The organism is Bacillus sp. RC51 (genome assembly GCF_044908115.1).
Taxonomy (GTDB): domain Bacteria; phylum Bacillota; class Bacilli; order Bacillales; family Bacillaceae_G; genus Bacillus_A; species Bacillus_A mycoides.
This window is the reverse complement of record NZ_JBIYCW010000005.1, coordinates 173,015-288,357: the sequence shown is the minus strand read 5'-3', so window position 1 is coordinate 288,357 and position 115,343 is coordinate 173,015. Positions and strand designations below refer to the sequence as shown.

Sequence of the window (115,343 nt, the reverse complement as noted above, 5' to 3'; positions counted from 1 at the left end):
AAACTTTGGTCTGGATACATATGTCCAGATAAATTGGCATCAGCAGCTACTTGCCAACCACTTACACAAATTGCTTTTAAACCTGCTTTCACTTGCTGCATTGCTTGATTTCCTGTTAATGCACCAAGCGCATTGATGTAGTCTTCTATATGAAGCGATTGCCAAAGTTTCTCTGCACCGTGGCGTGCTAGTGTATGTTCAATATCGATAGATCCTCGAAGACGAATAACATCTTCGGCACAATACGGGCGTTTTACCCCTTTCCAACGTTTATCTAACTCCCAATTTTCTTGTAATTGTTGAATTCCTTCGTTTTTCATTTCTTCCATCTCCTCGTATGTTATTTTTCAGTTATTCTTTCGAGTAACTATTGCACTAAATATTTTCTTGGCCGCCTGAGTATATTCCTGGATAATGAAGATAAGAATCAACGCTTTCTTTTATTTGTTCTTGGAAGAAAGAAAGCTGCTAATATTTATTTTCCTGTTGAACAAATCCTATTTCTCTAGCTAATTTATCCAAGATATGTGATGACATATGTCGGGGGAATTTCTCTGTAAACAATTGTAGTTCATTTTGAATAGAAAGAGTCATAAAAAATGTTATGCTCTCTGTAGGAATATACAGAGAGCATAACATTTTTTCGTTTTTGGGGAACAATGAGTTTCTTAACTTGATGGCAATGTGGCGGGACCCCATGGCTATCAACCTAAAATTTTATAGTATCCCCAAAACGAGAAAATTGGCATCTCCAGGTGAAAATATACATTTTTTGCTTTGGGGCAACTAGTTTCATTAGCTTGATGGGCATATTGGTGGAACCCCGAAATGGACATTCGGGTAGGCAATTCTTCTTCTCTTAAAATAACCTTAAATATATTATAGATTTAAGAATATTAGAAAAATAAATGGTATAATTTTCTAAAACATCCTGAATAAAGTTAATTTTAGAAAAGGAGTAGAGGGGAAATGTTTCAGAAGCTCAAATTTTATTTAATCAGCCTTGTAATTAGTTCAATGTTAGGTGGGATTATCATAGGTGCTAATTTCTTGGTCCATAACATCTACTATTTAGTTGTAGGTAAAGAATTTCATTTTAATATGTGGTCTTCCATTATTATATTTAGTATCGTATTTATTTCGGGTTTCTCGTATATGTTGAAAAAGGGTCCAGATATACTTGTTAATGATTAAACCAATAGTAATTATCGTAGGCGCTACCATGATCTGGTTGGCGTCTTGTTTGTTGTTAAGGAAAGATAACAAAACAAAATTTCCTTAATCACAAGGCTTTAAAAGTAACCTATCCATAGTGATATTAAAGTTACTACTAACAAGGCAAGAAGAAATGTGATATTTCGAATTCACTTTTGTATATCATCAAAATACCGTTCTATAAATGCAACGTTGATATTAAAACATGAGAAATACAACAAAGAAGGTAAAGTTACCAAATTTATCATTCAATTTTTCATTAGTAAATGTACTTACATGAAGGAACAGTAAAGCAAAAGTTACTAAGAATAGCTCAAATAGCCTTTTTTTGCTCACGCCACCACCACCCTACAGTAATTTCCTTTCGTTTTATTTTATCTGAACGTAGTGTGTAGCAAACTGTAAATATTATTTACTTATGTAAAAAAAGGCTAACAATTCAAGATCGTTAGCCTTAATCGCGCCTTTTAAAAAATAACTCAATATAACAAATGAATGATTCTTCAACTTACACTATATTCTCCTTTTATCACAAAAAACGAACCTCGAATTGTTCCAGCAAGTTTAGACTTCTGTCTAGCAAACTTAAACTTCTCTACTAACTCCGTTGGTATCTCCATTCCCTCTGAAAGCTTAAATCCAACAGCCCGCTTCTTCGGATTATCCAATGTATACATGACGTTGACTGCAAGACCATCCTCGTAGAAGACGTACGCAAATTTAATATTTTCCACTTGAAAACGTGATGTTTCTAAAGGTTTTGCCGCAAACTCAATATCACGTTCTTCTTTCAAAATGCGGTTCACATAATCAAGAGTCTTCTCGCTTTCACTAGCTGATACAACCGTAAATTCATGCTTGTATTTATTCATAAAGTAACGTGCTTCATGGGCACGTAAACCCGCAAGTGCTTCTGCTACAGGTGAAGACTCCATGCCAGCTGTAGTTACGTTTTTAAAATCAACTATATTGGACAATTCCATCTCTCCTTTTAACACTTTACTTCCTAACAACTGGAATCCATATTTCACCAAATACTAAGCCATTTCGCTGCCCCATCTCAACTGTTGTATTTGGCCCACCAACATAGGCAAAATCTTTTACTTCTGCTAATGCTTGACCAAATGCAATACCAGTAAGCTTATTACTTAGCTCCTCAGCTGTATTGCCTTCCCCTTTAACTACTAGGTATTCTCCCCTCGGAAACTGGATAACTCTAGATTCTTCTTGTATCGTTGCCTCTGTCATGACACCAGCGTAATACATCATCTTGTTATTCACCGCTTCACTCACAGAAAAAATGTAATCATTTGTAGCTAAAGCTTTTAAAGTGTCCAACCTTCCATCTTGTTCGACGGCCAGCCAAAAGTCTGCCTTTTCCTTGTTTATGCCCGCAAAGTCTGTATAGTGGCTCTTAAGTTCAGTTCCAATACCTAACACGATAAAGCTATCTTTTTCTTCTATTGTATAATTTTTCATATTTAAAACCTTCCTCACTTTTAAATTAATCAAACGATTTATCTTTTCACTTGATGAGTTTATAATATCTTTAAATCATGTCAAAAAATGATACTGTTTAGGAGACCAACATGAAAAAAGTTGAACGGATTAATACGATCATGCGCTATATTAACAACCGCTCCCACTTTACAATTTCTGAAATCATACGAGAATTTAACATCTCACGATCGACAGCTATTAGAGACATTAGAGAAATTGAAGCCATGGGGATGCCGCTCGTCGCTGAAGTTGGCAGGGATGGAGGATATTTTGTCATGCATAACTCTATCCTGCCCGTTGTTCGCTTTACTGATAATGAGGTCAAAGCTCTTTTTATTGCCTTTATGGCCACAAGAAATCAACAACTTCCCTATTTAAAAAGTCGTCAGTCTTTAGCTGAAAAACTACTAGGACTCATCTCAGAAATCCAGCAGGATGATCTTGTTCTTTTAAATCAAATCTTGCTTTTTGAAGGGACTAACCCTCATAATCCTGACCTACTTGAGCTTTCTGACCTCCCCCATCCTATGTTAGAAAAACTCATCCAAATCCTTCTTTTAGATAGCCATTTATTGATTACCTTAAAAGAAGAGGAGGAAACCAAGTCTTATCCAATTTATCTACTGCACCTTTATCAAGAAAAAAGCCATTGGATAATTGAAGGCTTTGACATAAAAGAAGAAAAAAAGAAGATGTTTCTTGTCGATCATCTCATTAATGTCGAACCCTATACGCCGAAAAATAGATTAAGTAAGAAAAAAATTTCAGAAAAACTAGGTAAGAAGGACGAAGCAATCAACCTTGTACTTGAACTTGGTCCAAAAGCGATTACCCAGTTCAAAAAATACCATCCTATAAAAATTTCTATTTCCTATACAAATCCTTACCAATCCACAGCCATTCTAAAAACTTTTATCAATGTTAACAATCTCGATGAATTGATAGAAATAACAAATTGGCTACTTTTCCTAGGTAAAGATATCAAAATCAGGGAAGTTCCTGAAGAAGTGTTAGAAGGTTTAAAAGAGAGATTATGCTTATACTGCCCATAAGCAGTGACCCGTTACACCTAAAATAATATTGAGTTTGACTAGATGCCAGTTACCCCTATTTTCAAGCAAATAGAGAAAATATTTTATTTACTACCGCTGCTTTAAACGCTCTTCTAGTCATAACGCGAACGCAAAAAAGACATGAACTAATCTTTGTTCATGTCTTTTTATATTAGAGTTTAACCTTCGTTAAAATTCGAGTGTGGATTTATCTTATCCATAAGATCTTTCATTCTTTTTTCATATTCCACTATTTTTGAACTAAAACCAACAATAGTGACTTAGAATAATGACTTAATACTTGCTAAAACAGTAAGTACACCTACAACAATAACAAATACATTGCTCATTTTCCCTTTGTATTTAGCTAGTACTGGTACTTTACTAATCGCATACATCGGTAATAGACATAAAATAGCAGCAACTAATGGACCGCTCAGAGAATCAATAATTCCAAGAATACTTGGATTTGTATAAGCGACAAACCAGCATGTTAATACAACAAAAGTAAGGATCATTGTCTTAATTGTTTTTTCTTCAATAACTTTTCCACGTGTTTTACCGAACTTCATAATCACGTCACGCATTACCTCAAATGCTCCTATATAATGGCCAAGGAAAGACTTTGTAATAGCCACAAAAGCAATGATTGGAGCTGCAATAGTGATTACAGGCGAATTAAGCTCATTAGCAAGATATGAAAGGATTGATAAGTTTTGCTCTTTTGCCATTTTTAAATCCTCTGGAGTCAAACTCAGTGTACTACTCCAAACGAAGAACATAACTACAACGAATGTCATGATATAACAAACTTTTTGTATTTGTGCACATTTAGCATCAGTAGCTTCTATTCCATACGTAGCCTTCTGTTTCACAACAAATGATGAAATCATAGGTGAATGATTAAATGAGAATACGATGATTGGTAAAATCATTAATATCGTTCCAAAATATCCTGTTCCTGTTGAAGCAGTAGAAACACTTGAAAAGCTAAGCATTGACGTATTCCACTGTGGAATTAAAGATATTGCGATGAAAAGTAGAGAAGCTATGAAAGGATATACGAGCATACTCATGATTTTCACAGTAATATCTTGACCAAAATTTAGTATAGCAATAAGGCCGAGCACTAATACAAGAGATAAAATGGCCCTTGGAGGCTCCGGCATGTGCAATTGATGCACGATAAAACTACTTGCGGTATTTGTAAGCGCAACCGAATACATCAATACGATTGTATAAATTGAGCCAAAATATACGATGTTAAAAATGATACTTGCCTTATTTCCGAAATACTCTCTTATTGTGCCTGTAATCCCCTCATCAGCAGAATTAGAAGTGTAAATCATTTTAGCAAGTGCCCTATGTGAGTAATACATAACTGGATATGCAAGCAATGTAATTAGTAGTAATGATAATAAACCACCTGAACCTGCATTAATCGGTAAAAAGAGCACCCCTGCTCCAATTGCTGTTCCAAAAAGGCTCAATGCCCAAGTAGTATCTTGTTTATGCCACTTTTTAGGATCTAGATAGTTCTCATTTTTCACTGCATTATTTTCAGCTTGAAATTCTATTTTTTTTGCAGTATTCCCATTCATATAATAAATCCCCCTTATATCCTATTCTTACGTCTCTTTTTAGGCTTAAGAATATAGACCATTCTTAAAAAATGAACCGCTTACTAGATGCGCCATATTGTAAACGATTCCACCTAAAGCTGTCTCTCTTAATGTGCGAGGCATTTATCCTCCAACCCTATACTTACCATTGATGATATTGTTTACACCAGCTAATACGATATCCGCTGCTGCTAAACTATTTTGAAGAAATCCCCCTTCTGGTCACACACCTTTCTGTAATTAATCGTTTCAGTCTGTCCAATTTTAAAATGTTTGATATTTTCTTCGTAGGTAATCGGTTACCTCTCGACGCCCTCATTATAACGTTTATATTTGCGAGTCTAATATTTTTTTATTTTTAGAAAGACAGAATAAACAGAATTATGAATAGATAATAAATTACAATTGGTATGTAGCAATTGTGTCTATTTTTTGAAGCTGTATTAGTTAATAGAAAAATAAACATAATACAGAGTTCCTTTCGTTAACACATTGATTATATTAGGAACTCGTTATAAAGATACTTATATTTCCCTTTGCTTTCACATCTTATCTTTGACATGAAGCTGTTGTAATAAATAATACACATTGATGTAAAGGAATAAATTTAGAAAACATAAAATTATTCCCGTGAATTTTTATTGCATATAACGAATTAATATTCATTTTTCAGAAAAGAAGAACTTTTCCAAAGGAGCCTACGCACCTTATATAATGGTTATCATGTTGAGCCTGTTAAAAGAATTACACCATAAGTTTCCATTTACTATATGTAATATTTATTAAGTGTAGTTTTTTCTAAATATGCATAATTACATATTTAGAAAAAGAGAGTATACTTTCGAATTGTGTAGTAAAGATATAGCCCACCTACGGAAATAGGTGGGCTTTTCATGTATAAAAATTGCATTTATTATATGGCAATTAGAATTGAGGTCAAAATATTATCTCTTCTCTTTTAACTCTCTCAGTCTGCTTTTTCTCAACGTCTGATCCTACTTACGTACCAACTACGCAACCAGTAAAAATACCAACAACTATAGCATTAACTAAGATTGATGTGATTTTAATCCACTTTTCCAAACATATATATTATTTCAGAAGATTTAGTTGCAATAGAACACCGAACTGATGGTTTTACCCTAACTGACGTTTAAATGCTTTACCAGCGAAGAAGTAAGCGATAACCATAATGCCAACGCACCAAGCAAGTGCAATCCAAATATCCTTGCCAACAGTCCCTTCATATAAGAGGGCACGAATCGCATTCACGATTGAAGTCACAGGCTGGTTTTCAGCGAACGCACGAACAATTTTTGGCATAGTTTCGGTAGGAACAAAGGCCGAACTAATAAAGGGCAGAAAAATTAGTGGGTACGAGTAGGCTGTCGCCCCTTCCATAGACTTCGCTGTCAACCCAGGAATGATAGCCAACCATGTCAGCGCCAGCGTAAACATCCCGAGTATTCCAGCTACCGCGAGCCAATCCAGAATATTAGCACTGGAACGGAAGCCCATTAAGAGCGCAACAAGGATAACCACCACGATAGTAAGCACATTAGCAACAAGTGATGTTAATACGTGAGCCCATAATACCGACGAACGCTTGATAGGCATAGTAATGAAACGTGCCATCAGCCCGCTCTTTACATCCGTAAACAACCGTATGGAAGTGTAAGCGACACCGGATGCGATAGCCATCAGCAAGATTCCCGGCAATAAATAATTGACGTAGTTATCCGTTCCTGTCTTTATGGCGCCGCCAAATACGTAGACAAACAACAGCATCATCATAATCGGCGTAATCGCTACTGTAATAATTGTATCTGGACTGCGCATGATGTTACGCATTAAGCGCCCTAATAATACCCCTGTTTTGCTTTTCATTTACATCTCCTCCTTTTTTCCAATGATCGCAAGGAAAATTTCTTCCAATGTCGGCTGCTTCTCGATATACTCCACCTTTGTTGGCGGGAACATCTCTTTAAGTTCTGTAAGAGTGCCAGTCGTAATAATTTTTCCGCCATGCAAGATAGCGATACGGTCCGCCAGTTGTTCGGCTTCCTCGAGGTACTGAGTTGTCAGCAAGATGGTTGTGCCGCCGCCGGCAAGTTCCTTGACGGTATCCCACACTTCAATCCGCGCTTCGGGGTCAAGCCCTGTCGTCGGTTCATCGAGAAAAATGACTGCTGGCGTCCCAATCAAACTCATCGCGATGTCAAGCCGGCGCTTCATCCCACCTGAGTACTGGTCTGCCCTCTGGTTGGCTGCATCAGTCAGGCTGAATCTTGCAAGCAAATTGTCAGCGACTTGAGCGGGACTAGAAACTTCACGCAACTTGGCAATCATTATCAAGTTTTCTCTCCCCGTGAGCATACCGTCTAAAGCTGCGAACTGCCCTGTCAGACTGATACTTTGACGAACATGATCCGGTTGACGCTGAACGTCAAAACCACAAATACCTACTTCGCCGCCATCTTGCTTCATCAGCGTCGAGAGGATATTGACTATCGTCGTCTTGCCCGCTCCATTTGAGCCCAGCAGCGCGAAAATTTCGCCACGCTGCACTTCAAAATCCACCCCTTTTAACACTTCCTTATCTTTAAAGGATTTTTTTAACCCTTTTACAGAAATCGCTGTGTTGCTCATGCTTTTTTCCTCCTTGAAAAATGTTTTGTAAAGTTAGACTGCCTGCACTCCTCTATTTAGTATCACTGATAATCTGTATTACTTAGTACTGGTTTAAAAATATAACTGAATAGCGATGGTGGCAATTCACATTTGTAACCAGCTAATCAGTCGGTATTACCTGTTGCATTTATTTTTTTCTCAATTGCTTCATGATACTTTCGTTCAAATCTTCACGATACTTGGAAACATAAGTTTTAGCATTTGCCACTAGTTCGTCAGCAAAGGATGCCACGTCCTCCCCAGTTATTTCTAGCACTTGTCTGCCTTCCGCCGCACCGGCTTCAAACAAATCGATTAGTTCATACTGTATGTGTAGCATATCCATCCCGTTACCAGCTGAAAAATTCCACATGTAGTTTTGAATTTTCTTAAACACAAACTGATAGTCCTCTGGCAGAGCTCCAACCCGTGCCATCATCATTTTGTACTCTTTTTTATCACCAATTAATTTTTTGAACATTTCCAACATATTATTTTTCCTCCTTTTTTATAAAGCAGAACAAGAAACTCCCAAAATATCGGCCGAATATTTAATCTTATGAGGCTAGTTTGACTTCAAGACGTTAATTTTTGATGATACAAAATCCCATTTTCTCCAAAACAATTCAAGCTCCTGACGGCCATCCTCATTTAGTGAATAAAACTTGCGAGGCGGCCCCATGTCTGACGGTTTCTTTTCAATATTCACAAGTTTTTTCTTCTCTAATCGCACAAGGATGGTATAGACCGTTCCTTCCACGACTTCAGTAAACCCAAGATCATTCAGGTGGCGGGTAATCTCATAGCCATAAGTTTCACGGCGGCTAATGATTTCCAGAACACACCCTTCCAGTGAACCTTTTAGCATTTCAGTTAAATTTTCCATATTCTTATCCTCCTTTACCCCCTATTCTGTCTGACTTATATTCAGTATCACAGAGTACTAAGGCTAATTTTTACTGAATAGCTTTTGAGAAACCTCACTATTCAGTATTACTTATTACAACTACATTGTATGACTAAGTAGATGTAATGTCAACTCGATTTTTAAATTTTTTCTTAAATCCGCTTTTGCCTATTGGATACTGAATATATTTTTAAAAACTACGCTATTCAGTATTACCCATTACCCCTACATTGTATGACTATGTAGATAGAATGTCAACTCGATTTTTAAATTTTTTCTTAAATCCGCTATTATCTATTGGATACTGCCTATTTTCTTCTTAAGAAATCTCACCACATACCTATCCAGCTAAGAAAAGGAAATACCCAAAACAAAAATTCCGCATTTTTATTTTGGGCGTTATAATATTCCGAAGTTAATGAATGTGGATAGCTTTCCTTATTAAAAAGACGGATCATTTTTTTGTTCTTCTACTAATGCACCTGTGCATCTAATACATGAGCTTGCGAATACATACAAACTCTTTATAAAGTCAACTCTACATATAGGACATCCTTTTTGTTACGATAACATCATATTCATGTCTTCTGCTGCGGTTGTAATTAGTTTTAAACCGAATGTCTCTTGTAATACATCAAGCACACCAGGTGAAATAAATTCAGGTGCCTTTGGACCAATGCGAATATCTTGAATACCAAGACTAAATAGCCCAAGTAAAATGGCAACCGCTTTTTGTTCAAACCATGATAGAACAATACTCACTGGCAATTCATTCACTTCACATTGAAAAGCATCAGCTAAAGCGGCCGCTATTTTCACTGTAGAAATTGAATTATTACATTGTCCTAAGTCAATGTAACGCGGAATCTCCGTATCAGGTACAACACCATAATTTACATCATTAAAACGGAATTTCCCACAAGAAGTTGTTAAAATAATCGTTTCTGGCGGAAGTGACGTTGCTAATTCACGATAGTATTCCCCGCCTTTTCCTGGTGCATCACAACCTGCGATAACAAAGAAACGCTTAATTTTCCCTTCCTTTACTGCCTCAATAATTTCTGGAGCTAATGATAATACTGTATTATGATGAAACCCTGTTACTAACTGTTCATCCGACTCCATATGTACTTCTGGAAGTTCTAGCGCTTTTTGAATCACTGGTGTAAAATCGTCATTTTCAATTTTTTGTACGCCCTCTAAGCCTGCAATATCATATGAAAAGAATCGATCAGAGTATGATCCTTTAATTGGCATAACACAGTTCGTTGTAGCTAATATAGCACCAGTGAATTTTTCGAAAAGTCGTCGTTGATCGTACCATGCCTTACCAATGTTTCCTTTTAAATGTTTATATTTTTTCAGTTGTGGATATCCGTGTGCTGGTAGCATTTCAGAATGCGTATAAATGTTAATTTCTTTTCCTTCTGTTTGCTTTAATAACTCTTCTAATGCAAATAAATTATGACCAGTAACTACAATTGCCTTACCTTCTACATGGTTCTGCGTAATTTGAACAGGCTCCGGAACACCAAAGTGATTCGTATGTGCCTCATCTAATAACTCCATTACTCGTAAAGCCGATTTCCCTACTTTCATAGCCATATCAATATGTTCTTGTTCATTAAAGTTAGAATTTGTTAATGTCATATATAGCGCTTCTTGAGTTGTAGCATCTACAAATGCATCTGTATACCCTAGCTGCGCAGCATGTGTACGATAAGCCGCTATTCCTTTTAATCCAAACACAATCGTATCTTGTAAACTTGCAATTGTTTCATTCTTACCACAAACACCCATCACTTTACATCCGCCTGTTGGCGTTTGTTCACATTGATAACAAAACATATCATCCCACCCTCTCCCAATCATTCATTACAAATCAAGCATAATACCCATTAGGAAAAAAGGATGTGATATCAATCACAATAATATATATAAATTTGTGACAGTTCATATTGTTGACATAATATTTTTACTGACACTAAAAAACATACAGAAAAATGGACACCTTTGTTGATGCCTTCAAATAGCTAGATAATTGATTTAGAGAACTATTAGCAACTAATAAGCATACAAAAACACTATTCTTTCTATCATTCAACAGAAAGAATAGCGTTTTTTCATTTTGAAGAACTATCAATTTTTTGATTAAAGATTTTATAGGAAACCTCTTTATTTACAATACGTTTACACCATCTTAACATTTTTTACATTATTTATATGATATATTTATATAGAAACTACTTAAGAAATTTCATGTACATTGTTATCTTTATGATCTCTTATTTAATTGATAAGAGGTCATGTTATATTTTTATAACAGGGGTGAATTAGGATGACTGAAACTTTAAAGACACTTATAATGCTTGATGTTACTTATGTTGTTATAGCAATTATGACGGTACTGGTATTTGTATACTTGGAATTAAAATCTCAGTAACTTATGCAGGCATAATTTATAGCTTCGCATTTAAATATAGTTAGAAGAAAGCGAGGAGAAAATTATTTCTCCTCGCTTTTATATTCCCACAGTTTCTTATTTCAACAAATCCAATGTATGTAAAAGTAATCCTCTGTCCCCTACTTCTCCATGACCAGGCACTACTAAGTTCATATTTCCATATCGGTTCAATACATTCTCAATCGATGTGGACCATTCATTTACATATGCATCAGCAACATTCCCTAAATCTTTAGCTTCCGCAGATTTCACTAAACAGCCTCCAGCTAAAATGTTGTATTGCGGTAACCATACGACAATATTATCTTCTGTATGCCCTTTCCCTGGATAGAACGTTTCTACTTTTATATTTCCAAACTTCATATTCGTAATTGTTTGTAAGTCTCCAAGTGGCTCTTCATATCCATTTTTCTTTGCTAGTTCCGCAGTTAATGCTGTACTATGCGCTTTAATGCCTCTTTCTTTCAACGTTTTAATTCCGCCAATTCGATCAGCATGCGCATGTGTAATAATAACATCCGTTACGCGCTTCTTAAATTTCTTTTCTACCATCTCTATTAGTTCCTTCGTTAACTTATCATCCCAAGAAGAATCGACAAGTACTAACCCATTAGAAGTAGTAAGAACTAGACCACTCGAAGGAACTGCTACTCCATTAAAATAACCTAGCTCAGTATGAACCCATACATTTTTATTTAACTGAGAAATTGAAATAGTTCCTGTCTCATTCTTTATTACTTTTTGCTCTAGCTTTTGTTCCGCTTTCACAGAAGAAATTGTACTAACAAATTGAGTTGTTCCTAGCAAACTAACACATACCCCTAATTTTAATAATGTATTCTTTTTCATTTTCTCCACCCTTTCTTTCAAACTAAATAATTATTACCTATATTAGACAGTTCATCTCAAATGTTTGTTCCATCTTTTTTTACATATTTTTCATACCATTAATAAAAAGCGCACAAAATTTTGTGCGCTTTTTAACTTTCCTTTTACCATTCACGTTTTTTATTAATCATCATTTTTTCTTCGAATGCCTTCTCTAAATCAATTTCTAACTTGTTTGCTAAATCACATACATTCCAAATTACATCAAACATTTCTAAACCAATCTCTCTTTTCAAATCTTGTATTTTATCACGCCTTAATATAACTTCCGCTAATTCACCTAATTCCGCCATCGCATACATCGTACGCTCTTCAATTGTTGTATCTTGAAATCCTTTTTCTTTACTGAAATTTGATACATACCTCTGGAATTCCGCAATATTCATACTTAATCTCCCCTCATCACAAATACTCCATTGTTCTATCACACTTAAAATCAAAATTGTATTTTGTTAAATTATAACATTCATACTATAATTTATTTATAGCCTATTAACGGAGGTGTTTTCAATGACTCTCTTCGCTTCCCCATCATTATTCATACTAGCAATCATTTCATTTGCATTAGCTTATTTCATCGGAGTAAAACAATACACTTGGCTCTTATCAGGATTCAATGAACGCCGTGTACCAGATAAAGTGAAGTTATCAAAAATTATTGGCCTTTATAATTTAAGCGCTGGTGTTATCGCCACAATTGGTAGTGTCTTCATTACTCCTAATGTCAAAATCGTTATTCCTATCATTGTAATTGGACACGTCATAATAGCCGCATATGTAAATACACGTATGGTTCAGTAAAAAAGATCATCCAAATGGATGATCTTTTTCATAATTTATCGACATATTGCTTTGCTTCTAACAATGAAAATCCAAAAGCCTCTCTTACTCTCTTAACTGCTGTAACTGTTTTTCCTTCTTCTACAAGCTGGCGTAATTCTTTATTAATCTCAGGTTCTCTTTCTACAATTCCCATTTCTTTCGTGATTAATTGTAATTTATCTTCAATCTTCTTTAAACGTGCATCATTTTTCTTTTCGATTCTATTTATTTTTTCAGCAATATAAATAAATCCAAAGACCGCTATCGGTATGATCATCCAAAATCCCATGACTATTCCTCCTCATTAACTTTCATTTGTTTTATTTCACTAATTTATGTAAATTTTACCATCAAACACATTTAATGTATAAAAGTAATATACAACATTGTTGATAAAACCTTTTATTTTAGGGGGACACTTTATGAAAAGATTTTTTAAGACGTTACTACAATTTGTAGTTCTTTCATTTGCACTACATTTATTATTTGATATCGTTGGCTGGCTTGCTTTCAATGCGCCTTTCGAAAACAAAGGAGCACTTATTTCCTACATATCAGCTCTATGGCTAATATATATGTATAGAGTTAAATTACTTCAGCTTATAATGCGAATTTCTGCAAAATAACAGAGGGCACTTCATCAAAAATGATGAGGTGTTTTCTTTTATTCTCTTTCCCTATACTAAAACTAATTTTTAATCCCCTCCACATCACCTCTCATAGATTTACAATGTATAATAAAATTAATATTCTGTTTTTAAAAGAAAGGAGTCACTATGAACTTAAAAAGTAACAATATCTATGAGAAAATGAACCAATATTCTGTTGCAGGGTTAAGCTTTGCCGTTATACGTGACGGTAAACTTGATGAAGCTACTGCTTTCGGAACACTTGAATCTGGAACAACTAGAACTGTCACTACGAATTCCATATTCAATTCTTGTTCTATTAGCAAATTCATCACTTCAATGCTTGTACTAACGTTATCAGATCAAGGAATCGTACATTTAGATGAAGACGTAAATGATAGACTCACATCTTGGAACATCCCTACCAATCTATTTACTTCACAGAAAAAAGTCACGCTGCGAAACTTATTAAGTCACCAATCTGGAATCATTGATCCTCCCAATGGTTTTGAACATTATACACTTGCACAAGGACTACCTAAAATGGATGAGCTCCTTGCTGGTAAAACATTATATTGCCCAGTACCTATAGAAGTAACTTATGCACCAGAAAGCCAATTCCACTACTCTGACGCAAATTTTTGTATTATCGAACAACTACTTGAAGATATTACTGGAAAATCGTTTAACCTTTTACTTGAAGAATTTATTTTTCAGCCACTACAAATGAAAAATAGTACACTCTTCTCTCCCGAAGACATAGATAAAACCGATGCTTTTGCTTGCGGGCATAATAAAGATGGAACTGTAACAAATGAGAAGTATCCATTTTATCCATTCGCAGCAGCTTCAGGCGTTTGGACAACACCAACTGACTTATCAACTTTAGTACTCGGACTCATTCATTCCTTACAAGGAAATAGCAAACTGGAACTTTCTCAAAAAACAGTACAAGATATGATTTCTCCTCAAGGATTCACCAAATGGACTGGGTTAGGTCTTTTTCTAGAGTATTCTAATGAAGACTTACAAATTCATTCACTTGGCTGGGGTGTTGGATTTCAATGTATGATGGTATGTAATCCATACCGAGGTAATGGCGCTGTTATTATGACGAACTCGGATTTAGGTGTTCATCAAAAGGATGGAATTATTGGTGAGATTTTAAAAATGTTATCCTTATAATTAACGAAGTAAAACAAAGAAAGAAGCTGATCCTCCCAGCTTCTTTCTTTATATAACATTTTTCACCACAATTTTAATATGTTCTGGTGCGATAATTTCCGTTATACTTTCTTGGAAATCCTCATGCAGCAGTTCTTCAATATGTTCTAACTGCACTTCGACATGTGTGCATTCTAAATTATGTATGTTTAATAGTGCATAATGATCTTTCTTCTTAATTACTAAATATTGATTTTCTTCTGTTATGAGTACAGAACCTAATCGTATTCCTAGTAGACGTTGATCATCAAACTTCACAATCTGTTCCCCTTCCCAACTGTGAATGTAATTACTATACAAAAAAGATATTTTAAGGAAATCAATCTTATATAGACTATATCATACTTTACTAAAATATAAAGTGAAACTTTAATCAGAGGGACTTTTGTCCCTCTGATTATTAGCCCTCACCAATCGGGCTTTTACGGGCAGTTGATCTCTCACCTAACTTCCTCGCATGTGCCGAATTTTGAGGTGGGAATCTTACTGGCCGTTAATGCGGGATAAATATCATATTTTCTTTCAATAGAAATCCCCGTTTTTATATATATTTCGATACAAAAAACTTTCTCAACAAAAAATTATAATTTTCAGTTTTTTATTTCATGAAAATCTATTATACTAAAGCTAATAAACGTTTGAAATGTTTGACCTCTCCTAATTCATGTACATATGGATGATCAGTAGCTGTTGCTACTGATCTATTTTTTTGCTACACAATATATCTCCAAAATATAAAAGAGTAGTTCTTTATTTTATTCGCCAAGTCCTTAACTCAACTTTCCAATCTAATAAAGGATTTTTTAGTACTTCTAATCCTAAACCCGTTCCTCATAAAATATTATTCTATTTATAAACATCCGCCGCCAATTCCCGCAAAACATCCACATTCATCACTTCAAAGCATCCATTGTTTTTCTGTATTATCCCTTTATCACAAAAGGTATTTAATGTACGTAATAAATGCCGATAACTCGTCCCTAACAATTCAGCTATTTCCGTTAAATTCCCACTAAACACAATTCTATTTCCGTGCTGAACCGCCCGTTCCCCTGCTGCTAACATGTAACTCGCAAGTCGATTTTCAAGTGGATACAGTAAATTAATTGTACTATTTTTTGAAAGTCGATTTAATTTATGGGCTAAAGAACCGCAAATACATCTTAAAAATTTCGCATCATGAAATAATTGATTTCTCACTTTCCCTAAAGGTAGCCCAACACAATACGAATCTGCCATCACTTGTACGTTTGAAGCAGTCTTTTGAGAATGAATTAACTCCACATCTCCTAGTAACTGCAAACTATCATAAAAACATAATAATACCGATTTCCCGTTACTTAATGTGTTAAACGCTTTCGCTTTTCCTTCAACAAAGAAATATAAATAATCTATCTCTTCGTTTTCTCTGCAAATGAACTCATTCTTTTTAAAAAATATAAGTTCCATATATGGTTTCATATCACTACTAAAAAATGAATCAATATTATTTTGTTTCATATACTCTGCTAATTTATTAGGATTACATACTTTCTTCATAGTCCCCCACCTTTACAACTCATCCCAATTGTAAACAAAATTTTCTTCTTTCACTATGACATATGTCATAGTAATACACAATTTCAGCATGATACAGTCATTACAAATATGAAATATAAAAAGGGGATATTACATTGTATAACTTTCTTTCTGTCTTTATTGGTGTGCTTATTGCCATTATGCTCCCATTGAATGGGATATTATCTGAGTTAATTGGCAAGTATACAGCAAGCGTTGTCATTCATCTTGTCGGTTTAATAGCAGTTATTTTCGTTTTAATCCTTAACAAAAATAAACTCCATTTTGATAAAGGTATTCCACTTTTTTTATATAGCGCTGGGGCAATTGGAGTATTCACTGTTCTTTTTAATAATATAAGTTTCTCTGCTCTTGGTGCCTCTATTACGATTGCATTAAGCTTACTTGGCCAATCCATCGCTTCCATAGTTATTGATCATTTCGGTTTATTAGGAATGAAAGTTTCGAAGTTTGATAAGAAAAAATTAATTGGATTAGTATTCATCTCTTCTGGAATTATAGTCATGACAATTTACTAATGGAGGTAAGAAAATGTTATATATTTGTATCGCTATTTTAGCTGGTGTTTCTATCGTTGTTGCTAGAATTATTAACGCGAATTTAGCAAAGGAAATTGGAAATTGGGAAGGCACATTTTTCAATTATATTACTGGATTATTTTTCTCCATGTTATTTTTAATTTTCAGTTCAGATTCGTTGTATATTTCTAGTCATACGTTACAATCCATACCTATCGCTGTATACTTAGGCGGATTAGTAGGCGTTATCGTCATCTCATTATCAAACTATATTACTCCTAAAATATCAGCATTTTATTTAACGTTACTCATCTTTATCGGACAATTGTTTACGGGGACTATCATCGATTTCTTCCTGTCACACGAACTATCAACCGGAAAAATTATCGGTGGAATTCTCGTATTAATAGGGCTCACTTACAATTTACTCATTGATCGCCCTATAAAAACCGTGAAGCATAATCACGTTCAACTATAATACTTTACGCTTACCTATCATATATTAGTAGAAAAGCTCTTCACATGAAGTAATAGAGAGGAGAATATTCTATTAAGAAAATCATTTTACTGCTAGGTAGCGCATTGATCATTTTTGGAACCGTATGGTTTTTAAACTCTGGAAAATCTATTCAAGATCTCTATACAGCAAGTAAACCAAAGAAGAAAGCTACTATTATTTCAACTCAAAGAGACCCAAATGCACCTCCTGTTTTTTTAGGAAAACAGGAAATAAAAGATATACATGTAGAGTCGCTTAAGACAAAAAAATCTATCTTCCTTACAAAAACAGATGAATTAAAAACATTCATTAACAGTATGGATACAGCAAAAAAAGGCGATTTAACGCTAGATGAAGAAGGTTCTGATTTAGTAGATTGTAACATGTGGATTACTTTCCAAGATGGAACTTATAAACAATATTTAATTTGGATAGTAGATAACAACAGTAGTGAAGTTATGATTGCCCATCAAAACACTCCTGATGACGTAGACCTTACTTATTATCAATTAAATGAAGGTAATTCGAAAAAAGTATATAACTTATTTAAAAAGGTTATTTAATAGAAAAAGTCATGAGCTCCTTGAAGTGAGCTCATGACTTTTTTCACTATAAATATTCAGGGAACACTTTACAGCTCTTTTCCTGCTCTATATCATGTCCAAAGAAAACAATTGGGTTCTCTTTCCTAACAACTTCTTTTAAACGCTTAATTGAAGATAAAGCTAATTCCGAATCAAATCCAGCGAACGGCACTTCATCTTCAAAATTTTCTTTCCTATACGATGCATCTATCGTTAATAACACTGGGCCAGAGTTCTCTGTCTCAATGAATAGTGACTGATGCCCCGGAGTATGTCCTGGTGTATACAATAATTGAACTCCTGGTACGACTTCATAATCCCCTTCAATGATTTTGTAGTTTAAATTTGGCAAGATACATTCTTTCATATATTCTTCACTATATTGTGCCGCCTCATATTCAGTACGCTGCACAATAATCGGTGTATTTGTAAAAGCACCATTTCCTCCTGCATGATCAAAATGTAAGTGAGAACTAATAATATACAGAAGGTCTTCTGGCTCATACCCTGCACGCTTTAAAATATTTACGATTCTATCTTCTTCAGTCATTTTCGGTAAAATCTGTCCTTCAACAAATGTACCGTTAAAAAGGCCTTCATTATTAACCGCACTTTCTGGCATACCTGTATCTACTAAAATAGGTCCTTCTTCAGTCTCCAAAAGATAACACCAAACCGGTAAGTCTAATAATTTCCCTGGTGTTAATGTACTGTTAACAGACGAATGATCCAACATACAACGACCTGCTGGGACGAAATAAAGCTTCTTTACTGTCATTATGTATCCACCTTTACATTTAGTTTTGAATAAAACAATACAGTAAAAAATTCTTCCTACTAGAAATAAACTCCTTCTCTTCTTCCACTGTTTCAACTATTATTTTTAGGTTGTTCACAATTTCTTCATTACAGCATTACTCATCATTTTTTAATTTCCGAATAGCAAAAAACAATAACCTAGCTGTGATATAACATATAGCAATACCTACAAAACTAATACTAAATCCATTTTGTTGAATAGCCATCACTTTTAAGATATCTAAATTTAATACGTGACCAATTAACGAATACATTATAATAATTGCCATTACGATTACATAATCACTTTTTCTTAGTTTTGCTGTCATTAGTCATTCACCTCGTATTATTTTCTATACTAATTGTATATTATTTGTCAGAATTTTAAAACCAATCCAATGACAGTATAAAAATGAGTGTACTTTTTTACATAACAACCTTTCTGCATCTATAATAAAAGAGAAAAAGACTCTTACTTTAATGGAGGGAATAAAAATGAAAGCAATTGGTTTACATGAATACTTACCTATTGAAGAAGAAAACAGTTTAATTGATATTGAAGTTGAAAGACCTGTTGCCACAGGAAGAGATATACTTGTAAAGATTAACGCTATTTCCGTTAATCCAGTTGATACAAAAGTTCGATCTCCGAAAGATAAAAAAGAAGATATAGCAAAAATACTTGGCTGGGATGCTAGCGGTGTTGTCGTGCAAACTGGCGATGGTTGTACGTTATTTAAAGAAGGCGATGAAGTGTTTTACGCTGGAAGCATTACAAGGCAAGGTACATACAGTGAATACCATTTAGTTGATGAAAGAATTGTTGGTAAAAAACCAAAAACGTTAAGTGATGCTGAATCTGCAGCACTTCCTTTAACAGCCATTACCGCATGGGAAGGTTTGTTTGAACGTTTAGGGATTGATTATAATAAGAAAGATGAAAATTCATTTAAAAACATTTTAATTATCGGCGGAGCTGGTGGTGTTGGCTCGATTGCTATTCAGTTAGCTAAATGGGCTGGACTAAACGTAATCGCAACCGCATCCCGCAACGAAACTATACACTGGGTGGAAAAATTCGGTGCCGATTATATAGTTAATCATCACCAACCTTTAAAAGATCAAATATTAGAATTTGGGCTAAAAGATGTAGATTATATCTTCTGCTTAAACAATACTGATCAGCATTGGCACGCGATGGGTGACATCATTAAACCACAAGGTAAAATTTGCTCTATCGTAGAAAATGAACACCCTCTTGAGATGGGAATTTTAAAAAGTAAAAGTGCTACATTCGTTTGGGAGTTTATGTTTACAAAAGCGATGTATGAAACTGGTGATATGAGTACGCAGCACGAACTATTAAATAAAGTAAGCGAGCTATTAGATGAAGGCATTTTAAAGACTACATTAAATGAAACATTCACACCAATTAACGCTGAAAACATAAAGAAAGCACATGCACAACTTGAAAGTGGGCGTACAATTGGAAAGATCGTTGTAGAGAAATTTTAATAATAAAAAGTCCGATTTCTAAACGAGAAATCGGACTTTTTACTATCTTTATTTACTTGAAATCTCTTGATCATTTTGAACGTCTAACGGAGGTCGTTTCCCTATTCCGAAAGCATAGAAACTAATTGTGACGATAGCTAAGAAAACAATACCTACAACTAATGAAATACGCGTATCATCGTTAAACCACATTCCGATTAATACCATAATTAAAAAGGCAATTGTCAAATAGTTTGTAACAGGAGCAAATGGCATTTTGAACGGATGATCTTTCATCTCTGCTCCTTTTTCTTTTCTAAAATTAATTTGACTAATTAAAATGACAAACCATGGCACCATACCAGGAAGTACACTCGCACTATATACATATACGAATAAGTTTTTCGGTGCAATATAACTTAAAACAACACCAACCGCTAAACCGATAATTACACCAACTGTACCGAATAAAGGTACACCGTTATTAGAGATCTTCGTAAAGTATTTCGGTGCTTGTCCATTTACTCCTAGTGTATAAAGCATACGTCCAGCACTATAAATACCACTGTTACAACCAGACATTGCGGCTGTAATAACAACGAAGTTAATAAGTCCCGCAGCTGCCGTAATACCAACTTTCGCAAAAGTTGCTACGAACGGACTACCAATTGAACTTAATTGATCCCAAGGATAAACAGTTACAATAACGAAAATAGCACCAATATAGAAAATTAAAATACGCCAAATTGTACTTTGGATCGCTCTTGTAAGTGTCTTCTTCGGATTCTTCGCTTCACCAGCAGTAATCCCGATTAATTCCACACCTTGATACGCCCCAACTACAAGTGATAATGCAAAGAAAAATCCTGAAAAACCACCTGTAAAGAAACCGCCGTTTGCCCAAAGATTAGATATGCCGATTGCTTCTCCTCCATTCCCAATTCCGAAGAAAATGAGGCCGAATCCGGCAATAATCATTAATAAAATCGTAACGATTTTAATCATCGCAAACCAAAATTCAAATTCACCAAATGACTTAACAGAAATTAAGTTAGCCGCACCAAGAATGACCATCGCGATAATACCAGGTATCCAAGCCGGTAAATCCGGGAACCAATATTTCATATACGCTCCAACTGCGATAATCTCTGACATCCCAACAATAACCCACTGGAACCAGTTACTCCACGCTGTCATATAACCAGCTAACGGATGAATATATTTGTGACCAAATGTCGCAAATGAACCTGTGCTTGGCTCCATATACAACATTTCTCCCATGGCACGCATAATGAAGAAGATGAAAACACCTGCGATTGCATATGCAAGCATTACTGACGGACCTGTCCATTTAATCGTGCTGGCTGACCCCATAAACAAACCAACACCAATTGTTCCGCCTAAAGCAATCATTTGAATATGACGTGCTTCTAAGCCCCTTTTCAATTCTTTGTTTGCCACTTCATTTCCCCCTCTTAGATGATTCATAGCCGCATTTAAAATAAGATGGTGTACCCTAATTCCTGTTTGGCCCTGAAAATGATGAAACAAATGTCATTTTAGACTAACTTTAAAGCTATCCTAAAATCTCATTTTGCCTCTTATAAAATTCCCAAAACCCCTCATCTTCCTATTTTCTATAAAACTTAAAATTGCTCACTTCATATTAATTCATTTATCTGAAAAGTTCAATTATTTTTTCGGTAAATTATTATATATTAGTTTGATTAATTTTTAACTAAATTAACAATAAAATACATCTATTCAATATGATTCTAGTGTGAATATTATTACAATATAAATAACCGAGGAGAAAATATCCGCCTCGGTTTCATACCTCATGTACTTCAATTTTTATAGTTCATAATGTAATTCCCCGCATGTTTGATTAACAAATCATGCAGGGAATTTAATATATCAGTAAAACTATAATATTACTAACTTCTCCCTCTCTTGTTTACCCAATGCTTACATATAAATTTTCTCTTTCCCATCTCCTATTTCAAGAAAAATATAACTATACTTAATACAATCAACACTACACCTGAAAGCGGAAAACTCTTTTCTTCAGCTTTTATCTTTTTCTCAATAATACCTTTAATTTCTGTCCTCATATTCTCTGGACATTTCCTAAATAAAATATTAGTTGTATGTAACGGTCTATGTAATACTCGGATTTTCACAGGAGATCCTGATAAATATATATTATTTTTATTCAAAGTAAATTCTATGTCCGCTTCAGTAAGCCCTTCTTTCACTAATATATTCACTCGTCTAGAAGGAAGATTAAATACTGTATAATCGTTAACAGTTAGCCCTCTAATATCGAAATGTGAGTATACAAGAACAAAAGTTATAAACAACAAACATAGTATAAACATTGTTTTTGTTAATGAAAGTTGCTCTAATACGTGGGTAGATGATGTCATATAAGCACAAAAGAATGCCATTAAATTACAAAGATAATGATTTAAAATGAAATTTTTTCTCACAACTATAATAAGTCCGGAAATGATTAGTAGAGCGCATACTAGGTTCATTAACATAGTTTCACCCTCCCCAATAACTATACAACTTTGTTATATTTTAATATTAATTACATATTCATACCTATAGTTATGTTCATAAAATATAAAAGAGTCTCATTAAAAAATGAGACTCTTTTACGATTTCATATTTAAATCGATTTTGAAGTTTTCTTACCAAAAATAAACACCTTAGTAAACACCATCATTATAACTACAATAACAAGAAAATAAAGTGGCATCACCATTAACGAGCCCGTATGAAGCTGACTCATTCCCCAAATTGTCATCGTTACAATTACATAGTAGCCTAAGCTAAACAATGCTCCAGCTGTACCAATGACATCTTGAAAATCTACTAATGCTAAACTTAAACAGTTAGGCAATGCTACCCCAATTCCTAATAGCAATATAAACATCGCTACTAAAAATCCAATCATATATATTATGTTTGGATTTGATCCAAATGAAGTAATAACAGTTAAGAGGATAGCTCCCCCTGCCATTACAAGACAACCGATATATATAATTTTCTCTGGTTTATAAGTAGCAAGTAACCGCTTTGAAACTTTCGCTCCAATAATAGAAGCGGAAGCGACAACAATTCCTAGAAATCCGTACATACTAGGCGATAACTGAAAGTATTCAATAAAGATAAACGGCGCTTCTGCATAGTAGCTAAATAAAACACCATTCGCTCCTCCAATTAATAACCCATATGTTACTACTTTCGGATTTGTAATCAACCGTTTTAATACAGAAAACACATTTATTTTATCCGTTACTGATTCCGTTTTTGTTTCCGGAAGCGAAACAAACGTATATAACAAAATCCCAACACTCATAACAACTAAACTTAAAAATACTATTTTAAATCCAAACATTTGATCAAGAAAGCCCCCAATTAGTGGACCTATCGCTGGTGTAAAAGCAATGACTGCCGAAATTTGAGCAAACATAACATGACGTTTATGCCCCTCTACACTTTCACGAAGAATCGTTTGTGTCACAACTGAACCAGCACTTGCTCCAAATGCTTGAATAAAACGACTAAACAATAAAAATTCAATAGAATTTGCAATATAGCATAAGAAACTTCCAGCGCCATATACTACAATTCCAAATAACATTGCTGGGCGACGACCAATTATATCTGATAACCATCCAATAAAAAATACACCTAAAGCAAATCCAGCAAAATAAACACTAAGTGTTAACTGTACCTCATTATTACTTACGTGCAACGCCTTTGAAATATCCGGTAAAGACGGTGTGTAAATCGTTTCACTAATTTGCGGAAATGCCACAAGAATAATCATTAACCAAAGTGATGGTACTGAGACTTTTTTCACTTTTAATACCCTCCTATAACTTTGAAAATCTCAGAAATGAATAGACTTTCCTTAGCTATGGAACAGGAGGGGTCATTATAGAAATTCGATCATAAAACAACAAAGAAAACACCTCAATTACGCATGTTAATACTTATAGGAGGGTAATATTAACATTGATTTTAAAATATAGTCTTTCAATTATATGATAGGTTGTGTTCGTTTTCTAGTGTTCATAATCTGAATATTTGTTAGTAGACGAATATCCTTTCAATTCTCTCGGAAAATTAATACGATTTAAAAAGCGCAACTAAACAACTGAAACGCCCCTTCAATTGTTAAAATCATTCTCACAATTGAATGGGCGTTTTTTTATTGCTACATTTTCACTGATTGTTCTTTTTGATAGATAATTTCACCATCAATAATTGTTGTTTCTACTTTTAAGTCTTTAATTTGGTTTGGATTGACACTTAAAATACTGTCATTTAATATAACTAAATCCGCCAGTTTTCCGACCTCTATGCTTCCTTTTATCTCTTCTTCAAAACTCGCATAAGCACCATTCCATGTGTATAGTTTAATAGCTTCCATTACGCTTATAGATTGATTAGCACCAACCTCTATTCCAGACTTAGTTTTTCTATTGACAGCAACATGAATTCCTAATAAAGGATTATAGTCAGTAACTGGTGCATCCGAACTACCTGCTGCAATGATGCCACGATCAATAAAATCACGAGCAGCGTACATGTGATTAACACGATCACCATAGTGCTCTACATATATCTCTCCGAATTCATATGGAAATGGAGGATTTGGAATAGGAATCATCTCGAGTTTTTTCATTCTCTCTTGTAAATCTGGTGAAGAAATTCCCGCATGCTCGATTCGATGACGGTGATTTTTTCTTGGTGATTCCTCTAGCGCCCTTTCTACACAATTCAAATACATTTCAATAGCTTTATCACCTTGTGCATGTACAGTGATTTGATAGCCTTTTTTATGCGCTTCACCTAAAACCTTATAGATTTCTTCCTCGCTATAATAAAGAATGCCGTAATTGTTAGGGTCACTTGAATATGACTTACGGGTTGCAATTGTAGGCCCCGTGCTACTTCCATCTGTAAACAATTTAGCTGGTCCGATTTTGAATCTTTCATCTCCGGTACCAGTTACCACACCAGCTTCGACCATTTTATTAACAAATTCATGAGAGTTATTTATTTGACATATCATTGCATATATTCGGACACGAATATCCCTACTCTTCACAGCTCGTTGTAGTAAACGAAAACTCTCCGGTCCATCTCCACCTGCGTCATGTATACTTGTTATGCCAGCTGCAACGAAATGATCTGATGCAATTTTCACAGCCTTCATCATTTCACTTTCTGTATAACTTGCAACCTCGCTCATACTCATATTTGCTGCTTCAATTAACTTTCCTGTAAGCCTTCCTGCCTGATTCTTTTCAATAACTCCCCCATTCGTATCCGGTGTGTTCTCGTTAATTTGCGCAATTTCTAATGCTTTACTGTTCACCACGCTTATGTGGTGACAAGTACGAGTTATAATAATAGGGTGTTCAACTGAAATTTCATCCAACTCAGTAATTGTTGGATAACGCTTTTCCTTCACAGCGGTTTCATTAAAGCCCCAAGCACGTATCCATTCACCTTTTGGCGTTTCTAAGGCCTTCTTTTTCAGATCATCTAATAAAGCATCTATAGAATCAATATGTTCAGCTTTACAACTGACCGCCAACTGATTTAGTCCATGAGAAATGATGTGAAGATGCGAATCAATGAATCCAGGAAGAAGAGTTTTCCCTTGCAGGTCAATTACATCCGTATTTTCTCCTATAAAACTCTTAACCTCCTGATTTGAGCCAACAACTACGATATGATTATCTTTTATTGCTACAGCTTCGACTACTGTATTCTTTTGGTCTACTGTAATAACTTCTCCATTTATCAATACAACATCAGCTTTCATAAACTCAACCCTTTCGGAATTACTCTTTTCGAGTAATTCATTCAGTATTTAAAGTTACATCTCCTAATAGGCTCATCCGCTTTTCAACAAGATTTATCAATAATTAATTAAAGTTGAGCTAAAGTGAAACTTTAATCAGTGGGGGGTTTTTGTTCATCCCCCACTGATTATTAGCCCTCACCAATCGGGCTTTTACGGGCAGTTGATCTCCCACCTAACTTCTTTGCTCCAGCCGCATTTTGAGGTGGGAGTTTTACTGCCCGTTAATGCGGGATAAACATTCTTTCATTGTTTTAACGATAAAAGTAAAGTCTTCCTCTGTGATGCTTAATGGAGGAGCAAGCTGCAAAATATTATTGTAACCTGCAACAGTGTCACCATTTTTACCAATAATTAGACCTTTTTCTTTACAAGCATTGATGACTTTGTTCATCTTTTCAATGGAAGCCGGTTCTTTTGTTTGCTTATCTTCCACTAGTTCAATGCCTAAAAGAAGGCCCTTTCCGCGAACATCCCCTACGTTTGGATGCTCTTTTACATCCTCTAGCTCATATAACAGTCGTTCACCCAATTCTTTGGAACGTTCAATGAGTTTCTCATTCTCCATAATTTCTAAATTCTTCAAAGCTAAAGCGCAAGCAGCAGGATTTCCTCCGAACGTATTTACATGGCGGAAGCGATCATAATCATCACTACCTACGAATGCCTCATAAACCTCTCGTCTAACTGCTGTTGCTGACAAAGGAAGATACGCACTTGTAATACCTTTTGCCATTGTAATGATATCTGGTTTGACGCCATAATTCATAAATCCAAATGGCTTCCCTGTCCGGCCAAATCCACATATAACTTCATCACAAATGAGCAACGCACCGTGCTTCTCGCAAATTTCTTTTACTTTTCCCATATATCCATCAGGAGGCATTAAAATTCCGCCCCCTGTAATAATTGGCTCCATAATCACACCGGCTACTGTTTGGCTTAACTCCCATGTCATGACACGATCGATTTCCTCAGCACTTGCCAGTGTATGAACATCCTCTGGATTTCGATACGTATCAGGCGGTGCTACATGCAGGAATCCTTGCCCGAGTGGTTCATATTTATACTTTCGCTGTGCTTGACCTGTTGCTGCAAGAGCTCCCATTGAGTTACCGTGATAAGCGCGGTAGCGGGAAATAAACTTATAGCGTCCATGATCACCTTTTTGCTCATGATATTGACGAGCAATTTTAAATGCTGTTTCATTCGCTTCCGATCCACTGTTAGAAAAGAAAATGACGTATTCATCATCAAGCCATTCATTCAATTTTTCTGCTAATTTAATAGCAGGAACATGACTTTGAGTCAGAGGGAAATACGGCATTTCTTCAAGCTGCTCAAACGCCGCTCTTGCAAGCTCTTTTCGACCATACCCAACATTCACGCACCAAAGACCGGACATACCGTCTAAATAACGGTTTCCATCAATATCCGTCACCCATGCCCCTTCTGCTTTTGTGATAATTAAATTCGTTGGACTAGGGGCTGCTCCTCTCATCGCATGCCAAAGGTACTTTTCATCTGTTTTTTTCAAACTTTGTGTTTGCTCCGTCGCTTGCACAATCACCAGCTCCATTCTATCTTTTTATGGTTTTACATCACGCTTTCAATAACGAGCCGTAAGCATTTTCTTGCGAGTATAGAATTCTACGCCATCTTTTCCATTTGCATGGAGATCACCATAGAAAGATTTCTTATAACCTGAGAACGGGAAGAATGCCATTGGAGCAGGAACTCCAAGATTGACCCCAAGCATACCTGCATCAATTTCTTCACGGAATTCACGAATAGCTTTCGCGCTATTTGTGTACAGACATGCACCATTTGCGAATGGCGATGCATTAGCAACATGAATCGCTTCCATCAAGTCTTTTACGCGTACAATAGAAAGAACCGGTGCGAAAATTTCATCTTGCCAGATTTTCATTTCCTGTGTCACATTGTCAAAAATCGTTGGGCCAACAAAATAACCTTGGCTGTTTGCTACATCGTCTTCACGTCCGTCACGAATAAGTGTCGCTCCCTGCTCTACACCGGATTGAATGTATCCGAGTGTACGCTCTTTATGTACTTCACGAATAACGGGACCAAGGAAAACACCTTCTTCCAGACCATTACCAATCGTAATTGCATTAGCCTCTTGAAGCAGTCTATTAACGAGCTCATCTGCAACGTCTTCTTCCACGACAACAACAGCCGCTGCCATGCATCGTTCACCAGCTGAACCGAAGGCAGCACTTGTAATTTCTTTCACTGTAGAACTAAGGTCCGCATCTTTTAATACGATTGAATGATTTTTTGCCCCTGCAAGAGCTTGTACACGTTTACCGTTAGCTGCTGCTGTTTTATATATATACTCAGCCACAGGTTGAGAGCCAACGAAAGATACAGCTTTCACATCCTCATTGTCAAGAATGCCGTTAACGACATCATGTGCACCATGCACAATATTTAGTACTCCATCTGGAAGACCTGCTTCTTTAAACAGTTCAGCTATGCGATTAGCCAATAGCGGTGTTCTTTCAGATGGTTTTAATACAAATGTATTCCCGCATGCAATCGCGAGTGGAAACATCCAGCATGGCACCATCATCGGAAAGTTAAATGGCGTTATTCCTGCGATTACTCCGATCGGATAACGATACATCCCTGATTCAACACCAGTAGCAATATCGGGAAGTTGCTCTCCCATCATTAAAGTGGGTGCGCCTGCGGCAAATTCAACACATTCAATCCCCCGCTGCACTTCACCGTATGCTTCCTTATAACTTTTTCCGTTTTCCAAGGTTACGAGTTTAGCTAACTCTTCCCAGTTTTCAATCAATAGCTGTTGATAGCGAAATAGAATCCGAGCACGCCGAGGCACAGCGACCTTTCTCCATGTTTTGAATGCTTCTTTCGCAGTTGCTACAGCTCTATCTAAATCTTCTTTAGTCGAAAGAGGCACACGAGCAATAATCTCTCCTGTTGCTGGATTTGGTACCTCTTCAACTTGCTTACTTGTGGATTCTATCCATTGTCCGCCAATATAATTTTTCAACGTTTGTACATTTTTCATTACTACCATGGTGAAGCCTCCTATTTTAAGATAACCGTCTTATGTTATCGCCCCTAAAAAGAAAGCGCATTCATTTGACGGTATGTAAACTTATTTACATACATTTCTTCAACATTTTCACATTATTTCAGATGGATCTCATGGTTCATCTTATAATTCTTTTTCAAAAATACTGGGCAATCCCATTCACAAACAAGGTCCTTAGCCAAGGAAACGATCCAGTCCTTTGTAATATGATACTTTTCTCCATCAACAGTAATAAACACTTCACCATCTGTCACATAGAAAACTTCCTGCTCTTCTACATGCCACGTTCCTTTATTCGGTTCGCCTACCCACGGTTCCCATGCGTTGGCACCTAGTTGCTCTGCTTCTTCTGCTGTAAGTTTTTTCGCAAAAAACATGACAATCCTCTCTCTTTCTTATTGGTAATTTTGAAGGAATAAGTCTATAAATCTACTGTCTTAACATTTGTATTTTTTAAACGTTTAAACTCTTTTTTCATAAAGTATATGGCAATGAGAACACCTGGAATTTCTGCAGCAGGAGCAGCGTACCATACACCTTCTACACCCCAGAATTTTGGGAAAATAAATAGAAACGGTAACATGAACAGCAATATTTTACTTACACTAATAAACGTTGCGGACCAGTTTCTCTCTTGTGATTCGAAATAACCAGAGATAAGCAGGCTAACTGCACTAAGCGTAAACAAACAATTGAATATAACTGTCGTCCAAATGCCCAATTTCTGCAATTCAGGATTACCACCGGAAAAAAATGACACAATTGGATCTGCAAAAATGACTAGTATGGCTGTCACGATTACAAAGAAGGAAACTGTAAAAATGAGTCCCATCTTAATTGCTTGTTTCACACGATCAAGGTTGCCCGCACCGTAATTATAACTAATAATCGGTTGAAGCCCTGTCATCCCACCGAGCGCTGCTAAGGCGAGGAGATTTGTAATGTAACCGTTTTGAATCGTGAAAGCTGCAACGTGTAGACCACCACCGTAGCTTTGCAGTAAGTTGTTGGTGAAAATAATTGCAATAAACATCATGAACTGACTCGAGAAAGATGCAAAGCCGGTCCAAACTACTTCACCAATCTTCTTGAAATTAATCATCATATCTTTCATTTTTGGCTTAAGTTTTGTTTTACCAAACCAGAAATAAAAGATTAGGAGAACAGGAATCGATTGCGAAATCGTATTAGCCCATGAAGAACCCATCATCCCCATGTCATACTTCACTACCATAATCCATTCCATAGTCCCAGCAACAACCGCTGCGACTAACCAACTGTTCATTGATAATATAGGCTTTTCATCGATATTAGTTAAAATACTTAATACAACGGCCAATATCGTTAATGGCAACGAAATCCATAGCAGTCGGCTATATTGCACCGCATACGGAAGTGCTTCATCACTTGCTCCAAATAAAATCATAATATCATTTTCAAAGGCCAACCCAAGTATAGCTAACAAAGAAGACAGGAAAAGAGTAAACCATAAAGTTTGTCCCATAATACTTCTAGCTTCTTCGATTTTCCCTTTCCCCAGTCGAAGTGAAATGACCGCTCCGGCTCCCACACCTAAAAGAACACCAATCATACGGGTAATAACCATGACCGTAAATCCAATTCCGATCCCTTCGATTTCCAGCTCCTGAAAGCCACTGACGAAATAGCCATCGATAACCGATACAACTCCTAGAATTACGTTAGCCATAATTCCTGCCAAAGCAAACCGTAAATATAGTAACGGAATACTCTTGGTTCCCAGCACTGAATCATCTATCGGTTTATTCACTACTTCTCGTTTCTCTATTTTCGATGACGGACCGTTGTCCACTATTTTCATGAGCATATCCCCTTACAAATAATTTATATAGCAAGTTAAGCTCAATTAATTCGCATACCACCCTACCGGATTTGCATGCTGGTGGATATTGATTTGCTTCGTTTCCATAAAGTACTCCAGTCCGGCAACACCTAACGCTCTGCCGATGCCACTTTGCTTATACCCTCCCCAAGGGCCTTCAACATAAGCGAGATGATAACTATTAATCCAAGTAATTCCCGCACGTAATTTACTAATGACACGTTTTGCTCGGTCCATATCTTCAGTAAATACAGCACCGGCTAATCCATAAATGGAATCATTCGCTTTTTGGATGGCATCTTCCTCATCTTTAAATTTCTGTACAACAAGAACTGGACCAAAAATCTCTTCCTTAACAATACACATATTCTCATTTACATCAGCGAAGATGGTTGGTGCAATGAAAAATCCTCGATCAAGCCCATTTTCTGTTAAGCGCTTACCACCGCAAACTAATTTTGCACCTTCTTCGATTCCTCTCTGAATATAATGTAAAACTTCATTCATATGAGACTCATTTGTGAGAGCTCCCATTTCAATGTTCTCACTTTCCCCGTTGCCAACTACAATTTTGTTCGCACGCTCGGCCAATCTTTCAACAAACTTATCGTAAATAGTCTCTTGTACAAGCAAACGAGATGCAGCTGAACAAACTTGCCCAGCATTGTGGAAAATACCAAACATCGCATTATCGACTGCGATTTCAAAATCCACATCGTCGAACACAATAAGTGGAGATTTCCCACCCAGTTCAAGTGTGATTTTTTTCATATTGCCCGCAGCTGCGCGCATAATACTTTGACCTGTTTTTGTTCCACCGGTAAAGGCTACTTTGTCAACATCATGGCTCTCTGCAAGCTCATTCCCAACCTTTGAGCCAGGTCCCAATACTAAGTTTGCCACTCCGTCTGGAAGTCCAACCTCTTCAATAATTTCAAATAATTTGTATACGCTTACAGGAGTGACGTCAGCAGGCTTAATTACAATTGTATTTCCTGCGGCAAGTGCAGGAGCAATTTGCCAAACAGCTAACATAAGCGGGAAATTCCAAGGTACAATAAGTCCACAAACACCAATCGGTTCATGAATAATAATCGTTTCTGAAGCATCATCACGAGTGTAAGATTCCTTTTTCATACCTTTAATCAAGTCAGCATAATAGCGGAAGCATTGAATCGATACAGGAATATCTACATAGGTTGTTGCACGGATAACCTTACCGTTATTTGCAGTTTCCAAACGGGCAATTTCAGCTGTCTTCTCTTCAAGACGGTCTGCAATCTTATATAGATAGTTAGCTCTTTCATCAGCCGATAAATCCGACCAGATTCCGCTGTCAAACGCTTTACGTGCTGCCGTGATTGCTATCTTCGCATCATCCGCCGATCCATGAGCAGACGTTGCGATAACCTCTCCGGTTGCTGGATTGATAATATTTCGTCTAGCACCGGATAATGCTTCTACCCATTTCCCGTCAATGAACATGTTAATTTTCATAAACACCTCTCCTTTACGCGATAATATCTACCAGTTTGAAACCAATATGCGCTATATTGACCAGCATCGTTTTCTGATTATAGAATGGGAATGATTTAAGGCGTTCTTTTTCAAATCGATATCCACCTGCACTCCCCGTAACGATCCATTGTGCCAATAACTTACCAAACAATGTCGAGAGAGACGCGCCATGTCCCGTATAACCCGTTGCAAAATATGCGCCTTCTTTGGATCTACCGATAACAGGGAACGTATCAATTGTAACCCCGATAAATCCACCCCACCTGTAATCAATCTTGCTTCCTTCTAGTTTTGGCATTATTTTAACCATGGCATCGTAAACATTTTGATAAACAGCATCACCTAAGTTTGGACGAATATCGCCACCGCCAAATATGATCCGATTATCTGGTGTACGCCTGAAATAGTAAAGGAAACTGCTTGTATCAAAAACCATGCGATCTTTAGGAATGACGCTATTCACTAGTGATTCTGGCAGCTGTTCAGTACCAATAATACGTGCCGAAATTGGCAGTACGCCTTTATTCAATTCAGCCATAATTTTTCCGGAGTAACCATCTGTAGCCACAATAATGTCTTTCGCTGTAACAGTACCTTTTTCTGTAATAACTTTCACACTATTTCGGCCGTACTCAATAGATAGTGCTTTCGAATGCTCAAAGATTTTTGCACCGATCGATTTAGCTGCTTCTCCCAAACCAATTGCATAGTTCAGTGGTTGGAACGAGTAACTCGAGTCGTCGACTAAGCAACCATAATATTGCGGGGAATCAATTTCTTGATGCAACTGACTTCGATTAAGCACGCTACATTCATATCCAAAATTTTTGTTTAAGTATTCGCTTTCAAGTTTCAACCCTTCAAAATGCTTGGCTTTGTAAGCCGCCACAATGTGACCTGTCTTTCTGAAGTTACAGTTGATTTGATGCTCGTCAATAATGTTTTTAACTAATTCAACACTAAGCAGAGAAAGATCGTTAAGCTGCCTCGCCTCTTCAGCACCATACTTCTTGGCAAGCTCCTGCATCGTTGACTTATAGCCTGGCAATACCATCCCGCCGTTGCGACCGCTTGCGCCATATCCGATTGTTTCCTGCTCAAGGACAATGACACTCTTCCCTAACTTTTGCAAATGATATGCAGAAGAAAGACCTGTGAAACCTGCGCCAATAATGACAACATCCGCCTCTTCATTTCCTTCAAGAGGTTTTCCTTTGTCATATCTGTTTGCAGTCGCTGTCCATAGTGAGAGTGTATCCATATGATCCATCTTATCCATAGCTAATCCTTCTCCTTTCGTGACATGTATGTTACAATACAGTCAAAAATATTCTTAATATTCAAACTTATTGAGTTAATAATATGACTTGGTGTTTCCTCCAAGTCAATAGCTATTTGAGGGTTTTTTGAATTCATTTTGCGAAAAAAGTGGAGTAACTCCACTTTTTTCATTGGGGGTACATCTATGAAAATTGGTACATTTGCGAAGCTTTTTCATGTTACGACTGATACCGTTCGTTATTACATTGAACTAGGATTATTAATACCAGACAAAAAAAACACTCAGTATCAGATGAACCAATTGTGTTTCGACGACATGACTTTTATTACTGAGCTGAAAAAATTTCATTTTTCATTGATAGAAATCCAACGAATTTTATCATATCGGCGTGTCACAAACTTCTCGGACCATGAGGATATCGACTACTACAACAACTCGCTCATTGATAAAAAGGACGAGCTAACCAAGAAAAAAGAAGACATATCAAAAGCTATCCAATTGATTGAAAAAGCGGTTCAAACTAGCTCGCCTTCATCCAAAGAAGAAAGTATTACAGGAATCCCGCTTGACTTTGTAAATTTTCTCTATTGTCCAAAATGCCGCATTCCACTTGAAATGAAAGATGTAACGATTAAAAAAGTCTACATTCACACGGGGAGTTTAACTTGTAGCTGTGGATACGAAGCAGCTATCGAGGAGGGTATTATCATTACCGCGAACTTGTACGAGACGTCTCCTTATCCATCTTATTTTTACGATAAAGAAACGATTAAAGAGATCAATCCCAAAATGATTAACTTATTTGAAAAAAGTAATTTTCGATTTCAAAAAGTTCTACAAAATATAGATTTGAAAAACAAATTAATTGTGGAAACAAACGTTGATGCTTTTGTATCACTACCCAAATATATCGATGTTCTTGAACCAAGCGCAAACTATGTATTCAGTGGCTATTCGCTTGCAATGCTCAAGAAGGTGAGAAATAGAATTGAGCGTATGAATCCGAAGCCACGCGTCCTTTATATTTTGAATTCAGATTTAAATCTACCATTGAAACCGCTTAGCATCGATGTTTTTGTGGATAGTTTTACAATAACTGATTTTTCACTGCTCAACCCAGAGTTCCCAAGTCATGTTCTAAAAAACTATTTACATAACAGTTCAACAATTGTCGGTGGATACTCGTATTATGATAACTCGGCCAAATCCTTGAAAAATATTTCAGCCTTATATCCAAATTCCCATGAGCATATTTTACATCCAAAATACTTAGAAGAAAATTTATCAGTTAACGGATTTCAAATTATGCAAAATGAAAATATCGGTTACTGTACAGATCCAGGACCTTATTTCGATTATCATGTAAGAGACGAAAAATTCCACATGCTCATGTATTTGGCTAATACGAAACAATAGCACAAAAAGCGCCATCACAAGTGACGGCGCTTTTTCTATGTAAGAGCTACTAGAAGGTACCCTTCTAGCCTACTCCCATTTATAAGTCCAAAACTGTTCAAGTTGCAGCCATTTTAATGTTGCTGCATCTTTGTTTTTTATTTTTGCATGCGTTTCTTCTAGCATCGCTTCCGTTTGTGAACGATGCGCGCCTAGTGCAGCTAATTTATGTTCAAATACTTCACTAATATTATTTACAACATCCGGTTCACCGAGTACTGCTTCGCGATTTCTTGTAATCGCAACCGCATGAATGGCTGGACGTTCTTCTTTTGGCATACGTGATACAGCGCGAACTACAGCGCGGCCAAATGCATCATGATCCGGATGTACGCCGTGTTCTGGATAAAATGTAATAATTCGAGATGGATTTACTTCTTGAATAATCGCTTCGATTTTATCGGCAACAAAATCAACATCTTCAAATTCTAACGTTTTATCATGGAAACCGAGCATTCTTAAATCTTGAATCCCCATCGCTTCACATGCATCTTTTAATTCTTTTTCACGTATATTTGGAATCGTTTCACGGTTAGCGAATACGTTTTTCCCCATGTTACGTCCCATTTGTCCAAGAGTACCACATGCGTACGTTACAGGTACTCCTTGATCTGTTAATAAGCGAATTGTTCCTCCCGCAGCAAATGCTTCATCATCTGGATGCGGAAATACAACAAGTACATGTCTCTCCATAAGTTTCCCTCCTTCTTACTTAAATGGCGTTAAGCTTAGCTCAAGCGCTACCGCTAAGCGGCCTTGGTTATCATGCCCTGCTAGTAATAAACGCTCTTTATCGTCTACTTCCCAGTGCGTAATGCCTTCTGCATATACCCAGCCATGATCCATTTTCAAACCAACTCGGTATGGGTTTGTTCCAGTTATTTTCCCACGCTCAAAGCGAATAATTGCATTTCGAATGAATGCTCCTACTGTCATCATCTTTTCATTAAAGTGTGACGCATACGCTCCATTCGTCGTTTCTAAATGAATATATACATCTTTATTTACAAAACGTTCAATTTCATTTTGAATAAGAGAACTATCTTTTACTATTTCCATCGGAATTCACCTCTTTAAACCATTTTACGCAAAAATAATGTAAATTGCTATCTCTATATTAGAGGACAACGCTCACTTTTCCTAATAATTTGCACTGTGTTTTTTTATTTTTTTATATCATATGTAGAATTGATGTTTTTTCCTTCACTTTGTTAAATAGTTTTCTTTCTTTTTTGAATTTGCTACAATATATTTTATCCCGTATTAATACAGCGAGATACATTTCGACAATTGAATACATACTTTAAAGAAGGTGACATGATTGGAACAATCAGCACATGAAGTAGCAAATTGGCAATATTATTTTACAATTGCCGTATTTTTAGTCACGTACGGTTTTATTATTTCTGAGAAATTGAATCGTGCTGTAATCGCACTATTCGGTGCTGCTATTATGATTATTTTTGGAATTGTAGATTTACATACTGCTTTCACATCGCATATTCAATGGGAAACGATTACCCTTTTAATTGGGATGATGATTCTCGTACATATTACGAGTCAATCAGGCGTATTTGAATTTGTAGCCATAAAAGCAGCAAAAGCAGCTGGCGGAAAACCAATCCGCATTTTATTATTACTATCCCTATTAACTGCTGTCGGTTCTGCATTTTTGGACAACGTAACAACCGTATTATTAATCGTACCTGTTACACTATCCATTACACGTATTTTAAAAGTAAATCCTGTTCCTTATTTAATTTCAGAAGTACTATTTTCAAATATAGGCGGAACAGCAACATTAATTGGTGACCCGCCGAACATTATGATTGGATCAGCTAATAAACATTTAGACTTTAATGCCTTTTTACTAAACTTAGCTCCAATCGTAATCATTATTTCTATCGTTACACTTGGCATTATTTACTTCATGTATCGCAACAAACTAAAAACAACACCTGAGCAAATCGAAAAGCTAATGGCATTAAATGAAAAAGATTATATTAAAGATCAGAGCCTCCTTTTAAAATCCATTACGATTTTAGGACTAACTATTTTAGGCTTTGTACTTCATTCTATTATTCATGTAGACGCTGCCGTTATTGCGATGACAGGTGCTACACTTCTTATGTTAATCGGTGTGAAAGAACATGATATTGAAGATGTATTTGCCCACGTTGAATGGGTAACAATTTTCTTCTTCGCCGGACTATTCGTTCTCGTTGGCGGATTAATTGATATCGGACTTATTTCTTCACTCGCAAAAGAAGTACTCGACGTAACAAATGGCGATATCGGTTTCGCTGCTATACTTATCTTATGGGTATCTGGCATCGCATCTGCGACAATTGATAACATCCCATTTGTCGCAACGATGATTCCACTTATTCAAGATTTAGCTACAGGACTCGGACTATCTGTCGATTCTCCGCAAATTGAAGTACTATGGTGGGCGTTATCACTTGGAGCTTGCCTAGGAGGCAACGGAACATTAATTGGAGCATCAGCAAACGTAGTCGTTGCTGGTATTGCAAAACGTGAAGGACATGGGTTCTCTTATATGGACTTCTTAAAAATCGGTTTCCCCTTAACGATCATTGCTCTATTGTTATCACATGCTTATATATATTTACGTTATTTAATGTAAAAGCTGTATTATATGAAATTATATCTTCAAACAAAAAAGGTATGCAGCACTACGCCGCATACCTTTTTCCATCACCAAAATATACCTATAATTGCTAATCCACCTAAAATCATACCACCAATTTGCCCGATGATTGCCGGTGATAATTGAACACCTTTTCTCACTTCAACAACCGGTCTTTCGTGCCTTAGTTGCTGCACTTCACTTTGAAGTTGATGCACACTTCCGTGCAATTCTTTAATTAGTTCTTTTAATTCAGCGACCTCTTCGTTTACTGGCTTACTTTTTTCTAAGTTCATTTTGCATAACTCCTTATAAATTCAATCAGTTCACTGTGAAATTTCGCCAATTATTGTTATATCTCCTGCATACTACATATATAATATGGAATGTACTTTTAATCTTGCAGCTCCATCCATTCATCACGCAATATCCCCATAATCATACGATCAAAACACTTCCCATCCCTTTGAACCGCTTCTCTCATACACCCTTCCATCTGAAATCCCATCTTTTTATATAGTACAATGGCTGCTTTATTATAAGAAATAACATCGAGACCGACGCGGTGTAGATTCATTTCATAGAACGCATACTTTAAAATAAGATGCACTGCTTCTCTCCCAAACCCTTTTCCTCTATCATTTGCCTCTCCTATACCAATTGCTAATAGACCTGTTCTGTTATTCCACTCTATGCCGTGAATTGCAACAAAACCAATTAAGCGATCATCTTGAACTGTTCTTAACATGAAAGAAACACTATTCGATCTTCGTCCCTTTAATAGCCCATCACTCGCTATTTCATGTAACGATTGCGGGAATGCTAAGTCTGTATCTACATTTCTCAAATACTCACTATCCTCTTGCCACATAGCCATTACTTTAGCATCTGTTTCTCTAATAGCTGATAATTTAATAGTTTTATTTTGAAAAAGATTCATTGTCATCTAAAACTCCCCTTTTTTTAAAATAGCGGGGACAATTATTCTGGCCTATTATCCCCTTGTCCTTTGAACTGTTGTATTAACGGGATACTCACAATAAGCGCTGACATTGGCACATCTCCCTTGCATTGAATTAACTTCATTGTATAATTTTTCATTTATTCTAACAATAACAACAATAAAAAGGCCCTCCAAATTTAGAGGGCCTTTCCTAATAGTAAAACTGTATTATTTCGTAAACATTTTCTCCGCTTCATCCATTGCCATTTTGTTTCCTAAAGCAGAATAGTCAAGCCATGGTTGGTCATTGATAATGTATACGTGCTTGCCTTTAACAGCTTTTAAGTCTTTCCAAATTGGTGTTTCTTGAAGTTGTTTAAATGCTGCTTTTGCTTTATCGTCTCTGTTTACGACAACGAAAATAGCATCCGCATCAAAGTCAGGTAATACTTCTTGTGAAATTACTTCGAAAGGACGGTTTCCATCAATTTTCTCTACACCATTTGCAGGTTGTAATCCTAAGTCTTGGAATAAAATTGGTCCCATCGGTCTTTTCGTACTAAATACACGTAATTCTTTTGCAGTAACGCGAATTGCCATTACTTTCTCATTATTACCTAGCTCTTTATCTATTAAACTTTTTACTCGTTTTGATTGCTCTTCATAATCTTGAATATATTTATCTGCTTCTTTCTCACGGTTTACAAGCTTACCAACTTCTTTTAAATGATCTCTCCACGTACCTTCATCTAAATTAAAAGAATGTGTTTTTGCAATTTTTTCGTATTTCGCTAAATCTTTGCCAGCATATTTTTCATCCACATAAATTTCAGATGGCTTTAATTGTAGTAATGCTTCCATATTCGGATCTGTTACAACGCCAAGTTCCTTCGTATCTTTCAACTGTTCTTTCACGTGAGGTAAGAAATCTTTTAAATCTCCACCAATTACAGAACCTACCGGTGTAATTCCTAATGCAAGTAAGTTATTCGTTAAATGAATAGACATAGAAGCAATTTTTGGATCATTACTTTTTTCAGTTTTTTTAGTTGCCTCTTCACTAGATTTCGTTTGACCACATGCTGATAATACTAAAATAAACATAATGCTAAATAAAATAGTAAGTTTCTTTTTCATATGTTCTCCTCTTTGAAGTATTTATTTTGTTTTTGTAAGTAAATAAAGAAAATATGGTGCACCTAAAGCCGCTACTACTACGCCAGCTGGAATAGAGTTTGGCTCAAATAAAGATCGCCCTATCGTATCCGCGAGTACTAAAATAATCATTCCAATTATGCCAGCTAACGGAAGAAAATGTTGATATGTACTACCTACTAACTTTCTTGCGATATGCGGAGAAACTAAGCCGATAAAGCCAATTCCCCCTGCCATTGATACACTTGCACAAGACAATCCTACCGCTGTAGCTAAAAGCAGTAACCGTTCTTTTTGAACAGATACACCAAGTCCTGCTGCTACACTATCACCTAGTGACAGTGCATTTAACGTTTTGGATTTCAGCCATGCGTACGGAGTTAGTATCAAAATCCAAGGTAATAATGCTAGGACATGAATCCAATCTCTTCCCCACACGTTACCAACTAACCACCTAGAAGCGAATGTATACGTCTCATCATTTAACTTGAGCGAGAAAAATAACGAAAGTGCACTAAAACCAGCTGAAACTGCAATACCAACAAGAATAAGTCTAATGGGAAGTAAACCTTTTGACCGATCACTCGCAAGCAAAACAATAAGAAATGCAGCTAGCACTCCTCCGCCAAATGTAAATAACGGTATTAAAATCGATGCACTCTCATTAATAGAATGAAAGAAAGTAACAAATACAATAAGCCCGAAAGAAGCACCCGAATGTAATCCAAGAATACCGGGATCTGCTAGTGCATTACGAGATAGCCCTTGCAAAATCGCACCGGAAACTCCAAGGCCAATACCTGCTAACATTGTGATTATAATTCTTGGCATACGATAATCGTATAGCACGGTTGCACTCTCAAAATCACCATAGCCAAAAAGCGTTTGAATTACTTTGAGCGGTGCGATGCTCAGCGTCCCCGTATTTAAGCTAATCAAAATTACAGCGATACTTATACATCCGAAAATTGTAGTTACAGTAATAGCCTTCTTTTTATCCTTGTTAAAAAGATTCTTCACTTATAGCTCACTCCCAACTTTACGTGCTATATAGAGGAAGAACGGAACTCCAACAAGAGCTACCATAATCCCTATCGCAAGTTCTTTAGGAGGATTTACTGTTCTTGCCCCTAAATCAGCTAAAACTAATAACATAGCTCCTAATAATGCTGACATAGGAATAATTAGTCGATAATTAACACCTACTAATTTTCTAGCAATGTGCGGAATGACTAGTCCTACAAATCCAATGGAACCAACAGCTGAAACAGAAACACCTGCTAGAATCACTACCATAATCATCCCAAGTATTCTCGTTCGGTTCGTTTTTACACCTAAATTTGTAGCGACATCATCCCCCATCGATATGAGTGAAATAGATCGCCCTAGCGCTGTCGCAAAAACAATTGTTATGAGAATAATAGGCACTAAAAATTTCAAGTGTTCCCACTTAACCCCCGCAACACCACCAGCATACCAAAACGCTAAATCTTGGCTTAAGTCATAATAAATCGCGACACCTGAACTTAACGAATGTAAAAGCGCGGCCATAACCGCCCCTGCAATCGTTAACCTCATCGGCGTTAGCCCGCCTGATGTTGCTGATCCAATAATAAAAATGAGTACTGTACTTAAAACTGCTCCAATAAAGGAGACAATCATTAAATAGGAATACGGCATATGCGGGAAAAAAGCAAAGCTAAGTGCTACTACAAACATCGCACCTGCATTTATTCCAAGTACACCTGCATCAGCTAAAGGATTTCGTGTTACCCCTTGCATAACAGCTCCAGCGACTGCAAAAGCAGCTCCTACAACTGCTGCGCCAATTACCCTTGGGAGCCTTAATTCATAAATAATTTGATGCTGTGTTAATTTCGGATTATAATCAAAAACCGCTGCCCACACCGTTTGCAAATGAATATCCTTTGCCCCGAATGCAATAGCTAAAAATATAGATCCGATTAAACATAAAATTGTTAAGCTCATGAAACATACGAACTTAATATGTATCCAGCGATTATTGCCAGCATGTACAGTAGATTTATGTAACATGTTTCATTTCATCCTTTATATTCAGTTCTTTTTTATAATTATTTTTTATTTATAATCATTATTGATAATAATTATCATTTTCATTTAGATATTATATCCCCACTTTTTTTAAATAGCAAACTATTTTTTTACTTTGTTAAACTATCAAAACACTTATTACAATTCCCTTCTAAAACTTCCAAATACATGCAAAATGATGTACTGTTTTATTTTCAAATTTGTAATATACTAAGTTATTATTTTGATTTTTCAAATAAAAACCCTGAAGGTGAAAACATGTTTTATGTAAAACAACTACTCTATTTTACTTATGAACAAGCATTATCCTGTTTGTTCCCTGTCGTTATTTTTTTAACACTTGCTCTTTCAAAAATCATTTCGATTCCAGGGCTGTACCGATATGATTTCATACTCATCGTATGTCTTCTTATGCAGTGGATTATGTACAAGACTGGTCTTGAAACGAAAGACGAACTAAAAGTAATTACTGTCTTCCACCTCATCGGCCTTTTACTAGAAATATATAAAGTACATTTCGGTTCATGGAGTTATCCTGAAGAGGCGTATTCAAAAGTTTTCGGAGTTCCGCTTTACAGCGGTTTTATGTATGCGAGTGTCGCAAGTTACATATGCCAAGCGTGGAGAAGATTGCATTTACAAATGCATCATTGGCCGAAAGCTATTTTTGCAATACCTCTAGGAGCAATGATTTACTTTAATTTTTTTACACATCATTTTCTATATGACTTTAGATGGGTATTAACTTTAATTTTATTCATTGTTTTCTTTCGCACATTTGTGGAATTTTCATTACGAGGCGTTACATATAAAATGCCGCTCGTACTCTCATTTTTCCTTATCGGATTCTTTATTTGGATTGCAGAAAACATCGCTACCTTCTTCGGAGCATGGCAATATCCAAATCAACGGGAAACATGGAGCCTCGTTCACTTAAGCAAAATTAGCTCATGGTTTTTACTCGTTGTTATTAGCATTATGATTGTTACACAACTCAAACATTTGAAGCAGTCGAAAAGATAATGCTGATTATGTAAAAACAGTTAGCCCATCACTCATTAGAGAGTGATGGGCCTTTTTTAAACCATCCTCATCAAAGGCATTATAGGTTCATCATAATTTACGAGAGCATAAGCAGTTGCACATTATGAACTAGTACTAGCAGAAGAGGTTGCTGCAGATGAAGCGGCAATCGTTGCCATCATAGCTGCCTGTTGTGCTTGTATGAGGACTTCTATCATAGTTTGTAAACCTGTGTTGGTAGCTTTACTCTCCTCACCTTTCTGACTTACAAACAGTTGAATAGCAATAAGAATATTCGTATCTGTATGCCAACGGAATAATTTCTCCCCCTGCAATTTTTCAATCAACGCTTTAATAGAATGAATCTCTTTTTCTCCATCCTCAAGTAACGCTAGTAGCCCGATAGCTGGATAATGCATCTGTTTCACTTTTACCTTTTCTTGTTTTAACAACTTCCATATGTTTGTACATGTTGCAACTAACATTTCTTCACGGACATCCTTCTTTAGTGAGAGGATATGACTTAAAAACTGAAGATCATTCCCTTTACGCAAACCAGCTTTCGCTAGTTTCTGATAAAGACGTTCTACTCGGTCCATAAGTGTTTCTACATTCTCTGATTGTCCTGCTAGTAAAACCGCGAGTGGATAATCATTTGTACCTGTAAGAAAAAGATGATCCTCTTTCATCCGTTTATATACTTGCATCGAACGCTGAATGTGCGTGCCATGCTGTTCATTTTCTTCTGTTAAAAGCACAGCTGCTGCGAGATAAGTAAATATACTCCGGCTAAAGCCACCAGCGACCAATTGTTCATATAAATCTAAAAACCTCTGAAAAGCTTCCTTGTAATCTGTAAAGTGAATATCTAATGTTGCGGACACCACAAAGCGATGATAAGACTTTAAGTATGAAAACATCCCTACCTGATTCTTAATATAACTACTAATTTCTAAAAAACGTCCGAGATCAAACAGTTTATCACTACCTGCATACATAGCAGCAATCATCATACCTGTTCGAGAATCACTCGTTTTCCATTTTAGTTCTCCCTTTAACTGTGCATATGTATGTGTGTATTGCTCCAACTTTTGTTCCAATGTAATCATAGTATTCCCCCATTTTCTAGTTCCTCTCTTTTATTATACGTATATTCCATATTTAGGAATACCCTATTTCATACAGATTTTGCAACCTTATACTTTCTTCTGTATTATTTTTTTTCTATTAAGTAATACAAAAAAAATAATAACTACCATAAAATTTAGGATGTTTCTTTATCCTAATTGGTTGGTTGGTTTTCTTTCCTTCTTCATCAGCATCACGATGATTAGCGTTCATAATCCTTAATCCTTCAAGAAGTTCAACAACAAAAAAGGATAGATAATAAATTATCTACCCTTTTTTGTCTATATATTATTTAACTTTACCCAAAACTAAAGAGCCTTAATAATACGTTCCATCGCCTTCATTTGCCCAATATGGTCTGCTTCATGATAAAGCATCATACCGTAAAGCTCTCCAACTGTTTCCAACCCTAAAAATGGCTCTGGAAGTTTATTTTCAAATGCTTCTGCTGGAATTTCTTGAATGCGCTTCGCTTGTTCTTTTAATTGAACCGTTAACACATCTAATGATGGCCCTTCTGTTTTCCATTTAGATGGTCTTGAACCATATCCAAACATACCTGGATATTCAGTTGGTAATTGTTTAAATTCTTTTCCAAACATGAAAACTTCTGCTGCCGTTAACACATGACCGATATGCCAGCGAATTGTATTGTTAAAGCCCTCCGGCTGCGTATCCGCAGTTTTGTCATCTAACGTTTCCATAAATTGAAGTAATGCCCCACGCGTTATTTCAAATTGTTTTAAACCAATTATTCTATTCATTTTATCGTCTCCTTTTTTATGTACAATTTATTATGAACTAAGGATGTTAAACTTATTAAAGTTTCACCTTGTTTAATCTATCAGAAACAATGAAGAAATACATCTAATATGCCTAGTAAAAATAATAAAAAGGTTCACCTCTCGTACATATAGAATTACTTACTACACAAATAGTTTAGTAAATAAAAGAGGAGTGTTAATTTCATGTTACATATTTTAAAACAACAATATAATCTTATTAGCTCTACAAGAGAAACTCTATTTTCGTTTTTGGAAGAAATCCCATTAGAAAAATTACATAGCACTGTTCCTAATTTCGGAAGTGGCAGTATTTTAAAAACCCATATTCATGTAGCCGATTGCTACCGATACTGGCTTGGATCATTCGCATTCAAGCAAAAACGAGCAGATTTTTCATTCGCTAGTGATTATGAAATTGAGCATGCAGATGTCGAGAAAGTTCGTGCTAGATTTAAGTTAGTCGATGAGGTTGTAATGCGTTTTTTAGATGAATACAATGACCGTTGGCTCGAAAATATAGCAAATGAAGTGAAATGGCAAAAAGAACCTTGGAGCACAACTCCGTTATGGCTTTTAACTCATGCGGAAACACATGAATTTCATCATAAAGGTCAAATTGTATCCATGGCTCGTCACCTCGGATACACTCCTCCTGACACAGACCTTAGTTAATTAATTACTGCAACTGAACTTAATAAAGTGAAGGCTAATAATCAGTGGGGGCTTTGTTCGTCCTCCACTGATTATTAGCCTTCACCAATCGGGCGTTTACGGGCAGTTGATCTCCCACCTAACTTCTTTGCTCCAGCCAAATTTTAAGGTGGGAGTCTTACTGCCCACAAATAGCGGGATAAACACAAAAAAGAAAGAGTACGTTTTGATTAATCTATTTCAAAACATGCTCTTTCTTTCCGTAAATAAGTTAATCGTTTATTATATTAATTCCTCACTTATAACACCCGTTAATTAAAAGACTCCCTCGTCACCTCAATAAATTGCTGCAGTGGCGCTGTCATCCATTTATCTTTATGCCAAGCAATTTGCGTATAGATCGGAGTGATTGTATTCTTTAAGACTAATTCCTTTATCGTTCCCTCTCGTATATCTTTTTCTACTACTATTGCTGGCAAAACTGCTATACCTAAATCTGCAATAACGCATTGTTTAATTGCCTCGACACTAACAAATTCAATCTTATTTGCTGGGTATACATCTTCCGCACGGAATAACTCTTCAAATAAAGTCCGATACGAGCAACCTAGTTCTGTTAGTAAAAGTGTTTCGCTTTCTAAATCTTTTGTAGAAACGGAAGGTTGCTCAAGTAAACGATGCGTAGGAGCAGCTACTACTTTTAATTCTTCTTTCATAAGCGGCTCCACATGTAAAGCATCTTCTGTTTTACATTCGTCCAAAATAAAGGCAAGATCGACTTTTCCCTCCATCAATTGTTCCTTCGCATCTTTATTGGAATGCGCTGGTTTAAATATAAGCTTAATTTGTGGAAATTGCGCTTTAAACCTCTTTAATATAGAAGGAAGTCTATATGTACATTGACTTTCTTGTGCACCGATTATTAACGTACCCGCTATTTCCTCATCATCTTTCACAGCCATTTTCGCTTCGTTACTGAGTGCAATCATCTTATCAGCATATAGTTGAAACTTCCTGCCTGCTTCAGTTAAGAAAAGACGTTTTCCTAACCTTTCAAATAATGGCGTGCCTAGCTCAGCCTCTAACGTTTTAATTTGCGCCGTTACACTCGATTGAGCAAAGTTCAATTTCTTCGCAGTTTGCGTAAAGTTCAAAGTGTCCGCTGCTACTTTAAATGTAATTAATTGTTTTATCTCCATTTATCATCCCTCTTTTCAATCGGTATTTCCGATTGATTCCATCGAAATAATCCTCTTTGTCTATTGATATTTGTATTGTATGATAAATAGCATCGACAAACAATAAAATGGAGGTATTCCATATGAAAGCACTTTGTTTCGAACAGTTTGGAAGTCCAGATGTACTACAATATAAAGAAATACATGATCCAATCATAAATCCAAATGAAGTTCTTGTTCGCATGCAAGCAATCGGTTTAAATTTCGCTGATATTTATAGACGCCGCGGCGATTATCATCTCGCTGGTAACCCGCCTTATATATTAGGTTATGAAGGCGCTGGTATTGTTGAAAAAGTAGGAGCTAACGTTACTACTATCAATCCCGGAGACCACATTGCATTTGCTGACGTTCCATTCTCAAATGCAGAATTAGTTGCCGTTCCATCTGAAAAAGCAATTACACTTCCAGACTCTATTTCTTTTGAAACAGCCGCTTCTGTCTTATTACAAGGATTAACAGCACATTATTTAACGAAAGATAGCTATCAAATAAAACAGGGTGATATAGCTTTAGTACATGCCGCAGCTGGTGGTGTTGGTCAGCTTCTCATCCAAATGATTAAACTACAGGGCGGAAAAGTAATCGGTCTTACATCATCAAAAGAAAAAGCACAAGTAGCTACGTTAGCTGGTGCTGATCACGTATTTTTATATACTGAAGCATGGCATACGAAAGTACTTGAATTAACTAATGGTGCCGGAGTAAATGTTGTGTATGAATCCGTAGGTTCTACATTAGAAGAAAGCTTTAAAGCGACTAAAGTTGGTGGTACTGTCGTATTTTACGGAATGGCTGGCGGTAATCCAACGCCTGTAGATCCACGTATGCTTATGGATACTTCAAAGACTTTAACCGGCGGAGATCTCTGGAATGTGCTTACGACTCACGAAGAGCGAAAAGAGCGTTCCTCTCAATTATTCGAATGGATTACAACTGGAAAACTAAACATTGCAAGTCCTACTACATTCTCTTTACAAGATGGTGCTCTTGCACATGAATTATTAGAGAGCCGAAAAAGTACTGGGAAGATTTTATTAACCCCATAATTTACAAAATAAGAAAGGGAAGCTAGATTTTCTAGCTTCCCTTTCTTATTTCTATTTGAGATATAATTATATTTCCACACTTTCTTTCCCTTTTGCAACATAACTCATATCTCCAACAGACTCGACTGTGTATGTTCCATCTTGATATACAATCTTCGTCACACTAGCATTTTCCACTCCAAGTTTTGTTTTACTACTGTCTAACATTTCTATTAAGGTAGTAATCAAAAGCCCATGAACGACAACTAGAACGTTGCCACCTCCATTTTTAGCAGCTTCTTCACTAATTTTATCAATCTCTGTTTTTATGCGAGTAGAAAATAATTCCCAATCTTCCGCCTGTTTCGTAGGGTCTGCTGCTCTAATAAGATTAATCACTTCTTGAATAGAAAACTTCATGAGTTCTTCTGGAGATGCAACGCCCGCAGCTTTTCCAACCACATCCCACATATTTTCAAGTTTTTCACCTTCAAAAATACCAAAATTTAATTCTCGTAAATCTTTTCTTTTCTCAAGTTTCAATTTTGATTGCTCACTATATTTTAATACTAAATTAGCAGTTTCAATCGCTCGACCGCTATCACTACTATACGCATTCATAAAATGAATATCTTTTAATCCCGTTCCTAAATTAGAGGCAACTTCCACACCTTTTTCTACTAACGGAGAGTCTGCCCAACCTTGCGCGCGATGATTCGCATTTAATATTGTTTTACCGTGTCTTGTAACATATAACGTAACTACATTCTCATTGCTATCTGTTTCTCGCTTCTTCATTCTATTCTCTCCCTTTACATTTCTATATCAATTTTACCATCTCAATTATTCATTGAGCAAAATATACGTAAGTAGATCTGCTTAATAAAAAAAGCTATCTTTCTGTATATCCCTACAAAAAGATAGCATCTTTTATGATTACATTTCTTAACCGATACTCCTACTCAGCAAAAGCACTCGAATATTGTACAATTCCTTCTACACCTTGAAGAGCATTCTCTCTAAGTTCCATCGCCATAAACACTTCATCAGGTACTTCAAATGGTGCTTTTATATTCCACTCACTTGCTTTCTTAAAGCCAAATTTCGGATAGTACTCTGGATGTCCTAATACTACAACTGACCCGTATCCAAGTTCTTTCGCTTTTTCTAACGCAGCTCCAATAAGCTTTCCACCAATTCCTTTCTTCTGATGGCCCCTAGCTACTGATACTGGCGCAAGCGCTAATGAATCTACAGAAGCCTCATCTTGTTCTATTGTAATTTTCGATAACATAATGTGACCAACGATTTCCTCATCTACCGCAACAATTGATAAAGCTGGAACAAACGTGTCACATTCTCTAATACGTTTTACAAGTTCATGTTCCTTTTCATCACTAAATTCTTCATTTAAAAACGCTTGTTTTACAACTTCTTCTGTCTTACTATAATCATTTTTTTGTTCTTGTCTAATCGTTACCATTCTATATTATCCTCTATTCTTTCTTATTTCTTTTTCAATTTTACGAAGCGCTTTTTTCGATCCGCGCTCAATATCGTGTTGCATTTTTCTTTCTTTATAATCAACAAATAGTGTATTTAAATCATATCCTTCTGGGTATAATTCTTTCGCCGCTACCTCTAAAGTAATACGTTTCACATTCACTTCAACGAATTCACCGTTATAATATACAACGACATTATAGAAATTATTTTTTTCCTTATATACAATCCCGAAATCGTTATGATCTAACAAATTCACACGGTCGCCGATTTTATATTCATAGTCATTTTCTCTTTTTTCTTGCACCATTTTCGGTTTTCTAATCTTACTTTCATTCACTTTTTCTAGAGCGTATTCTTTATTTCCCATATACTCTTTCGCTCTTTGCAGTACATGTTCTCTCACATTCATTTTATTCGCAATCCAAAGTGCATTACTTTCACCTGATTTACCGATCACTAATTTATAAAGTGGCTCTAGTGTTTCACTATTAAATTGCATTGCTGCGTTCATAAAATCATCATGCATTTCTGAAAAGCGTTTAATTTCACCGTAATGCGTACTCGCAATTGTAATACATCCCGCAAGATAAAATTCTTCTAAAATAGATATCGCAAGCGCCGCACCTTCATTCGGTTCTGTACCGCTTCCTATTTCGTCAAATAACAGTAACGTATTATTATTTGACATCCTCATAATTTCAGAAAGATTTTTCATATGAGATGAAAATGTACTTAGTGCATTTTCGATACTTTGGTTATCACCAATGTCTACAAATACATTTTCGAAAATAGCAATTTCCGTTTCTTTATCTCCAGCGATGTGAAGGCCTGACATTGTCGCTAATGTTAACAATCCAATTGTTTTTAGCACAATTGTTTTCCCGCCTGCATTCGGCCCAGTAATAATTAAACTACGGTATTCTTGACCGATTTCAAAGTTTAATGGTACTACTTTTCCACTTAAAAGCGGATGCTTACAATTCATTAAATGAATGTAGCCATGATCGTTTAATTTCGGCTCTATTCCATCGATTGATTTACTAAACTTCGCTTTCGCAAATACCATATCATATTGGCTAATTAGTTCCATATTAATTTTTATATGATAAATATTTTCTAATACCATTCCTGATAAAGTCGCTAAAATTTGATACTCTTCCATCGCTTCTTCTGCTTTCCAACTTGCGAGTTCCGTATTTAACTTTGTAACCGTATGCGGTTCTATAAATACAGTTGAACCTTTAGCCGAAGCTTCAACTATACTTCCCGCAACTTGATTTTTATAAGAAGATTTAATTGGAATCGTATACCTATCGTCCTTCTTACTAATAAAGAATTCCTGAATATATTTCTTATTTGCACTACTATTTAAAAACTTCGTTAAACGTTCTTTTATTTTTCCGTCTACAGAATCAATGTTATTGCGAATTCGTTTTAACTCTTTACTAGCAGCAGAATCAATGCTATTTCCTTTAATTGAAAAGTTAATTTCCTCTTCAATACTTTTATATTCAGTCATTGAATTCGCATAAGAAGCTAATACTGGCGCAAAAAATTCTTTATCTAACATAAAATTTTTAATCTTTCTACAGCCACGTAAAAAGTCTGAAACACTTACTAACTCTGCTGGATCTAAAATCATCCCTTTTTCTAATTTTTGAATTGTACTAGCGATATTAGAAATTCCGAAGAAAGGCACATGCCCTTCTGCATCTACTATAGCTCGTGCTTCTGTCGTTTCATTCAAGCGATTCCTCACTACTTTTATACTCGTACTCGGCTCTAATTTATTTAATAGTTCTTTACCTAATCCACTTACACAATAAGATTTCACTATATCCTTTAATTCGTTATATTGTAACTTTTCAAAAGTCATCGTATTCATTTTGTTTCTCCTCACTATGATTGATTTCTATCATCAATGAAGATACCTACTCATTAGATTCCAATGAATTCTACATTATTCAATCACCATTTTTATACATTAAAAACATATACAAAAAAGCTGCGGGGATACCGCAGCTTTTACATTTACAAGGCAAGTGTAATAACATATGAGGAAATAAGCCATAAAAAAACAGATGGCAACCCCCTTATTACACGCTTTATAAAGTATTGTAGGTATCTTCATAGGTTTCGAAATAAATCCATGACAAAATTAGGGGTATGATGTACATAAAAATCCCCTGGTCTTATCCGATTTATTTCATTAAATTTTTCCTATTTAGTACCTACCGCACTCACAAAAAGCACCTCTCATTAATTTATATTTTATGTTCATTGAAATCTAATTTATTGAAATCATCATACTATATGTTTTGCAAGAAGTAAAGGTGTCAGACTATTGCCTTTCACACCTGAGGAAGGACAATTTTTTCGGATAATGCTTTTTTCACTTTGTAGACTGTAAAACTTTCATATAATCAACCTTTTTCTCAAGGGTCTTTTTCGCATCTTCAGCCGTTACTATATAATCTACAGCAATATTTTGTAATACATCTTTATTAGTATTTGGCAACTGAATCGTTATATCATCCACACTACCCTTACTATCTTCAATCGTTTTATTAAATTCCTGAATACTTCTTGCAACCTCCGCTAATGTCTCCATATGTACAGAATTATTTACATCTAAAACAGTATTACTTTTAAAAACTGCCGTATAATACTGGCGTAAATTTTTCTTCGTTATTTTTTTCTCAGCATTCTTATCGGAAACATTATCCCCAGTCTGCATTTGATCGAAAATAAGTATAGTGTTATTCCCTTTCTCTCCATAATATGTATTAAATTCCCCTTGTAAATCATATGTTTTCTTTTTCATTTTATAATTGTCATTATTTACTTCTGGAGAGATTTGTCCATCAAAATAAAGTTGAAATTGCAAATGCGGTTCATCGACTTGCTGCACAGAAGCTATCCGCCCCTTTGGACCAAGGAAATCCTTTCCGTTATCCAGTGTTTCAACTCCGTTTAATTTAACAGACATACCATATTCCGCTTTTGTATAATTTTGTGCTTTTTGTTCAATTTCTTCATCCGATATATCACATGATGTTAATAGTAATAAACTAAAAACTATGCTATATTTCATTTTTATTTTCTTCATATCGCCTCTCCTTTTGCTACTACTTCCTATACAGAAATACCCTTAAAAATTTTAAATTACGATTTATATAAAGAACTTCCTCTAATAACCGCTACATCAAATTGTCTTCACTGACTTGAATAATAAAAACTCATCATCTTGCTTTAGAAAAAACTAATAACCACAAGTGTAAAAACACCCATTTGTTATCACTTTACACTTATAGTGTATTTTTACACTATAATCATTTTATCGTAAAGCAAATATAACATCTATTAAAATCACGTTAAAAACATACTAATATTTAGTTCTATAGCAATCACAGTACGGTTTTTATCGTATCCAATTTTAAAGTAGCAACTTTAATTTCGTTGTAGAATAATTAAATAAGCGCCTCCGCTATTGCGAATGTCATTTACTTACCCTAATACATTTAATAATTATGACAAGCAATCATAGGAGGTTACTATATGAGCGAAGAATATATTATTTTACATGGACCTGCTCTTGAACCACATTTAATTGGCCCCACACTCCCACCAATTCCACCATTTACATTCCCAACCGGACCTACTGGAATCACAGGACCTACCGGTGCGACAGATTTTACTGGAATTGGAATAACTGGTCCTACTGGTGTTACAGGAATTACTGGAATCGGAATAACCGGTCCCACTGGAGCGACCGGTTTAGGAATTCTCCCGGTATTTGGAACAATAACTTCTGAAGTAGGTATCGGTTTTTCAGCAGTAGTTAATACAAATGTTAATTTGACAATTCCAGGACCTGTTAGTGGAACTACTCTAACCCCAGTAGACAACTCCATTACAATTGATACCACTGGTGTGTACTCTGTATCTTTTTCAATTGTATTTGTGATACAAGCTATTTCGTCTAGTATATTAAACCTTACAATAAATGATTCCATTCAATTCGCCATTGAAACACGAGTTGGTGGTGGTTCTGGGGTAAGAACTACATCCGCTAGAACTGATCTATTACCTTTAAACCAAGGAGATGTCCTTCGAGTACGAATAAGAGAAGCCACGGGTGACATTATTTATTCCAATGCATCTCTTGTTGTTTCAAAAGTCGACTAGTTCATTTATTAAAATAAAGATTTAGGAATGATAACAATATAAAAAGAAGAGTAAGACTTATATTTCAGTCTACCTCTTCTTTTCATCACCAATTTACTGCTGAACATATATGGAAACCGAGCCTCCATTTACATGGAACTGCCCCCATCCATCTTTATTAATTGTTACAGTATTTGTTTGATTACCCGTAATATCGTACCATACTTCCCCAGCGTTATTCTTTCCAACATCCATCCACTTTGATCCTCCTGGTCCGTCTGAGAGTAATGTCGCTAAACCAGAATTAGCATGTACACCATCACCTTCTCTTGTCCAGCCAATCACATCTGGATGGTCTAAATAATCACGCTGCGTACCATATGCAAAGTTTTTTCGTGCCGTCAAAATCGGATCAATTTTATCTTTTAACGCTGGAATTTCATAACTACTATTTCCGTTCGTCCCATAGTAATCACCATAGAAAACTGAAGGATAGCCCTCTGCACGAGTTAAAATAAATGCATATGCCAACGGTTTAAACCACGGACTTACTACAGATTCCAATGACTGCCCAGGCTGAGAATCATGATTCTCAACGAGAGTAACTGCGAGTGCAGGGTGATTTTGCATTACTGTTCCATTTAAAATATTTCTCATATCATAATTCCCATTTCCTTTTGAAGCATAATGAAAGTTGTAATGAAGCGGTGCATCAAATACAGATTGATTATAATTGACCTTCGCTAAATAATTATTTAAAGTCTGGATATCATTTTGCCAATATTCAGCTACTGTAAACATTTCTTTCCCGGTTTGTTTTCTGACATGATTTACCCAATCGCGTAAATATTCATGATCAATATGTTTAACAGCATCTAAACGAAAGCCATCTAAATTTAATTCATTCGCATACCACGTCCCCCAATTTTTCATCTCATTCGCAACATCTGGATGATCAAAATCAAGATCTGCATACATTAAATAATCATAATTTCCATTCTCGCTAGACACTTCCCAGTCCCACGCTTTACCTATACCCCTAAATTTATAAATTCGGTTTAATTTTCTTCCTTCATCCCAATCCGTTCCGTCAAAATGATACCATTTCCATTTAAAATTAGAATAAGTATCTCCGCGCCCAGGAAAGTTAAACCCCGTCCATGCATTAATTTCATAATCACCTGACACCTCAATATTTCGATTGTTACGGTCTACCTCAACAGCTGTTACAGTTTCAGTATAATCTGCTCCACCTTTATGATTCATAACTACATCACCGTATACATCGATGTTTTGCTTATGTAAAGCTTCAATTGCAGATTTCAATTGTGCTTTCGTCCCATATTTTGTTCGTACCGTTTCTTTTTGATTGAATTCCCCTAAGTCATATAAATCATATGCTCCATATCCTACGTCATTTTGCGTAGTTCCTTTATATGCAGGCGGTATCCAGACAGATGTAATTCCTTTCTGAGCTAAATTTTCAGCATCTGAATGCAAGCGGTTCCAATGATTCCCATCATTCGGAGCATACCACTCAAAATACTGCATTAACGTTCCATTGTTAACCGTATCTGCATACGCTTTACTCCCCCCATATATACTAGGTAAAAACAAAACAACCGACAAGCCGACTACTGTTATTCTTTTCATCATATTTACACCATCCCCTTCAAGAAAACGTTTGCATAATTTATTAAAATTATTATAATATTCGTTCTACAGTTAGTAAAGTAGTAATCTTTTAATCTCTCACATTATTTTTCATGTAACTTCACATATTCCACAAGTACCCCCACATAGTTTAAATTTCACATCTTATTCAAGATTGTTTACAATTTACCTATAAAATCATAACGGAGGGATTTTCATGACAAACTTTCAAAAACAATTTTTCGCACGATTAAATATAGAAGAAAAAGAAACAGTTTCATTTGAAGATTTACCTAACATTATGTACGCAATGTCACAATCTGTCCCTTTTGAAAACTTAAATATTCTCGAAAACAACTTTAAAGAAATATCAAAAGAAAATCTAAAAGAAAAAATTTTAATAAACAACCGTGGCGGCCTTTGTTATGAATTGAATCCGGCTATGTATTACTTCCTTAAAGACTCTAAATTCGATGTCCATCTCGTTTCAGGAACAGTTTATAACGCTGCAAATTCTATATGGGCTGTAGATTCAGGGCATATCGCAACTGTTTTACAACATCATAATGAACTTTACTTAATTGAAGTAGGTTTCGGATCATATTTACCCCTTTCCCCTGTTCCTTTCTCAGGTGAGATCGTTCATTCTGTAACAGGCGACTATCGTATTCGTAAAGAAACGACTGAAAAAGGTAATTATATTTTAGAAATGCGTAAAAGCAATGAGTTTCTAGATCAATCTTCTACTGATGATTGGACAGTAGGTTATGCATTTTACTTGGAAGAAGTGGATGAACCGAAAGTAAATGCAGCACAAAAAATTATTGTTGAACATGAAGGTTCACCATTTAACAAAGTACCTCTTGTTGTAAAACTTACTCATGACGGGCACGCATCATTAACAAAAGATAGCCTTACAGTAACGAAAAATAGAAATAAAACAAAAGAAACAATTACAAAAGAGCAATATACAAACCTCCTTCATTCAACGTTCGGCATTACATTATAACTTTTAAAGCCTCGCCATTTCCGGCAAGGCTTTTTATTTTCCAGCAGGGATTTTTTGCAATTTGTTGTATTTCATAGTTATATAGGAATATAACTACATATTTAGAAAGGAAATGATTATGACAGAACTTAAAGATCGACTACAAGTAGCTGATAAAGAAAAATGGGATTTAACGGATATTTATCATACAATTGAAGATTGGGAAAGCGATTTTCATAAAATTGAAGTATTAACGAATGAATTACACAAGTTTAATGGAAATATTCACGACGGCAATAGTTTATTAGCTTATTTAACAAAGAGTGAAGAAATATCTAGCATAATATCTTTAATGTTCGCTTATGCACGATTACAATCTGATCTTGATACACGCGATACTGACGCTCAATCCCTTGTCGATAAAGTATCACAATTACACGTGAAAGTAAGTGCGGCTAAATCTTTCTTTTCCCCATTCTTACTTAGTGTAGATGAAAACACATTACATTCTTACATAGAAGAAACAGAAGGCTTACACTATTATAAAGAAGACTTATTTGAGTTATACCGTTATAAAAAACACGTTTTGAATAAAGACCAAGAAGAGATTTTATCACAAATGGGTGAAGCACTCTCCTCCCCGCAGCATACATTTGGCATGTTAAATAATGCAGATATAATTTTTGGTGAAGTGACTACTGATGATGGAGAAAAAGTAAACTTAACACGTGGAATGTATTCAAAGCTAATAGAAGATGAGAATCGTGAGAAACGTGAAGAAGCCTATAAAGCTTATTACAAACCATACGTTCAATTAAAGAATTCTATCGCTTCTACTTTGTCCGCAGCTATTAAAAATAATGTTACTGTCTCAAAGCTACGAAAATATCCATCAGCTTTAGAAAAATCATTATTTGGCGACATGGTTCCGGAAGAAGTATATAAAAATTTAATCGATACGACGAAAAAAAACATTCAATCATTACATACGTATAATGAACTTAGAAAAGAAAAATTAAATGTAGATGAACTAAGACAATACGACTTGAGTGTTGATTTAGTAAAAGGTGTAAAACAAGACATTCCATACGACGAAGCGTTTGATATAATGATCGCGTCACTAGCTCCTTTAGGTGAAGAATATATCGAAACATTAAAAAACTTTAAAAATAAACGCTATATAGACGTGAGAGAAACACCAGGAAAACGTTCTGGTGCTTATAATTTTGGTGTATACGGTGTTCATCCTTTCATTCTTTTAAATCATCATGATGATTTAAATAGCCTTTTCACCCTTACTCATGAATGCGGACACGGTATGCATACGCATTACTCACACGGATACCAACCAAGAATTTCTGCACACTATTCCATTTTCGTAGCGGAAGTCGCTTCTACCGTAAATGAAGTGTTATTAATTCATTATTTATTAAAAGAAGCAAAAGAAACGAACGTACGTAATCATTTAATTAACTACTTTATCGATAGCTTTAAAGGTACTTTCTTTACACAAATCATGTTTGCAGAATTTGAAAAAATCACACATGAAATGGCCGAGCAAGGTAAACCACTAAACGCCCAAGTCTTTAGCGAAATTTATGAAAAGTTATTTAGAGAATATAACGGTGATTCACTTGTATTTGACGAAGAAGTAAAATATGGCTGGTCTAGAATCCCTCATTTCTACCGTCCATTTTACGTATACAAATACGCAACGGGCTTCGCTTCTGCCATTCAAATCGCCGATAAATTATTAAGCGGCGATCCAAATGCTCAGAAAAACTATATTGAATTCCTTAAAGGCGGTAGTTCAGACTATCCATTAAATCTACTGAAAAAAGCTGGCGTTGATTTAACTACGCCAGAACCGATTGAAAGTGCATTAAATCGATTCACCCAACTTGTTGAAGAGTTTTCAGCATTATAGAAAAAAGCATGCAGATTATAGAATCTGCATGCTTTTTTCATTTCGGTTACTTTATACTAAGTGTTGCTGCGTCACACAATGAATCATACCACCATACGCATACAGTTCATTTACATAAACACCGACAATTCTTCTTCCTGGAAACTGCCCTTCAATGATTTGAAGCCCTAACTTGTCATGTTCATCACCATATATAGGAACTAATACAACTTCATTTCCAATATAAAAGTTCAAATACGAGCCCTTACAGTCTGCCTCTTTTACCACTTTTCTTGTTACAGGTACTGGGATGAGCTGAAATGGATTTCCATCTATATTTCTCGCTTGTCGCAATTCTTGATAATGCTTTTCCTGTGCCTCCAAAAGGTAGGATTCACTCTCCCCAAAAGGATCATATTCATAAAGAATCGTATTTTCATTTACAAAACGTGCTGCCCCATCAATATGGTAATCCGTATCTTCATCATAATTATCCTCACCGCGAATGCCCGTTATCCATATAAAATTCGTGACCCCCAAATGCTTCGTTAACTCTATTTCAATCTCTTCCTGACTTAGTGTAGGGTTTCGATTTTCATTTATAATAGAAGTTTTTGCCGCCATTAAGGTTCCATTTCCGTTTATCTCTATTCCTCCACCTTCTAGACAGACACTAGAATTAACTTTTGGAATGTTATACATTTCACTTATTTCCGCCGGAATACCCGCATCATTTTCATACGGATATTTCTCACCCCACCCATTAAATACCCAGTGTGTTAAGCAGAGCTTGCCTTCCTTATCTTTTACAAAGATCGGTCCGTTATCTCTTATCCATACATCATCCGTCTCTTGAACTAAGAAATCAATTTTATCCATATCCACTTTCGCTTCCATTAACTTCGATTGGACATGTACTTTTTCTTCTTCATCATATACAACAATATGCACAATTTCTCCGTAATGAAGCTCCTTTGCCATCGTTACCCAAATATCATCTAACTTAGCTCTGTAACCTTCACCTCTATGAGCTTTATCATGAGGCCATTGGAGCCATGTCCCCTCATGCTTTTCCCACTCAGCTGGCATATAAAACAAACTATTTTCCATATTTCTCATACATGTTCACCCCTTCTTCGAATGTAAATTCAGTCTAAACTTTGACATCGTGTTAAGGTCAACAGAAATATATTAACTACTTCATAAACTGATTCTTTATTTTCCCTTGTGATACACTACTTCTCCTTGTAAAACCGTCACTAAAACTTTCGCATTCGGAATCTTATCGACACTCATTTTAGTGATATCTTCATTTAGTAATACCATATCGGCTGATTTACCTACTTCAATTGAACCAGTAATATTATCAAGGCCTAATGCTTTGGCGGGCTTAATCGTATAAGCATCAATAGCTGCATATATATCAGATAAGCCTTTCTCTTCAATACTTAATGCATTCGAAATTGTCACAAGTGGATTTAGTTCATTTACGTCCCAATCACTACTAAGCGATACATTTGCTCCTGTTTTCCAAATTCGCCCTAACGGCATAATTCGTTTCATCTGTTGATCTGTAAAATACGTACTTGCCCAGCTTTGTTTAGGATCTTCCGCAAAATCATGGCCTACTTGAAAATCAGCGCTAATACCTAACTTAGCAAAACGATTTATATCACTATCTTCTACCATCTCAACATGTGTGAGCGTATAAGGCTGATTTGCACCTTCTTTTTTCGCTGCTTCAATTGCATTTAAACTCTCTCTTACCCCGCCATCCCCAATCGTATGAATGAGTGCACCGTAACCAAGTTTATTAAGTTCCGTTAACCACCATTTCATTTTTTCTTCTGGAATATAGTTCAAGCCATACGGTGTTCCCTTAAACCACTCAAATTTATATTTTTCTAGTATTTTAGCTGTGCTGTTAATGCTAATTCCATCACTATACATTTTCACTTGATTAATAAGCATTCGAGATGATACATCATCACGCTTAATTTTTTTGAAATACTCCATTTGTTCTGCTTCATTTAAGTTCGGATATACCCACGGACGAAGTACTACTCGCGATGTTAACTTTTTCTCATCATTTACTTTATTCCAAACATCTAACCAGCCTCGTTTCCAATAGAGACGTCCATCGCCGACTGTAGTAATTCCATTCTTCGCAACCTCATCTAAACCGTCTAACAAACCTTCATAATTTTTTTCAAAGAGATTGGGCTGAGAATTCCATGCTTTTTCCATCACGATATCCCCAGCTGTATCATACAGAATTCCAAAAGGTTCTCCTGTCTCTGGATCCCGAATGATTCTTCCGCCTTGCGGATCTTTCGTCTCTTTATTTATTCCTGCTGATTCCAATGCCTTTGAGTTAACCCATACAGAATGAGAAGTTCTTTCCATAATTAATACCGGGTTATTAGGAAATAGCTCATCAAGAACTTGTAATGGGGTTTGATGTTCTGATTTTTCATCCATATCTTTTAACAGCTCTTCCAAACTGAACCCTGTTCCACTTATCCATTCCCCTGTCTTTATATCTTTTTTACAAGCTTTTAAATACGATCGTTGTTCTTGCAGCGCAGCATCTGGTGAGACACTACAATTCCCTGCTGCTGGTGATTTCGCCTCAAATATATGATTGTGATTGTCCACAAAACCAGGAAGAATAAAACGTCCTTGTAAATCCACCACTTTCGTATCTTCATTTATAAATCCTTCTACATCTTTGTTTGAACCAACAAATGTAATTTTCCCTTCTTTAACGGCTACAGCCTCTACAATGTCTTGCTTGTCATTTGAAGTATAGATTGTACCATTTTTAAACACTACATTTTTTGGCAACTGATTTGGTAGAACGAAGCTACCATTCTCACCTTCTCCTACTCCAGGAGTACACGCTGAAACCCATGTCATACTTAGAATCAGACAAATAATCATGATTGTTCTTTTCATATTCTTTCTCCTTTTTATTATGATGAATTACTTACATAAATAGAATAAGGATTGACATAATGTTAATGTCAATCCTTATTCTCATTCTATTTTCGTAACTAAAAAACAAATTTGTGTGACATACTCTTCTACTAAACAATCACATTCAGATCCCTTTATGTAGACCTCATATGGTGAACCATCTATTACATATCCATTTCTTTCAATCCATTTTTCTAACGCAATATAGGCGTAGCCTATATAGTCATAACTTCCATAATGCATAGTAGTAACGATTTGATGTGGATTTAATTTTTTTATTTCATATTCTTGTACTACATCTTTATTGTTCCCATGCATGACCGGAATCCTTAATTCAACATCACTTTCATTTGGAATATACTCTTCATCATAAAAGACCGTAGAGGGCGAACCGACCATTTGTAAGTTATGCTTTTGTACTTTTTCATATAAGTCATAAAAATAATCATCCATATCATCTATATTTATTTGCAGTCTTTGAGCAATTACTGTTATTTCATTTCTCATTCCAATAAATATATCGTAATTTCTATGACAAGCAGTATTTAAAGCATGATTCATATTTACCATTTCATTCATTTCTGAAATAACCTGTAAATTTTGTTTCACCTCATGAGACAACTCTATAATTTGCGATTGCATATGTTTAATAAATGAATCTTGATCTGATGATTGAAGAATTATTTTAATTTTCGGTAAAGGGAACTTGTACTCCCTTAGCTTTTTAATTTTCAACGCTATTTCAAGCTGCCCTTGCTCATAATATCTATATCCATTTACTGGATTCACATATGCTGGTTTCAATATTTCCTCTTTATCATAATGCCTTAACATTCGTGTACTCATTTTACAAATCCGTGAAAATTCAGTAATTGTATACATATAAATACCCCTTGAATACATTTTCTTATATATAAGCTTATTTATTAAAACCAATCAAATATTTTTCTGATTGAAGAACCTTCATTCTGATCGTTCAGCCTTTTCATTTTTGAAGGTAACAAATGACTAGGACAATACCACGTTAAACAATTCATCGCGCCTCCCATTGTCGATATTTCTCCTACATGACTTTGAATAACTTGTTTCTCAGTATGCTGTTGAATATATCGTAAAACTTCCTCATCTTTAGCTAATCCAAACTTAGGAACGTAAAGCGTATCACATGTTTCTAACATATTTATATATAAACCTTTTGCTGACGCTATCTCTTCATCGTATTGCCCCTTCTCTGTATATGACGAAGGAACAACTATAAATTCAGCCTCTGGCATTTGCTCTTGAATAATCTCTTGAACCTTATATCTAAATTCATGATCCCCTAAAAAATCACTAATAAACATTGTATGTTCATCAATAAATTTAACCATCCCGTCTGCGTGTGCAAGTACATCTCCCTCTTCAGCAGGAATAATAATAACCCGACTCACATCTAAATCCCATTCCAGTTGCTCTATAATTTCTTCTTCCGTCCAATCATAATTATCATCAAATATGCGTTCCGTTAATATAACGGTATCTTTTTTATTCCAAATAAGATTTCCACCGTCTAATATCAATGGAGATGTCACATATTCAAAGTCGTTTTTTTTCAACCATTTATTAAATTGTTGATCTAAATATCGCCCTTGATCTTTCGGTAAATAATTCGGTTGATATTTGAATTTGACTAGATGATTTGTTACAACTGGTGCAACATCTCTTAGCCAAATATCATCATACTCAAAAAAGTTTGTATGAAAGTCTTGCTCTTCAACAGATAAAGATATAAGTTGATCGGTAAATGCTTTATTTGCATTTAAATATTCATTAAAATAAATAATGTCTTCATAAAATGGTCGATAATATTCATTCGATTCATCTGGTATTGCAGTAAAAATAATGCCACTATGTTTTTGTTCCATATTACTTACCTCGCTTTTTAATAATGATTGAATAACTGTTTTCAATAAGCTAACTATTCCCCAATTCATTTCTCTTTTCATTACAATTTTTGAAACGTGCACATTTCATGAATGGATTATAGCACGGAGAAATATTATATATTTATATAAAAAATATAAAGACGTCGTTAAGCCGTAAACTGACTCTTGACAAGATTTTTAAATTTTAATCGTCGTACACAATGAAGGATTAGATGACTTTTTTATCAAGATTCAAATCCATTACTTCTAATAGAGCGTTTTGATTATATAAATTCACTAAATGCGTTTCTACCCCAATGCAAATCCCTTCTAGCGGAAGATCGTTTGGATCTTGACCAAATGGATCCTCAATTTCAACTCCTATTGCTTCAATCCCTATAAATGCAAAACTTATAAACGTAGTTGCAAGTACTGTAAACCATCCAAGACTATCAACAAGACCAATCGATAAAGTCCCGCAAAATATGAGCAGTAAAATTTTAATATGAGCAAAATATGCAAAAGGAATAGGCGTTGTTTTGATCCGATCACATCCACCCACAGCCGTAAGCAGAGTATTCAAATCAGCTTCCATATTAATTATTGCATTTGGGTGAATTTGACCCGTTTTCAAACCTTTTGATAGTATAGTTTTTAACATAAAAACTATACTAATCGGTAAATGAATAGACTCAGCCAACATTTCTTTTTCCTTCTCAGAACAAATATCAAACAATGCTTTTATTTCGGATAAATCTTTTTCGTCTCTCAAATGTCCTTTCGCTATCTTTGGAAAAGCAATTAACAAATGTAAAAATTTTAATTTTTCCTGATCCGTCTTTTTCCCTTCAGACTCCCAATAACATAAAAAACTAACTGCCAAATTTCTAGTACAAGCACCAACCGTTCCAAATAACTTTCTACCTTCCCAATACCTATCATAGGCAGTATTAGTACGAAAAACTAACAGTAGACCTAAAGCTCCTCCAACAATTACCCAAGGAGTTTGATTAATTTTTATTTCTACATAATAATAATTAATCACAGTTACTATCGTTGAAATACATATATATAATAAAATTTGCGGGAAAATATCTCTTACAACCGTTCCTTTTAATGTAAATATTTGATGTAAACTATTTTGATTATTGTAATGAACCATACTTACAAAAACCTCTTTCCTTATTAACCTTTTATTCTTTTAAATTATGAAAGTATACAATTAAATAGCAGAATCATAAACCCTATTATTATAAAACTGGTTAAGATTATTTCTTTCAATACTGTTACTCCTTTTTACCAAAAGATAAAACATCTTTTTTGATTTAAACAACAAACGTTCACTCTTCTAAATCACGACGCATTATTTTAGAATTTGCAATGAATAAAGCACTAATTAATACAAGAATCGCGCAAGCATATATCAATGAATCCATTGAACTATCATGGTCTATAATAATTAGACGAACAATAGCAGTTATACCTATATATATAAAATAACGTAATGGAAAATGAAAATTCATTTGAAAGTACTTTATAATCATTACGATGAATTCAAAATATAAAAAGAATACGACAATGCTATCAATTAAATGATAACTAGATTCCTCACTATTTAATTTAAGTTCTTGTATAAATTGAATGACTTCTTTCATAAGAAACACACTTAAAACAATTCCCAAACAGATCAAAGCTACATTTATAATGTACTGTAGAACGATAGGGAAAAACGAAAATACTCTTTTTAAATTCTTTAACACAAACATTTTTCTCCTTTTCCATATAAAACAATAATGACAATATACTTTTATCTAATTATCGTTACATTAAAATTATACATTCCCATCTTGTTACAGATGTTAAAACAAGACAAAATAAGTAAAGTTAGCATTTCACCTATTTTGTCTATAAAGCAACATAACGAAACTATAATCGATTACTTCAATTGAATCGGTTGTTGCTGTGTCACACAATGGATCATTCCGCCATTTTTATAAAGCTCTCTCACATCAATTCCCACTACTTTACGATCCGGGTATAATTTCTGAATCGTATCGTTTGCGATTTTGTCATTTGGATCATTATAGTTAGGCACCAATATAACTGTATTCCCAACATAATAATTGATATACGACCCCTTATAATCTAGAGTTTTTCCACCTTCTAAAGTAACTTTATCTTTACTAAGCGGTAAGTATTCGTACTTATATTTCTGTCCTGAAGCATTTTTTGCATCTAACAATTTATCCATATCTTTGTTTGACAAGCCCCATTCAGCCAAGTCATCTTCTGCCATCGTTACGATTGTAGATTTATCATGGAATTTAGCAAATCCATCAATATGAAAATCAGTAATATCTAAATTAGGCACTCCATCTAACCAAATAAAGTTTGTCACCCCAAGGTCACTTATATATTTTTCAATTTCCGCTTCTGATAAATCAGGATTTCTATTTTTATTCGTTACTGCGCTTCGAGTTAATAAAGCAGTCCCATTGCTGTCTAATTCAATTGCGCCACCTTCAAGGACAAATTTCCCCCAATCAATTCTTTCAATCCCTAATTGTTTACTAACATCCTCACGTATACGGGCATCATTTTTATATGGAGTTTTCTTTCCCCAACCATTAAATGCTGGATCTAATATTTTCAGATTTTTATTATTGTCATAAACAAAAATCGGTCCACTATCTCTTGCCCACACATCATCAGTAGGAGCGATAAAGAAATCAACTTTATCCATATTCAGCCCTTTATCTATTAAAAGCTTATTGATTCGCTCTTTCTCTTCCTCATCATATGCAACAATGTGGACTTTTTCACCCTCAGTTAAAGCACTTGCCATCTTAATCCAAATAGGTTCAACTTCTTGTTTATACTCTTGACCATATGTGTATTCATGAGGCCATTGTAGCCATGTACCTTCATGTTTATCTTTTTCATCCGGCATCGTATATTTTCCAGCGTTTTTCTGTACCTCTACTTTTTTATCCTCTTTCTCTTTCCCTTTGGCATTTTCATTATTCCCTTCAAAAGAACATCCACTAATAATCGTTGTAGATAATGTAGCTATTAAACAAAACTTTACTATTTTTTTCATTTTTCAACCTCCTGTTCATGTCTACAATACTGTAAGGCTTAACATAGTGTGAAGCTCAAGCTTTTTCATCAATGTAAAAATTACCAATTATTCTTCCGCATGATAATCACATAATTTCAATACAAATAGATGACATTCACAAAGTATATTCCCTATATTTAACATTAATATCATTTGACTTCCTTCATAAATTTATTCTAGTACTAATCCACTCTCATACCTGCTTGTTCACTAAATAAAACATTATTAAATAAAAAAATCGGTATTGATAATTACATATCAATACCGATTTTTAAATAATTATTTTCCTTCTATTAAATCATTCGCTAATTTCCTAAACTCTTGATTAAATGTATCATTCATACCATTTTGTACGTTAGAGAATAATATTACAAACGTTCTTTTATCCCAGTTAAAATTATTAAAAGTGTTCCAGCCAGCTAATACACCATGGTTATGATAATAATCTGGGTAAATATAGAAGCTAAATCCATATTTTCTCGCAGGTGATACTGTAAACATATCTGATAAGCTTTGTTTAGAAATCAGCTTTCCATCCATAATAGCCTCATCTAATCTTTTCATATCTTCAACGGTCGTATACATTTCACCACAACCATACAGCCAGTTCATTTTTAAGCGGGGTGTAGCTATTAACTCATTATCTTTTTTCGTGTAACCTTCTGCTAAGAAAATATCTTCAGGGAGAGTTGCACCCATACCAGATTCATTCATTTCAACAGGAGTAAAAATGTTTTCTTTCACATATTCAGCAAGCGGTTTATTCGATATCTTTTCTACAATATACGCAAGTACCATATAATTATAATCTGTATATTTCCATCCTGTCCCTGCAGGAAATTGCAACTTTTGCGCTCCAATCCACGTTACTAACTTTAAACGTGATGCCGCATCAACACTACCTTGTCCCTGATCTGGTAACCCGGACGTATGTGTTAACAAATTTCGTAACGTAATGTTTTTATCTGCTGGAAACGATGGAATATACTTATTTACATTGTCTTCAATATTCAATTTCCCTTTTTCTCTTAGTTGTAATATAGATATTGCAACTACTGTTTTCGTTATGGAACCGATGCGATATTTTGTTCTTGGCGTTGTTAAAACTTTATCTTTTACATTCGCATACCCGTAGCCTTTTCGTAAAACCACATTATTTTTATCCGTTACGAGAACCGTCCCGTTAAATCCTTTATCTTTTAAATATTGATCGAGTTTCGTTGCTGCAATATCATAACGTTTTTGCTGATTCGCATCAACTTTCGGTTGAACATTTCCAACTTTATCCTCAAAATTTGAAAATGCCTTCAAACTGTATTTCTTTTCTTTATTTGCATGTATGAGTGCAGCGACACTCCCACAAAAAATAGCAAAAACAAAGAAAGCGATTAACCATTTCTTAAACATATGGGAACCCTCTTTTATCTAGTTTCACTTTATACTTTTCCATTCTATTCTATATCTTTTAGTTTTTAAATATCTTATAATCTATCTACTCTATTATTCCTCATAGTAAACTAGATTCCTTTTTCTAACGTTCAAATTTTAACTACTCTCTATTGTAGTTCTTTTTTACAAAATTTCCACCTTACAATCGGATACATCCAACTTTAATTTTAATTTTTTATGTAACATTCGTTACACATTAACAAGAATGGAGGCGTTAATTTGAAAAAGACCGATAAGCGCAATCGTTTAGATGATATGATGTTTCATTATCGAGTAACAAAAAATAATATAGTTTTAATTGAATATTAAGGAAAAAAGATTATAATTTTAAAAGGAAATGATGCTTAAAAATTTTTAAACAAAATAAATCGGGCAAGTAACGAAAAAGAAAAACAGCTTATTATGGCTAAAATTACAGGTAATTTCAAAAGAGGAAATGAGCGTTAATGAAAACGAATCTCATTTCTAAATTGATTATACAGCATATAAAAAAAGAAATGTCACTCTCACGACATTTCTTTAGATTTTCTTCATAAAAGATTTACATTTTTAATATTCGTTTACTTTTACATAAACTCACTACTGAAACGCTTAGTAATGCAGCTATCCCCATCCATGCATATGTGTAGCCTTTTCCATCTACTATATAACCAAACAAAGCAGGTGCAAAGATAATAGCAATTTGATTAAGTGTAAGCGCAAAACTCACTGTCATCCCTACCGATTCCTCACTTGCAGACTCAGCAACTTCAACCATAAAAAGACTAAACCAACCGATCGCAAAGAACCCTAGCAGTCCGCTCATCACAAACAATACCTCAAGTGTCATTGTGTTTATACTCATTACAACAACTAAAATTAAGCAACAAGAAATACATACAGTTATTAATAAAGGTGTACGACGATCACCTTTGTAATATGTATCACTTATTGTAGCTAATATAATTCGCCCAATCATTCCTGCAAATAGCATAACTGAAAATACTTTCCCTGCTACAATAGGTGTTATCGATTTTTCAATGACTAAAAATTTTATAAAATGTCCGACTAATATCATTTGTAAAGAAATCATGCAAATACCTGTAATAAAAATTGGATACAGCTCTTTTTTACATATTACCTTTTTTAACTGCATCCAAAAAGAAATACTTACATTTTCTTGGCTCGTGTGTTCTCGTACGTACGATTCCTTATAAAATATGAAAAACAATAACCCGCCTACTATACATATAGTTGCAATAACATTTATCGTATAAGCTAAACTAAATTTAATTGTAAGCAAAGGGATTATTACTCCTGCTAACGCCCCGCCAATAGGTATACCAGCTTGCCGTATTCCCATAGCTAATCCGCGAATCTCTTTCGGAAACCATTTCAAGATTACTTTACTTCCCCCTGGCTGGGATACGCTATAAAAAGTCCCTATTAAAAAAAGGACAAATAATAACCCAATAAATCCCCTTGCCATATGAGCAAGTAAAAGCGCCCCGCCAAGTAATACGGCACTCGCTCCAATTAATATTCTTTCATTATATCGATCAAGTAACCTTCCGGCAAAAAGCATACAAAACAACGGACCAATATTTACAGCACTTATTAACAACCCAACCTGCATATTCGAAAGTGCATATTTCTGTTTCCAAAATAAAGCGAGTACCCCTACTCCATATGTTATAAGTGTTGCACTTGCCTGTGCTACCGTTGCCAAAGTTAACATGATCCATTTATTAGAACTACTGTACTTTTCAATTTTTTCTTCACTTATCAACGTTATCTCCCCCATATACCTTTCATTGTATGAAGGTTCTGATATCATGTAAAATAAGTGTTAATAATAGAATCCATCAAAAAAATTGATACCTTTTTCGGGGTGATAATAAATGGACATAAAAGATTTAACGGTTTTTTACGAAGTTGCGAAAGAAGGAAATATATCTCATGCCGCTAAAAACTTAAACTATGTACAATCAGGTGTAACGATGCGTATAAAACAACTAGAAAACGAATTAGGCGTACCACTATTTTATCGAAACGGAAAAGGTGTTACTTTAACTTCTAACGGAGAAATTTTATTAACATATGCAAAACAAATCATCCACTTAATGGATCAATCCATTAAAGCTGTTCAAAGTAGCAGAACCCATCCGAAAGGCACATTAAAAATCGGGTGCACAGAATCTACAACAGCCGTTCGTCTCACACCTATATTAACGACCTATTATGAAAAGTATCCAGAAGTCGAATTTATTTTAGAAACAAATACGACCGAATGGTTAACTCAACTCGTCTTAGACCGTCAACTGGATGGAGCATTCATCGCTGGAAATATTCAGCATGTTGAACTTCATACCCTTTTATTTCGAGAAGAAGAACTCGTTCTCATTAGTAAGACTCCTCTATCTTCCTTTAAAACAATAGGAGAACTGAATTTACTCGCTTTTAGTCAAGGATGTTATTACAGAAAACTATTAGAAAACTGGCTTCAAGAAGAAGGGGTTTCACCTAAAAGAATACTAGAGTTCGGAACAATTGAAGCAATACTTGCATGTGTAAAATCAGGTATGGGCGCGGCTATTATGATGAAATCCATTATTCCAGATTATGAACATGGTGTATCTTTAAATACATTACCAAATCACTTTAAAAAGGTTCCTACTACCTTTATTACTCGAAAAGACATTTTTCACTCAGCTGCCTTGCAAAAATTTATGGAGATGATCAACAATGCGTGAACAGAAAATACGTGGTATGAAACGAAGAACACAAACTCTTATAAAAAGAATTGAAGACTCTACTAAAGCATTTCCGTCTACTTTCTATAACGATGAATACTGGCATATGCCTTTACCAGGCTCTCAAGCTTTTATCGATTCTAGTACAACACCTAGGAAAGTAAAACGATTGTGCATTCAAGCCCTGTTAAATCAAGCGAATCAATTAATGACAATGAAACCGAACGATACAAATACATATCGAGTCGTTGTTATGATCAAAATAGCAAGCTTATGGAACTCACAAATCATCATATTTAAAAACGATGACTACTTTCAAAATTTTTTCAATAGAGATAACGAATTTCAAAAATGGATTCCCCTCTCCAATGCTTCCGACTTCGGGCATGAATGGAAAATATCAATTTCTAACAGCATCTAAACATTGCATTTCCAAGAGATAATCCATGATGAAGATGGATTTTATGATGAAGGAGAACTTTTGTTTATAGGAGAGTTATCATAAAAGGGGAACTGCCAAATGAAAAGCTTCCCTTTTTCTACTAAACAAAATCGCTATATAATGAATTTAACATTTCACTATATAGGAGGTTTTCATATGGTAATCCCTAAATATCCTGAAGTCCCACATCTTACGAAAAAACAAATTGAAGAAATAACCGAAATCGCTTTCCTAAAAAAATCAACACCACAACAGTGTGATGCAATTTTCGTTTTCGGTGGTTCCCATCCTGGTAATTGGCAAGCTCCTTTACATGCTTATCAACAAGGTTTAGGTGCACAAATTATCGTCACAGGTGGTACTAGTTTACATGGAATGAAACATCCAAACTGGCATTATGGAGATTTATCAGAATCAGAAGTAATTGTTAACAAGTTAATTGAACACGGTGTACCGGAAGATGCTATCATTTTCGAGAAAAACTCTCTCCATTCTATCGCAAATGTAATTGAAGCTAAGAAGATCTTTGATTTTACAACAATTAATAGTTTACTATTTGTATGTAAAAGCTTAGGAGCAGGCCGGCAATATAGAGTATTAAAAAAACATTTACCAAAACATATAACTTGTATTCCATATACATTTGATACAAGTTTTGATGGTGATTTTATAATTAATAGATATAATTGGATGGAAAACGAGAAAAGTCGCTCTATGATTTTCGGCGAATACTTGAGAAATGTTTGCTACGGCCGAAAAGGTGGAATTGAACCTCCTGAGAAAGAGATTGAAGGATTAGAAAAATACGTAGTATATTACCAACATCTTGCATAATATTTTTTCAACATAAAAAATATCGGGAAGCCAATATAAAGGCTTCCCGAATATTCTAATGATGCATAAATAACACTAAAATTACTTTTCCTTTTTCATTCCCCCACATAGACGCCTACCATTGTACACATATTGTTTAACATATTAAACCAACGCAGCTGGCGGCAATAATTGTGGTCCTTCCCCGGTGCGTGCCAATACCCAATCATCGTAATACCACATTTCTGTTTGGCGACGACTCATCATATAATCCCAGCGTACTTCTCGCTCAAATTCAATGATTTGTCCGTCACCACCAATTGTCACCCAGTTAAAACTTCTGTTATTATGCATCATCTTTATCCATAGAACAGGAAACTCCACAGTTTGTCCCCCGTCAACATAATGTCTAGTTTGTTTTTCTATACGAAGTAAAGTTAGGCCCTTTGCATATTGTCGATCAACCTTTTCCATTACATCCATCGCTATTTTCTCTGCCTCATCCTTATGAGGTAGTTTATTAGCGTATACTGGCATCATATTCGTGTAACTTAAAAGATGCTTACTCTTTTGAGAAGTAATAGTTGTTATATGAAAGCCACCATAATTCAGTGGTTCTTCTGCTTTTGAAATACAAGCGGTGTTTTTATATTTAATTACATAATAAACGATTCATTATCTCTTCAAGTAATATACCCGGCTTTACTACCTCATTTTCCGTACGCCATCCAATAAATCCATCTGGTCTTATTACTACCGCTCCTCCATTTTCTATCCCGTATAGTTTTCTAAAAAAGTTATCTTGATCGATAAAATCACCAGTTAAACCTACCTGATACACTTTTATCTTTACTCCTAATCCAGATGAAACAACATTTGCAGCTTCAGTCCAAGTACTAGGCTCTGCTCCAGTAAGTAACACAAAGTTGCTACCAAATAGATCAAGTATAGAAACTTCTTTTCCTTCATAAGTTCCCCAAAAATGTGGCGCACGCGTTCCCGGGCGTCCGTTCAAATCAACTATATTCATTCTATGCGGTGTGTTACATTCGTCTATAATTGCTTCTGAGCAATACTGATAACCAGCAGTGACAGCTAAACTATCCATATTACTCAAATTACCTTCCTCTCTATTCGCAGCACGAAATAATATACTACTCGCATGGTCCGTCGTTAATTTTGCAACAGGATATCTCTCGTCATGATACGTTTCTAACAATTTTGGATTTGCTTTCCCTTTTATAACAGCCGCTAATTTCCAAGCTAAATTATGTGCATCTTGTATTCCTGTATTTGAACCGAATCCTCCTGTTGGCGGCATAATATGCGCCGAGTCACCAACTAAAAAGATGCGATTGTCCTGAAATTTTACCGCTGTACTTTCACTCGCTTCCCACGGCAAAACACTTACTATTTCTGGCTTAATATCCGTACTTCCAATTGCAGTTTGAATAATTTGTTTACAGCGTTCTATAGAGAAATCCTCTGGTCGCTCCCCTTTTACTGGATCATAAGCTACATGATAAATCCATTTACTTTCGTTATCGACTGGAATAAGCGCACCAATTACTTCTGGATGAAGTATCATAGTAAAACCGAATGCGTCTCCTTTAATAAATTCACTCAAATCCGCTTCAAAATATATGTTCATATAATAACCACCGATTGTACCACGGCCCTCGGTTAAAATACCTAACTGTTCACGTATTTTACTTTTCGCTCCATCTGCTGCAATTACATAATCACAATGAATCATGCTCTCTTCTTTCGTTTTACGATTTCGAATCGTTGCTATTACTCCGTTTCCATTTTGCTCATAAGAAACTAGTTCATGATAAAAAGATAGCTTCCCGCCTAATCTCTGTGCTTCTTGTAATATCATCTCCTCTAAAGTAATTTGATAACAAGCAGTTTGTTTTGATGGGCTAATCTCTTCCACTTTACGAAATAAATTTTCGTTATTTTCATACTGCGCCGCCCTTATTTGTTCCAACTCTTCATTATTTACCTCAGCTATTGTTTGAACTGCAATTCTCCCGTGACAATTCTCTAATGCTTTACCAGCTAATCTAATTCCTTTTTCTAGACCCAGTTCTCGGAATAATTCCATTGTGCGAAATGTAATTCCACCCGCTTTCGGATGAATCGCAGTAGACGGATGCCTTTCAATAAGTACATAATCAATGTTATGTTTCGCAAGAAATAATGCAGACGATAATCCTGATAATCCCCCTCCAACAATTAAAACTGGTACATGTTTCGATTCCATACATTTTCCCTCCACATATATTCTTCTGAGCTCAGTGACATAAATATAATCAAAAAACCAACAAAAATATAGACTTATATTTCATTTTGAATTATCATATAGATAGATTACGCCCCAAATTACTTTTTTCCTTTTATACATCTACAACTATGAAGACTGTGTATGAATAAAAGGAAAAAACAAAAAGAGCCTTCGTTATATGAACTGTATCCCGAATCATGGGCACTTAAAAAAAGCCCCATGATTCGGGTTTTTTGTGTATTTTTATCAAAAAACCTCGTTATACTGGAACCAACGATAGAAATGAGGTACGGAGAATGAATGATGCATTGACTTTAAGTTAATTAGATTGATAAGAAAAAACCTATGCCCATGCATAGGTTTTTTTGTTCATTTCCTTCTATTATAATAGTAGATTAATTACGCAAAATGAGTATCAGTCCAAATTACTTGTGATATCACACTCGTACTGTTTCTTGTCACATCAATATGAAATTGATCTTCTGCCGTAATGTGACAGGTTTGTCTTGCTGCTGCGCTAAAATGTATTTCGTATTTCCCATCAATGTTTACTATCTCTATATCTTTCCACATGGTGTTCTTTTGAAAGCCAGTACCGATTGCCTTTACTGTCGCTTCTTTGATACACCACATAATAGAATAATTGATATAATTTTCTTTTGCCCACAGTACTTCTTGCTTTGTAAATAGCTTTTGAAGTGTTTTTTTATTCTTCCATCTTTCAATCTCTGTAATATCGGTGCCTATTCCTTTAATCATTTAAAGCGACTTTCTTGCTTTGATTTGCCGATTTTGCAGTCGCGATATATACACCGATTAATACAAATAACATACCGATTACTTCTTTCCAACTCATGACAGAACCATAGAATACGACAGAAATTAAAGTCGTAACGATTGGTGTAAGGTTCAGATACATGCTCGCTTTGCTCGCCCCGATTTGCTCTACACCTTTATTGAAAATAATATATCCAACGAGCGTACCACATACAACCATATAAAACATTTCTAACCAGCTTTGTGCAGACATACTAGGTACTTTGTCCCAACCCCCTTCATATAAGGAAGAGATTGCTAGGAAAACAGAACCCATAACAGTCATTATTGTCGTAGCAAATAATGGTGAAACGTCTTTCATGACAGCTTTCCCTACTAAACCATATATAACGCCGCATGCTAGAGCTGCTAAAAACAATAAATCCCCAACATTAAATGCTAAGGAAAGTAACATATCAAGAGATCCTTTTGTAATCACGATAATAACACCGACTAAAGATAGTACTAAACTGATTCCGACTTTACTGTTCCATTTTTCATTTAAAAAAAGAATCGAACCTAGTGTAACGAAGATTGGCATGGTTGCAATAATTAATGAACCATTGATAGCGGACGTATAGTGTACACCTAAAAAGAATAAAGCGTTATAGCCGAAAATACCAGTTAACGCAACGAGTAATAGTCCTTTCCATCCTTTCTTGATAGAAGCCATATCCCATTCTGATTTAATTGTTAAATACACCATCAGGATGACACCTGCGATACCGAAACGAAGAGTAGCTGCGACTAATGACGGGATTTCAGTTACAACATGTTCAGCTGTCGAGAAGGAACCGCCCCAAAACAAAGGAACTAGTAGAAGTAAGAAATAAATCTTGTTTGATTGGTTTTGATTTTGCATCTTTGTACCTCCTATTTAGTTAAATGTGTAAGTTTCACGTTTACAGGTTCAAACTTATAAACACGTTATGCAAAAAAATTAATACCCTGCTTCAATCGCAGATACTAATTCTTTCATATAAATAACGAAATTACTGGTTGTCAAAGAATAATATACTTCTTTTCCGTGTTTCTTTGGTCTAACCAATTCTGCTTGCTTTAATATTTTTAAATGATGGGATACTGCAGGTCTAGAAATTGACATTTGTTCTGTTATTTGAGTTACATTTAAACCATCGGTTTTAAGTAAAATCATGATAATTTGTTGCCGATTTACATCGCCCAATGCTTGGAAAATGGGAGTCGTCAAATTGAATTGTTCAAGAATGTTTTCTCTGTTTTTGCATTCGTAATTTTCCATGATTCGCATCCTTTTTAATAAATATATTTATAATGATACCATCAGCGTGGGGTTAATGAGGTAATGTTGCTGATGGTATCCCAACTATTGTAAGTATATCATCTTTTCTAACAATAGTTAGTAAATATAGGAATTAAAATTTGAAAATTTCTTTTGCTTCTATTAATAGGTCCACAACTTTTTGGCATTCTTCAAGGGAGTGGCTACTTGTAACACCAATGCGTAAGCGCCCTTTATTTACTGGTACACCTGGTGAAATGAATGCTGCTGTAAATAGTCCTCTTTCCATTAACCATGATGTGACACTCGCTGTTTTTTTGTCGTCGCCGACTAAAACAGGAACAATTTGACTAACCGTATCTAGTAAATTAAAACCATTCTCTTGTAGTTTTTCGATTAGGTAAGAAGAATTTCTCCATAGGTCTTCTCTTAATTGTACGCCGTGTTCTTCCATATATGTTAAGGATGCAAGAGATGCGGCAGCAACTGCTGGTGTTGAACCTCTTGAACTCGTATATGATGGTGCATAATATCTAATGGCACTTTCGATTTCTTTATTTGTAACAATAAATCCACCAACACTACCTACAGCTTTACTCATTGTTCCCACGACAATATCTACTTGGTCTAAAACACCAAAATGTTCCGCTACACCTAAACCATTGAGCCCTACAACACCAAATGAATGTGCTTCGTCAACCATGACAATTGCGTTATATTCTTTTGCAAGCGCACAGATTTTATCTAACGGAGCATAATCTCCATCTGCGCTGAAGAGGCCATCGACTACGATGATTCTTTTTCCTTTATCCATGCTTTGTTTTAAGATTGATTCAAGTTTCTTTACGTTATTATGAGGGAAAGATCGGATTTGTGCACCTGATAACTGGCTACCCATAAAGATAGAGATATGATTTAATCTGTCATTGATAATAACATCATCTGGACCAGCCATTACCGTTAACACACCGATATTTGCAGTCATTCCTGAAGGGAAGATAATACCAGCTGGCTTATTATATAATTTCGCAAGTTTGTTTTCTAATTCATTATGGATCGTTGTATGACCACAAAAGATTTGTGCGCCATATGTATTTGTACCGAAATTCTGAATGGCTTCGATGGATTTTTGTTTTAAGTAATCATTTTGTGACAAACCAAGATAATCGCATGAACCAAACATTAACATTTTACCGTTTTCTTTTGTCGTAATGTAGTTGTCAGTTGTGGATTCAACTGTTGGGAAGAACGGATAAACGCCTTCTTTCTTCCATTCTTCGAATTTCTCTACATCAAATCGTGTACGCGTATCAACTGTAGTCGTCATCTTATTAACTCCTTCTACGAATCATAATTTTCTTGCACATTGACTTTTATTTTAAAATCTGATTATTAGTTCAAATAAATTATAATAAGTTTAAACTTCTAAACTTGTAAACATGTATAAACTGCTTTAACTAATTCGTTAACAGTGGGCTTTGATTCTTTAGGGTTTAAGTGGTCTTCTACTTCCAGCTCTTGATCAAATTCGTCTTGTAGTACAATCATAATTTCTGCAAACAATAATGAATCCACATCTAAATCTTGTAAAGTTGCATCTAATGATACTTTATCTACTGAAGCTTCTTCCTTGATTACATTCGTGATTACTTCCTGCACTTGTTCATAAGTAAATTTTGTTCCTGTTACGTTTGTCATAACGCACAACCTTTCCATATTTTGTATTTCCCATTCTGCAATTAGAAGTTTATTCCAAAAATTGAGAAATGTAAATAAGTTTTTCTAAAATTTTTTTTATTTTTAGAAATCTTAATATATTTCTACTTCTAAACACAGACAAAATCGTTGGTGCATTCGAATTGAATATACTCTTGTTTTTGCAGCAACTTCTCATGTATTTGCTTTAATTCTGGCGCATACGAACTGTCTATTAACATAAAAAGTTCTGTTAAATGAATCATGATCTCGATATCTGATAAGATCGTTTGCAGCTCTTTCTCAACCTGCTCCTTTTTTCCACAGCCTTCTAGTTTAATAAACTCGTATGTACAAAATTGCAATTTCTCGTTTAGGTTCTGTATAAAACACTTGGTTTTTGCATCCATCATTCTCACCCCGCCTTCTAATACGCATGAGAATTCATAAGATTATATTCAAATATCAGGAATTACGTGTATAATTCTAACACAAAAAAACTAAAACACGTTACATATAATAACAATATTATCCACAAATTTACAACTTTTTCTTTACTTTGTAATATTTTTGTATTTCTCTTGTAAGCAGAAGCGGAGTATAGACTTTCTTACGTAAGGTAACAGGTCATGGTTTCTGTTATGGATAAATCGCCACAAAATTTTTTCAGAAAATGAGGGTAAAAGAAAATCAACAAGGAAAAGGTCCTAGCCAAATCTTTTTAGAGAATGGGTTTGACTTAGCTGTGATTGGTGAGAAGAAACCAAAACAATGCTTGAAACGTTGGCGAAGAACCTTTGAACGATTTGGTGAGGAAGGCTTTTATACAGAACACCGTGGGAAAGGAAGTACGGGACGCCCTTCGGAAAAACCCCTCTCTTCTGATGAAAAATTAAAGAAAGCGGAAGCACGTATTGCGTTTTTAGAAGCGGAATTGACATTCCGAAAAAATTAGACGAACTCGAAAGGCAGGCGTTACAGAAGAAGCGTTAACACCACGAGAAACATACACAATGATTGAATAAACCATACGTCGATTCCAATTCCCACGTATGGTGCGTTACCTTTGCACACTCGCTGGGGAGCGTGGCTTCATCAGACAGATAAACAGCTGGAAAAAGAACGCAATGATGAAACAGATTATGAATGGATATCGTCTATCAAACATTAGATAACTTGAAAGAGAGATTAGGAGGAGTCATTCATCCTGAAGCGCTTCTACATTCAGACCAAGGTATTCATTATACACACCCTGAATTGCAAAAACGTGTAAGAGAAATGGGATCAGACAATCTATATCCCGTAGGGGCAATTGTTTAGACAATGCACCAATGGAACCCTTTTTTGGTCATATGAAAGATGAATTAGATTATAAAGATTGTCAAACCTTTGAATCCCTTGAGCTCAACATAAAGGATTATATGGAGGAGTATAATTATAATCGTTATCAGTGGACATAAAAAAAGATGGCTCCGATCGAATATCGGAACCACCTTTTAAGTGCTTGATTTTTCAGGGCTTTTTTATTAAACTGTCCATTTTATAGGGTATAGTTCAATATAACGAAGGCTCTTTTTGTTTTTATGACAGTTAAATGGACACAATGTAATGAAGTCCTTACAATAGATTTCAAGGGGATCTTTCAAAATAAACGTATAATATTTTTAATTAACCTCACACAGAATACATATAAGTACAAGAGAATAATTAAAAAACAATTACAATTCAAATTTCTAAAATACACAAAAAGGAGGAGATACGATGACTAATAAAAACGAAACTGGTTGGAATTTAGAGAGTAGTTATACTGACCTGCCCAAATCATTTTTCACCGAAATCCCCCCAACTCCTGTACACTCACCGGAGTTAATTAAACTAAATAATTCTTTAGCAATATCTCTTGGCTTTACTCCTGAGGAATTAAAAAAAGAAACCGAAGTTGCCATTTTAGCTGGTAACGCAATCCCAGAAGGAGCTCATCCACTAGCTCAGGCGTATGCTGGGCACCAATTTGGTCATTTCAACATGTTAGGAGATGGTCGTGCCCTTTTAATTGGGGAACAAATTACTCCTTCAGGCGAACGGTTTGATATTCAATTGAAAGGTTCCGGTCCAACTCCATATTCGCGCCGTGGTGATGGCCGCGCTGCACTCGGTCCGATGCTACGTGAGTATATTATTAGTGAAGCGATGTACGCGCTTGATATTCCAACTACTCGCAGTTTAGCAGTAGTCTCAACTGGCGAACCAATCTATCGCGAAACGAAGTTACCTGGAGCTATTTTAACTAGAGTTGCAAGCAGTCATATACGCGTTGGAACATTCCAATACGCCGCAGCTCGAGGCTCAATCGAAGATTTCAAAGCTTTAGCTGATTATACGATAAAAAGACATTATCCAGAAGTTGAATCTACTGAAAACCCATATGTCGCACTACTACAAGAAGTCATTAAGAGACAAGCAAGCCTTATCGCAAAATGGCAACTCGTTGGCTTCATTCACGGCGTAATGAACACTGACAATATAACGATTAGCGGTGAAACGATTGATTACGGTCCGTGTGCCTTTATGGATAGTTATAATCAAGAAACAGTATTTAGCTCTATTGACACACAAGGCCGTTATGCATACGGAAATCAACCATATATGGCTGCATGGGACCTTGCACGATTAGCTGAATCTTTAATGCCGATTCTACACGAAGATGAAGAAGAATCACTAAAGATTGCACAAGATGAAATTTCAAAGTTCAGCGTGCAGTACGAAAACAATTGGTTCCTCGGAATGAAGAAGAAATTAGGACTATTTAGCAATGAAGAACATGATCAATCACTTATTGAGAAACTTTTAAAAGCGATGGAAAAATATAAAGCAGATTATACAAATACATTCCGTGCATTAACTGACAATACATTAGAAAATGCACCTTTATTTGAAAGTCCTGAATTTAAAGAATGGTACGAGCTATGGCAATCTCGGTTAGAAAGACAAAAAGAATCACAAGATGATGCCTACAAGTTGATGAAAAATAACAACCCAGTAATCATCCCCAGGAATCACAGAGTAGAAGAAGCACTAGAAGCAGCTGTTAAAGATGGAGACTATAGCGTAATGGAGAAACTTCTTCAAGCTTTAGCAAATCCTTATGAATATTCTCAAGAACAAGCGGATTACTGCACGCCTCCTGTGCCGTCTAATCGTCCTTATCGTACTTTTTGCGGGACGTGATTGTGTAATACTTTTTTAAAAGGTGTGTTCATACAAATTGTGTGAACGCACCTTTTTATACATTTCCCTTTCAAAAAAGCGGACTGAAGCACCCTTTAGCTATCCTTACTAAATTCCACTCCCTCCTTCCTTAAACTAAATATCAAAACTATCTTTATTCCAATTTGTTTAATAGTAAATCTACTAAATAAATGTTGAGAAATATAAAACATCATTTCTAAATATTGTTATTTTTGATACTATATTTTATAAGAATATTCAAAAAGTGAGGGGATTTCATGAACGTTCAACTACAAGGTAATGAACAAATTACGAAATTATTTAATGATTGGTATTTAGCTATGCTAAAGCAAGATGTTTCACAGGCAACGAATTTAAAGCATGAAATTGAGGAAAAGGAACTAAACTTTGAAGAAGATGAAAACTTAGCATTATATCATTCATTACTAGACTTTCGATTTAAAGTTTTAGCAGATAGTTTAAGCATTTCAAAAGATAGTTTTGATAAAATAGATTCTTACGTAATCTCATCTAATCACCCACTGTCTTACTACTATCATTTCTTTAAAGGCATTTATGCAACTTTAACCACAGACTATAACTTAGCTAGCGAGCATTATGAACAGGCTAAATTATTATTAGTAAATAACACTGATAATCTAGAGCAGGCTGAATTTTATTATCGAATGGCTATTTTCCATTATCACTTTTACCAACCAATTGAATCTATTGAATATGCGACAAAGGCTAAAGAGATTTTCAATAAACAAGCTGGCTACGAAGTTAAAGTTGGATTATGTAAAAATACATTAGGTGCCTCATTTGTATATTTAAAACAATATGAACAAGCAGAAGAGCAATATAATTCAGCAATACACCTTTTACAAAAATCCGATGAAAAAGAATTAATTTTAAGTGTACGTAATAATTTGGGTTGGTTATATGCCAGTCAAAACCTCTCCACACTCGCAATACGTCACCTATCAGAAGTAACTGAAAAGAGGCCTACACATTTCAAAGCTCTCTTCTTACAAGCAAGAGAACACTCTAAACTAGATGAAACAAGTATTGCTGAGGGGTTAATCCAAAAAGGATTAAAAATTTGTATGGAATTAAATAATGAAGAATATATATATCATTTTAAAATTCTAAACGAAATAAATAATAATGTTCCTTCTGAAGAATTAGAAACAATTATTCTTAAAGGAATTACGTATTTCGACAAAGAATTATTATATAACTACACTCAAGAATACTCAGAAAAATTAGCTGTTAAATTTTATGGTGAAAATAACCACATTAAGGCAAGCGAATATTTTCATAAGGCGTTACAGGCAAAAGAAAAAACATTTGAGAAAGGGGCATTGAAATGATTAAAAAAATTGGCTCTGTTTTTTTAGGACTATCTGTTTTCGGTATTTTAGCTACTGGTATTCATAGTTCAATTACATACCAAGCGGGTCATGCTGATCTTCCTGCACCACAAAGACCTGACTTTGTTCAATCTGTTGACGTAAGTAAAGACTACAACTCAACAACAGCTGTAAAAGCGCTTTAAAAACGAAAGACCTTCCATTAAGAAGGTCTTTTTTAAATGCACTTATTTAGTTAATGTAATCGAATATTTCTTCATACAGGGCTTTCCATATGCCTCCGACGGGATTCGAACCCGCACTCCTTTCGTAAGCATAGGCTGAGGGGAACACGCTTCCCTACGGAATTTCACCGACAGGAATTCCGCCTGTCTCAGCTTATTTGCTTTTCGGTGCTTCTGAAACCTTCGCCTTGCGACCCGGTGCGACATGTTTTCCGGCGCTCTTCCCTTCTAGAGCTACGGAGGCATTTTCTTTTAAGTAAAAATATATTTTCTACAAAATTAGTAAATTACCTTCATTTCACAGAACTTATTTTGTTCCTTTCATCAACTCCGCAATCTCTCTACTCCCCTCACTACCAACTTTCTCAAGTTTTTCAATAACTAAATTCCGCCTCTCCACAGAATGATTTTGACTTAACTTCGCCTTTCCTTCTATTTTATTTATCTTTACTTTGAACCCAACTATCCCTTTACTTAATCCTGCCATATAATTCGAATCTACTTCATTTAGCGAGTAGGTACTCTGTGGGTCTTCATATTTATGTACTAAATCTTGAAGAGAATTTAATAATTCCTGTTCATCCTCAACAACTTCTAACTCTCCATATACATGTACTGCAACATAGTTCCACGTTGGTACAGCTTTGTTTGTTTCATACCACGACGGCGATATGTAACTGTGTGGTCCTTGGAATATTGCTAATACTTCTTGATTCTCAATATCTTTCCACTGTTCATTCGGACGTGCGAAATGGCCATGTAAAGTTAGAGTCTCCCTATTTAATAACAACGGTAAGTGCGTTGCATATGGTTCCCCGTTATGTTGAGAAAATAAAGTTGCAAAGCTATTTTGTTCAATCATTTCGTACTTCGTCTCTTCATCTTTTATAGTGAAATGTTTTGGTATGTACATAAGCTCCCTCTTTTCTTATCTTCTTATTTCCCATTATATTTACGAGATTTATTATTTGGCAGGGGCAGATTGTAATTGTTTTATAAGGTCAGTTCATATAGTAAAACCTCTTCTTCAAAAATAATAGGTGGCATTATATGATTTCTGCCACCTTAGTCTATTTTCGTATTGATACAAACTCTTCTATTCAACGATCCTTCATAGCTTTTTCTAATACATATTCAATGAATTCCGTTTTACCTAAGCTATAACCTCTGAATATGCGTATCCTTAAAATCAGTTTCATACTTCAATCCATACCCAAGCATTCGATCCATTCCAATATGTGCTGTCCATATTAAACCAACCATTAAAATTGTATCCATCTTTACATAGACCCCTATTAAAACAAGTAATATTGATATGATATATGTGTGAAATAGATTATAAATTTGTGCACCAACACGTTTGTTAATAGCGTACGCCACCATTGCTAAATCAGGTGCAAAAAGTAATACGATAAATAATAACCAACTAAATCCACATAATGCATATATATAAATCGCAGCTAATAAGACGACCAATCCTTCAAAGTGTATAATTCGTTTCTCCAAAATTCATCATTCCTTATCTGTTAGCTTGAAAATTTTATTCGGATTTAAAATATTTTGCGGATCAAGAGCTTTCTTTATTTTCTCCATTACCAATAATGCCGCACCATGTTCTTCTTCTTGATACTTCTGCTTTCCTATTCCAACGCCATGCTCTCCTGTACAAGTTCCGCCACGCTTAAGAGCATACAGTACAATACTTTCATTTATTTCATCCGCTTTTTTCACTTCATCTTTATCATTTGGATCAATCATTAAGAGCACGTGAAAATTCCCGTCTCCTACATGGCCAAGAATACCACCAACAAGGCCCACCTTATCTAACGTCTCTTTCGCATTTTGAATCGCGCCAGCTAACTCTGAAATTGGCACACATACATCTGTACTCATTAGCTTTTTGCCAGGGTAACTATGAACGTAAGAATAAGCTAAGTTATGTCTTGCATCCCATAATTTATTTCTTGCCGCAGTTTCAGTTTCAAAAGCAACTTCTTTACATTTATGATCAAAAACAATTTCCTTCGTAAACTCGATATCTTGCGTTAGCCCTGCTTCATTTCCGTGAAACTCTAAAAACAGTGTTGGTTCTTCTCTGTAATTTGTTTCATTGTAATGATTTACTTGTTTCATAGATAATTCATCAACAAGTTCTATTCTCGCAATTGGAATACCAGCTTGTAGTATATTAATAACAGCTTCTACTGCATCATTTATAGTTGGAAACGATGCTCTCGCAGCCATAACATGTTCTGGTATGCCGTATACTTTTAATGTTAGCTCTGTAAAGCATCCAAGCGTACCCTCTGATCCTACGAAAATACCATTTAAATGATAACCTGATGATGACTTCGCCGCTAAATTGCCAGTATGTATCACTTGCCCATCAGCAAGCACCACTTCTAAATCACGAACTTGATCACGCATTACGCCATACTTAACCGCTGTCGTTCCGCTCGCATTCGTAGCAGCCATGCCTCCTAACGTTGCATCTGCACCTGGATCTACACTAAAAAACAAACCGTACTTTTTCAATTCTTTATTGAGCTGAGAACGAGTCACTCCTGGTTGTACTTTCACAAGAAAATCTTTCTCTCTTATTTCAAGTATTTTGTTCATTAATGAAAAATCAACTGTAATCCCCTTTTCATAAGGAATTATATGACCTTCTAAACTAGAACCTACTCCAAATGGAATGACAGGTTTTTTATGCTCACTCGCTACTTTCATTATTGCTCTAACCTCTTCCATCGTTTTTGGAAAAACAACTACATCAGGTAAACTACTAGTATGGTAAGATTCATCTTTACTATGTAACTCTCTTACTGTCTTATTAACCACTACTTGCTCTTCAGGAAGTACATCCTTTAATTCATTTACTAAACGTTCAATTGTTATTTCCATTACGTACTCTCCTTTTATATTATTTACGCCACATTAATTATACCATTTTTATACAAAATAATCAGAATAGTGAGATTCCTATAATTTTATATATAAAAAAGAACTTGCAGTATTCCCTACAAGTTCTTTTTTATAAAACTATATTTTAGACGATTTCTTCAACAGAATCATAAACCAAACTAAAGTAAATGCCATCATAGAATGAGAGAACCCTACAATATAAGTTAACCCTTTAAAGTCCGCTCCATTTAGTTGAAGAAGTCCTCTCGCTGCTAGCGAACCTAACATTAAAGTTAATGCGATATTATGTAAAATAAACCAGTTATTAAATCCTTTCACTTCATGAAACGCGAATACTTTCGCTAATCCTAAAGCAATTAAAAAGAAGAAAAAGCCAAGTACTAACGTATGCGTATGCAAAAGATTTAATAAAGTAGATCCTAAAATCCCTTTATATTTTCCATACTCCCTAGCAAATATTCCTGACAATAAACCGATAATCAAATAAGTAAACGATGCATTATATAATTTCTTCATTATGTACCTCCTTAAGTAGAATGTGTAGTGCGTCATATTTAGTAATAATGATAGTTATATAGTAAAAACTCCTAGTTACCTAGGAGTCATTGTATAAGTATCTCACTCTTTACAATCAATTCTAATTATAAAATATCCTTTTATACAAAACAAACGAACTTTATGTGAACAAGCAGGGCTCTATTAAAATATGTTGCATTTTTGTATTTCGCAATCCATACTAATTGTTATAACTATTAAAGGTGGTGCAATAGATTGATAGTTCTTGAAACTGAAAGACTCACTCTTCGCTGGCTCGATGTAAAAGATGCTCCGTTTATTCTTGAATTAGTAAATGATCCTGCATGGATTCAATTTATTGGTGATAAAGGTATTAAAAACTTAAAAGATGCAAAAAAATACATCTTAAATGGACCCGTCGATATGTATAATAAAATGGGCTTTGGTCTTTACTTAGTTGAACAAAAAGAAAATCTCACACCAATTGGTATGTGCGGCCTTATTAAAAGAGATTCATTAGAAGATGTTGATATCGGCTTTGCCTTTTTAGAAAAATTCCGTTCGAAAGGATACGGCTATGAATCAGCTTCTGCTGTAATAGAATACGGTGTACAGAAGCTAAGAATGAAACGAATTGTAGCAATTACTTCTATAGATAATGCTGCTTCAGGTACGCTGTTAGAAAAAGTAGGATTGCGATTCGAAAAAATAATTTCAGACTCAGGAGAAGATCTAAAATTATTCGGGTATAACGCATAACAAAAAAGGATCACCATGAATGGCGACCCTTTTTTTCACTTCACTTCTACCGTATAATTCCCTGTTCCACCACCATACTGGTATACATGTAAATAGTACTTCCCTGGATACGTATAGTAACTACCTACTAATTTATTTCCTTGTTGCTGTGCATACGTAACATAATTATTTAAATCTGCTTCTGAATAAAGAACCCAGTTTACTCCGATATTATTTTCCTTCGTTACATTAATTTGAAGGTTTTTCGCAGTTTCTATATTTATTTCAAAGTAATCACTCGTATCACCGTTTCCTAAACTAGCACGTAAAACTTGATTTAACTGCAGTTTATTTGCCGTTTGGAATGAATTATTTGGCTCTTTTTCTACACTGTTATCTTCTTTCTTTTGAACCGTTACACTTGTTGTAGCAGTATTAGTTAATCCTTTATCGTCTGTTACTGTTAATTTCGCCGTATACGTTCCTTCTTTTGTATATACGTGAGTTGGATTTTGCTCATTACTTACCGCACCATCACCGAACTCCCAGTTATAAGAAGCAATTTTCCCATCTTCATCTTTTGATCCATCGCTTTTAAACGAGATTGCTTCATTCGTATGTCCGCTATACGGACCATTTATAACCGCGACCGGCGCTTTATTCACAGCACCTTCTTCTGTATTAATACCGTGGAACACAACATCATATTCAAATTGCCCTGATGCATTTACACGGTAATTCACGAAGTAAGCTGTTACTGTTTTATAGCCTGTCCATTCTTTTGCACTTAAACGTTTTAACGTATCATTAACGTTTTGCGTAATTGTTTTCCAGTCTTCATATTCTCCTTTTGCAGAAGTTCCTGTATATGTTCCTTGCAGTGTAAATGTATTAAAGAATTGTGATTTATTTTTCTTTACTGATACATTACTTAATTTTGCTTCCGCTGTAATTTCTGCGGCAATATCTGAAACTGGTTTCGGTGCATGAGTTGCTAAATAATCATCTGACACTAACGGAACATTATATTTCTCACGGTTGTCTACTAACATTTGCATATAGTCTTGATACTCTTTATTTAAATTCGCATCTTTACTTAAAGCAGAGCGATATGCATCATATGCTGTTACATCATTTTTCCTAATAAGATCATGAACTTTATCAAACATATCGTATCTCTTATTGTACATATACGATTGTAAAGCAAAGGAATAATTATAGAAATCCCACGTTCCATACTTTGCATTTAACGTTCGCTCTGCCGTATAACGTTCTGCTGGATTCGAAGATAGTCCTCCTATAATACTCTTTCTTGGAACGACGTTGTCCGTTCTCGTTGCACCTGCAAAAAACTCAGCATTCCCTTCTTCAAACCAAGATAATCTCTCATTCTCATACATCTTACCTTGCCCCCAAAGTCCTGGCACTTCATATCTACCTTGTAAATAATGCGTGAACTCATGTCGGAACAATTCTTCTAAACTATAAATACTTTCTTGTGGCGTACGTTCATAAGTAAAGAACGTACCTGTTCCTTCTATATAAAGACCGCCGTTATTCGTTTCATATCCGTACAATTGACGGTTAAATTGGTATTCAGCTGGGCTATTATAAATAACCATCGTTAATACATCATCTGGATTTCCTTTTTCTAACGGTTGGTCACTTTCAACCGTACGATGGAATTGTGCCTTCACTTCTTTTGCTGCCCAATATAAACGTTTAACTTTCTCCTCAGTCACTTTATCTCCGGCTTTTAAAACAATTGCACCATCATCAAACGTATACGTTTTCGGCAAATACTTTTTCTTCCCATCTTCTCGTATTTGATCTAAATTAACAACGTTACCGTTTGCATCTTTCCCGCCATAATTCGTCGTAATTTGCTCAGCTGCTACGAAATATTGCTCACCTAAATAAGGATAGATTTTCATCGCATCTGTTACAACTTGTAATCCTTTCGTCCCTGTACTATGGAATGTGCCGAGTCTCCCTGTATAATAAATGCCATTATTAATAAGCCATCCGTTTTTCTCTGTAATCGTTCCCATTAACGCAAATCTACTTAACTCATTAATATAACTATCTATTTTTTGGTACCATACTGTATCTTTCGGTACTTTTCTCGTATCGTACAAATACGATTGAATATCATAATCGACACCTTGCATAATATCGTAAATCGCATTTCCAGCTGAAAGATTATCTACCAATGTAGAAAAATCATCATTATATTGCTTAAAAATCTTTGCAGCCGATGTTACCGTTTCCACATCACTCGAAGCATTTCCTATTAATTTTCCGTATGATGATACAACTCTATTTTGTTCCAATGTACCGAGCTTGAAATTTGGATTGTTCGCAATCGTTTTTAACGCCGGCAAGCACTTGTCATGATAGCTCCGCTCATTAAGTTTACTTAATTCTGCATTATAAAAACCTAAATAAAATCCAGAGCGCAATACCTCTACTAATGTCTCAACCCCTTTTGAATCATCCTTCGTATAAGCTTGTCCTTGCTGCTTCAATTTATCAATAATTGCCTGCATCCTACTATCATTTTGATAGAATGCAAGACTGTCCTTATTAAACTGAAATAGCCCCGTAATTTGCTCCCAATCAATTGTTACAAGTAAATCTACTAATTGTTGATTGCTTAATTGATTTAATTCAGCAATTGTATAAGTTTTCGCTACAGCTAATTGCTTACTTTCCTTTTTTACTTCCGGTGGTCTTTGCGATAAATCAGCAAATTGTAGCCTTTTCTCAAAAGACTTGCTTTCTAATACTTTCGATGAATGAGCTAATTCTTCCACGGGCAGTTGTACACCAACCGGCTCCATTTTTAGCACATTTCGATATGAAACTTGCTCTCCCTTAGTATCTTCCGCCAATATGCTTCCTTGAAAACTCCCTAACATTAAACTAGCAAAACTTACCCCTACTAAAACTTTTTTTGAATAGCCTTTCATGCTCTCCCCTACCTTACATTTTTTAGTGTCCCGCTCCATTATTTTACTATTCTGACTATTTATTCTGTATTGAGAAAAAAGAAGGGAACGTTCACACATGTATCCATCCAAAGTGAAATTAACACTTGACTTCACATGTGATTTATGTCAAAAAAGGATAGATAATAGCGAAATTCCTGCTACATTTATCCTCTATTTCAACACTATGATTTTAACTTTATAAACGTAATTTCCGGTAATGCTTGTATATGCTGAATAAATGCATTCTTTTCTTCTGACGATATATTTTTCAATTGCATTCCTACCTTATAAACTATTTCTGTATCTTGCTGTAAAGCTTCCACTTCATATGAAAGTATTGGAATACCTTTCACTCGTAGCGTCTCTACTATTTGTTGTACCGCTTCGTGTTTATTTATACACATTTGCACTGTTATATTTTGCGGAAATAAAAATTGCACCTTAAAAATACGGCTTACAATCTCTAAACCAATCAAAACGAGAATCATCGCTCCAATCCCTACAACATACATACCTGCTCCAATTGCTAACCCTATTCCTGCTGTAGCCCATAAACCAGCCGCTGTCGTTAATCCTTTCACTGCCTGCTTTTGAATAATGATTGTACCTGCACCTAAAAATCCAACTCCACTAACAACTTGCGCTGCAATCCGGCTCGGATCAAGAGCCATATGTTCTTCAAACACAATATCCGAAAAAGCATATTTCGAAACGACCATTATTAAAGCACTCCCTACGGCTACTAGGAAATGTGTTTTTAATCCAGCTTCTTTTGAGCGAATTTCCCTTTCAATACCGATTATCGCCCCTAACAAACCAGCAACACCGATTCGTATAATAAAATCAATATGTAAGCTCACAAGCACTTCCCCCTTTTATTCATTATAGAGAGATAAAACAAAAATTATCACATGCATCTACCCATCGATATAAAAGCATTTTATTAAAATACATTTAATATCCCAGTGATTTTATGTTAATATTTTAAATATTAACATAAATAAAACGTCCTACTTCTCATACAAAAAACCTTTAAAGTTCAACGTCTAACTTATTTTCAGTTAAAAATGGCATATGAGTTGCGTGAAATAAGGTTGAGAAAGTCAGGAAACGCTTTCATTTCATATCATAATTTTTGTGAAAAAAAACATAAATAAAAGGAGCTTACTAACAATGAACATCTCTTTACTTACACCTACTACCGATTTACAAGAAGAATACTTAGATTTTTATAACGAATGGAAAGATAGCGGTGAAGCGATGATTCCATGGGTTATTTCAAAAAATCCTTCTAATTTCACGTCAATGATTCAAGAATTACACGACGCACATAACGGAATAAATATTCCTGAAACTTGGGTACCAGATTCTACTTATTGGCTCGTGACAGATGAAAATAAAATTGTAGGAGTTGTTAATATACGTCATAGTTTAACTGATCATCTATTTAATGCTGGAGGCCATATCGGTTATGGTATTCGCCCTTCTGAAAGAAGAAAAGGTTATGCTACAAAGTTACTAGAGTTATCATTAGAAAAAACGAAAGAATTAAACATCACGAAAGCACTTGTCGTTTGTGACGAAGTGAATACGGCTTCTGAGAAAACGATTTTACATAACGGCGGTCTCCGGGATGAAGATTACACTGAAGAAGATGGGAATGTTGTGAGAAGGTATTGGATTGAGCTCTAAATAATCAAAAACAAGCCAGAAAGTGAATCCCTTATCAAGACCTAAATTGAAAAAAAGTTGATAAATTAAAGGACATAACATATTTTATATAACTAATATGTTATGTCCTTTCTTCTTCAATTAACTGTAAAAAGACAATAAAGCTATTAAATTTTAAAGACTAAAACAAGCATAACCCCGTTCTAAATTTAGGACGGGGTTAAAATATAGTTGTTATATTTTCGATATAAGATACTTCACTGTACTCGAAAATTAAACAATAAAGTCGTTTAAAAATCTAAGGTTTATTCAACAATAGTGCCCTTTAAGGGGTCCTGCCGCATGCCCATCAACTTAAAAATGAAAACAAAGTGTACTTTCATTTTGTGGAGGTAAAGCATTCCTAAAATAGAAGCATACTCTTAATAATATGCATACCAAATAAACCCTAACGGGTTTCCTTTTTTAAATTATGCAACTTTCTTTTGTTTTTTCAACCCATTATAATCATAAACAACACCCATAATATCAAAAACAGTCTTCTTCTCATATCGATGAGATTTTCTTCCGTTCTTCTGTAGGAGGTGGAACAGGCTGATTAGGATCTTTGTTATTTCTTGGATGTTTTGTTGTATGGCTTGATACAAACTCGATAAGTGATCTTGAATCATTCCAATTGCTTTATATTCACTTAATTCTTGTTTCTTCTTTTGTAAAATTAATTGTCGCATCTTAAACATAGTAGAAGAACATAGAAAAATGACAATGAGTTTTCCATAAACATGGCATTCTAATCGCTCTTGTTTAATATGTTGCCAATGATGAATTTGAAATAAGGATTTCCAAGTTTTAAAAATGATTTCAATTTGCCAGCGGAGAGAGTAAAAATTATGGATTTGTTCCATCGGAGCAATCTCCCAAGGTGTATTGGTAACATATAGGTTCATGCCAGCTAATCGTTTGCTTTTTTCCGAATATGTAATCCCTTTTTTACTTTCTGTGTACACTTGTTTTTTCATACGCTCACGAAGTTGTTTTTCTGTTAATCGATACATAATCACCCGAGTAAATAGTTTTTTATCCTTTCCAATATAAGCTTCTTTTATTTCATAGGACTGTCCTGGCTTTAAGGTATCCATGATGTGCTCTAAATCAACTTTGATGTACTGAGATTGTTTTTTTATTGTTCCGTTTCGAAAGTATTCAGGAAATTCATTTTTGACATATACCCTATTGTTTAATTTGAGTCGCGATATATAGTACACACCACGTTGATCCATTTGATCTAAATCATCCAGTGAATAATAGCCTAAATCCCGAATACATAGGTCACCAGGGCGTAATGTTGATAAACACTCTGTTCCAAAGGTTTTATCATTATTTTTCCCTGGTTCCACTTGGAAATTTAAAAACTGACCACTATGTAAATCATATTCTAACTGGATTTTTATACCCGCTGTTTGTGCACAACCACCTGATCCAGGATATACATTGGCCAAGTGTTTTGGTACGTGAAAAATGGTTGCATCTAAAATACGAATTCGCTGAAAATAGGTAAGTGAAGCACTTGGAATTGCTGACTTTCCACAAACTTTATTTTTTAATAATGTGGAGAAAATATGTTTCAAAAAGAACACTGCCTTTTTATTAAAGCGCTTATTTAGTCCTTCAGGACTCATAAGAGTTCCTGTTGATGCATGTAGCTGACTACACAATCGGACTAATGAATCACTCGCTACTCGTTGACTAATCCAGACACATATAGTAGCTAAATCATACCCTGAAAATTTACGTTTTCGTTTTACAAAACCTAGCTCTCTAGCGAGATTTTCCAAAAATGAAGGGGTAAGATGTTCATATAATTCTTCAGCAAATAATTGTAATTCGTCAGAAATTGATAGATACATACAAAAACGCCATCCTTTCCTATGATTCTACAGAAAGAATAGCGTATTTTTTGGTTCTGGTGCAAAGGTAGTGGAAAAGAAAATATAACATATATATTTCTAGCATAATGGTAGGATAATCCTGGTTCCTCATCATTTCTACTAAATCACGAAAAATTAAGTTGTACCGTACCAACGTACAGTTAACAAAATAATATCTTGCTGATAATGCTTCCATTTGAACAAATTTTCCTTTTCCATACCGATCACACATCTTTTGTAGAGTAATAGTATCAGCATATCCCAGTTCAAGAGGTTACTTGCAAAATATTTAGAATTTTTTGCGAGAATCCTCCGAAATGTAATACGGACTTTAAATATTTTCATTTATAATTCTCTATTTGTCTATACTTTTCATATCGCTGTTGTATAAGCTCTTCCGAGGATAATAGTATCAATTTTTTTAGAGATGATTCGATTACAGATTCAATCATTTTTGCCTGTGATTTTATATCATTTTGTGCTCCACCTTTAATTTCAGGAATGATTTCATCAATAATTCCTAAATGTTTTAAATCTTTTGCTGAAATTTTCATATGTTCAGCAGCTTCTGGAGCATACTTAGCGTCCTTCCATAGGATAGATGCTGCTCCTTCTGGCGAAATTACCGAGTACCATGAATACTCTAACATATGGATATGGTTACCGACACTAATGCCAAGAGCTCCACCACTTGATGCCTCTCCAATTACAATACAAACAATTGGCACTTTAAGTGTAGCCATTTCAAATAGATTTCGAGCTATCGCTTCAGAAATTCCACGTTCTTCAGACCCTTTCCCTGGATAGGCGCCTATTGTATCAATAAATGTAATAATAGGGCGATTAAATTTATCAGCTTGTTTCATAAGTCTTAGCGCTTTTCTATAACCTTCTGGATGTGCCATTCCAAAATTTCTTTCTATATTTTCCTTTGTATTTCTACCTCTTTGATGACCAATAATCGTAACGGGCATCCCTTTAAATTTTGCAATACCACCTATCATTGCTTTATCATCACCATATAATCGATCACCATGAAGTTCGAGAAAGTTTGTAAACAATAAAGGTATATAGTCCAATGTCGTGGGCCGGTTACGTAGCCTTGCAATTTGAACTCGTTGAAAAGGTGTAATATTAGAATAAATTTTATCTTGCATTTTATTTAAACGTTTTTCTAATACATGAATTTCTGGCGATAAATCTACATTATTTTCTTTCATAATTTTCTTTAATTCATCAAATTTCTCTTTTAATTCAATAATAGGACGTTCAAAATCCAAACTCATTTTACCCTCCAAATGTTATGATTTACCTCACTCTAATCAAAAGGCTTAGAAATAGAATCAATAAATAATTCAAAACCATCTACAACTATTTTTTGTTCTGATTCTGATAAATTATTGAGAATACTTTGATAAAATGTAATGGATTGCTCTCTTAAGCAATTAACAGTTATGTGACCTTTTTCTGTGAGGTGCAGAAAAAGTTCTCTTCTATTTTTTTCATTTACTTCACGATAAATAAGCCCCTTTTTTACTAACTTATCTACCAATCTACTTACAGTTGAAGTCTCTAATCTAAGTTTATTGGATAGTTGCCAAACAGTTAATTTTTCCACCTCTAGTTCCTCTAACGCCATCATTTGAGAAGTTGGTAAAGGTTTTTCAAATGGTCCATTGGGCAAATTTTGAGATTCAAAAACCCCAGTTATTATAATCATTTTCTTAATATCTGTTCTTAGTTTTAAGGCATCTTCTCTTTTCAAATAGGTCACCCTCCTACAACTAATGTATCATACATCAATTGTATTATACATGAATATGTTTTTTTCACAAGCTTAACGTAAGCCAATATTACAACATGGACGAGATATTTCTTCTTGTTAAAATGGTATAAGTGGATTGTTTTCTACAAATGGCAGAACATCAATTATGTATCAGGGGCCTTTATGGGGTACCGCTCATCGCAATCAAGCTAAGAAAATAAAACTACCCAAAAAACGAAAATTTTGTGATAACTTGTAACAAAAAACTCATAATTTTTGGGGGGAATTCTAAATTCTTAAGTTGATGGGCATGGGGTCCTGCCGACAAAACGCGGAAATTATACGCTAAGAAAGATTTTGAAAGAAAAACCCTTGATTTGTCTACGCTAAGCAGAAAATCAAGGGCTTCATTTATGTTCTAAGGGGGCGTAATGATCGAATAGAATGGGAACTGTTAATATCGAATTTATATTGACCTAAGAAATTTATATGCTCCCAACCTAAAGGTGAAATATGGGCAAGTAAAGACTCCTGATGTTTTCCTACTTCCATCATATGCTCAATCGCTCGGGATAAATATACGGTATTCCAAATGCTAATTGCATTTATAATAAGATTTAATGCACTGGCACGCTGTAATTGGTCTTGCAGTGCACGCTCTCGAAGTTCACCATGTTTTCCAAAGAAAATAGCTCTTGCTAAGGCATTCATTGCTTCTCCTTTATTTAATCCCTTTTGAATGCGCCGGCGTAACGTTTCACTAGAAATATAGTCTAAAATAAATAAAGTTTTTTCAACTCGTCCCATTTCTCTTATCGCTTTTGCAAGACTATTCTGCCTAGAATAAGAACCAATCTTCCCCATAATAAGAGACGCAGACGCTGTTCCTTCCCGAACGGAATGTGCTAACCTTAACACATCATCGTAATTCTCTTGAATGACTTTTTTATGAATCCTTCCGCGTAACAATTTCTCCATATCAGGATATTGTTCAGGCTTTTCAAATGTGTAGAGTTTCGAGTCCAAAATATCTCTTAATCTTGGGGCAAAGCGATACCCTAGCAAATGAGTAAGACCGAATACTTGATCTGTATATCCAGCTGTATCAGTATAATGCTCTTCAATATGTAAATCTGTTTCGTGATGTAGTAAACCATCGATGACATGAACGGCATCCCTAGCATTCGTATTAATCACTTTTGTATAAAAGCTAGAGAATTGATCACTCACAAAGCGATAAATGGTAGCACCTTTACCTGCTCCTCCATATTATTGTATTATCTTACTTTGAAAAAATAATTATTATTAACAGTATTTATGAAGATATTCTGTGTAATGCTGCATTTCGCTACAACTGCTACTATTACCTGCCATACAACCTGCAATAGAGATAGGTAACAATTTACTATACAAGGAACAAAATTGACCTGCTCCTCCATTAGATAGCGACGTTTCCATTTCTTCATCTGCTAGTTTACGCAATAAATTAGTCATTACTTTCTCCTCCATTTAGTGATTTAACTATCTTTATTATTCAGAGCTAAAACTCAAAGAGAAAGCCCTTACATTGTTTGTAACATTATTCACTTTAATATGTTAATTATTTTTTGTTGTCTTGTTAGTTAAAGGGGTACTTAGTACAAAAAATAACCGTAGATAGTAGCACGAACACTGTTCTTGTTATAATTAATTTTTTTCAGAACGTCTATAATCCTCTTTTAAAAAATATACGTAAATATAATAAAAAACGAATGATTAATAGAAATATTCTACGCCACTCGTTTTTTATCGGACTTCTTTTTACTGTACTTTTATTTTCTTTATGAGTTATTAGAAAAATAATTGTCTATATAAGTCTTTATTTTTTCAAAATCCTTTTCCATAAATAAGATTGCTGGTACTTCAATTATTGGAAGATTATTTTCATTATCAAAAGGTGGACACGGTTTGGGAACTACCAAATAGTCAACTGAGTTTTTATCCCTAATATAATTAATTGAAACATCATAATACTTAGAAAAATATTCCTTCAAATCATCCTGATTCCTTAAAAATGGTAGAGAAAATATTGAACCATAATTTATACCAGCGTCGACAATTAATACAAAGCATATTTTTTTCATGATACACCCTCCTCGTATAATAAGTTTTAAGTTAATAACTGTTCCTTGAAAATTAAATAGTTTTTATCTTCAAGAGCTACATCAAAAAAATGATGTATGGGTAAAATTTAGTCTTGGATACTGGGGGATTTCCCTAGATAATGGAAGTATGGAAATGGATCCATCGGGAATATGCTTACTCCTCCTGTAGTTCGACCACGTTAAAAGACTGTGACCCAGACCAAAATGCACTGCATACGCACAAGCTGTATCGGTTTCCTTCACTTACCTCTCATAGTGGTGGGAGATTAACTGCTCATAAACACCCGATTGGTGAAGGCTAATAATCAGTGGGGGATGAGCAAAACCCCCACTAATTAAAGTTTCACTTTATACTGCTTCTATTTCAAACTGCACTGTAATACCACTTGGATCTACTACAGTAAATCCATTTGTAGTTTCATTTATTTCATGTTGTTTTTCTATTAATCTTTCTTTCACTTCATCTAACACTTCTTTATGCGGTAGTACTATCGTATACACTTTTAGTCCCGTTGCATGTGCTGGTGGATGCGGGTTGTTTACCCCGTTCCACGTATTTGCACCAATATGGTGATGATAGCCTCCTGCCGAAATGAATAAGCAATCATCTTCACGCTGTTGTACTTCAAAACCTACTGTATCTACATAAAACTCATGTGACTTCTCCACATCAGCTATTCGTAAATGTACGTGTCCAACCACCGTTTCGGCTGGTAAGCCATCAAACTCATAATCAACGAGCACTGCTAGTTCTTTTAAATCAAGTGGCGTACTTCCTCCTGGCCCTTCTCCCCACTGATCACGCGGACGGTCTGCATATATTTCGATACCATTACCCTCTAAGTCTTGTAAATAAAATGCCTCACTATACGTATGATCACTTGCGCTATTAAACCTTGAAATTGGTAAAATTTCATTTGAATATGTATAACGCCCTTCTTGCTCAGCCGGACTATCAATTACCTTTTTATTGCGAATAACACCAAATAGTGCCGAAGCAAAAGCTTCACGAGTCGGAACTAAAAAGGCAACGTGATATATACCCGTCGTACGCGGTTCTTGTAGCGCTACATCTTCCAACTGCTCAAGAACAAGTAACGTATTCTTACCACCCTTTCCAGCTAAGTGTGCTTTGTTCTCCTCTTGTTTAATTACTTCTAACCCTACTACATTCTCATAAAAAGCAATTTGACGCTCTAAATCTTTTACTTTAAATGCAACATGACCAATACGTGTTTTCGGATGAATTTGTACCATGAATAACTTCCTCTCCAGTTCCCTTTAGTTTTTTATGTAAGTTGATAGGCAATAGGCCCGTTCAACGAATACACCTTAATTTTGTTTTTTTGTAGCATCAACTTTTAGCCATTTTTTCGATATGTCACTTAATGTTCCATCTTGCTCTAATTCTTTTAACGCCTTATTTATATCTTCTAACTTTTCACTCTTTTTTGCAAATGGAAATGCAATCTCTCCCCATTCAAGTGGGCCAAATCCAACTTTGACATTATCTAGTTTCGCCTTTGTTATTGTTGTTTCCACTTGAACTTTATCATTATAATAAGCATCGACGCGTCCAAAGCCTACTTCGTTCAATTCCGCCGTTGGGTCCTCTGAGTACGTTTTAATCGTAAAAGCATTATTTTTATTTAAAGCTTTTAACTCTTGCTCTCCTGCTGTACCAAGTCCAACACCTACAGTCTTTCCTTTTAGATCCTCTAGCGATTTAATTGTATTATTATTTTTCTTCACCGCAAAAACAGAGCCTGAATACACATACGGGATCGAAAAGTCATATTTCTTTTTTCTTTCCGGAGAAACGGATAATTCATTTGCAATTGTATCAATACGGCCTGAATCTAATAAACCGAATAATCCTTCAAAATCAGAAACATTCCATTCTATTTTATATCCAGCTTTCTTAGCGGCCGCTTCAATAATTTCAGCATCAAAACCTTTTACTTTCTCACCTTCTTTAAATATAAATGGGCTACGACCTGCAGAAGTCCCAACTTTCACTACTTTTTCATCTGTCTTTTTACTTGCTGTATTAGAACCACATGCAGACAAAGCTCCAACTGATAGTGTTAATGCTAATGTTAGTAATAATGACGATTTTCTCATAACTCTTCCTCCTAAATAACGAAATGATTTCCTTCTTCAGATGCATTTAATTGCCGTAAAAACTTTTTCGTACGTTCATTTTGTGGGTTTCGAAAAATCTCTTCTGGCGTTCCCTGCTCTACGATAATTCCATCAGCCATAAAAATAACGCGATCAGCCACCTCTTTTGCAAAATTCATTTCATGTGTAACAATAACCATCGTTATATGTTGTCTTGCCAAGTCTTTAATAACTTGTAATACCTCATTAACTAATTCTGGATCAAGTGCTGAAGTCGGTTCATCAAACAATAATACAGCTGGATTTAAAGCCATTGCCCTAGCAATCCCTACCCTTTGCTGTTGTCCACCTGATAACATTGCCGGATAAAAATCTTCTTTATCAGCTAAGCCTACTTGTTTTAATATTTCTCTCGCTATTCCATTTGCCTCTTCTTCACTTTTTTTCTGTACAGCCGTTAATGCTGTTGTAATATTTTGCAATGCTGTTTTATTTTTAAATAAATTATAGTTTTGAAAAACCATAGCTGTTTTTTGACGTAATTTTATGATTTCTTTTTGATAAAGTTTCTTCGTATGAATCTCTAAATCTTCAATTCTAATACTGCCATCATCCGGTTGTTCTAATAAATTTAAACATCGTAGTAATGTCGATTTCCCTGAACCAGAAGGTCCAATAATTACTACCACTTCCCCTTTTTTGACAGTAAGTGAGATTCCTTTCAGCACTTCATTATGTTTGTAAGATTTATACAAATTTTTTAACTCAATCACATATATCACCTCATTTCTCTTATAAATACGGTGCATCAAGTTTCTTCTCCAACCTTTTCTGTCCCCAGCTGATTACGATTGTAATAATCCAATACACAATCGCTACCGCTAAATAGCTTTCCATATAACGATACGATTGTGCCGCCAGCATTTTCGCTTGTGCCAATATTTCAGCCACTCCAAGTGCAAAAGATAACGAAGATTCTTTTAACAATCCAACAAAATTATTTCCAAGTGACGGCACTGCTACACGAATAGCCTGCGGAAAGATAATTTGTCGCATCGCTTGTGCTTTTGTCATTCCAACTGATAAACAAGCATCCATTTGCCCTGATTCCACAGCATTCAATGAACCTCGAATGATCTCTGACAAATAAGCAGCATTATTTAAACTGAGACCAATTAAAGTTGCTTGCATAGCTGTAAGTACTGTAAAAGCCGGAGATATTTGTGGCAATCCGAAATACAACACAAACAATTGAACCAATAACGGTGTTCCTCTAAAGAAAGAGATATACACCCTTGCAATTGGATATAAAAATTTCGTTTTGTTTTTTGTTATGATTGCCAAGCCAATCCCTATAAAGAAAGAAATAATCATGGAAACAACAGTAATCCCTAAAGTTATGTATACATACTTAAATAATTGCGGAAAACTTTCTAAAAAATACGTTACATCAAATTTCATTTTCTCCCCCCTCTCTAAACAAAAAAACTCTTCTTACACATATAAGAAGAGTTGAATGTTAATCCATTTCCCCCCATCTTCCAAACGCCTCATACGTTTGCTGGAATTAGCACAGTACTTTTGTAGCCTGTTGCTGAGATTTCATCGGGCCAGTCCCTCCATCTCTCTTGACAAGAAAACTAATAAATTTTTCCATTTATTAAGTTGTTATTATGAAGAATACAGCCATTTTAAAACAATGTCAATAGGAAAACTAAGAATTAAACTCAACCCTTTTTCGAACATACTAGTAATACATCAATTTACTATTCTTAATAAACTGTACACAAAAGCCATCTCCTCTGAAATTCAGAAGAGATGGCTTCAATTATAGAAACTATAAATATTTTACTTTATTATCCTTTAACTACATATTTATTTCATCTTATGTACTTCAGCAACTAACTTTCCGCCTTGAATGCCCATATAAAGCTTAACAGGAGCATCATTCGTATTTTCAAATACTAAGTCTAAATATGGATAAGCAATTGTAGCATCTCTTCCCTGCGGGACATAACCTACTGTTTTAGAATGTGTAGTTCTATCTACCATTTTCAAACCAGCTTGATCTGCTGCATTGTATAGCGTTGATGATGTTTGACAAACGCCACCACCATAACCATCTACTAATTTACCATCCACAATTTCTTTTCCTAGTTGATACCCTTTATCTGGTGTTGTATCACCGATTAATGCATTGAAAGAGAAACGGTCTCCCTTCGCTAAAACAACCCCATTTATGCTCGCGGCAGACAAACGAATATTTTCAACTCTACCACCTGCTGAGCCACCTAAATTCGTTTCATATCTACCAATTACAGTACCACTTCCTTGAGCATCACTAAGTGTTGCAACCGGTTTTTTCTCCACAATTGGTAACTGATAAGAAGAATCCCACATACCCACATTTAATAATTTAGCCACTAATTCTTTTTCCATTAACTCATAAGCAGGCTTTCCTTCTTGCCACGTTCCATCAGGTGCCAAACGGGAAGGTACCATCTTTTTATCGACACTTTTACCAACTTCACTAGCAACCTTCGTTACCGCTGCTTTGAATTTCGCTTCATCTTCAAAATAACCTAAGCTCGATAAATCTAATTTTTTCACCTCAGTACCAGTACGCCCATCCACTAAGCTAATTGAATCCTGTACATCAGCCTTAGCCTCTACAACGTTCCCTCCAAAATCACTTACTAATGCCACATCACTTACTTTTGTTCCACAACCACTTACTACAGCTACGCATAGCACCCCTACTAATATACCCTTTATTTTTCGGAACAATATACTCTCTCCTTTTCCCCAACATTATTTCTTATGTATTATTTCATTTTTATGTATCTTTTGTTACAATCATTTTACAATATATTTAGAAAATGTTACAAGTTGTTTTTTACTCTATTAAAATTACTCTTTTCTTTTGTAAATGTCTATACATATTTATATAAATTTTCGAGTTTGATAAGATTGTAACTTTTATGCAACCTATCCTCATCCAGTATATACCATTTAACAGATAAAATACAAATGTAAAACTCTTTCATTTCACCTCTTTATTCACCTGCATGCTTTAGAAACCGTAATACCGATTTTTCATATGTGATCATTATTAAACAACTTAAACCGAGCTTTTATAGGTAAAAACAATCATTCGCTTCAGTGTATATAGGTATTTGCCGTGCCACTACTCCGCTTTTGCACATACATTATGGTGAATTTAACCTATTATAAAGAAATGGAGGATTTTTTTATGTATCCCTACAACCCTTATGATTCATATAACCAATATGGTTACCAACCTCAGTATGATTTACAGGCACAATACCAACAATATATAGATCAAACAGAGCAAATTAATCCATATGATCCAAATCGCCAATTTCAACTTCCAATCTCTTTTCCTGGTGCTGGAAACCGTCAATTAGAAAGACGAGTAAATGAGCTCGAGCAAAGAGTACGTCAACTAGAAAACACAGTTGAGCGTCATACACGTAGATTAAATCGCTTAAATCAGCGTTTACGTACAGTAGAAAACAGGCTAAACATTCCATTTTCAGCATTAGAAGACGGATTTTAATTTCGAAAATAACAAATATATAAGGAAGGGACTCCCCCTTCCTTATATAAATTGACGAAAGTTTTTTCCATCTCTATACTGATAAGAGTTAATGAAATGAAACAAGGTGATAAATATGGATTTTGAAATAAATTTTCTTTCCTTTTATGTAGTACAAGTAGAAGGAAAAGGTGAAGCAGTTGATAAGCGCTATAAACATTTTCAAACATTAGACGCTGAAGAGTATGAAGATAGCTCTTTAAAAGAATTTTTGAATGGTGAATTATTAAAAATTTCAAAGCGAAAAGTAGAACGTCACGCAAAAACAGAACAAGCCCCAACGAAGATTGGTCGCTTTATTGTAGAAGAAGGGCATGAACTCGATTCAAACCCTCATTACAACTTATTTAATCGTATTCGCTTTGCAGAAACAAAAGAAAACTTCAAAGATATGAGCGAACCTCTCGTTTATACATACCTTGACACAAGCGCTGTACGTGGTGGTGTGTTTTTAATCGCTCAAGCAAAACTACGCAAATACTTTGATGATCCATTCGTATTCGTAATGAAATGTGACTTCGAACCAAAGGTTGCTTCCATTTCTGATGAATCAACACTTATTCGTAACGTTGAAATGGCCATCACAACAAAGAATATGAAATCTATTCAGTACCCATACATGCCTGAAGAAGGTATGGTGGAGCCTGGCGAACTAAAAATACACCAAGCATCACACGCCCGCTACTTTGAAGACTTCTTAAAATTCGTCGAATACGAACGCTCTATGCCTGAAATTATGAAAACACAAGTAATGGACATGGTATACGACCAAATTGAAGATGTATTTGAAGAGGGTACTGAAGAACGCGAACAATTCGACCAAGCGATGGAAGTATGGGCTGCCAGTCCGAAACGCGAAATTATGGAACAATTTTCAACCGAAGAAGTAATGGAAGCTACTGCTCAAATCGTCGAGCACGCCCCTGAAGTGGAATTAAAGCTAAAAGCAGATCATATCTCTGTGAAGGCGTTGCTTGCTGATTTCGGAGACCTAATACATATTGCAAAGGTAAACGACCGATATGTATTAATGATTGAGGCTGATACACTTACGTTTGAGAAAGGCTTCTCTCCAATTGAGTTTTTGAAGCCGGATGAATTACAAGACGTAATTGAGCGGATTGAGAATAAGCAGCAGTATAGCTATGGATCAGGAGAAATTGAATAGAATAATGTAAAGAAGACAATGACGGGTTAAATTCCATCATTGTCTTTTTATTATCGAAAACATTTCGTATCAAGAACATGCGCTGTAACGTGTCCTTCTTGTATATCTGTTAATGTTATATTGTATGATCCGGCATTTTTTTCAAATGAAGCACCATCTCTCAATGGATACGAGTCTTTTAAACCACTCTCATGCATAATAAACACTTCATCTCAAAAACTGCTAATTTTTAATGATTATACGGCATTCCGCAAGAACAACGATGCGAACCGAATAATAAGTTATACGAAGCAGGAAATTCTTGATTTACACGTTGTACTTCTCGTGCAAACTCCTCTTCGTCTTTTGGTACTCGAATGAGCGCATTTGCTTTTTCTTGTGTATCTATATTGGCTCCAGGCGGCACAAACCTGTTCGCCGCAACACGTACACCGTTTGTTACTACTGCATTGTATGAAATAACTGTTCCTTCTCCAATAATCGCATTATACACAATTGCTTTAAAACCGACGAACACCTTATTCCCTATATAACAAGGACCGTGAATGAGGGCGCCATGCGCAACACTTACTTTTTTCCCAATATAGATTGAATACTTTTTATCACCAACATAAACAAATTTATTCAATAAGCCATGTAAGATAACTCCGTCTTGCAGATTTGTGTTTGAACTAATATAAAATGGAGTTCCTTCATCCGCACGAACGCTTACATTCGGAGCTACATATACATTATCTTTAATTCTCACATCGCCTATCACACTAGAAAATGGACTTATGAAAGCAGTTCTATCAATTTTAGGATAACGTTGAATCGGATTAAATGAGGTAATAGGATTGGGGCTTATGAAGGGAGCAAACGAATGATTGTGGCTCCTACAATTTCTTTTCGTCAAGAAAACATCTCCTTTAAAATCATATATACAGTATTTTATGTACGCCCTGCTATTTTGGAGACAAGTAGTTAAAAGTATTGAGAAAGGATTCTCTTATATTGAGCTTCTGAGGCAAGATGAATTACAAGATGTGATTGAGCGGATTGAGAATAAACAGCAGTATTCTTATGATCCGAATGGGATTGAATAAATGCTTCCATATACCTATTTCTACTGAGCTCTATTAACAAGCGCTCTTTTATTTGGGACATAGTTGACATTTATATTAAAAACCGATTCTACTAAGAATCGGTTTTTCTTCTTTATAACAAATATGCTTATTTTAAAAAAATATTTTTGCTCCAAGATGACATTTCTTGTAGAATCAAGCATATTTCCATGAGAGACATCTACTTCAATATTTCTAGTTGACCAAGTCCTTCTATAAGTTTTTGGTGTTTTTCCTTTTAGTCATTATGTATGTTGTTAAAATGAAAATTTCACTTTACTACCTCAAATTTATTGTACTCGTAAAAAGATAATTGAAAACGATATTCCGGATGCTCTCTCACCCAATCGTAGGCTTCTTCTAAAATATCCATTTTATTTTGCACGTCATTAAGTTCACTACATTCGTTCCTTTTCTGTTTACATAGAGGACAGAACCCACCCACTATCTCGGCATTCATCGCACGAATCGTTTTACTTTCTAAGTCAACTACTAGACGAAGAATAAGAGAATGCTCCGCTTTTGTAGTCACCATCATTTCAGCAATTCCATCCTCATTCCAAAAGACACCATTTAATTCCATCTGTACGGTGACATCTTTGATTTCCAAGTCTATCACTATCACACCTCCCTTGTATAAGACTCTTACCTTACTCTTCGATTTTAATCTTTAATACACCACGAGTTAAAGATATATTAAGCTTTTTCCAATTCTTCTTCTTTGCTATGAAAGGAAGTGTAATTAGTGCAAATAGTGTGGTAAATATTATCAAAAAAACTAAAATGGTTAAAATGTTAAAGATTGCTTCCATTAAACTACACTCTTTTCTATGTATATCCGTACTAAAAACAACAAAATATTCCATTAACAATACAGGACAAGCCGTGAATTTTCCAACTAAACTTCAGCAACTTAATCCTAAAGTCTAGTTGTACATATGAATAAAATAAATTTTATTACTAACTTTCTTCTACTACTTTCTCCATCTCAGCCAAATACCTAAGCTGCCGCTCCGCTTTTCTCACCGCAGTAGGAAAGTGTTTTTTCAGAAGTTCTACTGCTGATTCACTTATATAATATCTTTCCGTTATACTTTCCCACGTGTCACTGCTTTCAAATGCACTCCATACAAAAGGACGCTCTGTATTTTTTCTCAGTTCTTTAAACACCCATTTCCGCATCCTTTTTTTCGCTTTTTCTGTTAGTTTTCCGTTCTTTACAAGTTCAAGCTCACCATGTCTCTTGTATCGCTTGTTAATATCTCTCTCGCCATATACCTTCAGAAAGATATTTGCTGTATTCTCAGCATCTGCTAAAGCCCGGTGCTGCTTCCCTTCCCATGTTAAGCCGAGCTGATCCACTGCAAATTGTAAACTTGGTGTATGCTCAAATAATTCTTCATACGCTTGAAAAACAAATTTTTGCACATCAAATCTGCTCTCTTTTTCCATACATGGGCATTCTACACCGTATAATGTACAATCTTGAGATAGAAAACGGTAATCTTCTTTTCCCCATGAAATAAATATAGAATCTTCTCCGATGAACTGAATAAATTTCTCTATAATTTGAGGGAAATTCCCTACACCTATTAAATCTTTCTTTGTAATTCCAGTTAATTTTGTTGTATGACGAGTTAATGGGGCACCTGGTTTTACTAACTCTGAAAATTCTCCAATAACCTTCATTGTACTCACATCTATTTTTACAGCTCCAATATCAACTATTTCTGACGGATCTTCTGATTTATACGGCCTAAAATTCCTTTCAATATCAAACACAATGAAGTGTGTAGCGTTTTTCAATTTATTTACCTCTTTCTAAATTCCTTTTCACACACATACTTTATTTTCAGTATTTATTTATTAATGCACTTTATGCATGAAAAACTTCACATAAAAATAAAAAATTCAGTCTTATTATTACATGTACATAGGAGGATATTCAATAAAAACGCAAAAAAAAAGAAGGGCAAGCCCTTCTTTTTTCATAATTACTTCTTGTTTACGTTTGTAGCTTGAGGTCCACGGTTACCTTGTTCTACTTCGAAAGTAACTTCTTGACCTTCTTCTAAAGATTTGAAGCCGTCGCCTTGGATAGCTGAGAAATGAACGAATACGTCTTCTCCGCCTTCAACCTCGATGAAACCGAAACCTTTTTCTGCGTTAAACCATTTTACTTTACCGTTTTGCATTTAAAAAATCCTCCTACAATGTACCTATATGTACATATTCATTTTCAACCACTTTACAATAATACATCATATATTAAAAAACTGCAACCCCAGAGGAGATTTAACATTGCTATCCTCCTCGGAAGTTACAGCTCATTTAAATCTCTATATTATTAAAAGTAAAATGGTTTAAAGTAACTATATCATACCAATATAATAAAAGTAAAGTTTTTTTAAAGTTATACAGCTTTTTTTTTCCACTGCATCGCTTTTAATTCACCTGATCCAGCTACAACATAGCCTTCTTTTTCATTAACAATGCGCCAACCATGCCCTTTAACCGAATCACATACTGTAACAATTCCTTCTTCAAGAAGCACACGGCAAACAGTGCTAATCCCCGCCTTATTTTGCGTTGACGTTGTATATAACACATGTTGATCCACACTTAAATCTAAATAACTACTCGCTTTTTGTTCACTTTGACATGTATGCCAACCTATTTTATCACTTTCGATACTCTCATCTATTCTGCAAAAAGAAATATTTCCGCTAATTCCCTTGCACGATCCACTTGCCGCTACTAAATAGGAATTATGTATAGTCAACGCAGAAATCATCTGATTCATCGCTATTTTAATCCTTTTTAATTTACGTGTCTCTAAATCAAAAAGCCAAACACCACCATATTTAGTATGTATTTTCGTACCGATAAATAAGTAATGTTTATATAAAAATAATGATCGAATAGATGGTGCCTCACTACCGTAATTAAGAAATGGCTGAATAGTCTCCCATGTGGAACCAAAATTATTAGAATGATACAGTGTTTTATCTCCATGAGCAATTACTGTTCCATTCTCATTACTACATACATTCCAGCTCGTTGCTTTCGTTGGAAAGCGCTGGATCGTCCACGTTTCTCCACCATTCATACTACGAATAAAAACTCCTTCGTCCCCTACTCCGTAAACTACGTTACCTTCACTATGTAAATCTCGAATTCGTTTTTGGAAACCAGTTAAAGCCTGTTTCCATTCTCCATCTTTTTCAATGAATAAACCATTATATGTAGTAGCTAACAAAAGCTTTCCATCTCTTAACTTTGTAATAGCAGTTGCACTTAACATTGTTTCCACGTTGACACTCCCGTTCCTAGAACTTCTCGGCAAAAGCAATTGCAAAATCACTGCATTTTTCAACGTCTTCTTTATCTTCTGGAGCTAATTCAATTTTCAATCCTTCTTGTACAAGTTCTGCCCCGCATTTTACAAGACGTTCTTCAAATATCGTTACCGCTTCACAAAACAGCTCATACGCCGTATCACCTGATCCAAAAACAGCCACTTTTTTACCCGTTAAATCTATATTTTCTAACTCATCATGGAAATCTTCCGCTTCAAATGGTAATTCACCATCACCCCACGTATAAGATCCTAAAATGATTCCATCATAAGCTAATAATTCTTCAGCATCCATACCTTCCATCTCTTGCAATACTACTTCGTGATCAAAGGCATCTAAACTTACTTTAATTAAGTCAGCAATACTCTCTGTATTCCCTGACATACTTGCATACGCTATTAAAATTTTCGCCACTTTGGCATCCCCCTCTTACAATAATTGATTCTCATTCTCATTATATTAATGATGAGAATCAATTTCAATTATTATTTTCATCCAATTTATATCCTTTTCATTTATGCTAAAAGAAATGGTACATCTGACTATTCCCTTTTCATTTTGAGTATTAACATTCATATTCATCTATTGCCAAATCTAGTTTCTCAACTTATTGTATATACATCCTTTCACATTTAATATGTTGCATATATAATGCGAAAGGCCATTTACACATTTCATTATTTTTAGGCAACAAACAATTTCGATCTTACAAAAAGAGGAGTCTTTCTAATGAAAAAATTTTTTATTAGACTTTTAAAAATATCATCCCTTTTGACAGCACTATTATTAACAGTGGGTGCCATTATTCTATTTGGCACTTCATACGGCCATAATTTACGTGTCATCGCAGCGGAAAGTATTTTAACGTCTCAACATCCGCAATACGCAAAAATTACATTACTGTCTGATAACGAGTTAAATGATATTTCTCAATCCATTACAAATCCAAAATGGAAAAATAGCGATTTTGCCAATACTAAACTTTCAAAACAAGAATTAGAGCGAAAGAAAAATGCACCATTAAACGTTTCGATTGAAACGATAAAGAAAAAATACAATGATCATTTTTTTGAAGGTAAATTAATGACTATTAGTAATCCATTAAATGTAAAGCTCGTTACACAACAAGGTTCAGAAGGGAAAGACGTTGGAGAAAAAATATATGTCATGGCAAAACGAAACCATGCACTTGCTGCTGTAAATGCTAGTGGGTTCTGGGATGAAACGGGGCATGGTGGTGGTAAAACAGGCATCGGTATTGTTATTGAAAACGGGAAAGTTATCAACACACCGCAAGACATTAATACCCCTACTCTCGTCAGTGGACTTACAAAATACGGACAAATGGTTTCAGGAGAGTTTTCTGCTAATCAACTGTTAAATAAGAATGTCGTTTCCGCTGCTGGCTTTATGCCTCAACTAATTGTAAATGGCGAAAAAATGATTACAAATGATGGCGGATGGGGCTATGGTCCCCGAAGTATTATGGCTCAGAAAAAAGATGGATCAATTATGTTTTTCATCATTGATGGAAGACAACCTCATAGTATCGGAGCTTCTTTAAGAGACTGCCAAGATATTCTTTATGAAAAAGGGGCCATAAATGCAATGGCAATGGACGGGGGCTCGTCAGCAACATTGTACGCAATGGGAGACATTTTAAACATCCCTTCAACCTTATCTCATAAATCACGCTATTTACCAAACGCCTGGGTTGTTACCTCGAACCCTAAGCAACAAGTTCGTGTAACGATAGATGGCAACCCAGCAAGCTCTCAAAAGATTTCCGAAATGACAGGATCTACTGCTGTAGCAATAAATAAATAAAAAAGAACAGATGACTATACAATCATCTGTTCTTTTTTATTACTTTTTAAAAATACCAAATGGTTTTCCAACTGGTAATACAACTTTTCCGAAGTGTGTATTTAACACGGCTGCTGCTGAACCATAGAAAGATAATAATGAAATACATAGTTCAGAATACGCTGCTAAATTATGCATTGCGTGCGGCATAACACCTAAAGTACTTAATGAAAGACCGATAAATAAGAAATCAATAAGGACGAAAATCATAAATAATACTTTATGTGTTTCCATTGCACCAATTGTCATAAAGATCGTGAAAATCAAGTATCCGATAAAGGCTACACCAAGCTGTTTTGAATCTGCAGTTTGGGCTAATTTTTCGCCAAATACTCCGAGTTGAATTAACCAAGTCATTCCAACACCTAACCAAAATAGGCCGTACGCACCAAATGCTGTTGTACCGAACGTATTGTTGTGCTTTGCATCGTGAATGCATGCAAAGATTTGTGCAAATCCTCCTAAAAAGATTGCCCATGGTAATACAAGTGAAACGCCATCTGTTAAGCCTAACTTTTGAGACGATGCTACAAGTGTTACCATCGCTAATCCAAATAGACCGATTCCAGATGGATCTGCTGTTGTCATTTTCACATGATGTGTAGTAGTTTGATTGCTCATATAAACCTCCTGATTATAAACATACTCGAATACAATACTTAAATCAGAAGGCTATGTCAATGGTTTTTTTTGTATGTTGTCAGACCTTATATTCCATAATAATCAAATACACATTTGGCCACATCATAAGGTTTTACATTTAAATTTGGCAACTCATTTACCGGCATCCATAAAGGAATATAACTCCCTCTATCTTTCAGCTCGAACTCCTCGCCTTTACCACTTCCGAAAACTCCACCTATAATATGGGCATTATAATAATACTCCGTACCTTTATACTCCACCTTTGCAATCAGATGCTCCACTTGTATATGTATCCCTAATTCTTCATAGACCTCTCGCTTCGTTGCTTCTTCAGGTGTTTCTCCTTCTTCAATTCCCCCACCTGGAAAAACAAAATACATTTCACCTTCTCGAACACGTTTTATAAGAGCGATTTTACCACCTTGTATAATTATAGCTGCACCGCGATTTCTTCTCACTTTATTACCTCAACACCAATCGCAACTGTTCCCCATTCTTTTTCTTGTTCTTTCGTATATATTCCGTATGTACTTTCTAACATTTCTTTTATACTAAGTTCTTCACAATCAAATAATTTTTTATCAATTTGTTCGTACATTGCTTTAAAGCTTTCGTATCGTTTTATCTCCGTTACTTTTACAGCCATCGTTTCTGCTGTCGTAAGGTTCGTAAATACAATTTCATCGTCTTGTTTTATAAGTTGACGTTTTTTATCGTATAAGCGTACTTCATATACTTTTTTCCCCAATTGAATCGACTGAAAAGGTTTATTATATAATCCCATTTCGTATCTCATACATTTCACTCCCTTTTATTCATCTTGCCTACTAACATTTTTGCACATTACTATTTCATACAACATAGTTCGCCTTACTTCACCTTGCATATAATGTTCCATATCCATTACTTTCTTTAGAGAGGATGCTAAAATTGGTATGTTATATTTAAATCAAAAACCTGAATATAATAAATATGATATCGGTGATTATACTTACAGTAAAGTAGGCCCTATTATTTTTTCTTGGAATGATGAAACAAAATTAAAAATAGGTAAGTTTTGTTCATTAGGAGAAGAAGTCGTTTTCGTACTTGGCGGTGAACATCGTGCTGATTGGATAACAACTTATCCATTTAATGTCCTCTTCGAAGAAGGAGCACACATTACTGGTCATCCTTCTTCAAAAGGTGATATCGTAGTCGGCAATGATGTATGGATTGGTTATCAATCCTGCATTTTATCTGGTGTTACAATTGGTAACGGGGCCATTATCGGGGCCAAGAGTGTTGTTACAAAAGACGTACCTCCATATGCAATCGTCGCTGGTAATCCTGCCAAACTAGTTCGATATCGTTTCCCGCAAGAAATCATTGAAAAACTAGAAAACCTTGCATGGTGGGACTGGGACATTTCCGTTATAAAAGGAGCTATTCCATTTCTACTCTCCAACAAAGTCAACGAATTTTTCACTTCTCCCGAAGAAGAAGCTACTTGATCTAAACAAAAAGAGCATCCTATTCTTTCAGGATGCTCTTTTTGTGTTTATTTTTTATTTATTCGCAACTGATTACACGGAGAACAGTGAAATGGAATTTTGTCTAAACAATTAAAGTTTGTTTCACAAATTTGTTCTGTCGTTGGAACAAATGGAATGACAACTATGTTACTATCTATTATTTGTGTAACAGGTGGCAATACTGTGCCTACTTGATGTTCGAAGCGAATACTCGCTTGATTAATATAATTTCCTGAACCACTTGGTGCACTCTGAACTGTTACTTGGAACGAAACTGTCCGTGCTTCACCTGGATTTAAACTTCCTATAAGAAACCCTGATACTGGGCTTACATTTGGCACTGGCGTATTATCAACAGTTACACTTCCAGGAACAAATCGAAAACTACTATCTAACATATCTTGAAAACGAATATTTTGTATCGCTGTATCCCCCGTATTCGTAATAACTGTCGTAAACGTAATAACATCGCCTATCGTTGCTGATTGAAGATCTGCCGTTTTTACGACTGTTGTTGAAACATTTTGAGGAATAAACGGGATAACAACTGTATTACTATCGCCTTCAACTACTACTGGCGGCTCATTAGGATTTACAGTTGCAAGCCCATTCGCTGTAGCTGTATTTGTAACTAAATTATTTATTTGCCCTCCTGTTATTACAACTTGGAAATTAATAATCGCTGCATCATTTGGCTGAAAATCACCTAAAGGGATACCAGTATTCGGATTGGCAAATGGAAAAGGTACATCATTTACTGTTACCGTGCCACTTATAAATAAAGTATTTGGATCAATGATGTCTGCTAAAATAATATTCGTCACAGGAACTGTACTATCATTTATAACAGCAATTCCGTAAGTGACAACATCTCCTACCATTGCTACTTCAAAATCCGCTCCTTTTGCAACAAACAAAATTGCAGTATTAACCGTAACAATAACTGTATTACTTGTGTCCACCACTGTAACTGGTGGCTCTCCTGGTACTAAAATATACTCTGCTAATGCCCCAGCAACGTTCACTACCGTACCACCATCAGGAAAACTTATAATCGTAGCTTCATATGTTACAATCACCGTTTCACCGACGGGGATATCTGGTATCGTAAATCCAATCTGTGGATTTAACCCCGGCTGTGGTATTCCATTTATCGTTACACTATTTGGGACAAAATCAGCTTCCTGAGATAACACGTCTATAAATTGAACATTCATCGCATCAGCCGTACCAGTATTTAATATACGAACAGTATACGTTACCGTTTCTCCTACTCCAACAATTGGATGATCTACTTCTTTTAGCATATCTAAACTACCTCTATTTACTGGAGTTACTGTCGTATTACTCGAACTCGTAATTGTAAACGGTGGTTCTCCTGGAATAAGTTCAAAACTACCCGTTACACTCGCCGAATTCATAATGCTATTAGAAGGCGGGATTGAGATTACAGTTACTTCAAACGTTATGAGTACACTAGCTCCTACTGGGAGATCCGGTAATGAAAAGCCTACAAAAGGATCTAAACCTACTTGCGGAATCCCATTTATCTGTACACTCCCTGGAACGAATTCTAAACTAGGTGATGGAACGTCAATAAATTGCACATTTGTCGCTGCTACCGTTCCTGTATTTGTAACTTGCACACTATACGTTAACGTATCTCCTAATCGCGTCGCCTGTTTGTTGACAGTTTTTATAACATTGAATCGCCCTCTATTTACCCTTGTTATTGTCGTATTACTCGGCTCTGTTACTACAACTGGTGGTTCTCCTGGTACTAAAGTAAAACTTCCTGTTATATTTGCAACATTCGTTATCGTTCCTGAAGATGGAATATTTGTCACTGTCGCTTGGAACGTCACTATAGTCGTATTGCCAACAAGTATATCGCCAATTCCAAACCCAGTAATCGGATTCAAACCAGGTTGCGGAGTTCCATTTACCGTTACACTATTTGGGACAAATGACGCTCCTGCTGAAATCGTATCAATAAACTGAACATTGTTAGCTGTTACTGTTCCCGTATTCGTTATTTGAACTGTATACGTTAATACATCGCCAACGAGAGTCGCCGCCCTGTTCACCTGTTTTATAACATTAAATCGTCCTCTATTTACAGTTGTGAGTGTTGTATTGCTTGGTTGGTTTACTATAACTGGTGGTTCTCCTGGTACTAATATAAAGCTTCCAGTCACATTTGCCGTATTGGCAATCGTTCCGTTTGATGGCACACTGACGACGGTTACTTGGAAGGTTACTTCTACACTTTCACCTGGATTTATATCTGGAAGCGGGAATCCATTATTAGGATTGAATCCAGGTTGTAACACACCGTCTATCGTTACACTGTTCGGTATGAATGTTATAGAGGAAGGTAATACATCACTATATTGAACATTCGTCGCTGTCACTGTTCCCGTATTTTGAACTACTGTTGTATATGTGATTGTATCTCCTACTGCAACAACCGGCTGACTTAC

At 35.3% G+C, this 115,343-nt stretch carries 115 protein-coding genes, 8 pseudogenes and 1 riboswitch (2 of these 124 running past the window's edge); of the genes and pseudogenes, 34 read left to right on the top strand and 89 right to left on the bottom strand.

What is annotated here, in order from left to right; all coding sequences use genetic code 11:
- Nucleotides 1–320, bottom strand: partial view of an isocitrate lyase gene (aceA, locus tag ABH959_RS13680; protein ID WP_404492719.1) — the start only. 961 nt of this gene lie to the left of the window's left edge; 320 of the gene's 1,281 nt are visible here — the first part of the coding sequence; the start codon lies at nt 318–320; its stop codon lies off the left edge, out of view.
- 649 nt (nt 321–969) lie between these two features.
- On the opposite strand from aceA, the gene ABH959_RS13675 reads away from it, so the two are divergent.
- A complete protein-coding gene (locus ABH959_RS13675) occupies nt 970–1,194 on the top strand; it encodes a hypothetical protein (protein WP_078181419.1) in 225 nt (74 codons plus the stop codon).
- Between the two features lie 98 nt (nt 1,195–1,292).
- On the opposite strand, the pseudogene ABH959_RS13670 reads toward ABH959_RS13675, so the two are convergent.
- The 3 genes and pseudogenes from ABH959_RS13670 to ABH959_RS13660 all read right to left on the bottom strand — a co-directional run bounded on the left by ABH959_RS13670 (nt 1,293) and on the right by ABH959_RS13660 (nt 2,694).
- A pseudogene (locus ABH959_RS13670) lies at nt 1,293–1,551 on the bottom strand (DUF3963 domain-containing protein).
- A gap of 167 nt (nt 1,552–1,718) precedes the next feature.
- Entirely contained in the window at nt 1,719–2,228 is a 510-nt protein-coding gene (locus ABH959_RS13665) for a phage tail protein (protein WP_113935992.1), read from the bottom strand.
- Nucleotides 2,215–2,694, bottom strand: coding sequence for a GyrI-like domain-containing protein (locus ABH959_RS13660; RefSeq protein WP_016091906.1), 480 nt, complete (start codon nt 2,692–2,694; stop codon nt 2,215–2,217). The genes ABH959_RS13665 and ABH959_RS13660 overlap by 14 nt, the downstream gene beginning before the upstream one ends.
- 110 nt (nt 2,695–2,804) lie before the next feature.
- Here ABH959_RS13660 and ABH959_RS13655 point away from each other — a divergent pair, with 110 nt between their 5' ends.
- Nucleotides 2,805–3,767, top strand: a complete 963-nt coding sequence (locus tag ABH959_RS13655; protein WP_113935993.1) for a helix-turn-helix transcriptional regulator — start codon at nt 2,805–2,807, stop codon at nt 3,765–3,767.
- A 281-nt stretch (nt 3,768–4,048) separates the two neighbouring features.
- On the opposite strand, the gene ABH959_RS13650 is transcribed toward ABH959_RS13655, so the two are convergent.
- The 9 genes and pseudogenes from ABH959_RS13650 to ABH959_RS13610 all read right to left on the bottom strand — a co-directional run bounded on the left by ABH959_RS13650 (nt 4,049) and on the right by ABH959_RS13610 (nt 12,704).
- The gene (locus tag ABH959_RS13650; protein WP_404492717.1) at nt 4,049–5,368 is read right to left on the bottom strand and encodes an aromatic amino acid transport family protein; all 1,320 of its coding nucleotides are present in this window, start codon (nt 5,366–5,368) and stop codon (nt 4,049–4,051) included.
- 908 nt (nt 5,369–6,276) lie between these two features.
- A pseudogene (locus ABH959_RS13645) lies at nt 6,277–6,472 on the bottom strand (PRK06770 family protein); the annotation flags it as partial.
- Between the two features lie 54 nt (nt 6,473–6,526).
- Nucleotides 6,527–7,276 (bottom strand): ABC transporter permease, encoded by a 750-nt coding sequence (locus ABH959_RS13640; RefSeq protein ID WP_404492715.1) that lies wholly within the window; start codon nt 7,274–7,276, stop codon nt 6,527–6,529.
- Nucleotides 7,277–8,038 carry an ABC transporter ATP-binding protein gene (locus ABH959_RS13635; RefSeq protein WP_404492713.1) on the bottom strand — a complete coding sequence of 254 codons (762 nt, stop codon included), beginning with the start codon at nt 8,036–8,038 and terminating at the stop codon, nt 7,277–7,279.
- 169 nt (nt 8,039–8,207) lie between these two features.
- Entirely contained in the window at nt 8,208–8,549 is a 342-nt protein-coding gene (locus tag ABH959_RS13630) for a DUF1048 domain-containing protein (protein WP_002014108.1), read from the bottom strand.
- Nucleotides 8,550–8,624: 75 nt separating this feature from the next.
- A complete protein-coding gene (locus ABH959_RS13625) occupies nt 8,625–8,945 on the bottom strand; it encodes a PadR family transcriptional regulator (protein ID WP_002087595.1) in 321 nt (106 codons plus the stop codon).
- 582 nt (nt 8,946–9,527) lie between these two features.
- Complete coding sequence (gene hcp, locus ABH959_RS13620; RefSeq protein WP_113935995.1) at nt 9,528–10,814, bottom strand: hydroxylamine reductase; 1,287 nt, start codon at nt 10,812–10,814, stop codon at nt 9,528–9,530.
- Nucleotides 10,815–11,505: 691 nt separating this feature from the next.
- On the bottom strand, nt 11,506–12,279 hold the full coding sequence (gene bla2 / locus ABH959_RS13615; protein WP_002137546.1) for a BcII family subclass B1 metallo-beta-lactamase: 774 nt from the start codon (nt 12,277–12,279) through the stop codon (nt 11,506–11,508).
- Nucleotides 12,280–12,422: 143 nt separating this feature from the next.
- Nucleotides 12,423–12,704, bottom strand: a complete 282-nt coding sequence (locus tag ABH959_RS13610) for a MazG nucleotide pyrophosphohydrolase domain-containing protein (protein WP_113935996.1) — start codon at nt 12,702–12,704, stop codon at nt 12,423–12,425.
- A gap of 124 nt (nt 12,705–12,828) precedes the next feature.
- Between ABH959_RS13610 and ABH959_RS13605 the strand changes: the two genes are divergently transcribed.
- The gene (locus tag ABH959_RS13605; RefSeq protein WP_113935997.1) at nt 12,829–13,119 is read left to right on the top strand and encodes a DUF3784 domain-containing protein; all 291 of its coding nucleotides are present in this window, start codon (nt 12,829–12,831) and stop codon (nt 13,117–13,119) included.
- Between the two features lie 28 nt (nt 13,120–13,147).
- Here the strand turns inward: ABH959_RS13605 and ABH959_RS13600 are convergent, their stop codons facing one another.
- Complete coding sequence (locus tag ABH959_RS13600; protein WP_404492712.1) at nt 13,148–13,429, bottom strand: hypothetical protein; 282 nt, start codon at nt 13,427–13,429, stop codon at nt 13,148–13,150.
- 133 nt (nt 13,430–13,562) lie between these two features.
- Between ABH959_RS13600 and ABH959_RS13595 the strand changes: the two genes are divergently transcribed.
- Nucleotides 13,563–13,766 carry a hypothetical protein gene (locus ABH959_RS13595; protein ID WP_404492711.1) on the top strand — a complete coding sequence of 68 codons (204 nt, stop codon included), beginning with the start codon at nt 13,563–13,565 and terminating at the stop codon, nt 13,764–13,766.
- 150 nt (nt 13,767–13,916) lie between these two features.
- Nucleotides 13,917–14,954 carry a serine hydrolase domain-containing protein gene (locus ABH959_RS13590; protein WP_404492710.1) on the top strand — a complete coding sequence of 346 codons (1,038 nt, stop codon included), beginning with the start codon at nt 13,917–13,919 and terminating at the stop codon, nt 14,952–14,954.
- Nucleotides 14,955–15,002: 48 nt separating this feature from the next.
- On the opposite strand, the gene ABH959_RS13585 is transcribed toward ABH959_RS13590, so the two are convergent.
- Both ABH959_RS13585 and yeiL read right to left on the bottom strand, forming a co-directional pair.
- On the bottom strand, nt 15,003–15,251 hold the full coding sequence (locus tag ABH959_RS13585; RefSeq protein ID WP_002087603.1) for a hypothetical protein: 249 nt from the start codon (nt 15,249–15,251) through the stop codon (nt 15,003–15,005).
- A gap of 588 nt (nt 15,252–15,839) precedes the next feature.
- The gene (yeiL, locus tag ABH959_RS13580; protein ID WP_404492709.1) at nt 15,840–16,532 is read right to left on the bottom strand and encodes a transcriptional regulator YeiL; all 693 of its coding nucleotides are present in this window, start codon (nt 16,530–16,532) and stop codon (nt 15,840–15,842) included.
- A 134-nt stretch (nt 16,533–16,666) separates the two neighbouring features.
- Here yeiL and ABH959_RS13575 point away from each other — a divergent pair, with 134 nt between their 5' ends.
- The 3 genes from ABH959_RS13575 (at nt 16,667) to ABH959_RS13565 (ending at nt 18,151) form a co-directional block, all read left to right on the top strand.
- A complete protein-coding gene (locus ABH959_RS13575; RefSeq protein ID WP_061689262.1) occupies nt 16,667–17,089 on the top strand; it encodes a DMT family transporter in 423 nt (140 codons plus the stop codon).
- Between the two features lie 13 nt (nt 17,090–17,102).
- Nucleotides 17,103–17,567, top strand: coding sequence for a DMT family transporter (locus ABH959_RS13570; RefSeq protein ID WP_113936004.1), 465 nt, complete (start codon nt 17,103–17,105; stop codon nt 17,565–17,567).
- Between the two features lie 104 nt (nt 17,568–17,671).
- Nucleotides 17,672–18,151, top strand: a complete 480-nt coding sequence (locus ABH959_RS13565) for a hypothetical protein (protein ID WP_002033404.1) — start codon at nt 17,672–17,674, stop codon at nt 18,149–18,151.
- Nucleotides 18,152–18,197: 46 nt separating this feature from the next.
- Here ABH959_RS13565 and aiiA read toward each other — a convergent pair whose 3' ends face one another.
- Complete coding sequence (gene aiiA, locus ABH959_RS13560) at nt 18,198–18,950, bottom strand: quorum-quenching N-acyl homoserine lactonase AiiA (RefSeq protein WP_404492708.1); 753 nt, start codon at nt 18,948–18,950, stop codon at nt 18,198–18,200.
- A gap of 136 nt (nt 18,951–19,086) precedes the next feature.
- Nucleotides 19,087–19,299 (bottom strand): hypothetical protein, encoded by a 213-nt coding sequence (locus ABH959_RS13555; RefSeq protein ID WP_061675399.1) that lies wholly within the window; start codon nt 19,297–19,299, stop codon nt 19,087–19,089.
- Nucleotides 19,300–19,465: 166 nt separating this feature from the next.
- On the opposite strand from ABH959_RS13555, the gene ABH959_RS13550 reads away from it, so the two are divergent.
- Entirely contained in the window at nt 19,466–20,485 is a 1,020-nt protein-coding gene (locus ABH959_RS13550) for a zinc-binding alcohol dehydrogenase family protein (protein WP_113735950.1), read from the top strand.
- A gap of 48 nt (nt 20,486–20,533) precedes the next feature.
- Here the strand turns inward: ABH959_RS13550 and ABH959_RS13545 are convergent, their stop codons facing one another.
- From ABH959_RS13545 to ABH959_RS13500, 10 genes are all read right to left on the bottom strand, one after another.
- On the bottom strand, nt 20,534–21,925 hold the full coding sequence (locus ABH959_RS13545) for an amino acid permease (protein WP_141110017.1): 1,392 nt from the start codon (nt 21,923–21,925) through the stop codon (nt 20,534–20,536).
- 536 nt (nt 21,926–22,461) lie between these two features.
- Nucleotides 22,462–23,010, bottom strand: a complete 549-nt coding sequence (locus tag ABH959_RS13540; protein ID WP_404492707.1) for a hypothetical protein — start codon at nt 23,008–23,010, stop codon at nt 22,462–22,464.
- A 131-nt stretch (nt 23,011–23,141) separates the two neighbouring features.
- Nucleotides 23,142–24,341 carry a multidrug effflux MFS transporter gene (locus ABH959_RS13535; protein ID WP_113936008.1) on the bottom strand — a complete coding sequence of 400 codons (1,200 nt, stop codon included), beginning with the start codon at nt 24,339–24,341 and terminating at the stop codon, nt 23,142–23,144.
- A 357-nt stretch (nt 24,342–24,698) separates the two neighbouring features.
- Nucleotides 24,699–26,318, bottom strand: a complete 1,620-nt coding sequence (locus ABH959_RS13530; RefSeq protein WP_404492706.1) for an amidohydrolase — start codon at nt 26,316–26,318, stop codon at nt 24,699–24,701.
- Between the two features lie 253 nt (nt 26,319–26,571).
- Nucleotides 26,572–27,936, bottom strand: a complete 1,365-nt coding sequence (locus ABH959_RS13525; protein WP_181777891.1) for an aspartate aminotransferase family protein — start codon at nt 27,934–27,936, stop codon at nt 26,572–26,574.
- A 30-nt stretch (nt 27,937–27,966) separates the two neighbouring features.
- Nucleotides 27,967–29,427, bottom strand: coding sequence for a CoA-acylating methylmalonate-semialdehyde dehydrogenase (locus ABH959_RS13520; protein WP_404492705.1), 1,461 nt, complete (start codon nt 29,425–29,427; stop codon nt 27,967–27,969).
- 113 nt (nt 29,428–29,540) lie between these two features.
- Nucleotides 29,541–29,822 (bottom strand): cupin domain-containing protein, encoded by a 282-nt coding sequence (locus ABH959_RS13515; protein ID WP_033729945.1) that lies wholly within the window; start codon nt 29,820–29,822, stop codon nt 29,541–29,543.
- A 44-nt stretch (nt 29,823–29,866) separates the two neighbouring features.
- A complete protein-coding gene (locus ABH959_RS13510) occupies nt 29,867–31,285 on the bottom strand; it encodes an MATE family efflux transporter (protein ID WP_113936012.1) in 1,419 nt (472 codons plus the stop codon).
- A gap of 45 nt (nt 31,286–31,330) precedes the next feature.
- Nucleotides 31,331–32,803, bottom strand: a complete 1,473-nt coding sequence (locus tag ABH959_RS13505; protein WP_113936013.1) for an aldehyde dehydrogenase family protein — start codon at nt 32,801–32,803, stop codon at nt 31,331–31,333.
- A 13-nt stretch (nt 32,804–32,816) separates the two neighbouring features.
- Nucleotides 32,817–34,103 carry an NAD(P)/FAD-dependent oxidoreductase gene (locus tag ABH959_RS13500; RefSeq protein ID WP_002033464.1) on the bottom strand — a complete coding sequence of 429 codons (1,287 nt, stop codon included), beginning with the start codon at nt 34,101–34,103 and terminating at the stop codon, nt 32,817–32,819.
- 186 nt (nt 34,104–34,289) lie between these two features.
- Here ABH959_RS13500 and ABH959_RS13495 point away from each other — a divergent pair, with 186 nt between their 5' ends.
- Complete coding sequence (locus ABH959_RS13495; RefSeq protein ID WP_002142594.1) at nt 34,290–35,522, top strand: MerR family transcriptional regulator; 1,233 nt, start codon at nt 34,290–34,292, stop codon at nt 35,520–35,522.
- A gap of 69 nt (nt 35,523–35,591) precedes the next feature.
- Here ABH959_RS13495 and bshB2 read toward each other — a convergent pair whose 3' ends face one another.
- Together bshB2 and ABH959_RS13485 are read right to left on the bottom strand one after the other, a co-directional pair.
- Nucleotides 35,592–36,254, bottom strand: a complete 663-nt coding sequence (gene bshB2 / locus ABH959_RS13490; protein WP_000439465.1) for a bacillithiol biosynthesis deacetylase BshB2 — start codon at nt 36,252–36,254, stop codon at nt 35,592–35,594.
- Between the two features lie 15 nt (nt 36,255–36,269).
- On the bottom strand, nt 36,270–36,620 hold the full coding sequence (locus tag ABH959_RS13485) for a YojF family protein (protein ID WP_000407039.1): 351 nt from the start codon (nt 36,618–36,620) through the stop codon (nt 36,270–36,272).
- Between the two features lie 262 nt (nt 36,621–36,882).
- Between ABH959_RS13485 and ABH959_RS13480 the strand changes: the two genes are divergently transcribed.
- Entirely contained in the window at nt 36,883–38,208 is a 1,326-nt protein-coding gene (locus ABH959_RS13480; RefSeq protein WP_002014220.1) for an ArsB/NhaD family transporter, read from the top strand.
- A gap of 71 nt (nt 38,209–38,279) precedes the next feature.
- On the opposite strand, the gene ABH959_RS13475 is transcribed toward ABH959_RS13480, so the two are convergent.
- The 5 genes from ABH959_RS13475 to ABH959_RS13455 form a co-directional block, all read right to left on the bottom strand.
- Entirely contained in the window at nt 38,280–38,507 is a 228-nt protein-coding gene (locus tag ABH959_RS13475) for a coiled-coil domain-containing protein (RefSeq protein ID WP_002111012.1), read from the bottom strand.
- Between the two features lie 98 nt (nt 38,508–38,605).
- Complete coding sequence (locus tag ABH959_RS13470) at nt 38,606–39,157, bottom strand: GNAT family N-acetyltransferase (RefSeq protein ID WP_113936014.1); 552 nt, start codon at nt 39,155–39,157, stop codon at nt 38,606–38,608.
- Between the two features lie 225 nt (nt 39,158–39,382).
- On the bottom strand, nt 39,383–40,291 hold the full coding sequence (locus ABH959_RS13465; protein WP_404492704.1) for an iron-hydroxamate ABC transporter substrate-binding protein: 909 nt from the start codon (nt 40,289–40,291) through the stop codon (nt 39,383–39,385).
- A gap of 21 nt (nt 40,292–40,312) precedes the next feature.
- Nucleotides 40,313–41,329: a FecCD family ABC transporter permease gene (locus ABH959_RS13460; RefSeq protein WP_113936016.1), complete on the bottom strand. Its 1,017-nt coding sequence runs from the start codon at nt 41,327–41,329 to the stop codon at nt 40,313–40,315.
- Nucleotides 41,330–42,364 (bottom strand): FecCD family ABC transporter permease, encoded by a 1,035-nt coding sequence (locus ABH959_RS13455; protein ID WP_113936017.1) that lies wholly within the window; start codon nt 42,362–42,364, stop codon nt 41,330–41,332. It abuts the gene before it with no gap.
- 276 nt (nt 42,365–42,640) lie between these two features.
- Here ABH959_RS13455 and ABH959_RS13450 point away from each other — a divergent pair, with 276 nt between their 5' ends.
- A complete protein-coding gene (locus ABH959_RS13450) occupies nt 42,641–43,405 on the top strand; it encodes a DUF817 domain-containing protein (protein WP_002142605.1) in 765 nt (254 codons plus the stop codon).
- A gap of 122 nt (nt 43,406–43,527) precedes the next feature.
- On the opposite strand, the pseudogene ABH959_RS13445 reads toward ABH959_RS13450, so the two are convergent.
- Nucleotides 43,528–44,564, bottom strand: a pseudogene (locus tag ABH959_RS13445) (DUF4003 domain-containing protein).
- 277 nt (nt 44,565–44,841) lie between these two features.
- Nucleotides 44,842–45,297 carry a DinB family protein gene (locus ABH959_RS13440; protein WP_113936020.1) on the bottom strand — a complete coding sequence of 152 codons (456 nt, stop codon included), beginning with the start codon at nt 45,295–45,297 and terminating at the stop codon, nt 44,842–44,844.
- A gap of 204 nt (nt 45,298–45,501) precedes the next feature.
- On the opposite strand from ABH959_RS13440, the gene ABH959_RS13435 reads away from it, so the two are divergent.
- Complete coding sequence (locus ABH959_RS13435; RefSeq protein ID WP_113936021.1) at nt 45,502–45,990, top strand: DinB family protein; 489 nt, start codon at nt 45,502–45,504, stop codon at nt 45,988–45,990.
- A 290-nt stretch (nt 45,991–46,280) separates the two neighbouring features.
- Here ABH959_RS13435 and ABH959_RS13430 read toward each other — a convergent pair whose 3' ends face one another.
- Nucleotides 46,281–47,168 (bottom strand): LysR family transcriptional regulator, encoded by an 888-nt coding sequence (locus ABH959_RS13430; RefSeq protein WP_113936022.1) that lies wholly within the window; start codon nt 47,166–47,168, stop codon nt 46,281–46,283.
- Between the two features lie 122 nt (nt 47,169–47,290).
- Here ABH959_RS13430 and ABH959_RS13425 point away from each other — a divergent pair, with 122 nt between their 5' ends.
- Entirely contained in the window at nt 47,291–48,256 is a 966-nt protein-coding gene (locus ABH959_RS13425; RefSeq protein WP_061689243.1) for a quinone oxidoreductase family protein, read from the top strand.
- A 66-nt stretch (nt 48,257–48,322) separates the two neighbouring features.
- On the opposite strand, the gene ABH959_RS13420 is transcribed toward ABH959_RS13425, so the two are convergent.
- From ABH959_RS13420 to ABH959_RS13405, 4 genes are all read right to left on the bottom strand, one after another.
- Nucleotides 48,323–49,033 carry a histidine phosphatase family protein gene (locus ABH959_RS13420; RefSeq protein WP_113936023.1) on the bottom strand — a complete coding sequence of 237 codons (711 nt, stop codon included), beginning with the start codon at nt 49,031–49,033 and terminating at the stop codon, nt 48,323–48,325.
- 160 nt (nt 49,034–49,193) lie between these two features.
- Nucleotides 49,194–49,718 carry a GNAT family N-acetyltransferase gene (locus tag ABH959_RS13415; protein WP_404492703.1) on the bottom strand — a complete coding sequence of 175 codons (525 nt, stop codon included), beginning with the start codon at nt 49,716–49,718 and terminating at the stop codon, nt 49,194–49,196.
- Between the two features lie 6 nt (nt 49,719–49,724).
- Nucleotides 49,725–51,626, bottom strand: a complete 1,902-nt coding sequence (locus ABH959_RS13410; protein WP_404492702.1) for an endonuclease MutS2 — start codon at nt 51,624–51,626, stop codon at nt 49,725–49,727.
- 507 nt (nt 51,627–52,133) lie between these two features.
- Nucleotides 52,134–52,850 carry a hypothetical protein gene (locus ABH959_RS13405; RefSeq protein WP_113936026.1) on the bottom strand — a complete coding sequence of 239 codons (717 nt, stop codon included), beginning with the start codon at nt 52,848–52,850 and terminating at the stop codon, nt 52,134–52,136.
- 449 nt (nt 52,851–53,299) lie between these two features.
- Between ABH959_RS13405 and betA the strand changes: the two genes are divergently transcribed.
- Entirely contained in the window at nt 53,300–53,929 is a 630-nt protein-coding gene (betA, locus tag ABH959_RS13400; protein WP_404492701.1) for a collagen-like exosporium glycoprotein BetA, read from the top strand.
- A 93-nt stretch (nt 53,930–54,022) separates the two neighbouring features.
- On the opposite strand, the gene amyS is transcribed toward betA, so the two are convergent.
- A complete protein-coding gene (gene amyS / locus ABH959_RS13395) occupies nt 54,023–55,564 on the bottom strand; it encodes an alpha-amylase (RefSeq protein WP_404492700.1) in 1,542 nt (513 codons plus the stop codon).
- 214 nt (nt 55,565–55,778) lie between these two features.
- Between amyS and ABH959_RS13390 the strand changes: the two genes are divergently transcribed.
- Both ABH959_RS13390 and pepF read left to right on the top strand, forming a co-directional pair.
- Nucleotides 55,779–56,570 (top strand): arylamine N-acetyltransferase family protein, encoded by a 792-nt coding sequence (locus ABH959_RS13390; RefSeq protein ID WP_113936028.1) that lies wholly within the window; start codon nt 55,779–55,781, stop codon nt 56,568–56,570.
- Nucleotides 56,571–56,688: 118 nt separating this feature from the next.
- Entirely contained in the window at nt 56,689–58,476 is a 1,788-nt protein-coding gene (gene pepF, locus ABH959_RS13385; protein WP_404492699.1) for an oligoendopeptidase F, read from the top strand.
- Between the two features lie 51 nt (nt 58,477–58,527).
- Here the strand turns inward: pepF and ABH959_RS13380 are convergent, their stop codons facing one another.
- The 8 genes from ABH959_RS13380 to ABH959_RS13345 all read right to left on the bottom strand — a co-directional run bounded on the left by ABH959_RS13380 (nt 58,528) and on the right by ABH959_RS13345 (nt 67,866).
- Nucleotides 58,528–59,574 (bottom strand): agmatine deiminase family protein, encoded by a 1,047-nt coding sequence (locus tag ABH959_RS13380; RefSeq protein ID WP_404492698.1) that lies wholly within the window; start codon nt 59,572–59,574, stop codon nt 58,528–58,530.
- A gap of 96 nt (nt 59,575–59,670) precedes the next feature.
- A complete protein-coding gene (locus tag ABH959_RS13375) occupies nt 59,671–61,413 on the bottom strand; it encodes an amidohydrolase (protein WP_404492697.1) in 1,743 nt (580 codons plus the stop codon).
- Between the two features lie 81 nt (nt 61,414–61,494).
- Nucleotides 61,495–62,316, bottom strand: a complete 822-nt coding sequence (locus ABH959_RS13370; RefSeq protein WP_060749143.1) for a MerR family transcriptional regulator — start codon at nt 62,314–62,316, stop codon at nt 61,495–61,497.
- A 44-nt stretch (nt 62,317–62,360) separates the two neighbouring features.
- Nucleotides 62,361–63,338: an agmatine deiminase family protein gene (locus tag ABH959_RS13365; RefSeq protein ID WP_113936106.1), complete on the bottom strand. Its 978-nt coding sequence runs from the start codon at nt 63,336–63,338 to the stop codon at nt 62,361–62,363.
- 229 nt (nt 63,339–63,567) lie between these two features.
- Nucleotides 63,568–64,500, bottom strand: coding sequence for a bestrophin family protein (locus tag ABH959_RS13360; protein ID WP_002142623.1), 933 nt, complete (start codon nt 64,498–64,500; stop codon nt 63,568–63,570).
- Between the two features lie 178 nt (nt 64,501–64,678).
- On the bottom strand, nt 64,679–65,098 hold the full coding sequence (gene psiE / locus ABH959_RS13355) for a phosphate-starvation-inducible protein PsiE (RefSeq protein WP_404492739.1): 420 nt from the start codon (nt 65,096–65,098) through the stop codon (nt 64,679–64,681).
- 176 nt (nt 65,099–65,274) lie between these two features.
- Nucleotides 65,275–66,438, bottom strand: coding sequence for an agmatine deiminase family protein (locus ABH959_RS13350; protein WP_404492696.1), 1,164 nt, complete (start codon nt 66,436–66,438; stop codon nt 65,275–65,277).
- A 300-nt stretch (nt 66,439–66,738) separates the two neighbouring features.
- On the bottom strand, nt 66,739–67,866 hold the full coding sequence (locus ABH959_RS13345) for a serine hydrolase domain-containing protein (protein WP_002128430.1): 1,128 nt from the start codon (nt 67,864–67,866) through the stop codon (nt 66,739–66,741).
- A 261-nt stretch (nt 67,867–68,127) separates the two neighbouring features.
- On the opposite strand from ABH959_RS13345, the pseudogene ABH959_RS13340 reads away from it, so the two are divergent.
- Nucleotides 68,128–68,355: pseudogene (locus ABH959_RS13340) on the top strand (hypothetical protein).
- A 94-nt stretch (nt 68,356–68,449) separates the two neighbouring features.
- Here the strand turns inward: ABH959_RS13340 and ABH959_RS13335 are convergent.
- Nucleotides 68,450–69,676, bottom strand: a complete 1,227-nt coding sequence (locus ABH959_RS13335) for an MFS transporter (protein WP_404492695.1) — start codon at nt 69,674–69,676, stop codon at nt 68,450–68,452.
- Between the two features lie 112 nt (nt 69,677–69,788).
- Here ABH959_RS13335 and ABH959_RS13330 point away from each other — a divergent pair, with 112 nt between their 5' ends.
- The 3 genes and pseudogenes from ABH959_RS13330 to ABH959_RS13320 all read left to right on the top strand — a co-directional run bounded on the left by ABH959_RS13330 (nt 69,789) and on the right by ABH959_RS13320 (nt 71,916).
- Nucleotides 69,789–70,640, top strand: coding sequence for a LysR family transcriptional regulator (locus tag ABH959_RS13330; protein ID WP_404492694.1), 852 nt, complete (start codon nt 69,789–69,791; stop codon nt 70,638–70,640).
- Nucleotides 70,633–71,145, top strand: a pseudogene (locus ABH959_RS13325) (DUF3916 domain-containing protein). Before ABH959_RS13330 ends, ABH959_RS13325 begins: the two are co-directional and overlap by 8 nt.
- A gap of 93 nt (nt 71,146–71,238) precedes the next feature.
- Entirely contained in the window at nt 71,239–71,916 is a 678-nt protein-coding gene (locus tag ABH959_RS13320; RefSeq protein WP_016127386.1) for a YdcF family protein, read from the top strand.
- A gap of 144 nt (nt 71,917–72,060) precedes the next feature.
- Here ABH959_RS13320 and ABH959_RS13315 read toward each other — a convergent pair whose 3' ends face one another.
- The 8 genes from ABH959_RS13315 to ABH959_RS13280 form a co-directional block, all read right to left on the bottom strand.
- On the bottom strand, nt 72,061–72,435 hold the full coding sequence (locus ABH959_RS13315) for a hypothetical protein (protein WP_404492693.1): 375 nt from the start codon (nt 72,433–72,435) through the stop codon (nt 72,061–72,063).
- Between the two features lie 112 nt (nt 72,436–72,547).
- A complete protein-coding gene (locus ABH959_RS13310) occupies nt 72,548–74,164 on the bottom strand; it encodes an FAD-dependent oxidoreductase (RefSeq protein WP_404492692.1) in 1,617 nt (538 codons plus the stop codon).
- 420 nt (nt 74,165–74,584) lie between these two features.
- The gene (locus ABH959_RS13305; protein WP_404492691.1) at nt 74,585–74,944 is read right to left on the bottom strand and encodes a holo-ACP synthase; all 360 of its coding nucleotides are present in this window, start codon (nt 74,942–74,944) and stop codon (nt 74,585–74,587) included.
- Complete coding sequence (locus ABH959_RS13300; protein WP_113936041.1) at nt 74,937–75,863, bottom strand: DMT family transporter; 927 nt, start codon at nt 75,861–75,863, stop codon at nt 74,937–74,939. Before ABH959_RS13300 ends, ABH959_RS13305 begins: the two co-directional genes overlap by 8 nt.
- 78 nt (nt 75,864–75,941) lie before the next feature.
- Nucleotides 75,942–76,262, bottom strand: coding sequence for an ArsR/SmtB family transcription factor (locus ABH959_RS13295; protein ID WP_000432919.1), 321 nt, complete (start codon nt 76,260–76,262; stop codon nt 75,942–75,944).
- A gap of 133 nt (nt 76,263–76,395) precedes the next feature.
- Nucleotides 76,396–77,589, bottom strand: a complete 1,194-nt coding sequence (locus ABH959_RS13290; protein ID WP_404492690.1) for an aminotransferase class I/II-fold pyridoxal phosphate-dependent enzyme — start codon at nt 77,587–77,589, stop codon at nt 76,396–76,398.
- Nucleotides 77,590–77,687: 98 nt separating this feature from the next.
- Nucleotides 77,688–77,960, bottom strand: coding sequence for an acyl carrier protein (locus ABH959_RS13285; RefSeq protein WP_269481917.1), 273 nt, complete (start codon nt 77,958–77,960; stop codon nt 77,688–77,690).
- Between the two features lie 128 nt (nt 77,961–78,088).
- Nucleotides 78,089–78,370 carry a hypothetical protein gene (locus ABH959_RS13280; RefSeq protein WP_269481916.1) on the bottom strand — a complete coding sequence of 94 codons (282 nt, stop codon included), beginning with the start codon at nt 78,368–78,370 and terminating at the stop codon, nt 78,089–78,091.
- A 260-nt stretch (nt 78,371–78,630) separates the two neighbouring features.
- Here ABH959_RS13280 and ABH959_RS13275 point away from each other — a divergent pair, with 260 nt between their 5' ends.
- The 6 genes from ABH959_RS13275 to ABH959_RS13250 all read left to right on the top strand — a co-directional run bounded on the left by ABH959_RS13275 (nt 78,631) and on the right by ABH959_RS13250 (nt 82,743).
- A complete protein-coding gene (locus ABH959_RS13275; protein ID WP_404492689.1) occupies nt 78,631–78,912 on the top strand; it encodes a hypothetical protein in 282 nt (93 codons plus the stop codon).
- A gap of 191 nt (nt 78,913–79,103) precedes the next feature.
- On the top strand, nt 79,104–79,277 hold the full coding sequence (locus ABH959_RS13270) for a hypothetical protein (protein ID WP_269481914.1): 174 nt from the start codon (nt 79,104–79,106) through the stop codon (nt 79,275–79,277).
- 11 nt (nt 79,278–79,288) lie between these two features.
- The gene (locus ABH959_RS13265; RefSeq protein WP_404492688.1) at nt 79,289–79,417 is read left to right on the top strand and encodes an IS3 family transposase; all 129 of its coding nucleotides are present in this window, start codon (nt 79,289–79,291) and stop codon (nt 79,415–79,417) included.
- 301 nt (nt 79,418–79,718) lie between these two features.
- Nucleotides 79,719–81,185, top strand: coding sequence for a protein adenylyltransferase SelO (locus ABH959_RS13260; protein ID WP_404492687.1), 1,467 nt, complete (start codon nt 79,719–79,721; stop codon nt 81,183–81,185).
- 278 nt (nt 81,186–81,463) lie between these two features.
- The gene (locus tag ABH959_RS13255; RefSeq protein WP_113936043.1) at nt 81,464–82,558 is read left to right on the top strand and encodes a response regulator aspartate phosphatase; all 1,095 of its coding nucleotides are present in this window, start codon (nt 81,464–81,466) and stop codon (nt 82,556–82,558) included.
- Nucleotides 82,555–82,743, top strand: coding sequence for a Phr family secreted Rap phosphatase inhibitor (locus ABH959_RS13250; protein ID WP_002137631.1), 189 nt, complete (start codon nt 82,555–82,557; stop codon nt 82,741–82,743). The genes ABH959_RS13255 and ABH959_RS13250 overlap by 4 nt, the downstream gene beginning before the upstream one ends.
- Before the next feature lie 346 nt (nt 82,744–83,089).
- On the opposite strand, the gene ABH959_RS13245 is transcribed toward ABH959_RS13250, so the two are convergent.
- The 4 genes from ABH959_RS13245 to ABH959_RS13230 form a co-directional block, all read right to left on the bottom strand.
- Nucleotides 83,090–83,695, bottom strand: a complete 606-nt coding sequence (locus ABH959_RS13245; protein WP_113936044.1) for an FMN-binding negative transcriptional regulator — start codon at nt 83,693–83,695, stop codon at nt 83,090–83,092.
- A 245-nt stretch (nt 83,696–83,940) separates the two neighbouring features.
- Nucleotides 83,941–84,288, bottom strand: coding sequence for a DUF4260 domain-containing protein (locus ABH959_RS13240; RefSeq protein ID WP_113936045.1), 348 nt, complete (start codon nt 84,286–84,288; stop codon nt 83,941–83,943).
- 6 nt (nt 84,289–84,294) lie between these two features.
- Nucleotides 84,295–85,686 carry an FAD-binding oxidoreductase gene (locus ABH959_RS13235; protein WP_113936046.1) on the bottom strand — a complete coding sequence of 464 codons (1,392 nt, stop codon included), beginning with the start codon at nt 85,684–85,686 and terminating at the stop codon, nt 84,295–84,297.
- Between the two features lie 138 nt (nt 85,687–85,824).
- Nucleotides 85,825–86,223, bottom strand: a complete 399-nt coding sequence (locus tag ABH959_RS13230) for a DUF2871 family protein (RefSeq protein WP_002033617.1) — start codon at nt 86,221–86,223, stop codon at nt 85,825–85,827.
- Between the two features lie 255 nt (nt 86,224–86,478).
- Here ABH959_RS13230 and ABH959_RS13225 point away from each other — a divergent pair, with 255 nt between their 5' ends.
- A complete protein-coding gene (locus ABH959_RS13225; protein ID WP_113936047.1) occupies nt 86,479–86,982 on the top strand; it encodes a GNAT family N-acetyltransferase in 504 nt (167 codons plus the stop codon).
- Nucleotides 86,983–87,017: 35 nt separating this feature from the next.
- Here ABH959_RS13225 and colA read toward each other — a convergent pair whose 3' ends face one another.
- Both colA and ABH959_RS13215 read right to left on the bottom strand, forming a co-directional pair.
- Nucleotides 87,018–89,933, bottom strand: coding sequence for a collagenase ColA (gene colA, locus ABH959_RS13220; protein WP_113936048.1), 2,916 nt, complete (start codon nt 89,931–89,933; stop codon nt 87,018–87,020).
- 203 nt (nt 89,934–90,136) lie between these two features.
- Nucleotides 90,137–90,814: an MgtC/SapB family protein gene (locus ABH959_RS13215; RefSeq protein WP_113936049.1), complete on the bottom strand. Its 678-nt coding sequence runs from the start codon at nt 90,812–90,814 to the stop codon at nt 90,137–90,139.
- A 313-nt stretch (nt 90,815–91,127) separates the two neighbouring features.
- Between ABH959_RS13215 and ABH959_RS13210 the strand changes: the two genes are divergently transcribed.
- Nucleotides 91,128–91,646: a GNAT family N-acetyltransferase gene (locus tag ABH959_RS13210; RefSeq protein ID WP_404492686.1), complete on the top strand. Its 519-nt coding sequence runs from the start codon at nt 91,128–91,130 to the stop codon at nt 91,644–91,646.
- Between the two features lie 449 nt (nt 91,647–92,095).
- On the opposite strand, the gene ABH959_RS13205 is transcribed toward ABH959_RS13210, so the two are convergent.
- The 12 genes and pseudogenes from ABH959_RS13205 to ABH959_RS13150 all read right to left on the bottom strand — a co-directional run bounded on the left by ABH959_RS13205 (nt 92,096) and on the right by ABH959_RS13150 (nt 102,373).
- Nucleotides 92,096–93,532 (bottom strand): IS4 family transposase, encoded by a 1,437-nt coding sequence (locus ABH959_RS13205; RefSeq protein ID WP_404492685.1) that lies wholly within the window; start codon nt 93,530–93,532, stop codon nt 92,096–92,098.
- Between the two features lie 121 nt (nt 93,533–93,653).
- Nucleotides 93,654–93,772 (bottom strand): annotated as a pseudogene (locus ABH959_RS13200) (IS6 family transposase); the annotation flags it as partial.
- Between the two features lie 122 nt (nt 93,773–93,894).
- A complete protein-coding gene (locus ABH959_RS13195) occupies nt 93,895–94,839 on the bottom strand; it encodes an acetyl-CoA carboxylase carboxyltransferase subunit alpha (RefSeq protein WP_113936052.1) in 945 nt (314 codons plus the stop codon).
- A 32-nt stretch (nt 94,840–94,871) separates the two neighbouring features.
- Nucleotides 94,872–95,318, bottom strand: a complete 447-nt coding sequence (locus ABH959_RS13190) for a MarR family winged helix-turn-helix transcriptional regulator (protein WP_000817662.1) — start codon at nt 95,316–95,318, stop codon at nt 94,872–94,874.
- A gap of 411 nt (nt 95,319–95,729) precedes the next feature.
- A pseudogene (locus ABH959_RS13185) lies at nt 95,730–96,581 on the bottom strand (transposase); the annotation flags it as partial.
- Between the two features lie 42 nt (nt 96,582–96,623).
- On the bottom strand, nt 96,624–96,812 hold the full coding sequence (locus ABH959_RS13180) for a hypothetical protein (protein WP_000183240.1): 189 nt from the start codon (nt 96,810–96,812) through the stop codon (nt 96,624–96,626).
- Between the two features lie 326 nt (nt 96,813–97,138).
- The gene (locus tag ABH959_RS13175) at nt 97,139–97,441 is read right to left on the bottom strand and encodes a hypothetical protein (RefSeq protein WP_000717614.1); all 303 of its coding nucleotides are present in this window, start codon (nt 97,439–97,441) and stop codon (nt 97,139–97,141) included.
- A 369-nt stretch (nt 97,442–97,810) separates the two neighbouring features.
- The gene (locus tag ABH959_RS13170) at nt 97,811–98,719 is read right to left on the bottom strand and encodes a VOC family protein (protein ID WP_113936053.1); all 909 of its coding nucleotides are present in this window, start codon (nt 98,717–98,719) and stop codon (nt 97,811–97,813) included.
- Between the two features lie 75 nt (nt 98,720–98,794).
- On the bottom strand, nt 98,795–99,586 hold the full coding sequence (locus ABH959_RS13165) for an amino acid ABC transporter substrate-binding protein (RefSeq protein WP_113936054.1): 792 nt from the start codon (nt 99,584–99,586) through the stop codon (nt 98,795–98,797).
- An 11-nt stretch (nt 99,587–99,597) separates the two neighbouring features.
- Nucleotides 99,598–100,359, bottom strand: coding sequence for an amino acid ABC transporter ATP-binding protein (locus ABH959_RS13160; protein WP_181777892.1), 762 nt, complete (start codon nt 100,357–100,359; stop codon nt 99,598–99,600).
- Nucleotides 100,360–100,378: 19 nt separating this feature from the next.
- The gene (locus tag ABH959_RS13155) at nt 100,379–101,047 is read right to left on the bottom strand and encodes an amino acid ABC transporter permease (protein WP_002137653.1); all 669 of its coding nucleotides are present in this window, start codon (nt 101,045–101,047) and stop codon (nt 100,379–100,381) included.
- Nucleotides 101,048–101,117: 70 nt separating this feature from the next.
- Nucleotides 101,118–101,224: riboswitch (SAM riboswitch) on the bottom strand.
- 237 nt (nt 101,225–101,461) lie between these two features.
- Entirely contained in the window at nt 101,462–102,373 is a 912-nt protein-coding gene (locus ABH959_RS13150) for a VanW family protein (protein ID WP_002137655.1), read from the bottom strand.
- 466 nt (nt 102,374–102,839) lie between these two features.
- Here ABH959_RS13150 and ABH959_RS13145 point away from each other — a divergent pair, with 466 nt between their 5' ends.
- Entirely contained in the window at nt 102,840–103,166 is a 327-nt protein-coding gene (locus ABH959_RS13145; protein ID WP_002137656.1) for a hypothetical protein, read from the top strand.
- Between the two features lie 115 nt (nt 103,167–103,281).
- Nucleotides 103,282–104,373: a DUF3900 domain-containing protein gene (locus ABH959_RS13140; protein ID WP_002033604.1), complete on the top strand. Its 1,092-nt coding sequence runs from the start codon at nt 103,282–103,284 to the stop codon at nt 104,371–104,373.
- Nucleotides 104,374–104,423: 50 nt separating this feature from the next.
- On the opposite strand, the gene ABH959_RS13135 is transcribed toward ABH959_RS13140, so the two are convergent.
- Together ABH959_RS13135 and ABH959_RS13130 are read right to left on the bottom strand one after the other, a co-directional pair.
- Entirely contained in the window at nt 104,424–104,570 is a 147-nt protein-coding gene (locus ABH959_RS13135) for a hypothetical protein (protein WP_242310395.1), read from the bottom strand.
- A gap of 32 nt (nt 104,571–104,602) precedes the next feature.
- Complete coding sequence (locus ABH959_RS13130; protein ID WP_242310397.1) at nt 104,603–105,268, bottom strand: LbetaH domain-containing protein; 666 nt, start codon at nt 105,266–105,268, stop codon at nt 104,603–104,605.
- Between the two features lie 73 nt (nt 105,269–105,341).
- Here ABH959_RS13130 and ABH959_RS29400 point away from each other — a divergent pair.
- Nucleotides 105,342–105,458 (top strand): annotated as a pseudogene (locus ABH959_RS29400) (DUF3900 domain-containing protein); the annotation flags it as partial.
- Between the two features lie 289 nt (nt 105,459–105,747).
- Here ABH959_RS29400 and ABH959_RS13125 read toward each other — a convergent pair.
- The 5 genes from ABH959_RS13125 to ABH959_RS13105 all read right to left on the bottom strand — a co-directional run bounded on the left by ABH959_RS13125 (nt 105,748) and on the right by ABH959_RS13105 (nt 109,249).
- The gene (locus ABH959_RS13125; protein WP_002087722.1) at nt 105,748–106,095 is read right to left on the bottom strand and encodes a hypothetical protein; all 348 of its coding nucleotides are present in this window, start codon (nt 106,093–106,095) and stop codon (nt 105,748–105,750) included.
- A gap of 341 nt (nt 106,096–106,436) precedes the next feature.
- Nucleotides 106,437–107,282 (bottom strand): exonuclease, encoded by an 846-nt coding sequence (locus ABH959_RS13120; protein WP_404492684.1) that lies wholly within the window; start codon nt 107,280–107,282, stop codon nt 106,437–106,439.
- Nucleotides 107,283–107,470: 188 nt separating this feature from the next.
- Entirely contained in the window at nt 107,471–107,671 is a 201-nt protein-coding gene (cspB, locus tag ABH959_RS13115) for a cold shock-like protein CspB (RefSeq protein ID WP_001179147.1), read from the bottom strand.
- Between the two features lie 218 nt (nt 107,672–107,889).
- Nucleotides 107,890–108,789 (bottom strand): WD40/YVTN/BNR-like repeat-containing protein, encoded by a 900-nt coding sequence (locus ABH959_RS13110; protein ID WP_002066483.1) that lies wholly within the window; start codon nt 108,787–108,789, stop codon nt 107,890–107,892.
- Nucleotides 108,790–108,805: 16 nt separating this feature from the next.
- The gene (locus ABH959_RS13105) at nt 108,806–109,249 is read right to left on the bottom strand and encodes a flavodoxin (protein WP_001062757.1); all 444 of its coding nucleotides are present in this window, start codon (nt 109,247–109,249) and stop codon (nt 108,806–108,808) included.
- Nucleotides 109,250–109,564: 315 nt separating this feature from the next.
- Here ABH959_RS13105 and ABH959_RS13100 point away from each other — a divergent pair, with 315 nt between their 5' ends.
- Nucleotides 109,565–110,662, top strand: a complete 1,098-nt coding sequence (locus tag ABH959_RS13100; protein WP_404492683.1) for a phosphodiester glycosidase family protein — start codon at nt 109,565–109,567, stop codon at nt 110,660–110,662.
- 39 nt (nt 110,663–110,701) lie between these two features.
- On the opposite strand, the gene ABH959_RS13095 is transcribed toward ABH959_RS13100, so the two are convergent.
- The 3 genes from ABH959_RS13095 to ABH959_RS13085 form a co-directional block, all read right to left on the bottom strand.
- Nucleotides 110,702–111,322, bottom strand: coding sequence for an acetate uptake transporter (locus ABH959_RS13095; RefSeq protein ID WP_000070943.1), 621 nt, complete (start codon nt 111,320–111,322; stop codon nt 110,702–110,704).
- 86 nt (nt 111,323–111,408) lie between these two features.
- Nucleotides 111,409–111,804 carry an NUDIX hydrolase gene (locus ABH959_RS13090; RefSeq protein ID WP_113936059.1) on the bottom strand — a complete coding sequence of 132 codons (396 nt, stop codon included), beginning with the start codon at nt 111,802–111,804 and terminating at the stop codon, nt 111,409–111,411.
- Complete coding sequence (locus ABH959_RS13085; protein ID WP_002128458.1) at nt 111,801–112,142, bottom strand: ASCH domain-containing protein; 342 nt, start codon at nt 112,140–112,142, stop codon at nt 111,801–111,803. The genes ABH959_RS13090 and ABH959_RS13085 overlap by 4 nt, the downstream gene beginning before the upstream one ends.
- 139 nt (nt 112,143–112,281) lie before the next feature.
- Here ABH959_RS13085 and ABH959_RS13080 point away from each other — a divergent pair, with 139 nt between their 5' ends.
- Nucleotides 112,282–112,839: a CatB-related O-acetyltransferase gene (locus ABH959_RS13080; protein ID WP_002128459.1), complete on the top strand. Its 558-nt coding sequence runs from the start codon at nt 112,282–112,284 to the stop codon at nt 112,837–112,839.
- 47 nt (nt 112,840–112,886) lie between these two features.
- On the opposite strand, the gene ABH959_RS13075 is transcribed toward ABH959_RS13080, so the two are convergent.
- Nucleotides 112,887–115,343, bottom strand: the end of a protein-coding gene (locus ABH959_RS13075; RefSeq protein ID WP_404492682.1) for a DUF7507 domain-containing protein. Its footprint extends 5,016 nt past the window's final position; only the last 2,457 of its 7,473 coding nucleotides appear in the window; its start codon lies beyond the right edge, outside the window; the stop codon is at nt 112,887–112,889.

Excerpts from the sequence above, each read along its gene's own strand:
- ABH959_RS13675 (WP_078181419.1), top strand. The coding sequence starts at position 970 with ATGTTTCAGAAGCTCAAATTTTATTTAATCAGCCTTGTAATTAGTTCA.
- ABH959_RS13660 (WP_016091906.1), bottom strand. The coding sequence starts at position 2,694 with ATGAAAAATTATACAATAGAAGAAAAAGATAGCTTTATCGTGTTAGGT.
- ABH959_RS13655 (WP_113935993.1), top strand. The coding sequence starts at position 2,805 with ATGAAAAAAGTTGAACGGATTAATACGATCATGCGCTATATTAACAAC.
- ABH959_RS13650 (WP_404492717.1), bottom strand. The coding sequence starts at position 5,368 with ATGAATGGGAATACTGCAAAAAAAATAGAATTTCAAGCTGAAAATAAT.
- ABH959_RS13640 (WP_404492715.1), bottom strand. The coding sequence starts at position 7,276 with ATGAAAAGCAAAACAGGGGTATTATTAGGGCGCTTAATGCGTAACATC.
- ABH959_RS13635 (WP_404492713.1), bottom strand. The coding sequence starts at position 8,038 with ATGAGCAACACAGCGATTTCTGTAAAAGGGTTAAAAAAATCCTTTAAA.
- ABH959_RS13630 (WP_002014108.1), bottom strand. The coding sequence starts at position 8,549 with ATGTTGGAAATGTTCAAAAAATTAATTGGTGATAAAAAAGAGTACAAA.
- ABH959_RS13625 (WP_002087595.1), bottom strand. The coding sequence starts at position 8,945 with ATGGAAAATTTAACTGAAATGCTAAAAGGTTCACTGGAAGGGTGTGTT.
- hcp (WP_113935995.1), bottom strand. The coding sequence starts at position 10,814 with ATGTTTTGTTATCAATGTGAACAAACGCCAACAGGCGGATGTAAAGTG.
- bla2 (WP_002137546.1), bottom strand. The coding sequence starts at position 12,279 with ATGAAAAAGAATACATTATTAAAATTAGGGGTATGTGTTAGTTTGCTA.
- ABH959_RS13610 (WP_113935996.1), bottom strand. The coding sequence starts at position 12,704 with ATGAATATTGCGGAATTCCAGAGGTATGTATCAAATTTCAGTAAAGAA.
- ABH959_RS13605 (WP_113935997.1), top strand. The coding sequence starts at position 12,829 with ATGACTCTCTTCGCTTCCCCATCATTATTCATACTAGCAATCATTTCA.
- ABH959_RS13600 (WP_404492712.1), bottom strand. The coding sequence starts at position 13,429 with ATGGGATTTTGGATGATCATACCGATAGCGGTCTTTGGATTTATTTAT.
- ABH959_RS13595 (WP_404492711.1), top strand. The coding sequence starts at position 13,563 with ATGAAAAGATTTTTTAAGACGTTACTACAATTTGTAGTTCTTTCATTT.
- ABH959_RS13590 (WP_404492710.1), top strand. The coding sequence starts at position 13,917 with ATGAACTTAAAAAGTAACAATATCTATGAGAAAATGAACCAATATTCT.
- yeiL (WP_404492709.1), bottom strand. The coding sequence starts at position 16,532 with ATGAAGAAAGTATGTAATCCTAATAAATTAGCAGAGTATATGAAACAA.
- ABH959_RS13570 (WP_113936004.1), top strand. The coding sequence starts at position 17,103 with ATGTTATATATTTGTATCGCTATTTTAGCTGGTGTTTCTATCGTTGTT.
- aiiA (WP_404492708.1), bottom strand. The coding sequence starts at position 18,950 with ATGACAGTAAAGAAGCTTTATTTCGTCCCAGCAGGTCGTTGTATGTTG.
- ABH959_RS13555 (WP_061675399.1), bottom strand. The coding sequence starts at position 19,299 with ATGACAGCAAAACTAAGAAAAAGTGATTATGTAATCGTAATGGCAATT.
- ABH959_RS13550 (WP_113735950.1), top strand. The coding sequence starts at position 19,466 with ATGAAAGCAATTGGTTTACATGAATACTTACCTATTGAAGAAGAAAAC.
- ABH959_RS13540 (WP_404492707.1), bottom strand. The coding sequence starts at position 23,010 with ATGTTAATGAACCTAGTATGCGCTCTACTAATCATTTCCGGACTTATT.
- ABH959_RS13530 (WP_404492706.1), bottom strand. The coding sequence starts at position 26,318 with ATGAAAGCTGATGTTGTATTGATAAATGGAGAAGTTATTACAGTAGAC.
- ABH959_RS13525 (WP_181777891.1), bottom strand. The coding sequence starts at position 27,936 with ATGGAGCTGGTGATTGTGCAAGCGACGGAGCAAACACAAAGTTTGAAA.
- ABH959_RS13520 (WP_404492705.1), bottom strand. The coding sequence starts at position 29,427 with ATGGTAGTAATGAAAAATGTACAAACGTTGAAAAATTATATTGGCGGA.
- ABH959_RS13515 (WP_033729945.1), bottom strand. The coding sequence starts at position 29,822 with ATGTTTTTTGCGAAAAAACTTACAGCAGAAGAAGCAGAGCAACTAGGT.
- ABH959_RS13510 (WP_113936012.1), bottom strand. The coding sequence starts at position 31,285 with ATGAAAATAGTGGACAACGGTCCGTCATCGAAAATAGAGAAACGAGAA.
- ABH959_RS13505 (WP_113936013.1), bottom strand. The coding sequence starts at position 32,803 with ATGAAAATTAACATGTTCATTGACGGGAAATGGGTAGAAGCATTATCC.
- ABH959_RS13500 (WP_002033464.1), bottom strand. The coding sequence starts at position 34,103 with ATGGATAAGATGGATCATATGGATACACTCTCACTATGGACAGCGACT.
- ABH959_RS13495 (WP_002142594.1), top strand. The coding sequence starts at position 34,290 with ATGAAAATTGGTACATTTGCGAAGCTTTTTCATGTTACGACTGATACC.
- bshB2 (WP_000439465.1), bottom strand. The coding sequence starts at position 36,254 with ATGGAGAGACATGTACTTGTTGTATTTCCGCATCCAGATGATGAAGCA.
- ABH959_RS13485 (WP_000407039.1), bottom strand. The coding sequence starts at position 36,620 with ATGGAAATAGTAAAAGATAGTTCTCTTATTCAAAATGAAATTGAACGT.
- ABH959_RS13475 (WP_002111012.1), bottom strand. The coding sequence starts at position 38,507 with ATGAACTTAGAAAAAAGTAAGCCAGTAAACGAAGAGGTCGCTGAATTA.
- ABH959_RS13470 (WP_113936014.1), bottom strand. The coding sequence starts at position 39,157 with ATGACAATGAATCTTTTTCAAAATAAAACTATTAAATTATCAGCTATT.
- ABH959_RS13465 (WP_404492704.1), bottom strand. The coding sequence starts at position 40,291 with ATGAAAAAGAAACTTACTATTTTATTTAGCATTATGTTTATTTTAGTA.
- ABH959_RS13455 (WP_113936017.1), bottom strand. The coding sequence starts at position 42,364 with ATGTTACATAAATCTACTGTACATGCTGGCAATAATCGCTGGATACAT.
- ABH959_RS13450 (WP_002142605.1), top strand. The coding sequence starts at position 42,641 with ATGTTTTATGTAAAACAACTACTCTATTTTACTTATGAACAAGCATTA.
- ABH959_RS13440 (WP_113936020.1), bottom strand. The coding sequence starts at position 45,297 with ATGAATAGAATAATTGGTTTAAAACAATTTGAAATAACGCGTGGGGCA.
- ABH959_RS13435 (WP_113936021.1), top strand. The coding sequence starts at position 45,502 with ATGTTACATATTTTAAAACAACAATATAATCTTATTAGCTCTACAAGA.
- ABH959_RS13430 (WP_113936022.1), bottom strand. The coding sequence starts at position 47,168 with ATGGAGATAAAACAATTAATTACATTTAAAGTAGCAGCGGACACTTTG.
- ABH959_RS13425 (WP_061689243.1), top strand. The coding sequence starts at position 47,291 with ATGAAAGCACTTTGTTTCGAACAGTTTGGAAGTCCAGATGTACTACAA.
- ABH959_RS13420 (WP_113936023.1), bottom strand. The coding sequence starts at position 49,033 with ATGAAGAAGCGAGAAACAGATAGCAATGAGAATGTAGTTACGTTATAT.
- ABH959_RS13415 (WP_404492703.1), bottom strand. The coding sequence starts at position 49,718 with ATGGTAACGATTAGACAAGAACAAAAAAATGATTATAGTAAGACAGAA.
- ABH959_RS13410 (WP_404492702.1), bottom strand. The coding sequence starts at position 51,626 with ATGAATACGATGACTTTTGAAAAGTTACAATATAACGAATTAAAGGAT.
- ABH959_RS13405 (WP_113936026.1), bottom strand. The coding sequence starts at position 52,850 with ATGAAGAAAATAAAAATGAAATATAGCATAGTTTTTAGTTTATTACTA.
- betA (WP_404492701.1), top strand. The coding sequence starts at position 53,300 with ATGAGCGAAGAATATATTATTTTACATGGACCTGCTCTTGAACCACAT.
- amyS (WP_404492700.1), bottom strand. The coding sequence starts at position 55,564 with ATGATGAAAAGAATAACAGTAGTCGGCTTGTCGGTTGTTTTGTTTTTA.
- ABH959_RS13390 (WP_113936028.1), top strand. The coding sequence starts at position 55,779 with ATGACAAACTTTCAAAAACAATTTTTCGCACGATTAAATATAGAAGAA.
- pepF (WP_404492699.1), top strand. The coding sequence starts at position 56,689 with ATGACAGAACTTAAAGATCGACTACAAGTAGCTGATAAAGAAAAATGG.
- ABH959_RS13380 (WP_404492698.1), bottom strand. The coding sequence starts at position 59,574 with ATGAGAAATATGGAAAATAGTTTGTTTTATATGCCAGCTGAGTGGGAA.
- ABH959_RS13375 (WP_404492697.1), bottom strand. The coding sequence starts at position 61,413 with ATGAAAAGAACAATCATGATTATTTGTCTGATTCTAAGTATGACATGG.
- ABH959_RS13370 (WP_060749143.1), bottom strand. The coding sequence starts at position 62,316 with ATGTATACAATTACTGAATTTTCACGGATTTGTAAAATGAGTACACGA.
- ABH959_RS13365 (WP_113936106.1), bottom strand. The coding sequence starts at position 63,338 with ATGGAACAAAAACATAGTGGCATTATTTTTACTGCAATACCAGATGAA.
- ABH959_RS13360 (WP_002142623.1), bottom strand. The coding sequence starts at position 64,500 with ATGGTTCATTACAATAATCAAAATAGTTTACATCAAATATTTACATTA.
- ABH959_RS13350 (WP_404492696.1), bottom strand. The coding sequence starts at position 66,438 with ATGAAAAAAATAGTAAAGTTTTGTTTAATAGCTACATTATCTACAACG.
- ABH959_RS13345 (WP_002128430.1), bottom strand. The coding sequence starts at position 67,866 with ATGTTTAAGAAATGGTTAATCGCTTTCTTTGTTTTTGCTATTTTTTGT.
- ABH959_RS13330 (WP_404492694.1), top strand. The coding sequence starts at position 69,789 with ATGGACATAAAAGATTTAACGGTTTTTTACGAAGTTGCGAAAGAAGGA.
- ABH959_RS13320 (WP_016127386.1), top strand. The coding sequence starts at position 71,239 with ATGGTAATCCCTAAATATCCTGAAGTCCCACATCTTACGAAAAAACAA.
- ABH959_RS13315 (WP_404492693.1), bottom strand. The coding sequence starts at position 72,435 with ATGATGCCAGTATACGCTAATAAACTACCTCATAAGGATGAGGCAGAG.
- ABH959_RS13310 (WP_404492692.1), bottom strand. The coding sequence starts at position 74,164 with ATGGAATCGAAACATGTACCAGTTTTAATTGTTGGAGGGGGATTATCA.
- ABH959_RS13305 (WP_404492691.1), bottom strand. The coding sequence starts at position 74,944 with ATGATTAAAGGAATAGGCACCGATATTACAGAGATTGAAAGATGGAAG.
- ABH959_RS13300 (WP_113936041.1), bottom strand. The coding sequence starts at position 75,863 with ATGCAAAATCAAAACCAATCAAACAAGATTTATTTCTTACTTCTACTA.
- ABH959_RS13295 (WP_000432919.1), bottom strand. The coding sequence starts at position 76,262 with ATGGAAAATTACGAATGCAAAAACAGAGAAAACATTCTTGAACAATTC.
- ABH959_RS13290 (WP_404492690.1), bottom strand. The coding sequence starts at position 77,589 with ATGACGACTACAGTTGATACGCGTACACGATTTGATGTAGAGAAATTC.
- ABH959_RS13285 (WP_269481917.1), bottom strand. The coding sequence starts at position 77,960 with ATGACAAACGTAACAGGAACAAAATTTACTTATGAACAAGTGCAGGAA.
- ABH959_RS13280 (WP_269481916.1), bottom strand. The coding sequence starts at position 78,370 with ATGATGGATGCAAAAACCAAGTGTTTTATACAGAACCTAAACGAGAAA.
- ABH959_RS13275 (WP_404492689.1), top strand. The coding sequence starts at position 78,631 with ATGAGGGTAAAAGAAAATCAACAAGGAAAAGGTCCTAGCCAAATCTTT.
- ABH959_RS13270 (WP_269481914.1), top strand. The coding sequence starts at position 79,104 with ATGGATATCGTCTATCAAACATTAGATAACTTGAAAGAGAGATTAGGA.
- ABH959_RS13265 (WP_404492688.1), top strand. The coding sequence starts at position 79,289 with ATGGAACCCTTTTTTGGTCATATGAAAGATGAATTAGATTATAAAGAT.
- ABH959_RS13260 (WP_404492687.1), top strand. The coding sequence starts at position 79,719 with ATGACTAATAAAAACGAAACTGGTTGGAATTTAGAGAGTAGTTATACT.
- ABH959_RS13255 (WP_113936043.1), top strand. The coding sequence starts at position 81,464 with ATGAACGTTCAACTACAAGGTAATGAACAAATTACGAAATTATTTAAT.
- ABH959_RS13250 (WP_002137631.1), top strand. The coding sequence starts at position 82,555 with ATGATTAAAAAAATTGGCTCTGTTTTTTTAGGACTATCTGTTTTCGGT.
- ABH959_RS13245 (WP_113936044.1), bottom strand. The coding sequence starts at position 83,695 with ATGTACATACCAAAACATTTCACTATAAAAGATGAAGAGACGAAGTAC.
- ABH959_RS13235 (WP_113936046.1), bottom strand. The coding sequence starts at position 85,686 with ATGGAAATAACAATTGAACGTTTAGTAAATGAATTAAAGGATGTACTT.
- ABH959_RS13230 (WP_002033617.1), bottom strand. The coding sequence starts at position 86,223 with ATGAAGAAATTATATAATGCATCGTTTACTTATTTGATTATCGGTTTA.
- colA (WP_113936048.1), bottom strand. The coding sequence starts at position 89,933 with ATGAAAGGCTATTCAAAAAAAGTTTTAGTAGGGGTAAGTTTTGCTAGT.
- ABH959_RS13210 (WP_404492686.1), top strand. The coding sequence starts at position 91,128 with ATGAACATCTCTTTACTTACACCTACTACCGATTTACAAGAAGAATAC.
- ABH959_RS13205 (WP_404492685.1), bottom strand. The coding sequence starts at position 93,532 with ATGTATCTATCAATTTCTGACGAATTACAATTATTTGCTGAAGAATTA.
- ABH959_RS13195 (WP_113936052.1), bottom strand. The coding sequence starts at position 94,839 with ATGAGTTTGGATTTTGAACGTCCTATTATTGAATTAAAAGAGAAATTT.
- ABH959_RS13180 (WP_000183240.1), bottom strand. The coding sequence starts at position 96,812 with ATGACTAATTTATTGCGTAAACTAGCAGATGAAGAAATGGAAACGTCG.
- ABH959_RS13175 (WP_000717614.1), bottom strand. The coding sequence starts at position 97,441 with ATGAAAAAAATATGCTTTGTATTAATTGTCGACGCTGGTATAAATTAT.
- ABH959_RS13170 (WP_113936053.1), bottom strand. The coding sequence starts at position 98,719 with ATGGTACAAATTCATCCGAAAACACGTATTGGTCATGTTGCATTTAAA.
- ABH959_RS13165 (WP_113936054.1), bottom strand. The coding sequence starts at position 99,586 with ATGAGAAAATCGTCATTATTACTAACATTAGCATTAACACTATCAGTT.
- ABH959_RS13155 (WP_002137653.1), bottom strand. The coding sequence starts at position 101,047 with ATGAAATTTGATGTAACGTATTTTTTAGAAAGTTTTCCGCAATTATTT.
- ABH959_RS13145 (WP_002137656.1), top strand. The coding sequence starts at position 102,840 with ATGTATCCCTACAACCCTTATGATTCATATAACCAATATGGTTACCAA.
- ABH959_RS13140 (WP_002033604.1), top strand. The coding sequence starts at position 103,282 with ATGGATTTTGAAATAAATTTTCTTTCCTTTTATGTAGTACAAGTAGAA.
- ABH959_RS13135 (WP_242310395.1), bottom strand. The coding sequence starts at position 104,570 with ATGCATGAGAGTGGTTTAAAAGACTCGTATCCATTGAGAGATGGTGCT.
- cspB (WP_001179147.1), bottom strand. The coding sequence starts at position 107,671 with ATGCAAAACGGTAAAGTAAAATGGTTTAACGCAGAAAAAGGTTTCGGT.
- ABH959_RS13100 (WP_404492683.1), top strand. The coding sequence starts at position 109,565 with ATGAAAAAATTTTTTATTAGACTTTTAAAAATATCATCCCTTTTGACA.
- ABH959_RS13095 (WP_000070943.1), bottom strand. The coding sequence starts at position 111,322 with ATGAGCAATCAAACTACTACACATCATGTGAAAATGACAACAGCAGAT.
- ABH959_RS13085 (WP_002128458.1), bottom strand. The coding sequence starts at position 112,142 with ATGAGATACGAAATGGGATTATATAATAAACCTTTTCAGTCGATTCAA.
- ABH959_RS13080 (WP_002128459.1), top strand. The coding sequence starts at position 112,282 with ATGTTATATTTAAATCAAAAACCTGAATATAATAAATATGATATCGGT.